Annotated in this window: 101 protein-coding genes, 2 pseudogenes, 3 riboswitches and 1 other annotated feature (2 of these 107 cut by a window edge); of the genes and pseudogenes, 66 read left to right on the top strand and 37 right to left on the bottom strand. The window is 46.8% G+C overall.

Features of this window, described 5'->3' with window-relative positions:
* The 9 genes from AC58QD_RS23080 to AC58QD_RS23040 form a co-directional block, all read right to left on the bottom strand.
* On the bottom strand, nt 1–826 hold the 5' portion of the coding sequence (locus AC58QD_RS23080; RefSeq protein WP_497337351.1) for a stalk domain-containing protein. The gene continues 347 nt to the left of window position 1, outside the view; only the first 826 of its 1173 coding nucleotides appear in the window; it begins with the start codon at nt 824–826; the stop codon falls past the left edge of the window.
* A 68-nt stretch (nt 827–894) separates the two neighbouring features.
* The gene (locus tag AC58QD_RS23075; RefSeq protein ID WP_497337366.1) at nt 895–2139 is read right to left on the bottom strand and encodes a S41 family peptidase; all 1245 of its coding nucleotides are present in this window, start codon (nt 2137–2139) and stop codon (nt 895–897) included.
* A gap of 269 nt (nt 2140–2408) precedes the next feature.
* Nucleotides 2409–3779, bottom strand: coding sequence for a beta-barrel domain-containing protein (locus tag AC58QD_RS23070; protein ID WP_497337350.1), 1371 nt, complete (start codon nt 3777–3779; stop codon nt 2409–2411).
* A 27-nt stretch (nt 3780–3806) separates the two neighbouring features.
* Nucleotides 3807–6014 carry a peptidase domain-containing ABC transporter gene (locus tag AC58QD_RS23065; protein ID WP_497337349.1) on the bottom strand — a complete coding sequence of 736 codons (2208 nt, stop codon included), beginning with the start codon at nt 6012–6014 and terminating at the stop codon, nt 3807–3809.
* 748 nt (nt 6015–6762) lie between these two features.
* On the bottom strand, nt 6763–7008 hold the full coding sequence (locus tag AC58QD_RS23060; RefSeq protein ID WP_497337348.1) for a hypothetical protein: 246 nt from the start codon (nt 7006–7008) through the stop codon (nt 6763–6765).
* Complete coding sequence (locus AC58QD_RS23055) at nt 7005–7271, bottom strand: hypothetical protein (RefSeq protein ID WP_497337347.1); 267 nt, start codon at nt 7269–7271, stop codon at nt 7005–7007. The genes AC58QD_RS23060 and AC58QD_RS23055 overlap by 4 nt, the downstream gene beginning before the upstream one ends.
* Nucleotides 7271–7510, bottom strand: coding sequence for a hypothetical protein (locus AC58QD_RS23050; protein ID WP_497337346.1), 240 nt, complete (start codon nt 7508–7510; stop codon nt 7271–7273). Before AC58QD_RS23050 ends, AC58QD_RS23055 begins: the two co-directional genes overlap by 1 nt.
* Before the next feature lie 163 nt (nt 7511–7673).
* Nucleotides 7674–8498 carry a helix-turn-helix transcriptional regulator gene (locus AC58QD_RS23045; RefSeq protein ID WP_497337345.1) on the bottom strand — a complete coding sequence of 275 codons (825 nt, stop codon included), beginning with the start codon at nt 8496–8498 and terminating at the stop codon, nt 7674–7676.
* 23 nt (nt 8499–8521) lie between these two features.
* The gene (locus AC58QD_RS23040) at nt 8522–9322 is read right to left on the bottom strand and encodes an HAD family hydrolase (RefSeq protein ID WP_497337344.1); all 801 of its coding nucleotides are present in this window, start codon (nt 9320–9322) and stop codon (nt 8522–8524) included.
* Nucleotides 9323–9630: 308 nt separating this feature from the next.
* Here AC58QD_RS23040 and AC58QD_RS23035 point away from each other — a divergent pair, with 308 nt between their 5' ends.
* The 6 genes from AC58QD_RS23035 to AC58QD_RS23010 all read left to right on the top strand — a co-directional run bounded on the left by AC58QD_RS23035 (nt 9631) and on the right by AC58QD_RS23010 (nt 14229).
* A complete protein-coding gene (locus AC58QD_RS23035; RefSeq protein ID WP_497337343.1) occupies nt 9631–10707 on the top strand; it encodes a sulfate ABC transporter substrate-binding protein in 1077 nt (358 codons plus the stop codon).
* A 75-nt stretch (nt 10708–10782) separates the two neighbouring features.
* Nucleotides 10783–11619, top strand: a complete 837-nt coding sequence (cysT, locus tag AC58QD_RS23030) for a sulfate ABC transporter permease subunit CysT (RefSeq protein ID WP_497337342.1) — start codon at nt 10783–10785, stop codon at nt 11617–11619.
* Between the two features lie 21 nt (nt 11620–11640).
* On the top strand, nt 11641–12528 hold the full coding sequence (cysW, locus tag AC58QD_RS23025) for a sulfate ABC transporter permease subunit CysW (RefSeq protein ID WP_497337341.1): 888 nt from the start codon (nt 11641–11643) through the stop codon (nt 12526–12528).
* 5 nt (nt 12529–12533) lie between these two features.
* A complete protein-coding gene (locus AC58QD_RS23020; RefSeq protein WP_497337340.1) occupies nt 12534–13595 on the top strand; it encodes a sulfate/molybdate ABC transporter ATP-binding protein in 1062 nt (353 codons plus the stop codon).
* 24 nt (nt 13596–13619) lie between these two features.
* Complete coding sequence (locus AC58QD_RS23015) at nt 13620–13826, top strand: YezD family protein (protein WP_497337365.1); 207 nt, start codon at nt 13620–13622, stop codon at nt 13824–13826.
* A gap of 109 nt (nt 13827–13935) precedes the next feature.
* Nucleotides 13936–14229 carry a hypothetical protein gene (locus AC58QD_RS23010; protein WP_497337339.1) on the top strand — a complete coding sequence of 98 codons (294 nt, stop codon included), beginning with the start codon at nt 13936–13938 and terminating at the stop codon, nt 14227–14229.
* Nucleotides 14230–14277: 48 nt separating this feature from the next.
* On the opposite strand, the gene AC58QD_RS23005 is transcribed toward AC58QD_RS23010, so the two are convergent.
* From AC58QD_RS23005 to AC58QD_RS22995, 3 genes are all read right to left on the bottom strand, one after another.
* Complete coding sequence (locus AC58QD_RS23005) at nt 14278–14565, bottom strand: hypothetical protein (protein WP_497337338.1); 288 nt, start codon at nt 14563–14565, stop codon at nt 14278–14280.
* An 82-nt stretch (nt 14566–14647) separates the two neighbouring features.
* Nucleotides 14648–14947 carry a DUF3055 domain-containing protein gene (locus AC58QD_RS23000; RefSeq protein WP_497337337.1) on the bottom strand — a complete coding sequence of 100 codons (300 nt, stop codon included), beginning with the start codon at nt 14945–14947 and terminating at the stop codon, nt 14648–14650.
* A 110-nt stretch (nt 14948–15057) separates the two neighbouring features.
* The gene (locus tag AC58QD_RS22995; protein WP_497337336.1) at nt 15058–15948 is read right to left on the bottom strand and encodes a cation diffusion facilitator family transporter; all 891 of its coding nucleotides are present in this window, start codon (nt 15946–15948) and stop codon (nt 15058–15060) included.
* A 353-nt stretch (nt 15949–16301) separates the two neighbouring features.
* Between AC58QD_RS22995 and AC58QD_RS22990 the strand changes: the two genes are divergently transcribed.
* On the top strand, nt 16302–17324 hold the full coding sequence (locus tag AC58QD_RS22990) for an HRDC domain-containing protein (protein WP_497337335.1): 1023 nt from the start codon (nt 16302–16304) through the stop codon (nt 17322–17324).
* A gap of 112 nt (nt 17325–17436) precedes the next feature.
* Here AC58QD_RS22990 and corA read toward each other — a convergent pair whose 3' ends face one another.
* Both corA and AC58QD_RS22980 read right to left on the bottom strand, forming a co-directional pair.
* Complete coding sequence (corA, locus tag AC58QD_RS22985; RefSeq protein WP_497337334.1) at nt 17437–18372, bottom strand: magnesium/cobalt transporter CorA; 936 nt, start codon at nt 18370–18372, stop codon at nt 17437–17439.
* Nucleotides 18373–18790: 418 nt separating this feature from the next.
* Nucleotides 18791–19696 (bottom strand): helix-turn-helix domain-containing protein, encoded by a 906-nt coding sequence (locus AC58QD_RS22980; protein WP_497337333.1) that lies wholly within the window; start codon nt 19694–19696, stop codon nt 18791–18793.
* Between the two features lie 148 nt (nt 19697–19844).
* On the opposite strand from AC58QD_RS22980, the gene AC58QD_RS22975 reads away from it, so the two are divergent.
* The 4 genes from AC58QD_RS22975 to AC58QD_RS22960 all read left to right on the top strand — a co-directional run bounded on the left by AC58QD_RS22975 (nt 19845) and on the right by AC58QD_RS22960 (nt 24227).
* Nucleotides 19845–20918 carry a Gfo/Idh/MocA family protein gene (locus AC58QD_RS22975; protein ID WP_497337332.1) on the top strand — a complete coding sequence of 358 codons (1074 nt, stop codon included), beginning with the start codon at nt 19845–19847 and terminating at the stop codon, nt 20916–20918.
* A 33-nt stretch (nt 20919–20951) separates the two neighbouring features.
* Nucleotides 20952–21794, top strand: a complete 843-nt coding sequence (locus tag AC58QD_RS22970) for a sugar phosphate isomerase/epimerase family protein (RefSeq protein ID WP_497337331.1) — start codon at nt 20952–20954, stop codon at nt 21792–21794.
* 66 nt (nt 21795–21860) lie between these two features.
* A riboswitch (SAM riboswitch) is annotated at nt 21861–21991 on the top strand.
* Nucleotides 21992–22080: 89 nt separating this feature from the next.
* Nucleotides 22081–23010 (top strand): homoserine O-acetyltransferase MetA, encoded by a 930-nt coding sequence (metA, locus tag AC58QD_RS22965; protein WP_497337330.1) that lies wholly within the window; start codon nt 22081–22083, stop codon nt 23008–23010.
* 56 nt (nt 23011–23066) lie between these two features.
* Nucleotides 23067–24227, top strand: a complete 1161-nt coding sequence (locus tag AC58QD_RS22960) for an aminotransferase class I/II-fold pyridoxal phosphate-dependent enzyme (RefSeq protein WP_497337329.1) — start codon at nt 23067–23069, stop codon at nt 24225–24227.
* An 83-nt stretch (nt 24228–24310) separates the two neighbouring features.
* Here AC58QD_RS22960 and metG read toward each other — a convergent pair.
* Nucleotides 24311–25929, bottom strand: a pseudogene (gene metG / locus AC58QD_RS22955) (methionine--tRNA ligase).
* A 53-nt stretch (nt 25930–25982) separates the two neighbouring features.
* Nucleotides 25983–26288, bottom strand: a binding site (T-box leader).
* A 181-nt stretch (nt 26289–26469) separates the two neighbouring features.
* Here metG and mqnC point away from each other — a divergent pair.
* Complete coding sequence (mqnC, locus tag AC58QD_RS22950; RefSeq protein WP_497337328.1) at nt 26470–27606, top strand: cyclic dehypoxanthinyl futalosine synthase; 1137 nt, start codon at nt 26470–26472, stop codon at nt 27604–27606.
* A gap of 58 nt (nt 27607–27664) precedes the next feature.
* On the opposite strand, the gene AC58QD_RS22945 is transcribed toward mqnC, so the two are convergent.
* Nucleotides 27665–28087 carry a hypothetical protein gene (locus AC58QD_RS22945; RefSeq protein ID WP_497337327.1) on the bottom strand — a complete coding sequence of 141 codons (423 nt, stop codon included), beginning with the start codon at nt 28085–28087 and terminating at the stop codon, nt 27665–27667.
* 157 nt (nt 28088–28244) lie between these two features.
* Nucleotides 28245–28988 carry a delta-lactam-biosynthetic de-N-acetylase gene (pdaA, locus tag AC58QD_RS22940; protein WP_497337364.1) on the bottom strand — a complete coding sequence of 248 codons (744 nt, stop codon included), beginning with the start codon at nt 28986–28988 and terminating at the stop codon, nt 28245–28247.
* Nucleotides 28989–29258: 270 nt separating this feature from the next.
* Here pdaA and AC58QD_RS22935 point away from each other — a divergent pair, with 270 nt between their 5' ends.
* The 26 genes and pseudogenes from AC58QD_RS22935 to AC58QD_RS22810 all read left to right on the top strand — a co-directional run bounded on the left by AC58QD_RS22935 (nt 29259) and on the right by AC58QD_RS22810 (nt 58938).
* The gene (locus AC58QD_RS22935) at nt 29259–30701 is read left to right on the top strand and encodes a sigma-54 interaction domain-containing protein (protein ID WP_497337326.1); all 1443 of its coding nucleotides are present in this window, start codon (nt 29259–29261) and stop codon (nt 30699–30701) included.
* Nucleotides 30702–31008: 307 nt separating this feature from the next.
* Nucleotides 31009–31686: pseudogene (locus AC58QD_RS22930) on the top strand (CoA transferase subunit A); the annotation flags it as partial.
* 21 nt (nt 31687–31707) lie between these two features.
* Nucleotides 31708–32382: a 3-oxoacid CoA-transferase subunit B gene (locus AC58QD_RS22925; protein WP_497337363.1), complete on the top strand. Its 675-nt coding sequence runs from the start codon at nt 31708–31710 to the stop codon at nt 32380–32382.
* Between the two features lie 5 nt (nt 32383–32387).
* The gene (locus tag AC58QD_RS22920; protein ID WP_497337362.1) at nt 32388–33167 is read left to right on the top strand and encodes a 3-hydroxybutyrate dehydrogenase; all 780 of its coding nucleotides are present in this window, start codon (nt 32388–32390) and stop codon (nt 33165–33167) included.
* 68 nt (nt 33168–33235) lie between these two features.
* Nucleotides 33236–34210: a 3-hydroxyacyl-CoA dehydrogenase family protein gene (locus AC58QD_RS22915; RefSeq protein WP_497337325.1), complete on the top strand. Its 975-nt coding sequence runs from the start codon at nt 33236–33238 to the stop codon at nt 34208–34210.
* A complete protein-coding gene (locus AC58QD_RS22910; protein WP_497337324.1) occupies nt 34207–35379 on the top strand; it encodes an acetyl-CoA C-acetyltransferase in 1173 nt (390 codons plus the stop codon). The genes AC58QD_RS22915 and AC58QD_RS22910 overlap by 4 nt, the downstream gene beginning before the upstream one ends.
* Before the next feature lie 244 nt (nt 35380–35623).
* Nucleotides 35624–36544 (top strand): sporulation protein YtxC, encoded by a 921-nt coding sequence (gene ytxC, locus AC58QD_RS22905; RefSeq protein WP_497337323.1) that lies wholly within the window; start codon nt 35624–35626, stop codon nt 36542–36544.
* 366 nt (nt 36545–36910) lie between these two features.
* Nucleotides 36911–38851, top strand: coding sequence for a threonine--tRNA ligase (gene thrS / locus AC58QD_RS22900; protein ID WP_497337322.1), 1941 nt, complete (start codon nt 36911–36913; stop codon nt 38849–38851).
* Between the two features lie 222 nt (nt 38852–39073).
* Nucleotides 39074–39787: a 3D domain-containing protein gene (locus tag AC58QD_RS22895; protein ID WP_497337321.1), complete on the top strand. Its 714-nt coding sequence runs from the start codon at nt 39074–39076 to the stop codon at nt 39785–39787.
* A gap of 148 nt (nt 39788–39935) precedes the next feature.
* Nucleotides 39936–40478 (top strand): RNA polymerase sigma factor, encoded by a 543-nt coding sequence (locus tag AC58QD_RS22890; RefSeq protein ID WP_497337320.1) that lies wholly within the window; start codon nt 39936–39938, stop codon nt 40476–40478.
* Between the two features lie 60 nt (nt 40479–40538).
* The gene (locus AC58QD_RS22885; RefSeq protein ID WP_497337319.1) at nt 40539–40742 is read left to right on the top strand and encodes a hypothetical protein; all 204 of its coding nucleotides are present in this window, start codon (nt 40539–40541) and stop codon (nt 40740–40742) included.
* Nucleotides 40743–41161: 419 nt separating this feature from the next.
* Nucleotides 41162–42259, top strand: coding sequence for a cell wall-active antibiotics response protein LiaF (gene liaF / locus AC58QD_RS22880; protein WP_497337318.1), 1098 nt, complete (start codon nt 41162–41164; stop codon nt 42257–42259).
* Nucleotides 42260–42270: 11 nt separating this feature from the next.
* The gene (locus tag AC58QD_RS22875) at nt 42271–43296 is read left to right on the top strand and encodes a sensor histidine kinase (protein ID WP_497337317.1); all 1026 of its coding nucleotides are present in this window, start codon (nt 42271–42273) and stop codon (nt 43294–43296) included.
* Nucleotide 43297: 1 nt separating this feature from the next.
* A complete protein-coding gene (locus tag AC58QD_RS22870) occupies nt 43298–43978 on the top strand; it encodes a response regulator (RefSeq protein WP_497337316.1) in 681 nt (226 codons plus the stop codon).
* A 61-nt stretch (nt 43979–44039) separates the two neighbouring features.
* The gene (locus AC58QD_RS22865; RefSeq protein WP_497337315.1) at nt 44040–44456 is read left to right on the top strand and encodes a YugN family protein; all 417 of its coding nucleotides are present in this window, start codon (nt 44040–44042) and stop codon (nt 44454–44456) included.
* Nucleotides 44457–44611: 155 nt separating this feature from the next.
* Nucleotides 44612–46228: a S1C family serine protease gene (locus AC58QD_RS22860; protein WP_497337314.1), complete on the top strand. Its 1617-nt coding sequence runs from the start codon at nt 44612–44614 to the stop codon at nt 46226–46228.
* 124 nt (nt 46229–46352) lie between these two features.
* Nucleotides 46353–47039 (top strand): response regulator transcription factor, encoded by a 687-nt coding sequence (locus AC58QD_RS22855; RefSeq protein ID WP_497337313.1) that lies wholly within the window; start codon nt 46353–46355, stop codon nt 47037–47039.
* A 4-nt stretch (nt 47040–47043) separates the two neighbouring features.
* The gene (locus tag AC58QD_RS22850) at nt 47044–48513 is read left to right on the top strand and encodes a sensor histidine kinase (protein ID WP_497337312.1); all 1470 of its coding nucleotides are present in this window, start codon (nt 47044–47046) and stop codon (nt 48511–48513) included.
* A gap of 44 nt (nt 48514–48557) precedes the next feature.
* A complete protein-coding gene (locus tag AC58QD_RS22845; RefSeq protein ID WP_497337311.1) occupies nt 48558–49514 on the top strand; it encodes a 4-hydroxy-3-methylbut-2-enyl diphosphate reductase in 957 nt (318 codons plus the stop codon).
* Between the two features lie 141 nt (nt 49515–49655).
* Nucleotides 49656–50912, top strand: a complete 1257-nt coding sequence (locus AC58QD_RS22840; RefSeq protein WP_497337310.1) for a mannosyltransferase family protein — start codon at nt 49656–49658, stop codon at nt 50910–50912.
* A gap of 110 nt (nt 50913–51022) precedes the next feature.
* Nucleotides 51023–51577, top strand: coding sequence for a DUF2062 domain-containing protein (locus tag AC58QD_RS22835; protein ID WP_497337309.1), 555 nt, complete (start codon nt 51023–51025; stop codon nt 51575–51577).
* Nucleotides 51578–51744: 167 nt separating this feature from the next.
* Nucleotides 51745–52788, top strand: coding sequence for a 3-deoxy-7-phosphoheptulonate synthase (gene aroF, locus AC58QD_RS22830; RefSeq protein ID WP_497337308.1), 1044 nt, complete (start codon nt 51745–51747; stop codon nt 52786–52788).
* A 251-nt stretch (nt 52789–53039) separates the two neighbouring features.
* The gene (gene glnA, locus AC58QD_RS22825; RefSeq protein WP_497337307.1) at nt 53040–54464 is read left to right on the top strand and encodes a type I glutamate--ammonia ligase; all 1425 of its coding nucleotides are present in this window, start codon (nt 53040–53042) and stop codon (nt 54462–54464) included.
* Between the two features lie 464 nt (nt 54465–54928).
* On the top strand, nt 54929–56734 hold the full coding sequence (locus tag AC58QD_RS22820; protein WP_497337306.1) for a polysaccharide deacetylase family protein: 1806 nt from the start codon (nt 54929–54931) through the stop codon (nt 56732–56734).
* Between the two features lie 174 nt (nt 56735–56908).
* The gene (locus AC58QD_RS22815; RefSeq protein WP_497337305.1) at nt 56909–57877 is read left to right on the top strand and encodes a GNAT family N-acetyltransferase; all 969 of its coding nucleotides are present in this window, start codon (nt 56909–56911) and stop codon (nt 57875–57877) included.
* Nucleotides 57878–57930: 53 nt separating this feature from the next.
* The gene (locus tag AC58QD_RS22810) at nt 57931–58938 is read left to right on the top strand and encodes a phosphotransferase (RefSeq protein WP_497337304.1); all 1008 of its coding nucleotides are present in this window, start codon (nt 57931–57933) and stop codon (nt 58936–58938) included.
* A gap of 134 nt (nt 58939–59072) precedes the next feature.
* Here the strand turns inward: AC58QD_RS22810 and AC58QD_RS22805 are convergent, their stop codons facing one another.
* The 4 genes from AC58QD_RS22805 to AC58QD_RS22790 all read right to left on the bottom strand — a co-directional run bounded on the left by AC58QD_RS22805 (nt 59073) and on the right by AC58QD_RS22790 (nt 62934).
* Entirely contained in the window at nt 59073–59387 is a 315-nt protein-coding gene (locus tag AC58QD_RS22805) for a hypothetical protein (RefSeq protein WP_497337303.1), read from the bottom strand.
* A 243-nt stretch (nt 59388–59630) separates the two neighbouring features.
* Nucleotides 59631–60308 carry a hypothetical protein gene (locus tag AC58QD_RS22800; RefSeq protein WP_497337302.1) on the bottom strand — a complete coding sequence of 226 codons (678 nt, stop codon included), beginning with the start codon at nt 60306–60308 and terminating at the stop codon, nt 59631–59633.
* A gap of 133 nt (nt 60309–60441) precedes the next feature.
* A complete protein-coding gene (locus AC58QD_RS22795) occupies nt 60442–61866 on the bottom strand; it encodes an MBOAT family O-acyltransferase (protein ID WP_497337301.1) in 1425 nt (474 codons plus the stop codon).
* Nucleotides 61867–61878: 12 nt separating this feature from the next.
* Nucleotides 61879–62934, bottom strand: a complete 1056-nt coding sequence (locus tag AC58QD_RS22790; RefSeq protein WP_497337300.1) for an SGNH/GDSL hydrolase family protein — start codon at nt 62932–62934, stop codon at nt 61879–61881.
* A 226-nt stretch (nt 62935–63160) separates the two neighbouring features.
* Between AC58QD_RS22790 and AC58QD_RS22785 the strand changes: the two genes are divergently transcribed.
* From AC58QD_RS22785 to AC58QD_RS22775, 3 genes are read left to right on the top strand one after another with little or no spacing between them, the layout of a single operon-like run.
* The gene (locus AC58QD_RS22785; RefSeq protein WP_497337299.1) at nt 63161–64456 is read left to right on the top strand and encodes a hypothetical protein; all 1296 of its coding nucleotides are present in this window, start codon (nt 63161–63163) and stop codon (nt 64454–64456) included.
* Nucleotides 64453–65190 (top strand): response regulator transcription factor, encoded by a 738-nt coding sequence (locus AC58QD_RS22780; RefSeq protein WP_497337298.1) that lies wholly within the window; start codon nt 64453–64455, stop codon nt 65188–65190. Before AC58QD_RS22785 ends, AC58QD_RS22780 begins: the two co-directional genes overlap by 4 nt.
* Nucleotides 65187–66611 carry a sensor histidine kinase gene (locus AC58QD_RS22775; protein WP_497337297.1) on the top strand — a complete coding sequence of 475 codons (1425 nt, stop codon included), beginning with the start codon at nt 65187–65189 and terminating at the stop codon, nt 66609–66611. The genes AC58QD_RS22780 and AC58QD_RS22775 overlap by 4 nt, the downstream gene beginning before the upstream one ends.
* On the opposite strand, the gene thpR is transcribed toward AC58QD_RS22775, so the two are convergent.
* The gene (gene thpR, locus AC58QD_RS22770; protein ID WP_497337296.1) at nt 66596–67210 is read right to left on the bottom strand and encodes an RNA 2',3'-cyclic phosphodiesterase; all 615 of its coding nucleotides are present in this window, start codon (nt 67208–67210) and stop codon (nt 66596–66598) included. The genes AC58QD_RS22775 and thpR overlap by 16 nt on opposite strands.
* Nucleotides 67211–67376: 166 nt before the next feature.
* Between thpR and serC the strand changes: the two genes are divergently transcribed.
* Nucleotides 67377–68471 (top strand): 3-phosphoserine/phosphohydroxythreonine transaminase, encoded by a 1095-nt coding sequence (gene serC / locus AC58QD_RS22765; RefSeq protein WP_497337295.1) that lies wholly within the window; start codon nt 67377–67379, stop codon nt 68469–68471.
* Between the two features lie 285 nt (nt 68472–68756).
* Here serC and AC58QD_RS22760 read toward each other — a convergent pair whose 3' ends face one another.
* Nucleotides 68757–69884 carry an SGNH/GDSL hydrolase family protein gene (locus AC58QD_RS22760; protein WP_497337361.1) on the bottom strand — a complete coding sequence of 376 codons (1128 nt, stop codon included), beginning with the start codon at nt 69882–69884 and terminating at the stop codon, nt 68757–68759.
* A gap of 145 nt (nt 69885–70029) precedes the next feature.
* Between AC58QD_RS22760 and AC58QD_RS22755 the strand changes: the two genes are divergently transcribed.
* Both AC58QD_RS22755 and AC58QD_RS22750 read left to right on the top strand, forming a co-directional pair.
* A complete protein-coding gene (locus tag AC58QD_RS22755) occupies nt 70030–70869 on the top strand; it encodes an alpha/beta hydrolase fold domain-containing protein (protein WP_497337294.1) in 840 nt (279 codons plus the stop codon).
* A 282-nt stretch (nt 70870–71151) separates the two neighbouring features.
* Nucleotides 71152–72165, top strand: coding sequence for a polysaccharide deacetylase family protein (locus tag AC58QD_RS22750; protein ID WP_497337293.1), 1014 nt, complete (start codon nt 71152–71154; stop codon nt 72163–72165).
* A gap of 10 nt (nt 72166–72175) precedes the next feature.
* Here the strand turns inward: AC58QD_RS22750 and AC58QD_RS22745 are convergent, their stop codons facing one another.
* On the bottom strand, nt 72176–72982 hold the full coding sequence (locus AC58QD_RS22745; protein WP_497337292.1) for a 3D domain-containing protein: 807 nt from the start codon (nt 72980–72982) through the stop codon (nt 72176–72178).
* 7 nt (nt 72983–72989) lie between these two features.
* Nucleotides 72990–73170, bottom strand: a riboswitch (cyclic di-AMP (ydaO/yuaA leader).
* Nucleotides 73171–73238: 68 nt separating this feature from the next.
* Nucleotides 73239–73955: a response regulator gene (locus tag AC58QD_RS22740; RefSeq protein WP_497337360.1), complete on the bottom strand. Its 717-nt coding sequence runs from the start codon at nt 73953–73955 to the stop codon at nt 73239–73241.
* Between the two features lie 120 nt (nt 73956–74075).
* Between AC58QD_RS22740 and trmL the strand changes: the two genes are divergently transcribed.
* The 4 genes from trmL to AC58QD_RS22720 all read left to right on the top strand — a co-directional run bounded on the left by trmL (nt 74076) and on the right by AC58QD_RS22720 (nt 77238).
* Nucleotides 74076–74540, top strand: a complete 465-nt coding sequence (trmL, locus tag AC58QD_RS22735; protein ID WP_497337359.1) for a tRNA (uridine(34)/cytosine(34)/5-carboxymethylaminomethyluridine(34)-2'-O)-methyltransferase TrmL — start codon at nt 74076–74078, stop codon at nt 74538–74540.
* Between the two features lie 130 nt (nt 74541–74670).
* The gene (locus tag AC58QD_RS22730) at nt 74671–74919 is read left to right on the top strand and encodes an AbrB/MazE/SpoVT family DNA-binding domain-containing protein (RefSeq protein ID WP_497337291.1); all 249 of its coding nucleotides are present in this window, start codon (nt 74671–74673) and stop codon (nt 74917–74919) included.
* Nucleotides 74920–75071: 152 nt separating this feature from the next.
* A complete protein-coding gene (locus tag AC58QD_RS22725) occupies nt 75072–76409 on the top strand; it encodes a neutral/alkaline non-lysosomal ceramidase N-terminal domain-containing protein (RefSeq protein WP_497337290.1) in 1338 nt (445 codons plus the stop codon).
* Between the two features lie 148 nt (nt 76410–76557).
* On the top strand, nt 76558–77238 hold the full coding sequence (locus tag AC58QD_RS22720; protein ID WP_497337289.1) for a putative endonuclease domain-containing protein: 681 nt from the start codon (nt 76558–76560) through the stop codon (nt 77236–77238).
* 680 nt (nt 77239–77918) lie between these two features.
* Here AC58QD_RS22720 and AC58QD_RS22715 read toward each other — a convergent pair.
* Genes AC58QD_RS22715 through AC58QD_RS22700 form a run of 4 tightly spaced genes read right to left on the bottom strand, consistent with a single transcriptional unit; the run spans nt 77919 to nt 82888 of the window.
* On the bottom strand, nt 77919–78989 hold the full coding sequence (locus AC58QD_RS22715; RefSeq protein ID WP_497337288.1) for a phosphodiester glycosidase family protein: 1071 nt from the start codon (nt 78987–78989) through the stop codon (nt 77919–77921).
* Nucleotides 78986–79423 carry a hypothetical protein gene (locus AC58QD_RS22710; protein WP_497337287.1) on the bottom strand — a complete coding sequence of 146 codons (438 nt, stop codon included), beginning with the start codon at nt 79421–79423 and terminating at the stop codon, nt 78986–78988. The genes AC58QD_RS22715 and AC58QD_RS22710 overlap by 4 nt, the downstream gene beginning before the upstream one ends.
* Before the next feature lie 49 nt (nt 79424–79472).
* On the bottom strand, nt 79473–81095 hold the full coding sequence (locus tag AC58QD_RS22705) for a response regulator (RefSeq protein WP_497337286.1): 1623 nt from the start codon (nt 81093–81095) through the stop codon (nt 79473–79475).
* Entirely contained in the window at nt 81092–82888 is a 1797-nt protein-coding gene (locus AC58QD_RS22700; RefSeq protein WP_497337285.1) for a cache domain-containing sensor histidine kinase, read from the bottom strand. Before AC58QD_RS22700 ends, AC58QD_RS22705 begins: the two co-directional genes overlap by 4 nt.
* Nucleotides 82889–83051: 163 nt before the next feature.
* Between AC58QD_RS22700 and AC58QD_RS22695 the strand changes: the two genes are divergently transcribed.
* The 5 genes from AC58QD_RS22695 (at nt 83052) to AC58QD_RS22675 (ending at nt 88292) form a co-directional block, all read left to right on the top strand.
* The gene (locus AC58QD_RS22695) at nt 83052–83936 is read left to right on the top strand and encodes a carbohydrate ABC transporter permease (RefSeq protein ID WP_497337284.1); all 885 of its coding nucleotides are present in this window, start codon (nt 83052–83054) and stop codon (nt 83934–83936) included.
* The gene (locus AC58QD_RS22690) at nt 83933–84772 is read left to right on the top strand and encodes a carbohydrate ABC transporter permease (RefSeq protein ID WP_497337283.1); all 840 of its coding nucleotides are present in this window, start codon (nt 83933–83935) and stop codon (nt 84770–84772) included. Before AC58QD_RS22695 ends, AC58QD_RS22690 begins: the two co-directional genes overlap by 4 nt.
* Nucleotides 84773–84877: 105 nt before the next feature.
* Nucleotides 84878–86167 (top strand): ABC transporter substrate-binding protein, encoded by a 1290-nt coding sequence (locus AC58QD_RS22685; protein WP_497337282.1) that lies wholly within the window; start codon nt 84878–84880, stop codon nt 86165–86167.
* Between the two features lie 159 nt (nt 86168–86326).
* Nucleotides 86327–87208, top strand: coding sequence for a dihydrodipicolinate synthase family protein (locus AC58QD_RS22680; protein ID WP_497337281.1), 882 nt, complete (start codon nt 86327–86329; stop codon nt 87206–87208).
* Between the two features lie 154 nt (nt 87209–87362).
* Nucleotides 87363–88292, top strand: a complete 930-nt coding sequence (locus AC58QD_RS22675; RefSeq protein ID WP_497337358.1) for an NAD(P)/FAD-dependent oxidoreductase — start codon at nt 87363–87365, stop codon at nt 88290–88292.
* A gap of 14 nt (nt 88293–88306) precedes the next feature.
* Here the strand turns inward: AC58QD_RS22675 and AC58QD_RS22670 are convergent, their stop codons facing one another.
* A complete protein-coding gene (locus AC58QD_RS22670; RefSeq protein WP_497337280.1) occupies nt 88307–89311 on the bottom strand; it encodes a polysaccharide deacetylase family protein in 1005 nt (334 codons plus the stop codon).
* Between the two features lie 91 nt (nt 89312–89402).
* Nucleotides 89403–90206: a DUF2161 domain-containing phosphodiesterase gene (locus AC58QD_RS22665; protein WP_497337279.1), complete on the bottom strand. Its 804-nt coding sequence runs from the start codon at nt 90204–90206 to the stop codon at nt 89403–89405.
* A gap of 206 nt (nt 90207–90412) precedes the next feature.
* On the opposite strand from AC58QD_RS22665, the gene AC58QD_RS22660 reads away from it, so the two are divergent.
* Nucleotides 90413–92308 carry a PrkA family serine protein kinase gene (locus AC58QD_RS22660; protein WP_497337278.1) on the top strand — a complete coding sequence of 632 codons (1896 nt, stop codon included), beginning with the start codon at nt 90413–90415 and terminating at the stop codon, nt 92306–92308.
* Nucleotides 92309–92925: 617 nt separating this feature from the next.
* Here AC58QD_RS22660 and AC58QD_RS22655 read toward each other — a convergent pair.
* Nucleotides 92926–93636, bottom strand: coding sequence for a PIG-L deacetylase family protein (locus AC58QD_RS22655; RefSeq protein ID WP_497337277.1), 711 nt, complete (start codon nt 93634–93636; stop codon nt 92926–92928).
* Nucleotides 93637–93788: 152 nt separating this feature from the next.
* Here AC58QD_RS22655 and AC58QD_RS22650 point away from each other — a divergent pair, with 152 nt between their 5' ends.
* From AC58QD_RS22650 to AC58QD_RS22625, 6 genes are all read left to right on the top strand, one after another.
* Entirely contained in the window at nt 93789–94574 is a 786-nt protein-coding gene (locus AC58QD_RS22650) for a class I SAM-dependent methyltransferase (RefSeq protein ID WP_497337276.1), read from the top strand.
* An 89-nt stretch (nt 94575–94663) separates the two neighbouring features.
* Nucleotides 94664–94747, top strand: a riboswitch (cyclic di-GMP riboswitch).
* Between the two features lie 69 nt (nt 94748–94816).
* Nucleotides 94817–95026: a hypothetical protein gene (locus tag AC58QD_RS22645; protein ID WP_497337275.1), complete on the top strand. Its 210-nt coding sequence runs from the start codon at nt 94817–94819 to the stop codon at nt 95024–95026.
* 342 nt (nt 95027–95368) lie between these two features.
* Nucleotides 95369–96127 (top strand): IclR family transcriptional regulator, encoded by a 759-nt coding sequence (locus AC58QD_RS22640; RefSeq protein WP_497337274.1) that lies wholly within the window; start codon nt 95369–95371, stop codon nt 96125–96127.
* 103 nt (nt 96128–96230) lie between these two features.
* A complete protein-coding gene (locus AC58QD_RS22635; protein WP_497337273.1) occupies nt 96231–97118 on the top strand; it encodes a fumarylacetoacetate hydrolase family protein in 888 nt (295 codons plus the stop codon).
* 22 nt (nt 97119–97140) lie between these two features.
* Nucleotides 97141–98607 carry an alpha-ketoglutaric semialdehyde dehydrogenase GucD gene (gene gucD / locus AC58QD_RS22630; protein ID WP_497337272.1) on the top strand — a complete coding sequence of 489 codons (1467 nt, stop codon included), beginning with the start codon at nt 97141–97143 and terminating at the stop codon, nt 98605–98607.
* An 18-nt stretch (nt 98608–98625) separates the two neighbouring features.
* Nucleotides 98626–100602, top strand: a complete 1977-nt coding sequence (locus AC58QD_RS22625; protein ID WP_497337271.1) for a YjhG/YagF family D-xylonate dehydratase — start codon at nt 98626–98628, stop codon at nt 100600–100602.
* A 24-nt stretch (nt 100603–100626) separates the two neighbouring features.
* On the opposite strand, the gene AC58QD_RS22620 is transcribed toward AC58QD_RS22625, so the two are convergent.
* On the bottom strand, nt 100627–101538 hold the full coding sequence (locus AC58QD_RS22620) for a helix-turn-helix domain-containing protein (protein ID WP_497337270.1): 912 nt from the start codon (nt 101536–101538) through the stop codon (nt 100627–100629).
* 212 nt (nt 101539–101750) lie between these two features.
* On the opposite strand from AC58QD_RS22620, the gene AC58QD_RS22615 reads away from it, so the two are divergent.
* The 4 genes from AC58QD_RS22615 (at nt 101751) to AC58QD_RS22600 (ending at nt 107214) form a co-directional block, all read left to right on the top strand.
* Nucleotides 101751–102740: a Gfo/Idh/MocA family protein gene (locus tag AC58QD_RS22615; RefSeq protein WP_497337269.1), complete on the top strand. Its 990-nt coding sequence runs from the start codon at nt 101751–101753 to the stop codon at nt 102738–102740.
* A gap of 27 nt (nt 102741–102767) precedes the next feature.
* On the top strand, nt 102768–103802 hold the full coding sequence (locus AC58QD_RS22610; protein ID WP_497337268.1) for a Gfo/Idh/MocA family protein: 1035 nt from the start codon (nt 102768–102770) through the stop codon (nt 103800–103802).
* Nucleotides 103799–104647, top strand: a complete 849-nt coding sequence (locus AC58QD_RS22605; protein ID WP_497337267.1) for a sugar phosphate isomerase/epimerase family protein — start codon at nt 103799–103801, stop codon at nt 104645–104647. The genes AC58QD_RS22610 and AC58QD_RS22605 overlap by 4 nt, the downstream gene beginning before the upstream one ends.
* A gap of 293 nt (nt 104648–104940) precedes the next feature.
* Nucleotides 104941–107214 carry a helix-turn-helix domain-containing protein gene (locus AC58QD_RS22600; RefSeq protein WP_497337266.1) on the top strand — a complete coding sequence of 758 codons (2274 nt, stop codon included), beginning with the start codon at nt 104941–104943 and terminating at the stop codon, nt 107212–107214.
* Between the two features lie 22 nt (nt 107215–107236).
* On the opposite strand, the gene AC58QD_RS22595 is transcribed toward AC58QD_RS22600, so the two are convergent.
* From AC58QD_RS22595 to AC58QD_RS22580, 4 genes are all read right to left on the bottom strand, one after another.
* A complete protein-coding gene (locus AC58QD_RS22595) occupies nt 107237–108838 on the bottom strand; it encodes an extracellular solute-binding protein (protein WP_497337265.1) in 1602 nt (533 codons plus the stop codon).
* Nucleotides 108839–108907: 69 nt separating this feature from the next.
* The gene (locus AC58QD_RS22590) at nt 108908–110227 is read right to left on the bottom strand and encodes an ABC transporter substrate-binding protein (RefSeq protein ID WP_497337264.1); all 1320 of its coding nucleotides are present in this window, start codon (nt 110225–110227) and stop codon (nt 108908–108910) included.
* A gap of 42 nt (nt 110228–110269) precedes the next feature.
* Complete coding sequence (locus tag AC58QD_RS22585) at nt 110270–111580, bottom strand: ABC transporter substrate-binding protein (protein ID WP_497337263.1); 1311 nt, start codon at nt 111578–111580, stop codon at nt 110270–110272.
* Nucleotides 111581–111612: 32 nt separating this feature from the next.
* The gene (locus AC58QD_RS22580) at nt 111613–113625 is read right to left on the bottom strand and encodes a glycosyl hydrolase family 28-related protein (protein ID WP_497337262.1); all 2013 of its coding nucleotides are present in this window, start codon (nt 113623–113625) and stop codon (nt 111613–111615) included.
* Between the two features lie 736 nt (nt 113626–114361).
* On the opposite strand from AC58QD_RS22580, the gene AC58QD_RS22575 reads away from it, so the two are divergent.
* Nucleotides 114362–115159, top strand: coding sequence for an IclR family transcriptional regulator (locus AC58QD_RS22575; RefSeq protein ID WP_497337261.1), 798 nt, complete (start codon nt 114362–114364; stop codon nt 115157–115159).
* A gap of 56 nt (nt 115160–115215) precedes the next feature.
* Nucleotides 115216–115343, top strand: partial view of a helix-turn-helix domain-containing protein gene (locus tag AC58QD_RS22570; RefSeq protein WP_497337260.1) — the 5' end (the start) only. Its footprint extends 2134 nt past the window's final position; only the first 128 of its 2262 coding nucleotides appear in the window; its start codon is at nt 115216–115218; its stop codon lies off the right edge, out of view.

Raw genomic sequence — 115343 nt, 5'->3', positions numbered from 1 at the left:
TCCGGTCTGATTCTGAAATAGCGGGCTTCTCATCCTTATACTTGTCTTCATTCAGAAAATTTGTTTTGTTGATTGAAGAACCTGAGATTTTCCACGAACCGTTTATTTTATGTAACTGATAGTGGGTAATGGACCGATTATTCTTAAATTCTGGGCCGTCAATTTTGTTTACGGTCAAATCTACGACTGCTGTTGCTGAATCATCTTTAACATCTTGAACACTTACACTATTCAATTCGTAGTCCAATTTAAAGAGAGTGAATATTTGTTTCATCATAGCCGCGCTTGCTTCCAGGTTTTGAGCGGTTTCATCAATGGCGGACATCGCACCTAATAAATCCTCGGATTCTGTATACATAACGTTATCAGCGACAAAGGTTTTAATATTTGCCTCAGCACTAGCAATTCGAATGGTTTTTGTATATCCGTCCCAGTTTACATCCTTTCCGGATGCTTCTCCAACGAATCGTAATGGAACAACGGTTGAATCATTGACGATGCTAGGAGCTTGTGCAAGCTTGAACGATTGACCATTGATGGTCGCTTGGTCGTTACCAATTTGCAGTTCTACCTTAAGGTCGGATTTGCTCCCGGTTACTGTGCGTGTCTCCTCGTTCCAGCCAATGGTTAAACCTAATTTTTCGAATATCGGTCGGAACTGTACCAATGTTGTACCATCCTGAATGGTTGGAGGTACCTCGAATGATAACTGCGTACCATCTACAAGCACTTTTACTTCCGCATTCGTCTCTGCTGCAAGTGCTGGTGAGGCCGATACTGTAATTAATCCTACCGCCAATACTGCCGTTAGCCACTTCTTCTTCATCTCATTTGCTCCTACTCGCCATTCAGCGTTTAATATTTATAGGCACCCCGCACGTTCATAGTCACGTGTTAAGGGTTTGCTATCAGTGTCAGACCGTTGCTGTGTTCTTCTATTAGAAGGGATGGAAAGTGTTGACGGAATTCCTCTATGTTAAGGTAAGCCTTTCCTTCTCTTAGGAACATTCGAGTATTGTCGGGTGAGAAGGAGATGGACACGCCTTTTCGCACGATTAATACACTGCGTGTGGATTCCTGCCAAGTTACACTTGCATCGATTAGCCCTGACAACAACCTGGCTGGCGCGTAGAGACTGCCGTTCATATGGATGATTTGTGTTTGACGAGGCCATTCTGCTCCATTCAAAGACTCTGCCAACTTGCTAACGAAGAATGTCATGACGTTTGATCCAGCCAGCTTCACAGCGCGAAGCAGCGTTTCTATCCCTCCATCTGCTTGTATATCTGGAATAATTCCACGATTATTGACGGGTGATCCGTTTGGTGTTACATACTCCTTAGTCGTTATCTTCAAGAAGCCTTTGCCGCTTAAGAGTGGGAACATTTCCTGCACGACTCCTTTGCCGTAAGTTGTCTGTCCGAGTATAGTAGCGGCTTTGCGGTCTTGAAGGGCTCCAGCCAACACTTCCGACGCACTGGCAGTCCGTTCATTTACCAATACGTATAAAGGGTAAGGTGCTTTCCTTCCGCCCTGAATAGTGGTTTCCCAGTCGCCGGATCTGGTTCTGGTTTTCATTAAAATTCCGCCTTCAAGAAAATTAGAGGCAATTCGTCGAGCTGTTTCCAGGTAACCGCCTCCGTTGTCCCTGAGATCCAATATCAGCGACTTTATTCCTTGGGATTCTAGCAGCTTCAAAGCTTCTTCGAATGGTTTGTCTGCATCGGCAGTGAAACCTAATAGACGAACATATCCAATACCATCTGTTAACAACGAAGACCGAACAGGAGAGAAGTGAACATTCTCGTATGCAAGAGGTGTTAATATCTCTTCGTTTCCACGAATGATTGAAAGAGTAACAGGATCTCCGGATTGTTTGTCCCGGCCGTCAAGACGCTTTAGTAATTGATCGGAAGATCCGATTTCCTCGTTGACAGCTACGATTCTATCTCCTGATACAATCCCGTTTCGATCGGCAGGTGATCCTGGCTCCACTCGTGTAATATACAAATTTCCTTCTTCATCCTTACGAAACTCAATTCCTAGCGCATTCCCATCACCATTCACAGCGTTCAGAAATTTCTGGCTCTCCGCATTAGTGAAATATTGTGTATAAGGATCTCCGATGGATTCAATCATGTGGTCCACATTTATCTCTTTACTATCAAATTCAGGGGAACTAATGTGTAGCGTTTGTAATAGGTTACGGACTTCTGTTGTCCATTCGAACGATGGAGTTTCTTCACCAGAAGTTGATGTGGGGAGTGCGCATAGTAACTGAGCGCAGAGTAGTGTGACAAGTATCCTTCTCACTTTAGTAGTAATCCATTTCGTAGTCTGAATTTTATTAATCATCCAGCTTTCAATTCCTCCATGTCAATCATTTTTATGTATTTCTCATTTCCCGCCTATTCTTTTAAATCGATTTTTCGAAGGAGGTAGAACAGAATTTTCTCGCTTTTGGTAATTACATAGGCCTCGCTGGCCATACCTACCTTGACTTCACCTGGTTCGCCTTTTTTATTGTACAAAGGGCGATTCTCAATGTCGGCTTCAACCGTATAGTAGCTTTCCCCACTTTGACGGTCAATGGTCGCATCTGCACCGATCTTACGAATGTAACCGAATAATTCGCCATAGTCTTTATAAGGCAGGGCAGAGAAGTGATATTTGATTCGATCTCCTACTCTAATGTCGGCGATGTCTTTATTCTGGAGCATCAAGTTGACGGAGTAGACACCATTGTGTTCTGGTACTATGGTCATCACATCTGCTCCAGCTTGTAGCAAGTCGCCTTTATTGATGTCAGTAATTACATTGATGATTCCAGATATTGGCGCCGTTATTATGCGATCTTGCATGCTAATATCGAGTTTCAATAACTGATTATTAAGCTTCCGTATCTGATCTTGACCGGTCTGAATCGCTTCGTTAAGCTCTACATAGGATTTGGCGAGTGAGAGTCTCAGCTCTTCTAATTGACGTCGATTAGAAGATATTCCAGTACGCAGCTTTAATATAGAATCGTTCAGATAGCTTTCAAGATTGGTCGTGATTTCTTCAAGAGGTTTTTTTAGAACCGGAGTTTCACCTTGAGTGGCAACAGCTTGACGAAACTCTTCTGCTGCTTTCTGCTTCTGAAACATCAGCTTGGTGACATTTAACTCATATTCTCTGTACTTGTTGAAATACTCCGACCCTGTTTCCGCAAATAGATTGCGACCCAGAACAATGGAATCTGCCAAGCGTTCATCCTGGTTTATCTCGTTCTCTAATATTGATATTTTTTGCAAAGCTGATTTAAGTTGATAATGGAGGCGCTGACGGACAGAGTTGTCCTGGAGGTAATCCAGATCGTTCGTGCCTTCAATAAATGAATTTCCATCCTGAATAAGTTGCTCCTTAAAATGGACAATAGATGCAAGCTCTGAATCCAAACGCTTCGTTTCAGCAGTTAATGTTTCTTTTTCCAATGCTAGATCTTCACTTGCGATAGTAAAAAGAACCTGTCCTTCTAGTACCCGTTGTCCAGCTTTGAATTGTACAGAATCTACTTTACCGATCACTTTGTTTTTGACCGTACTTAACTTTTCATTAGGACGTACTATACCGTGAGCTTTTACGGTAATATCCAGTTCTCCGTAGTAGGTCCAGAATAATGCGACCACAATGATGATACCTAGTAGTGCCAGAAATATTGTAATGAAAGGGCGTGTTCTGCTCTCTAGTAACTCACGACTATCTGACATTTCATTTATGTTTCTTACTATAGCTCTCATACTCGTATCTCCGTATTCAAAGTGCAATTATAAAGCAGGTACGAATTCTACAGATTGTTGCAGGGCTGCTAAACCAGGTAATTGATCTTTCCATAATTCGAAATATTTCCCTCTTTGTTGCATCAGTTCATCATGCGAACCAGCTTCAATAATTGCTCCATCGGCCATTACGAATATTCGATCACAGCGCATTATGGTGCTCAGTCGATGAGCGATAATAATGGCGGTAACATCTCCGTAGCTATCAATTGTTTCTGAAATGGCCTTCTCCGTAGTGGAATCCAGGTTGCTAGTTGCCTCATCCATAATCAGGATGTCCGGTTTTCTTATTATTGCTCGTGCAATGGCTAAGCGTTGTTTCTGACCGCCAGACAAGTTCGATCCATTTTCTTCAAGCATTGTGTTGTAGCGTAGTGGAAGCTCATTGATGAAGTCATGTACTTTAGCCATCTTACAAGCTTCTACCATGACTTCCATATCCACAGTCTCATTAGCGCCTAATGAAAGATTATCGCGAATTGTCCCGCTGAAAAAGAATGTATCCTGGGGGATGTAAGCAATTCTGGACCTCAATGTATCCATATTAATATCTTGAATGTTATTGCCGTTAAACAAGATTTGGCCTTTCTCTGCTTGGTAGAAGTTCATAAGCAACTTGATAAGGGTGGTTTTACCTGAACCACTTTCCCCGACAAAGGCGATTTTCTCACCATAACCAACCGAGAATTGAATGTTCTTCAACACCAGATGCCTTGTGCCATAGCGAAAATCAAGGTTATATACATCGATCTGTCCTTTGATGGAGGAGGGATTCATCTTTCGGTCTTCATCGTCAGCTTTTTCTGTGTCTAAATCGAGAATTTCTCCAAGTCGATCAGCAGCAACAACAGCTGTCTGAATGGTGGACTGCAAGTTAATCAGATTCTGAATGGGATCGAGAAAATAAGCGAGGAGAGCGTTGAAGGTGATAAGCTGACCGATTGTCATTTCTCCTTGCAGCACCTGATACGCGCCGACCCATAAGATAACAACTCCACCGGCCGCTTGAACAAATCCTTTGATCGACCCTTGAATGTTATTCATTAAACCGAAACGAAACACTGTACGAAGAAGCGTGACAAACTTCTTCTCTGTCTCATAACCAGCCTGTGACTCTGCATTGTAGGCTTTGACTGTTTCTATTCCATTAATGGACTCCACAACGTAGGAAGTTAATGCTGCGTTCTGTTCCATCTGTTTGCGATTCATTTGTTCGAATGGTTTGCGGAAAGCCCATACAAGCACCAGATAGATAGGTACTAGAATGATGGTGACACCGAACAGAACGGCGCTTTGCGCGTATAGAATGATCCCGCCTATTACAGCCATAAGCACATCAATCATAATCGTCAAGGTTGCGTTGGATATGGCATCTCGGACTTTGGAAGCATCTAGCAAACGCGATATGATTTCTCCCGTCTTGCGGGTACCGAAGAAATTCATCGGCAACTGGAGCACATGGTGGTAGTAACCCAGTATAAGCGAAATGTCCAGCTTCTGGCTGAGATAGAGAAGCATATGGCTGCGAAAGGCATTCAAGATCGTCTTGAAGGCATAAAGTGCAATAATTCCGATGGATAGAATGTGAAGTGTTTTTTGCATTCCATAAGGCAGGATTTCGTCGAGTAGAAACTTGAAATAGAATGCTCCAAGAATGCCTAGTAACGTATATAGGATGGAGGCGAAAAAGATACCTCCTAACAATCGCTTTTGGGGAATCAATAAATGAAAGAAACGTGCAAACAAACCTTTAGTCTGATCTCCTTTTTGAAAAGTGGGAGAGGGGACCATAAGGATTAATATTCCGGTCCATATTTTGAAGAAGTCTTCAGGTGTGTACTTGACTATGCCTTTTGCTGGATCGGATATGATTACTTGTTTCTTCGTGATCCGATGGATGACAACATAGTGGAGCAGAGATTGATCTATGATGACATGGGCGATAGCCGGGAGCGGGAATTCGCTGAAAAATGCTTCCTGATCGCCTTTGACACCTTTGGTGGTAAAGCCAAGTTTTTCGGCAGCTTTGACAAGTCCGTAAGCATTGGTACCTTGTTTGTCAGTGCCGGCAATTTCACGAATATGAGATATGGGAGTCTTGAGTCCATGGTGTTTGGAGATCGTGGCAAGACAAGCTGCTCCGCAATCTTTCATGTCGTGTTGTTTGACCGTAATATATTTCCTAATAAATATCACATTACACGTCCTGATTCTTATCATTTTCAACGTTCTTTTTTGTAAAGTAAACAATCCCAACTGCTACAATTATGCCAATAATTATCATTGCGAAATTCACTAAATCAGAAGAAAAGAAAGATGGAGATAAGTAACTTATTGCTAGAGAAGAAAAAACAAATAGTTCGAAGTAAAAAAAAGCCACATATATAATTCTCTTTTTTTGAAAATACAAATATACGAGTAAAAGGAACACTAAATAATTGTACAATGAGAGGGTATCTGTGTTATAACGCTGGAGTAATACTATAAAACCTATTATGAAATTAACAATTATCAGAGAAATAACATAGTGCATCTTACTAAACAAATTCATCAATCTCTCCTTAAAACTGGATATTATGACAATAAGTAACGCCATATTGATTGATGCTACTTTATTTGTTCGATTCATCTTAATAAGAGGTTCCTACAGTATACCCACCCCAAACTGCGCCTGAAACCCCTGCGGCAAGAACAACTAATGCAGGTACTTGCAACTGCTAGCAATGTCCCTGCAAATATTGCAGCGCCTTCAAATAGCTGTTCCCAATTAACACCACCGTCAATACTCATCAATTCATTAAGAGATAATTCATTCAGATTTACCGTAGATATCGTTTTTTCACTCCCTTCATTCTAAATGTTAATGTTATATATTTCATAATATTTCATCATTAAATAGGACTGGCTAATGTACACCAGCCCTATTTAATTGCTATCCAAACCTTTAAGGTGTTGGTGCAAACGTTCCAAGTGTCATTCCTATTCCAGCACTTGCCATCATCGAATCTCTCATAACACTATCAAAATCATTAGTAGACGCTGTTCCAGTAAATCTTCCTACTACATAGGCGGTCATACCTACTGGTATTCCAACCATTAACCCAATAACCCCCCCGGCCAATGCTCCTAGTAAACCGTCACCCTCAACTTCAATTAAATCTTTATCATTTAACTCAACGAATTTAGTCATGATTTATCTCCTTTCCTAGGTAAGAAATATATTATAAAACCTATCTTTGCATATTTGTATAATTCATTATTATCAAGTTCTGGCCAATAATTTACCAAAATGAAATCTATAAGTATTACCACCAGAATTGTTAAAATAATTGTTACTATTACACCAATTTTTTTTACTATTCGTTTTCTTATATGAAATTTGCTTTCAACAAAGAAATCCAAAAACAATAAAATCACAGTAACAATCACAAGATTGATTAATGTAGAAATCATTAGTGCGTAGCATCCCAAATTTGATCTCCAGCCCAAGCCCCTGCCATTCCGCCAACTACAAATCCGACACGAGCACCAACAGCCCCACCAATAGGGCCTCCGATTGCTGTTCCTACTGCTCCTCCAAGTGCACCCATTCCACCAGCAAAGGCGTAATAAGCTACTTCTGACCAGAATCCTCCACCATCAATCGCCAATAATTCTTCTTGAGAAATTTTATTAAAACCTACTGTATTCATGATTCTTTCCTCCCGAAAAATTTATTTATTTTATATAATCTTAAACAGATATAAAAGAAAACCCTGGGTAAATGTACATATTCTTTTATAAACTTTTTAAGTTATATACTCATACTAAACTACTATTTATCAATAAATGTGTATATATCCCAAATAGGACATATCATACAAAAAATTTCCTGATGAATTGCCCCTTGTCATAGATGCCTGTTTTTGCATACACTCTCTTAAGCATATTCCTCACTGTTCCTTCTGTTATTCCCATCGATGTTGCTATCTGTAAGGTACTCTGATTTTGCAGCCACCTGTAGCCAACTTCTTTCTCCCGAACGGATAGACTGTACGCATCGAATAATTCTAATATCTTTTTTTGTTTGATTTTAGGATTGAGATTTTGCAACTTTTTCTCGATTACACGGATTGCCCTTTCAAGAAGCGGGACAGCGAAAGTAACGTCAATATCACTTTTGAATGAGAGATCTAAATAACCGACTATGCTGTCGCCATTCTTAATCGGAAAACAGATGCAGGTCCAGTCTTTAAAAAGATCCAATGTATGTTCTGTTCCCTTTAAAACAACAGTCGAATGTAACAACATAGCCATTGAGATTGCATTGATCCCTCCGCAATCTAAAGCAAATAGTGTCCCCAAGCCAATGTTGATGTTCTCAAGTAATTGTAAAGAAGGGTTGAAACCAACTGCGTCCAACATCATTCCGTCTGCATCTGTCAAAATGAAGAAATGTGGTGTACAAAGTTGTTCATGAAGTGATCGAATCTCTTCATTCGTTTGTGAAATAAACGTGGAATAATCCGTTACTTTCTGTTTCGCTATTTCCAAAGGAACTCGTACGATGAGTCGGTGAGTATCGGGACTAATACCAGAAGCGGCAAATGAATCATTCCATTGTTGAATTTGTTCTCTACTGATGTCTGAGAGGTCGGTCCAAGAGCGTTTAATATTTGATATATTGGTAAAGAAACTCATACTTTATCCTCCCGTCAATTAATTTATTCCTCGAAATTTCCGCAAAGGCAATTTATAACTATTGCACACCCATAAAAAGTTAGTATCATTAGTTGCATGTATTTAGGGAGCAGCATTGATGTCGGAGATATACGGATATAAGATTGTCCAATCTTGCCCATCCAAGCTCGCCGTTTCTCGGACACTATCATCGGATATTTCACATAACTCAGCACGGGAAGATCATGCTTGGAATCAGCGATAGCAATTGTTGTATCGGCCGCATATTGGCTAACCTTGTTTAGTTTGAAATCGGTTAGCTCACTTAAATCTACCTGCGAACCGTAACGGCTCTTAACAACTTTCAAACAATAGTAGGGAACACCGAAGTGTTGAGCGACTTGACGAACGACGGGTTCGAAATTAGTAGACAACAATACAATGTCAATCCCCAGGTGTTTAAATTGATTAACAATATTAGAGGTGGGGGAGATTAGCTTCGGTTTCAGCACTTCTTCGAAAAAGGCAACCGCGTGACGCTCCAACTCATCAGGTGTAAAACCTGAATACCTGCGATAAAAGGCTTGCTGGAATCGATCTCTGTTGAAGTAATACAGTATCAAGTAAAAAGGAGCCCAGAACAGAGCAAATCGAGCTATTAATAAGTAATATTGTAAGCTATGCCTCAATCGAACCCCTTTTCGTTTCATTAAATAAAAATAAAATTCCGTAATATTCGTGCGGACTAACGTATTATCAACATCAATTACAGCTGTTCTCGGACCTTCTAGTAACCATTTTCTTAAAAGTGCAGACCCGAACCGTTCCTCAGTCTCATCAGACATGCTCTCACCTTCTAATCTAGGCCTATCGACATTGGGCTTTTATCCTACCATTTACAGAAGTTACCATAACATGTTTGTCGAAGTCTCGGGAAAAATGTCGAATCGTAATGTAAATTTTTAGGGATATACTTCAAAAAATCATATTGACACATATTGTGAGCGGTGCTAATATACTCAATATCAGAGTAAGTTTATCGGAATAATTGAGTTTGTCTACCGGACAGCCGGAGCCCGCTTAAAGTAGCATGATAAACGATGAACTGACAGTGATTTATAACAATTACTTATGAAAAGGGAGAGTTATTATTATGAAACAAACAAATGTGCTCCGGTATCTAAGCAAGACGTCCTTACTTAGTTTAATCGTACTTACGATGGTTACTCTTACAGCATGCGGAGGAGGAGCTACAGAAAAGACAACCGCTAATGCTAGTGGCGGAGCTAAACTCCCGAATGTAGAACTGCTCAATGTATCCTACGATCCTACACGTGAACTATATCAGGAATTTAATAAAGCTTTCTCGAAATTCTGGTTAGAGAAGAAGAATCAGACCGTTACCTTCAAGCAATCACACGGGGGCTCGGGTAAGCAAGGAAGATCTGTGATAGATGGATTAGAAGCAGATGTGGTCACATTAGCTCTTGCCTATGACATTGATGCTATTCAAGAGAAGGATCTGATCCAGAAGGACTGGCAAAGTAAGCTGAAGAACAACAGCTCACCCTATACCTCAACGATCGTATTTCTTGTGAAGAAAGGGAACCCGAAAGGCATTAAGGACTGGGACGATCTGATCAAACCAGGCGTTCAAGTCATTACACCGAATCCAAAGACATCGGGTGGCGCTCGTTGGAACTACTTAGCAGCTTATGGATACGCGTATAACAAGAATGGTAAAGACGATGCGAAGGCAAAGGATTTCCTGCAAAAGCTGTTCAAGAACGTGCCAGTGCTTGACTCCGGTGCACGCGACTCGACAACTACATTCGTACAACGCGGCATTGGCGACGTATTGCTAGCATGGGAGAATGAAGCATTCCTATCGATCAATGAATTCGGCAAAGACAAATTCGAAATTATAAATCCATCCGTTAGTATTCTGGCTGAACCCCCAGTAGCAGTTGTCGATAAGGTAGTCGACAAGAAAGGCACTCGTGAAGTGGCAACAGCATACCTGGAGTATCTGTACACCGAAGAAGGGCAGAACATAGCGGCCAAGAACTACTACCGTCCACGTCTGGAAGCAGTAGCTAAGAAATATGAATCCCAATTTGCCAAGATCAATATGTTCACCATTGACGATCCAATCTTCGGCGGCTGGCAAAAAGCGCAAAAAACACACTTTGCTGACGGCGGCGTATTCGATCAAATTTACAAACCATAAATGATGGAATGGAATTCCGTCGAACGTTCTCAATAGGGCGTTCGGCGTAAATCCTATAGCGGGGAGACAGGTTAGATGGCGAAGGGTTGGAAAAAGCGCAGTATTATACCCGGATTCGGACTTTCGATGGGTTTTACTGTTATGTATTTAAGTTTGATCGTCCTTTTCCCATTGTCAGCTATTTTTATCAAAACTTCGGGTATGGGTTGGGAGAAGTTTTGGCAAACAGTGACGGATCCAAGAGTCGTAGCTTCCTATAAGATTAGCTTTGGAACTGCAATTGGAGCGGGAGTAATCAATACGATATTTGGGTTTATTGTAGCTTGGGTGCTCGTGAGATACACCTTTCCTGGCAAAAAATTAATTGATGCCTTGGTTGACTTGCCTTTTGCATTGCCAACAGCAGTGGCTGGTATCGCTTTAACGACAATCTATTCGCAGAATGGCTGGGTCGGTCGCTTGTTGGAACCGCTTGGCATCAAGATTGCATTTACACCGCTCGGTATCATGTTGGCTCTGACGTTTATAGGAATTCCATTCGTAGTAAGGACGTTGCAGCCGGTTATTGAGGAGCTGGAGAAAGAAGTAGAGGAAGCGGCGGTCAGTCTTGGTGCGAGGAGATGGAGAACGTTCTGGAAAGTAATCTTTCCTGAATTGCTTCCTGCTATCATTACAGGGTTCACTCTTGCTTTTGCCCGGGCAGTTGGCGAATATGGTTCCGTTGTATTTATATCTGGAAATATGCCCATGAAGACGGAAATTGCTCCGTTGCTCATTATGACGAAGCTGGAGCAATACGATTACGCTGGAGCGACTGCAATTGCGATGGTCATGCTTATTATTTCCTTCCTCTTGTTGTTTGTTATTAATTTCCTGCAATGGCGGTCGAATCGACATGCCACATCGTTGTAGCAGAGGAGGGGGAATAATTACATGGCTGGATACGTGACGACAGCACCAACGAAAGGCCCTGGTACAGGTTCAAGACCTCAACACATTAACGAATCTCGCTTTGTCCGAATTGTGTTAATCACAATTGCTCTTTTGTTTCTTGGCTTTTTATTAATCCTTCCTCTAGTCAGTATATTCGCGGAAGCGTTCCGCAAAGGTGCGGAAGTGTATTTCGCCGCATTGGTAGAAGAGGACGCAGCTTCCTCCATTCGGCTGACCTTAACCGTTGCAGCTATAACGGTTCCTGCCAATCTGATCTTTGGGATAGCGGCAGCTTGGGTCATTACGAAGTTCAGTTTCAAAGGCAAGAACTTACTATTAACGCTTATTGACTTGCCATTTGCCGTATCTCCCGTCATTGCTGGTCTGATCTATGTGCTATTATTCGGTGCTCAAGGGTGGTTCGGTCCTTGGCTGCAGGATAATGATATCAAGATTATTTTTGCCTTGCCTGGTATCGTCTTAGCCACGATCTTCGTGACCTTTCCATTCGTAGCGAGAGAGCTGATTCCGCTCATGCAAGCCCAAGGCGCACAGGAAGAGGAAGCGGCCGTAACGCTTGGTGCCAAAGGATGGAGAATATTCTGGAAAGTGACCATGCCCAATATCAAATGGGGGTTGCTGTACGGGATTATCTTGTGTAATGCAAGAGCGATGGGTGAGTTCGGAGCAGTCTCCGTCGTTTCCGGCCACATACGCGGATCAACGAATACGATGCCGCTGCACATTCAGATTGTGTATAACGAGTATAATTTCGCAGGGGCGTTCGCTATCGCTTCGCTCTTGGTATTACTAGCTGTCGTGACATTAGTCGTAAAAAGTATTATCGAATGGAAATTTCAGACGCATCGCAGTCAGGAAGGGGAATAAGCCGCATGCATATCGTAGCCGAACACTTGACCAAAAGCTTTGGCAGCTTCCAAGCGACAAAGGACGTTAGCTTCGAGATCGAAAAAGGGAAGTTAATCGGGCTTCTAGGCCCGAGTGGAGGAGGTAAAACAACTATTCTCCGGATGCTTGCGGGACTCGAACAGCCTGATTCAGGAAATATCCTTTTTCATGGAAAAAAAGTGAACGACCTGCCTCCGCAAGAAAGGGGAATCGGGTTCGTGTTCCAGAACTATGCCCTGTTCCGACATATGAATGTGTTTGATAACATAGCTTTCGGACTTACGGTGCAGAAGAGAACGAAAGCACGGATCCAAGAGCGTGTATCCGAATTGATTGAGCTGACTGGACTGAAGGGATTGGAGAAACGTCTTCCTTCTCAGCTTTCGGGAGGTCAGCGTCAGCGAGTAGCTTTTGCCAGAGCCATCGCGCCTGAGCCTCAGCTTTTGCTATTGGATGAACCCTTCGCAGCCATAGATGCCAAGGTTCGTAAAGAGCTTCGCACCTGGTTGAAGGAAATGATTGATCGGGTTGGAATTACTACGATCTTCGTTACCCATGATCAGGAGGAAGCAGTAGAGGTTGCGGACCAATTAATGATCATCAATAACGGCCGATTGGAGCAGCAAGGATCGCCCATTCATATTTATAAACAGCCCCAGACCCCTTTTGTAGCAGGGTTCATAGGGGAGTCTAATCAGGTGTCTGATCCATCCAAGTTGAAAGGCTTCGAGCTGCTCGAAATAGCGAATGCGAAAGCAATGGTCAGACCTGAGTTTCTGGAAATTGGATATCAAGCAGAAATTTCTTTACTGTCCGCAGCAGAAGATGGAATCGTTCGAAACATCTTCTTCCGCGGCACTAGCTGGCAAGTAGAAGTTCAGGTGGGAGGAAGCCGTCTGTTCGGCTATCGATCATTGGAATTGCCGACTCTAGACCCGGGAGACGCAGTCAAAGTACTTATTCATCGCATTTATTTATTCAATGATACCGAGAATGCGACTCAGGAGAATAGATTGAAATTCGACCCCATGCCGGTCCACATATAAATGTGAAAATAGGAGGGAACGATGATGGCAAAGCCGCTCGAAATTGATGAGTATTGGACAGAACGCATTATTCAAAGTGTCAATGGTCTGGAATATGGTACTGTACAAATTGTTGTGCATGATGGAAGAATCGTACAAATTGAGCGAACGGAGCGTAAACGATTCGAAGCGGAAGCCTCTTCTGCGAGAAAATCCAAAGGCTCACAAGAAACTTTGAATAATAAAGGATAGCAGCGTCAACCGGATCGCCGGAGACTTTCTGCAGCCTGATCTGCTCAACGGAGCAGCAGGAGGCAGGAAGTTTTTTTATACAGAAAATGCACTGGAGGAGGACATAACTATGCTGGAAGTTGACGTGGCTGAGGTACCGGATTACAAGTTTGTAACTTATTGTTTTGAGCAATATGGGCTGAACAAGGGCATCTACAATACGATTGATGACTGGCTGTATGAATATGGGTTCATGCATATAGTGGAGCGGAGGAGAATGATTATCGCTTTTCTGGAGTCGGTACAAGAGGGACATAAACGCAAACCTTTTCTGAAATTCGGAAAAGGCGGCCTGACGAAACAATTATTTGATTTCATTTGCAAATTCAAGCTCGATTCTAATAAAAATCCGCTTCCGATCTAATCAGGTCGGCAGCGGATTTTAGTTCGTTATGTGAGCAGCTGGAGCTGATTACTCGTCATTCGTATCGTGCTCGCCTGGGTAACCCCCGCGATCCAGCCCCTCATGGAGTGCGCGGTTCTCATAGGTGAATTGGTTAGGCGGCCGTTGATCCTTGCGCCACGGAGTGCTCTTCCCTAAAGACTCGGAAGGGATACTCATTCCATAGGCGCCCTCTGGGAATTCTTCCGCTATCAGATCATTGCGCTGAGATTCTACTGTGGCCAGATCGGTATACCGATCTCTGTCTTCCTCAAGAAAACCTTCCGTATCGTGCTTGGGATTGTGTGATTTGGGCATTATTGATTATTCACCTCATTGCTGCGGGAGTTTATATTCTTTCCCATTGTCCCACAGCAGCAGAAGGAATATGTATGGACTTCTAAATGTCCGTAAAATGCACCATCCCTACAACCTCTATCAGAAACGTTCTCAACTCTTCCGCTTGCTCCTCGTCGAGCTTATAAATATGCTCCAGATAACCTGTATCCTCCAGATCATCGGGTCCAATTATCGCCGTTCGCCCGGATTGAATATCGATGACAAGCTTCTTCCCGAAGAAACGGTTCGTTGATGTGATGGCCAGATCGAAGCGCTGCAAGGACTGACCGACAAAACAGACAAAGCGGGTAATCGTATCTTCAGAATGATCGTATAAAAAGTCAAATTCAGTAGCTGACATGGAAATCCTCCTAAAAAACATACATGATGGCATTATGATAAGCATCTCTGATTATACAGGAAGCGGCTCAGATCGGCAAAAGCAAGATTGTACCGCAAGTCTGTTGTTCTTTACTCCTTATACCATGGATTGATATGAATGAGTACTTCATCTACTTGGGAGTCGGCATCTATAACGGCCTTCTTGATTTTACGGCTAATATCATGACCTTCCTGAATGGTAAGCTGACCGGAAATGCCGACCCTTGCATCAACCAGAATGTAATGGCCGTGTTCGCGTGCGCGTAGGCGGTCGATTCGTTTCACTTCGGGGATCGCGAGAATTACATCAGCATATTTATCTATTTGCTCTTGTTTGACCGCTTTTTCCATAAGTACATCAATGGACTCTACTCCCATCTGATAGGCAAGCTTGAGCACTAATAAAGCAACGATAATCCCTGAAGCAGGGTCGCCATAGGCGAGGTATGTGTAGTCGTACTTTTCACCGATGAGCGCAAGACCTATACCAATGACTGCTGCGAGCGATGCGTAAACGTCTGCCAGGTGATCATAAGCGGTAGCCAACAAGCTTTTACTATTCACGTTCTTGCCTACCCTTAGTGTATACACATAAAGCACTTGCTTCCACACTAATGAGATAAAAGCTGCAATCAAGGCGATGAAGTGAGCTTCAGGAGCGGGTCCGAATAAGGCTACAACGGAATGGTACCCAATCCAGACTGCTGCCAAGGCCAAAATAATGGCTACGATACTTGCACTAACTACCTCGGCTTTTCCATGCCCGTACGGATGATCATCATCAGCAGGCTGACTGGATATTCGCATCGCTCCAAAAGCTGCAACCGAAGCGATAACATCTCCGGCATTATGAATGCCGTCAGCAATTAATACTTGACTTCGAAAGACGATACCTACAATAATTTTGATACACGTAAGAAGGATGTTACTTATGAGACTGATCCATATCGCGATCCATGATTGCTTGTTACCTGCTTGCACAAATTGTTCCCCCCGCCAGTTTTATTTCCCTAAGGAAACAAAAATCCCTCAACCTTCCCGGTTGAGGGATCTCACTAATTCACAACTATTACATTTATTTGGAAGTTTGTATGTACTCATCTAGTATTCCGCCAATCTTTATTCACAGTGATCATTTCAAACTGTAACACAGCCAAATATATAATGCAATAAAAGGAGATCTCAACAGATTCATCTACTTGTAAGAGTTGGGGAATTGTGGTATATTCGTAGTAATCATTTTACAGGGGAAGCACCTCTTTCTACGTGACGTAGGAGGGGTGCTTTTTGCTGTCCAGTGACAAAAATATTAGCCTATGGGAGGCAGATGCTTAGTGAATTTGGTGTTTTTGAACAGCTTTGAGAAACGACTGGAGGAGGATCGGATTGCGACGGCTCAAGTATCAATTTCGGAACAAGGGGGAGAATGGTCGGTTGAGTGGATGGAGATGGGATCAGATGGAATTGCGGTAAGGGACACCTGGTTCAGCGGCATGAGCTGGAAGGAGATGATACAGAGCTTTCGGAACCGGATTCAAAACAAGCGAAGCGAGGGGTACATCGCTCTGGTCGAGATGTGCAATGAGAGCTCCATCCTGCCTGGAGGTAAGGCCAGAACGCTGCAAATGATGCACTACTACAGTGAATTGAACAGTAGAGACGAATTGTTCCAGGAGCTTCGCGTCTGGAGGAATGAGCAAGCGAGCAAAGAGAGCAAATCTCCGTTTATTCTGGCATCCAACCGTATGCTGCGAATGATCAGTGCTTTTTTACCTCAGACCATTGAAGAACTAAGGCAAATACCTGGTTTTGGTGAATACAAGACCGGTTTATACGGCGAACCGCTGCTGCGTATGACGGCTTCCTATACAAGGAACACTGCTTTCCCCTTGAGCTGGGTTGCAGAACATATTGATGCTTCCGGGTTCGAGGATTGGGCTAGACAGCAATGGGATCTACGAGCGAAGAATGAAGCAGAACGCAGAGAAACGAAGCTTAAGCTGCTGGAAGGGATAGCGGAAGGGTTCGACCTGGAAGGGCTGCAGCAGCGGCTGAATCTCCCTTCTCGCGAGCTGATGACTAGGATCGAGGAGCTGGACAAGGAGGGGTACGACATGGAGCCGCTAATTGAGCCAGCGCTAAGAGACTTGCCGCAGCAGAAAAAAGACGATGCCTGGTTAGCCTTCTCCGAAGCAGGAGACCGTTTCCTCAAACCAATTGTGAAGCGGCTTTACGGTGAAGATCAAGAACTGGCGGGTGCTCAATTGGAGAAGACCTATGAATGGCTGCGGCTGCTCCGCTTACGTTTCCGGCGTCAGGGTGCTGAGGCAACGAAGCTTACGGCATTGACAATCTGATTTCCTCTTCCTGCAAGAGCATCAAGCGAATCGAACCCCTTTCCTGTCCTCCGAAATACCATTCGTACACACGCAAACTGCCTGCAACCAAGGTTGCAGGCAGTCCCCCTTATTAGAACCAGTCCTTTTTCTTGAAGAAATAGAACATGGATGATCCCGTCAATAACATAAATCCCAGTACAGAGAAATATCCGTATTTGGATTCCAGCTCCGGCATGAAATCGAAGTTCATCCCGTAAATACCTGTAATAATCGTGAGCGGCATGAAGATAGTCGTTAGCGCCGTGAAGATTCTCATAATCTCATTCGCCCGGTTAGCTACACTGGCCTGATAAGCTTCTCGCAAGTTGCCAACGAGATCGCGGAACGTTTCGAATGTTTCCGTTATCTTTACCGCATTTTCATATATATCGCTGAAGTATTTTTGAAGCTGGTCATCAATTAAGCGAAGCTCTTTCTTATTCAATGTCCAGATTACATCTTTTTGCGGGACGAGCATTTTTTTCAACCAGAGTATTTCACTTCGGAGTCCAATGATTTCATTCAAGTGTGTTTTCTTAGTATGGACCAGGATGTCCTCTTCGAGCTTCTCAATCTTCACTTCGATCCGATCGCCTACACTGAAGTATTTATCGACTACAATATCGACTAGATGATATAAGAAACGGTCGGGGGAATTCACTTCTTCTTCCCACAGAATAGGTTTTATGGCGCGGATTTCGTTAATTTTTTGCTGGGTCACCGTGATGATGGCATGTTTGAACAGGAATATGTTAAGAGCTCGCAAAAATATTTCTTCATCATCGTAACGAATACTATTGATCACTATAAAGTAGTGGGAGTCATATATTTCTATCTTTGGACGCTGCTCTTCCTCTGATAAAGTATCCTCTACGGCTAATTCGTGAAGCTGGAATAGCGGCTGGAGCATCTCCAGATCCTCTACATCGGCATCGATCCAATAAAAGCCGTTATCAGGCGGTATTAACATTTGCAGCGTATCTTCAATTGTAGTGAACATTCCATTCTGTACCAATCTTACTTTCATGTGCGCTTCACCCCTTAGCAGTTTCCCCAAATTGTTAACTTTCAGCAGTAAACCTGAAATAAGCATCATGCAGCTGCGGCAGGAAGTTCTCCTCCGGCTTGCATCATGCTCCAGCCTTGTGAATTTGTGCATACGCACAAAACTGCTATAGGGGACGGCTTCGAACGGGCGGATGATAAGCGTGCTGCTGCTTAGTAAGAAAATATTAAGAAGCAACGCGTTCCGGATTCCGGCGATCGTCCTGGACTATGCAGTTTATTCATAGGCTTGGGTCGGTCACCTTCCATTTAGCGTTCCCTCCTAAATCCCAATTGTGAATTGGATTACCGAATAAATTCTTGTTTAGTATACTCCTAACTTCTCGAGCGCACAAGACGAGCATTCATGAGACAATTGTAAAGATTATAGGAACAAATTATTATATGAAAGCGTTTTGGATTTGGTGCGATTTGCGATAATCACTAGCTGTAACGCTTTTTTGTTGCTTAAAAATACGTGAGAACGTCTTGTATGATCCATAACCTACTTCGAGCGAAATATGCTCCATACTCATATCGGTTGAAGCCAGCAAGCCGCAGGCATGTCGAATGCGCACTTCATGCAGAATCTGAAGAAAGGTCTGACCGGAGTGGCGCTTGAATAAATCACTTAGATGGGAGACGCTTAGATGAAAGTGAGTGCAGAGGCTCGCCAAAGTAAGCTCTTCTTGATAGTGCATGTGTATATACTGAATGATGCCCCATATTGCTTTCTCCCATTGACCCGGTTTATTCGTATTACTCCCGGCAGCATAGGGATGTCCGGTACTGGAAACCGAAGCTCGACGCAATCGGTCAAAGCAGACCAGCACCTCTGTGAGCTTCGCTTTTACTAGTGGTATACGCCACAAATCGTTACTGTGAAACTCTTTGAACAGATCATCAAGCAGTTGTCGAATATGTGTGTCCGATTCTCCGTTTAATTGAACATGTGAAGCCAGAGGTGGATCCTCACCAATCAGCAAACCTCGCATCCCTGCATTGTGATCGGAGTCGAACAATAAATTCATGGAGAACTCGGCATTATACAGCTTAAGACAAGAGCCGGGGTCGGTATGAATCTCATGCACCTGATACGGAAGGACGAAGGTAAAGCTGCCTGGTTGCTTCCGATACCGGATGCCGTTAATCGTCTCCCAACCGGTCCCCTCCAGAACGTAAGAAAACTCCAGGAAATCATGTCGATGTGCAACGAATCCATTGGGCAGGGAGTGTTTGCTGAATTTCAGGGGCAGCAATGTACTGTCCTTGGGATGTTGTATATAGTGGAGCGGATAAAGGGTCAAGAAAGGGATACCTCCCAAATGTTTGGAATATGAAGAAGAATAGGGATCTTTTCCGTAAAAATTGACATGCAGGCTGTCCCATTTCATTCTATCATAACGATAGAGTCCGAAGAAGTCGGACTAACCCATTAATGGAGGTTTTACTTTCATGAATCCTACAAGAATTCGCCTTGGTATGATCGGGGCAGGCAATATCGGAAATGTGCATATTCAAGAGTTCAGCAAGTATCCGGAGCTATGCGAGATTACAGCCGTTACGGATGCATACTTACCGTTAGCAGAGAGCCGTGCGAAGCAATATAACATACCTAAAGTTTCCGCCACACCGGAAGAATTAATTGCAAGTCCTGACGTTGACGCAGTCATCATCGGTGTTCCGAATAAGTATCATGCTCCATTAGCTGTGCTGGCTATGGAAGCAGGCAAGCATGTGCTGCTTGAGAAGCCAATGGGACTAGACGCAGAAAGCGCACGTAATATCGTTCGTACGCAAGAGAAGACAGGCATGACGCTGATGGTCGCTCACCAAATGCGGTGGGAATGGCTCCCTATGCAGGTTAAGCAGGAGGTCGAGAATGGCGCATTAGGCCGTATTTATACGGCCAAGGCAGGTTGGTTCCGCCGCAAAGGCATTCCAGGTTGGGGGACATGGTTTACCCGTATGGAAGAATCAGGCGGAGGGCCGCTTATTGATATCGGTGTGCATATGCTTGATTTGTCTTTACATCTGATGGGCAACCCGAAGCCAATATCCGTAACCGGAGCCACTTATGCTGAATTCGGCCCAGTAAAGCGCGGAATCGGCACTTGGGGTAAGCCGGATTGGAACGGCTACTATGACGTTGAAGATTTGGCTTCTGCATTTATCCGTATGGAGGATGGAAGCTCTTTAACGCTTGAGGTAAGCTGGGCTGTTCACATGGATACAGACAATTCGCCGTTCATCCATCTTATGGGCACTGAAGGTGGAGCAGCTGTCAGGGGCAGCAAGGGCAAATTCCTCACAGAGAGATTCAACTCTCCTATGGAAACGGAACTGGTTACTCCGGCCAATGACGCGGGTGCTCGCAGCCGTCTTAGCGTGCACTTCCTAGAGTGTATTACGGAAGGAAAAACGCCACTGACCTCGGTAATGACAGGATTTACGAATAATCTGATTCTGGATGCCATATACGAATCATCCCGCACAGGTAATGAAGTGAAACTCGACTGGAGTTATTAATCATGTTGTTCGCGAAGGGAGAGAGAGTCGGCTATGATAAAAGGCTTAACCCGTGCAGGTCTTGGAACTAATGTAGGCAATGATGAGCAGTTCGTCCGTTTGGCGAAGCAATACGGGTTCGGAGCAGTTGATCTGGAAGTTCGCGATTGGATCAAGAACGACGGTAAGGATGCGGTATTGGCGACATTAGAGGAAACTGGGATCGTAGTGGGGTCCATTAGACTTCCGGTCGAATGGCGGGCATCCGACGCCGTTTTTCAGGCCGGGTTATCCGACCTCGTTGCCAATGCAGCAGCTGCTGCAGAGGTGGGCTGCACCCGTTGCTGCACATATATACTGCCGTCGACAGATATGAACGCGGCACATTTCATGGCGCTTGCAACCAAGCGTTTGCGCACATGTGCAGACATACTTGGCGCATACGGTATTCGACTTGGTCTTGAATATGTGGGGCCGCATCATTTGCGCACGAGGTGGAAGAACCCGTTCATATGGACGTTAGAAGAAACGCTGGACTGGATTGATGCGATTGGTGAGCCGAATGTCGGCCTGTTGCTCGATTCCTTCCACTGGTACACGACGAATCCATCTGCAGAAGACCTGCTTGGACTTCGTCCTGATCAGATCGTACACGTTCACATTAATGATGCGCCTGATGTCCCGGTTGATCAAGTGATAGACAATGAACGATTGCATACGGGTGAAGGAGTTATTGACCTTGGACTTTTTGTAAGCTCATTGCATAAAGCCGGCTACACGGGTCCTATCTCTCAAGAGGTTTTAACACCGACGCCTCCGTCTGAATCTATTGAAGCATTGTTACAACGATCCAAAGAGGGATTTGATAAAGTTTTTACCGCTGCTGGATTGCAATGATCAGTAACAAATGGTCTTGACATTTCTACAAAAATCAGTATCATATAGTGTAACTTAATAAAACTTTTCTTATCAAGAGTAGGTGGAGGGACTAGCCCTATGATACCCGGCAACCGACAATCCCGTTTCATTATGAGACTGGGGCGCACGGTGCTAATTCTTGCGGAGACAGATCGTATGTTTCTGGGAGATGAGAGAGGACATTAGAACGTACGGTTAAATGGCCTTTCTTCAACTCTGAGGAAAGGCTGTTTTGTTGTTTAATTTGTGAAAGGAGTGAGTGTATATGCCGATCAAAATCCCTGATCATTTACCGGCCAAAGGAATACTTAACGAGGAGAACATTTTCGTGATGGACGAATCCGAAGCGCTGTACCAGGATATTCGCCCACTCAAAATTGCCATTCTCAATCTAATGCCGACTAAGGAAACGACCGAAACGCAAATATTGCGATTAATAGGAAATACTCCGCTTCAAGTTGAGTTTGTGTTGCTTCACCCTAAAACCCATACGTCAAAAAATACATCTGCTGAGCACCTCGAGCAGTTTTATAAAACCTTTGAAGATGTGAAAGATGAGTACTTCGACGGAATGATCATTACGGGAGCACCTGTCGAGCAGATGGAATTCGAGGAAGTCACTTATTGGCAGGAACTAAAACAAATTATGGACTGGTGCAATACGAACGTGACATCCACCCTCTATATATGTTGGGCTTCACAAGCAGGCTTGTACCACCATTTCGGAGTGCGCAAATATGCATTGGACAACAAGATTTTTGGTGTATTCCCACACACAACGGCAACGAGGCATGTGAAGCTCCTGCGGGGGTTTGATGAAATGTTCTTTGTCCCGCAATCCAGACATACGGAAGTGCGCAAAGAGGATATTGCTCCGATTGATAAGCTTGAGATTTTGTCTGAATCCGAAGAAGCCGGAGTCTACATTGCGGCTACCAAGGATGGCAAGCATATATTTGTGACCGGTCATTCAGAGTATGATCCGTTCACATTGAAGTGGGAATATGACCGGGATGTAGCAAAGGGCTTGCCGATTGCGGTGCCGAAGAACTATTTTCCGCAAGATGATCCGACGCGGACGCCAATGTGTACATGGCGTGCACATGCTAATCTTTTATTTTCTAACTGGCTGAATTACTACGTCTATCAAGAAACCCCGTATGATTTGAATGCCCATATGGCTTCTTATATTTAATCTGCTTCGCAACCTATTATGATAACAAGTCACTTATCCAGGAGGAACTATCATTTATGAAAATTGAAAGCCTTTTGGCCCAAATCGGTTCGATCTCGGAGCCGGTTACAGGTGCCGTCAGTTATCCGATCTACCAAGCTACTGCCTTCCGCCATCCCAAGCTTGGGCAGAGCACAGGGTTCGATTACTCCCGCACGAAGAATCCGACTCGAACCATCTTGGAGCAGGCTATTGCCCAATTGGAATCGGGAGACGCCGGGTTTGCTTGCAGTTCAGGTATGGCGGCGTTGCAGACGGTATTTGCTTTATTCAGCCAAGGCGATCACATGCTCGTATCCCTGGATTTGTACGGCGGAACGTATCGCTTAATCGAGAAAATCATGACACGCTTTGGTGTAACGGCCACGTATGTGGATACCAATGACCTGGACGCACTGGAAGCGAACTGGACACCTGCAACCAAGGCTGTATTGATCGAGACCCCTACAAACCCGTTAATGATGATAACAGACCTCGAAAAAGTGTGCAGCTGGGCCAAGAAGAAAGGAATCCTCAGTATTGTCGATAATACTTTGCTGACACCCTTCCTTCAAAGACCGATTGAGCTTGGTGCCGATATTGTCGTCCACAGTGCGACCAAGTATCTTGGCGGTCACAATGATGTGTTGGCAGGACTAATTGTAACAAAGGGCAAGGAGCTTTCCGAACAAATGGCCATTTTGCATAATTCGATTGGGGCTGTATTAGGTCCTCAGGATGCTTGGTTGCTTATGCGCGGGATGAAGACTCTGGCTATCCGAATGGAGCGCCATGAATCGAATGCTACACAAATTGCGAACTTTTTGCTCGAACATCCACTGATTGCTGAAGTTTTTTACCCAGCATTACCAAGCCATCCTGGCTATGAGGTACAAAATCGGCAATCGTCAGGGAACACAGGTATATTCTCCTTCAAGGTGAAGGATGCCAGATTAGTGGAGCCCATTCTTCGTCATATTAAGCTCATTGCATTCGCGGAGAGCTTGGGCGGTGTTGAGTCCCTAATGACCTATCCGGCTGTACAGACTCATGCCGATATTCCGGAAGAAATTCGTAAGCAGGTTGGCGTGGATGATCGTTTACTGCGTTTCTCTGTCGGAATTGAACACGTCGATGATCTGATCTCCGATCTTGCATCTGCACTCGAAGCGGCCAAGAACGAGTTGAAAGCTGACTAGAAGCGGAATAGATAAAGTGGCCGTCGATCCTGGGATCGACGGTTTTTTGTATTTTGGAAATGTACCCATTAAATCCAGCAGCCTCACCCCAAACGGTCGATCTCCTCCTGAATCCGGCTGCGGTCAATACGTTGGAACAATATCTCCGGTGCTGGTAACGGCTTGCCGGGAAGGACCTGAGTGTATTCCCACCCCGGCTCGCCTAGCCCAAGATAGCTGCGGATTCTCTCTGAGGAGAAGGGTAGGAAGGGATCGAGCAGATTGGAAAAGTTAGCAATAATCTGGATACATGTATAGAGTGTTGTGCTGCAGTTGTACGGATCACTCTTCAGCTCTGCCCATGGCTTGCGTTCATCGAAGTATTTGTTGGAGCTGCGTACATACGCGAATACGACCTCCAGCGCTTCCTTGAACTTACCCTCTTCAACAAGTCTTCCCACCTGTTCATACAGACGACTCAACTGTGATCGAATACCCTCATCTACATTAGCCTCAGGAACTCTTCCCCCATAAGACTTCTGGATAAACAACAAATTACGGTTCACGAAGTTTCCGAATGCGCCTAACAATTCACTGTTATGGCTGTAAATGAACTCCCTCCAAGAGAAGTCGGAATCTCTTTTCTCAGGCCCGTTAATGACTAAGAAATATCGAATAGTGTCCGGATCGTATCGCTCTAGCAGGTCAGGCAGCCATACCGCCCAATTGCGGCTTGTCGAGAACTTTTTCCCTTCCAGGTCAAATATTCACTGGAGATGATGCGGTCGGGCAAATGAAGATTGCCAACACCTAACAGAATAGCGGGCCATATCAATGTGTGAAAAGGAATATTATCTTTCCCATGCACGTAATAAGCGAGAGTATTCTCCTCGGACCAGAAGCGCTTCCAATCCTTTCCGTTTTCCTGTGCCCACTTCATACTGGCAGTCAAATAGCCGCATACCGCTTCCAGCCATACATATATTTTTTTCCCTTCGAAGCCAGCTGCAGGCACGTCAATCCCCCAAGGCAAATCTCGTGTTACGGCTCGGTCATGAAGTCCTTCATTCAAATACCTGCCAGTCAGATGAACCGCATTCTCTCTCCATCCGGTTGATTCCGCCAGATAGTGCTCCAGCCTCTCCTGAAGCAGAGATAACGCAAGATAAAGATGCTCGGTCTGTCTCACGGCAGGTGTGCACCCGCACAATTTGCATGTCTGGTTAATGAGGTCGATTGGATCCAGCAGAGAGGAGCAAGCGTCACATTGATCACCTCTGGCTATCTGACCGCAATGAGTACATTGACCCTCAACAAAACGATCTGGTAGAAATTGGTCACATGCGGTACAAAAGGTTTGTTCCACTGATTTACGCACTAAATGGCCGTTGTCCAATAACTGTAGGAACAGCTTCTGAACGGCCTGATGGTGAAACGGGTCGTCCGTCCTCGTGTAAATGTCATACGAGAAGCCAAGCTGGCGGAAGCACTCGGAGAATTCCTTATGGTAGCGATCCGCAATGACTTCTGGAGAGACGCCCTCCTGTCTAGCTTGAACACTAATCGGTGTACCATGACAATCACTCCCGGATACGTACAGCACCTCTTCGCCTTTCAAGCGATAATAACGTGCAAGAATATCACCCGGCAACAAACTCGCCACACGTCCCAAATGCAGGGAACCGTTCGCATAGGGCCATGCGCCTCCAATAAAAATATTCATCCATGATCATCCTCTCCGACTAAAGTCTGAAAATACAAAAAGCTCCCGTCCTAAGAAAGGACGAGAGCTGTGCTCACGTGTTACCACCTAAATTCATCAACCCCTCACGGGATTGACCTCTTCAAGTACGCCGTATGCTGATCAGAATGGGGTGATAGACACGCAGCCGGTTATACTCTAGCACGATAACGGGTGCACCCGTTGCAGCCTACTTCCTGATCTGCCTCTGAAGGGAGATCAAGGTTCGATGCACAGCTTGGAGACCATGTTCGTCAGACGTTTCTTTACCCCTTTTCACCGACTGGGGCTCTCTGTTCAAAAGAAAAGGTCCAACTACTCTTTCTCTTCGACGCTTTGTGTTATATTAATATCCCATTATAGTCAGAGGCATACGGAAACGCAACACTGGAAATGAAATTGTCCCAAACCTGTCAAACGATTACGTTCCACAGTAATGACGCGACAAGGCGATTGTGTTACCATTAGGGAATAAGCATGTTTAATCACTGATTGCAGTTGCGATAAGGAGTGTGCCGATAAATGAGTGTTTTGGATCGCATTTTGGATAGAGTAGTAGCAGGAGAGCGATTGGGCATGGAAGACGGACTGGAGCTTTATGCCTCTAATGAGATTGAGAAGATCGGCGCAGCGGCCAACCAAATTATGCTGAAGTGGCATCCTGAACCGATTACGACGTTTGTGATTGGACGGAATGTGAACTATACGAATATTTGTGACGTGTATTGCCGGTTTTGCGCGTTCTACAGAGCCCCAGGCTCGAAGGAAGGTTATGTGCTGCCGGATGAAGTTATTTTTCAGAAAATCCAGGAAACGATCGATGTAGGCGGGACTGAAATTTTGATGCAGGGCGGAACGAATCCTGACTTGCCGTTCAGTTATTATACGAATTTATTGCGAGAAATCAAGAAGCGCTTCGACATCACTATGCATTCGTTCTCACCTGCGGAAATATGGAAAATGAAAGATGTTTCGGACGGGTTGTCGCTGGAAGAAGTGATTCGCCAGCTGCATGAAGCTGGACTTGATTCGCTACCTGGCGGGGGCGCAGAAATTCTTGACGACCGAACTCGTCGGAAGATCAGCCGCCAGAAAGGCTCTTGGACAGATTGGATCGAAGCGATGTCTACCGCTCACAGGATCGGGATGAACACAACAGCGACGATGGTGATCGGCTTTGGCGAATTAATGGAGGAGCGGGTGCTGCATTTGCTGCGTATTCGCGACGCTCAGGATGAGTGCATTCGCAACGGTTACTCGTCAAAGGGCTTCCTAGCCTTTATCCCTTGGACATTCCAACCGGATAATACGAATCTGAAGGGTGAGAAGCTCGGCCCGGATGAATACCTCAAGACCTTGGCGATTAGCCGATTGATGTTGGATAACATTCCGAACTTCCAGTCGTCTTGGGTAACAATGGGACCTGAAGTTGGCAAGAAATCGCTGAGCTTCGGCTGCAACGATTTCGGCAGCACGATGATTGAAGAGAATGTCGTATCTGCGGCGGGTACAACACACAAGGTAACGATTAATTCAACCTTGCAGTTAATCCGCGAAGCGGGTAAGATTCCAGCTCAACGCAACACCCGCTACGAAACCTTGAGGGTATTCGATGATGAGAACGCAACAGTTGACAAAGATTTTGTGATGCAGAATTGAATCATTCCTGATAATATAGAGAGCCGAAGGCGAGAACGTATGCCTTCGGCTTTTATTATTACTCGACCTTCAATACAAAAGCGTACATTCCGCTGCCTTTGCTCCAATTGGCGTGTACAGAGTAAATATAAGTGCCTTTATCTGAAGGGAGCTTGTATTTGCCCGACTTTAGTTCTACAGTAGAAAGCTCCTGGTTGCCCTCCCAGGTCGAGAGCACCATCGTTTTCGGTTTACTGCTGAAGGTAATGCTTAACTCGGAGCCGGGGGCAACTGTGATTGCATCATGTTCTGGATCGACTATATCAGACGGACCTGGAGAGTCGGCAATGACATGTTTAGCCAGGAAGCGCCAGCTATATGTGCCTTGTTCAACAAGAACTTTCTGATCACCCACTTTAATTTTGGGGAATGGCGGTTTATCTCCACAAGCGACTAGCAACAAAGCCATTATCATTACGGTCATGAACAATTTGATTCGCACAATAGAACGCCCCTTACTGGAATGTTTCTATACCTACTAACGTTTTCGCATTCCAATATGTTACAGGTGATTTTCTTGCTATCTACTATACGCCTCCATCAAAAAAACCGCCAGATCTATCTCGGAACGAGCAGGACCTGACGATTTATTGGATTACTTACTGAACACCCAGAATTCGGCTATCTGGGTTCTGACTGTTTAATTGCTCCAAGCTGTAGAATTCGTAGCCTTGCTTACGGGCTCCGTCAATAATTCGCCCCAGAGCTTCCGCGTTATCCTTTGAGACAGAGTGCAGCAGCATAACGGCACCCGGGTGTAATTGTTTCATCACACTATCATAGGCGTACTGGGCGCCTTTTTGGGCATGGACATCCCAATCCTTGTAAGCGATGGACCAGAATACGTTCGTGTAACCCAATTGCCTGGTGACGGCAAGCGTACGTTCGCTGAATATTCCTCGAGGCGGGCGCAGGAACAGCATGTCAGACTGCCCGGTAACCTGCATGGCCTGTGATTTCACTTTATCCAGCTCTTCCTTGATTTGGCCATCGGATATGGTCGTCATATCCGGGTGACTCCACGAATGGTTGCCGATAATATGGCCCTCCGCCTGCATTCGTTTCAACAGCTCTGGTTCTTCTTTGATGTAATGGCCGGTTACGAAAAAAACAGCAGGCACCTTCTTCTCCTTCAGCGTATCCAGGATACGCGGGGTAAACCCGTTCTCATAACCATTATCAAAGGTTAGATAGATCGCTTTACGGCTCGTATCACCGAGAAAGATTGCTCCATGCTTATCGATAATGTCTTTGAAGCCTTCTTCATTTATGGAGGGAAGCTGACCGTTCTTGCTCATTTTGAAGCCAAAATGAAAAGGCCTTCCACTATCTTGTCCAGCCATTACAGGAGTCGTGAGCGTGAAGAGAAGCAGCAACGCAACCGACCCTGCCAGCCATGTCCAGTATCGTTTCAAACGTGGATTCACTCCTTGTCGGATTTTATAATTCGGTTGTTGAACATTCCGCGCACAACCTTGCTGTATTTTTCCACGTTGGAGCAGAAATTATGTAATCGGGTGATTCCTTACAGATGATCAGGTTGAAGAACCTATGGTAATATATATTTACAGGAACTAGACACGGCATTTGCGGGAAGGGCAGGATCTATACGAGTGAACATTCATAAAGATGGTTGGGTGCATCAGCTGCTGCAGCAAATGTCTCATGCTTTGACCAAGTCAAAAGAAGAGCAGAAGCTCTATCGCACCGCACTGGAGAGCGCCTATGAAGGCATAGTGGTGGCGGATCGTGACGGTTACGTGCTCGAAGTAAATGAAACCTATGCTTCATTTATTGAACGGGATCGTTCAGAATTGATTGGAAAGCATGTTACGGAGGTCATTGAGAACACCAGATTGCATGTAGTAGCCAAGACGGGTAAGGCCGAATTCGCGGAGCTGCAGAAAATACGCGGCCATTGGATGATTGCGAATCGGATCCCTGTATTTAGCGGAGGAGAGCTCATTGCTGTCGTGGGTAAAATTATGTTCCAGGATATCGACAAGCTGTTCGAGATGAATGCCAAATATAAAGAGATTAAAGCGTATTTGAATGCTTCTGACCTGAAGGGCCGATCAGCTTTTGCTGCAAAATATCGAATAGAGCAAATATCAGGCACAAGCGAAGCGATAGAAAAAGTGAAGACCATAGCGGCAAGAGCTGCTAACTCCAATAGCACAGTGCTGCTAGTCGGGGAGAGCGGTACAGGCAAAGAATTATTCGCTCATGCGATTCATCAGTTGAGTAAGCGATTCTATGGCCCGTTCGTTACCGTGAACTGTGCGGCTATTCCTGAGTCTCTGTTCGAGTCGGAGTTGTTCGGCTATAAAGAAGGGTCTTTTACAGGGGCCAAGAAAACAGGCAAACCGGGAAAATTCACTCTGGCCGATAAAGGTACTATCTTTCTGGACGAAATTGGGGAATTATCGCTTAGCATGCAAGCCAAGCTGCTGAGAGTGCTGCAAGAGAAAGAAATCGAACCGGTCGGGGGTAAACCAGAAGCTGTTGATATTAGGGTTATCGCTGCGACGAATCGAGACCTTGAGCAGATGTTGGAGGATGGTACTTTTCGGCGGGACCTGTACTATAGATTGCATGTTGTCGAGCTTCGAATTCCCTCGTTACGAGAGCGTAAGGAGGATATCCCTCTACTGTGTGAGGGGTTGCTATATGACTTGCAAAGTCAAGAAACCGATGCGGATTCGATTGGAATTGAGCCTGAAGCAATGAACCTGCTGCAAGCCTATAATTGGCCTGGCAATGTGCGCGAGCTGAGCAATGTACTGGAACGCACACTCTTTATGATGGAAGGCCGTACGATTAAAGCTGATGATCTTCCTGAATATTTGAAGCAGCAAGCAGCTGTTGGAACGACAATAGGGCCTGTTGGTGATGGTCATGGTTCTTTAAAAGAAGCGTTAGAGAAAATGGAGCAGCAATGGATCCAGAGTGCCCTCATTGAAGCTAATGGAGACAAGCGTCTGGCTGCACGAAGGCTAGGGCTGAGTAAATCAGCTTTGTACGCCAAACTGGATAAAACGAAGTTGGATTCCTAATGACAGGATTGATTTTCCTGTTATCAGGAATTTTTTGCGTTATGGGGATAATTCACCGATCGATATGCTACTTCCTAACCATCGTTTGCTAGTAAACGCAATAATTTTTTGCAGTCCATTTATATGTGAAGCTGCTCCCTGCCATCAATCCACGCCCCACTTCCAACCTCTTCGTCTATCAATAGACCTACTCCTAACAACGGAGAAAACCTATTCTGATCCACCTTTCTCGAAAAGTTGGCACGATTTTTGCTTTAGTATTATAGTGAACTGTTCCAAACTTATATTCAGGAGGTCAGATAAGCCGATGAAACCGATTGTAACATCATTTCAAGAGGCAATAAGCGGGATAAAAGACGGTATGACTATTATGGTGGGCGGCTTTGGGCTTTCCGGAATTCCGGAAAATTTGATTGTAGCACTTGCGAATTCGGGAGTAAAAGATTTGACTGTGATCTCTAACAATTGCGGTGTAGATGACTGGGGTCTGGGTCTTCTGCTGCGCAACAGGCAAATCCGCAAAATGATCGGTTCTTATGTGGGAGAAAACAAAGAGTTCGAGCGCCAGGTTCTCGCCAATGAAATTGAGATTGAGATCGTCCCGCAGGGCACATTGGCGGAGCGTATTCGTGCTGGCGGAGCGGGTATTCCGGCCTTTTATACACCGGCGGGCGTGGGGACGCCTGTTGCTGAAGGTCGAGAAGTGCGAGAATTTGGCGGTAAAAAGTATTTGCTAGAGCATGCCCTGAAAGCCGATTACAGCTTGGTGCGAGCTATAAAAGGCGATCGTATGGGCAATCTGGTATACAACTTTACGGCGAGAAACTTTAACTCCATGATTGCGGCTGCAGGAGCCATTACCATTGCAGAGATCGAAGAGCTTGTTGAGGCAGGAGAATTGCAGCCTGATCACATCCACACGGCAGGCATCTATGTCCAGAATCTGATCGTCGGGCAGCAAGTGAAACGAATTGAACGTCTTACAACCTCATCAGGAGACGAACCGATCAAGGCGCTTGATGATAAAGCAGCCGTTCGTGAGAAGATCGCCAGACGAGCGGCGGCCGAAATTCGCGAAGGCTCCTATGTGAATTTGGGGATTGGCATGCCTACCCTTATCGCGAATTACATTCCAAAGGGTCGGAATATCGTGCTCCAGTCCGAGAATGGGCTGCTCGGTATTGGACCTTATCCTTTGCCTGATCAAGCGAATGCAGATCTAATCAACGCAGGGAAAGAAACGATCACCCTGATCCCTGGAGCTGTGTTATTCGACAGCGCGGAATCCTTCGCGATGATTCGCGGCGGGCATATCGACATTGCGATCCTGGGCGGTATGGAAGTGTCGGAGAGCGGGGATTTGGCCAACTGGATGATTCCCGGGCAAATGATCAAAGGAATGGGCGGTGCGATGGATCTCGTGCACGGGGCTAAGCACATTCTGGTTATTATGGAACACACAGCAAAGAACGGGCAGCCCAAAATTCTCCATAGCTGCAAGCTTCCTCTAACCGGTCAAGGTGTAGTTCACCGAATTATTACAGAGCGCGCCGTAATGGATGTGACAGCTGATGGGCTAGTGCTGATAGAGACGGCTCAGGGCTTTACGCCAGAGCAAATCCAGGCTTCTATTGAGCCTAAGCTGACTTTAAGCCCTGCGTTCAGGGCTGAGGCGTACTGAAGATGATGCATAGAGATCGAGTTGTTGTAATTACCGGTGCAGCGGGAGGGATTGGGTTCGCGTTGGCAGAAGCTTTTGCGGCTGAAGAAGCAATAGTGGTTCTATGTGATCGCGGCGAGGAACGTGTAACAGAAGCAGTGAGCAGGCTGCAGAAGCGAGGAAACGTTACATGTATAGGGCTTTCTTTTGACGTTACCTCGGAAGAGGAGCTTGAAGGAGCCGTTACTCAACTAACACAGCAATTCGGGAGAATCGATGTGTGGGTCAATAATGCAGGTATGCAGCACATCGCGCCAATAGAGGATTTTCCCACTGATAAGTTTGAACGTTTGATAAGTCTGATGCTTGTCGCCCCATTTACGGCTATCAAACATGTTTTTCCGATTATGAAAAAACAGCAGTTCGGGCGCATTCTCAATATGGCATCTATTAACGGGCTGGTCGGATTCGCTGGCAAAGCAGCATATAATAGCGCCAAGCATGGGTTGATCGGTTTGACGAAGGTCGCCGCTTTGGAAGGGGCGGAGTATGGAATCACTGTGAACGCACTATGTCCGGGATATGTGGATACACCGCTTGTCCGGAACCAGCTTGCAGATCTTGCATGGAATCGAGGAATAGCGCTGGAGCAAGTGTTAGAGGATGTCATTTACCCGCTCGTCCCGCAGAAAAGATTGCTGCAGCCTCGTGAAATTGCGGATTATGCTGTGTTCCTGACTAGTGAAAAGGCTGGAGGTGTGACTGGTCAGGCGGTTGTAATAGACGGAGGGTATACGGCACAGTAAGCAAGCCTTTTATGGTAGGCACAGAATGAACTCAGGAGCAGTAGCTGCACGATGAAGGGATGATGAGATTGATTGCAAAAGTAGCGGTATTAGGTGCTGGAACGATGGGGCATGGGATTGCTCAATTGTTCGCGCAATTTGGTTTGCAAGTGAGCCTATACGATATCAATGATTCAGTATTGCAAACGGCTGCCACACATATTAGACGAAATTTGGAGTTGGTAGCAAGCGAGCAAAGCGCACAATCTATATCAACAACCACGCTGGATGTGCAATCCGCAGAGAATCTAATAGAGTATACAACAAACTTAGAGGTCGCTGTTCAAGATGCGGATCTGGTAGTGGAAGCTGCTCCAGAACGACTGGAAGTTAAACGGACGCTTTACCGACAAATGGAATCCCTGATAAAAAGTTCAGCACTTGTAGCTTCCAATACGTCCTCTTATCCGTTGGCACAACTATCAGAAGGCATTGCGTTCGCGGAGCGGATGATTATTCTGCATTTCTTCAATCCGGCTATACTTGTGCCTCTTGTAGAGATTGTGAAGCATCCCCAGGCTTCCGAAGAGTCACTAACAGAAATTATGGACCTGCTTCGCGGTTGCGGGAAAGTTTCGGTTGTACTGAAGCGGGACTGTCCGGGTTTCATTGCCAACCGACTGCAGTCCGCCTTGCTCCGAGAAGCGGTATTTTTACTGGAGAGCGGGATCGCAGAGGCGCATGATATCGATGCCGCTGTGAAGCATGGGCCTGGCTTGCGTTGGGCACTGCAAGGACCTTTTGAGACAGCCGACCTGGGCGGCTTGGATGTATGGAGCAAGGTTAGCGCCCAGTTATTCCCGCTATTAGATACCAGTCCGTCAGCTCCGGACCTCATCATGCGCAATGTACAGCAAGGAAATCTAGGTACGAAGACAGGTAGAGGAATCTATGATTATGAAGATAAAGGTGCATTGAATCAAGTTCTTGAAGAGCGTGACCGCAAGCTGATTAGACTTGTGCAAGCTAGACAAAGTGTAGGCCAGGGAGGGAACGGCAAATGAAGGAAGTATATATATTAGACGGAGCACGCACCCCGTTCGGCGCCTTCGGGCAGTCTTTCAAGCAATTATCGGCAACCGAGTTAGGCGTGGTAAGTGCCAAAGAAGCTTTGCGTCGTGCTCAGGTTGAACCGGGACAAATTGATCAAGTTATATATGGAAACGTAATCCATTCCTCGATTACTGGACCCTATGTGGCACGGCACATTGCCCTTAAGTCGGGTGTACCAGTGGAAGTACCGGCTCTACTGGTTAACCGTGTATGCGGTTCTGGCTTGCAATCGGTGATCTCTGCGGCTCAAGGCATCCGGTTAGGTGAATCTGCCTATGCGCTAGCTGGAGGAGCGGAGAATATGTCGCAATCGCCTCATGCTGATTTTGTAAGCCGCTTCGGCGGAGCTAAGCTTGGCCCTATTCAGCTGGAGGATATGCTGATGCACACGCTGACGGATCATTATGCTGGCTGCGGTATGGGCGTTACAGCAGAGAATCTTGTAGAACGTTACTCTATCACGCGAGAAGAGCAGGACGAGTTCGCCGTTCTCAGCCATCAGCGGGCAACTGCTGCAAGGGATCGGCTGGCAAAAGAGATTGCGCCTGTTGAATTGGTTGGTCGCGCGGGAGCCATTGTCGTTAGCGCGGACGAACAGGTGAAGGCTGATACTTCAACTGCGATCTTGTCTAAGCTGAAGCCGGCATTCAAGCGGGATGGCGGCTCCGTCACCGCAGGCAATTCCAGCGGGATTAATGACGGTGCCGTATCGCTGGTATTAGCTTCAGAGAGCTCGATTGGCTCGCGCCAACCGCTTGCCCGGATCGTTTCGTGGGGGATTGCAGGCGTAGAGCCTGATGTGATGGGCATCGGACCTGTCCCTGCATCGCTCCAAGCGCTGCAGCGGGCGGGTCTCTCCCTGGCCGACATCGACCTGTTCGAGATGAACGAAGCGTTCGCAGCGCAGTACTTGGCCGTAGAGAAGCTGCTTGAGCTAGACCGCGGCCGTACCAATGTGAACGGTGGCGCCATCGCGCTTGGACATCCTGTAGGCGCGAGCGGTTCGCGCATTCTTCTTTCCCTTGCCTATGAGTTGCGGCGCAGAGGTAAGAGGTATGGTCTAGCCGCCCTATGCATCGGCGGCGGTCAAGGCATCGCGATGGTGATCGAGAGCGTGTAAGTTCGAATGGAACAGTGTTATCTGGAAAAGCCTCCAATCCCACTTATGAGAGTGGTTTTGGAGGCTTTTTGCATGCCGCTTTTGCCCGTGTCAATAAAGCGGTCGGTTTATTCCGGGGAAAAAGTGGTAATAAGGACTACCACAACCAGATGCCAAATTGTTGTTTGTATATCCGTGAGCGAGGGGCCATATACTTTATGTAAGAGTTTGATGCCTCATTGGCGGATGGAAAGGAGTGATTCACATGGAACTGTTCAACGTTATTGTACCTAAATCGTTATCCGAAGAGAAGGAACTGCTTCGGGAGCGTCTAATCGAGGGCTTCCAGCACATACATATACCCCAAGGGTCGATTCAATTGCATTGCCAAAACTTTCGTTCTTACTTCACGTTAAAGTGCTCGGGAGTGCTGCCTGATTTCCAAGTGTCGGAATGGGGGAAGCCGATCCTGCAGGAAGCTGCGAATATATTGTCGGCCTTTATCATGGACCAAGTGGAGATGAAGCTGCTTCGGGAAGTGATCAGCGGACCTTATCGGTATGAAGAGCCGCATGATGTGCAGGCAATCGAGAAATATTGTACGCACCTGTTGAACCAGCCTGAAGAAACCGAAGGGATGCCGAAGCCGAGAGTACGCAGACAAGAGAAGGTTGCCGCTGAAATTCGTAAGTACTTCGAAGAGCAGACCGAGCTGAATCTTCAAGGATTAATCCGTTTCCGCTTAGCAGATTATCGGGATGAACTGAAGGAAGTTGTGGAATATGCGATTGACGAATATATTATGGATCAGCAATATCAGGAGTTTATTTCGCTTTTGAAATATTTTGTATATATTCAGGAGGCCAAAATACCTGTGGCCCATCTGATGCATCACGGAGGACATGATTTCACCCTGTTGAATGACAAAATGGCACCCATCGAAACCAAGGAGTTTGATTCCTTTACTGTAGAGCTGTTGGACCGTGAGATCAACTTTGAGGATATGATTGTAAGCACCTTGATCTCTGTCTCTCCGCAAAATATTGTTATTCATACGAGAGATCCAGAAGAGCAGGTTGTGAAGACGATCATGCAAATATTCGAGGACCGCGCACAAATATGTGTGAACTGCAAGGGATGCCATCCTGTGCTGGGTGTTCATAACAAAGACCAGTTATCTCCTTGACAACTCGTTAGTTGACGCTATAATAAGGGATAACAAATGTGATCTGCTTTGACCAAAGACAACAATCCCGATGTTAATCGGCCCAGAGAGAGGAGACTCGCGCTGAAATCTCCTTCCGCATTATACGGTGATTTACCCCTTTGCAGCAGTGTTTCCGAACGTCATCTTCTTCTGAAGACTATTAAGAAACCCCGGATGATTCCCGTTACAGAATTCTTATGAGTTTTCGTTATCCCTCGTCTGATCTTAGTTAGAGTGTTGGGAGCGGAATGAATTAGGGTGGAACCACGAGACCGCACGCTCGTCCCTTCTGGGATGAGGGTGCTTTTTTTATTTCAAAAAATCAGTTAAGGGAGTAGATTAGCAATGGCAGTGGTACAGGTTACTTTACCAGATGGCGCAATAAGGGAATACGAGCAAGGAGCATCGATTGAGGATGTAGCAAGCTCCATCAGCTCAGGTCTGAAGAAAAACGCAGTAGGGGGCAAGGTGAACGGAAAAGTCGTGGACCTGAGCTTTCCTTTGGAACAAAATGCAGCAGTTGAAATTGTCACTCTTGACGGACAAGACGGATTGGAAATGTATCGTCACAGCACAGCGCACTTAATGGCTCAGGCGATCAAACGCCTTTATGGGAATGAAGCAGTGAAACTCGGGATCGGTCCGGTTATTGAAGACGGCTTCTATTATGATATTGACATGGAGCAGCCTTTATCGTCTGAAGACCTCGTTAAGATTGAGAAAGAAATGGAGCGCATCTCCCAGGAGAACTTACCGATCACCCGCCGGGAGGTAAGCCGTGAAGAAGCTCTGCGTATCTTCGGTGAGCTGGAGGATCCTTATAAACTGGAGTTAATCCGTGATTTGCCGGAGGATGTAGTTCTTACTATTTATGATCAAGGTGAATTCTTCGACTTGTGCAGAGGGCCTCACTTGCCGTCAACAGGTCGGATCAAGGCATTCAAGCTGCTCAGCGTAGCAGGTGCCTACTGGCGCGGTAATTCCAAGAACAAGATGCTTCAACGTATTTATGGAACTGCATTCCCCAAGAAAGCGCAGCTGGATGAGCATCTGGAGCTATTGGAAGAAGCCAAGAAAAGGGACCACCGCAAGATCGGTAAAGATCTCAAGATGTTCACTTTTGCCAAAGAAGTAGGTCAAGGGCTGCCTATCTGGTTGCCTAAGGGCGCTAAGCTTCGCCAATTGATGGAACGTTACATTGTAGATGTAGAGGAATCGTTAGGGTATCAGCATGTATATACGCCTGTAATGGGGAGTGTCGAGTTATACAAAATCTCCGGTCACTGGGATCACTATCAAGAGGATATGTTTCCTAAGATGGAGATGGACAATGAAGAGCTTGTCCTTCGTCCGATGAACTGCCCGCATCATATGATGGTCTATAAGAGTGAGATGCACAGCTATCGGGATCTGCCGATCCGAATTGCAGAGCTTGCCAATCAGTTCCGCTATGAAATGTCGGGGGCATTGACTGGTCTGCACCGTGTTCGCGCGATGACCTTGAACGATGCTCATATTTTCTGTCGTCCCGACCAGATCAAAGAAGAATTTTCTCGCGTGGTTCGTCTGATTCAACGTGTATATGAAGATTTCGGAATCAAGGATTACCGTTTCCGGCTCTCATACCGTGATCCTAAGGACACAGAGAAATATTACCAGAATGATGAAATGTGGGAAATGTCGCAACGGATGCTTCGGGAAGTTGTAGAAGAGATGGGCTTACCATTCTTCGAGGCTGAGGGTGAAGCAGCGTTCTACGGACCGAAGCTTGACGTACAGATCCGCACAGCGCTTAAGAAGGAAGAGACTTTGTCCACCGCACAGTTGGACTTCTTATTGCCAGAGCGTTTCGGCTTAGAGTATGTAGGAGATGACGGCAACAAACACAGACCTGTCGTTATCCATCGCGGCATCATCAGCACAATGGAGCGTATGACTGCGTTCCTGCTTGAGAACTTTACCGGCAATTTCCCAACTTGGTTATCCCCAGTACAAGCGATCGTCATACCAGTCAGCAATGCCTTTGATGACTATGTAGTCCAAGTGACAGAGCAACTGAAAGCGGCTGGAATTCGGGTAGACGCGGATTACCGGAATGAGAAGTTGGGTTACAAAATCCGTGAGGCTCAACTCGAGAAAATTCCTTATATGTTAGTCGTGGGTGAGAATGAGAAAAACTCAGGAACCTTATCTGTACGTAAACGCGGTGAAGGCGATCTAGGCGCACAAAGCACTGAATCCGTCATTGCCAAGATTCAAGAGGAAATCCGCACCAAAAAAGTGTAATAAGCTCCAGAGGCTCCCTTCACTTTGTGGGGTAAAGTCCGGGGCCACCGCAAAGTAATAGGAATAACCTCCAGAGGCTCCCTTCACTTTGTGGGGTGAAATCCGGGGTCCCCGCAAAGTAATAGGAATAAGCTCCAGAGGCTTCCTTCACTTTGTGGGGTGAAAATTAGAATAATATTAATTCTTTTTGGACACCCTCCTAGTAAGGGGAGGAATCCACTCATGTTTTTTTCAACGATGAGCCGAACTAAATGGTTCAGTGTCATCATGTTGGCAGTCCTGATAGCAGCAGTGTTTGGCCCGATGCGAAAATATAGCGCAGCCGAGTCAGCATTGCACACCTCGCAGCTTCTGCAGCTGCAGAGGGTAAGTCAACCAGAAAGTCGTCAAGAAACTTGGAAGCCGGCAACTTCGACTCAAAGCTCAGCCCAGCAGGTTGTGCGTGAACGGCTATCCAAGATAAAGTCCCCGCAGGAGTTAATGGAACAAAATAAATTACTTCCTGTCCTGCACCATGACGTTAGCCAGTTCGATAGTGTTGAGGTAATCGCGACTGGTTATTATGCTGGTGTGGAATCAACTGGGAAGAAACCAGGGCATCCCGAATACGGGATTACCTACTCTGGGGTGAAGGTTAAGAAAGGTATTCTTTCTACCATCGCAGCTGATCCTAAGGTGTTCCCGCTTGGAACCATCCTGTATATTCCTGGATATGGGTATGGGATTGTAGCCGATACAGGCTCAGCGATCAAAGGAAAGAAGATCGATCTGTATTATGAAAGCAAAGCACAGATTTACAAAGAATGGGGTAAGAGAAAAGTTCAAGTTCTCGTCGTCCAAATCGGGAATGGCAAAGTTTCGGAGCAAACACTCTTGCAATGGAATGATATTATGTCCGCGGTCTCGATGGAAAAGGAGCTCCCATACCCTTTATAATTCGAATATTGTATATCCTCAAAAATCGTCTCGGTTTCTCTTTTTGAACCAGACGATTTCTTTTTTTTGCATCATTTGTGTGATAGAATGAGGTGAAAGCGCCTACAGCGAATTCAATACTTTCTTCATTTGCAGGAGATGAGATCCATTGTGGACTCGAACAGTTAATTTGGATGAAGTCGGTCAAGAAGAGCAGGAATTATTGCTGCAGGAATTATATAAGCATATGTTTATTGTAGCCTATTCCATTATGCGTAATCGCTCAGAAGCGATGGATGTTGTTCAAGAATCCTGGCTCAAAATATTAATGAAGCTGGATACATTGCGGGATCAGGATAAGATTATTCAGTGGGCCAAGGTCATTGCCTCCAACACAGCCTATAATATGATCAAACGCAGTTCCAAATACATAGAGCGGATCAAAGAAGAGTGCATGATGTACGAGACCGCAGCGGCCACCTCAGAAGTGGAAGAATTTATCGATCAGAAGATAGTATGGGAATCCGTAATGTCCTTAGATAACACGACCAGACAAATATTTATATACAAATATTATCAGGATTTGAAGGATCAGGATATCGCTGAGAAGATGGGGATGCCGGTGGGCACCATCAAAGCCAGACTTCATCGAGGTAAAGAACAGTTGCGTAATATGCTTAAGGAACCGACGGTGAAAACGGACCATTTTTAATGTTTGGATCACATAGTTTTTTTGCCCACGGCCATACTAATGTTCGTGGAGGTGATACCAATGGCTAGGAATAACAAACAAGACAGTACTACACAAAACTTGGCTCAAAATGCTAAAAATCGTGCAAAGAACCAACAGCAAAACAACACAGAATTCGCACAAGAACTGAATGCGACTTCTGGCGTGCAAGCAGCTCGACAAGCTAACCAACAGAGTCAAAACAAAATGATGCAAAACGAAATGAACCAAAACCAAAGCAACTAATTAACTTCAAGAAGAGGGGTCACAGCCTGGTGCGCTGTGGCCTCTTTTTTAACATACCAGAAAGTATTTAATTCGAGGGAGTTGCCCTTTTTAATCGTGATAGAGTTAGATAAATGTTAGAATTGCTTTAGCGGATTAAAGTAGATGAATACCCTACATTAATCTGATCCAAGAGGCTCGTCATCCACAGTCGAACAGCGATTGGAGCCCGCCTTTCTGTCCTTCCACGAACCCAACTGATAGCCTACACCAAGGACCTGGCTATCGGCCAAGTTTTTTTTCTTATATTTATAATGAAACAACTCAGTCTCCAGACGGAGGACAAATCCATCCCACGGCTCTTTGTTTATTCCCGCAAATCCTCTACAATAAGATTAATAAAAGAGCACAACATTGATTGAAATTCGGAGGAAACGCATATGCGAAACGATATTTGGGGGAAAGTGTTCGGCGGCTTGGTGTTGATCGGGATAGGTGTCTTGTTCTTACTGAATCAGTTAGACATTGTGGTCGTGGATTTAGGTTATATCTTTTCCAATTATTGGCCGGTCATCTTGATCTTCTTCGGTCTGAAGGGGATCCTCATCCAAAAGAAGCTGGATTACGGTTGGGGCGGCTCCTACCTGTGGAACTTAATAGTGGTTTTGATCGGCCTCGTTTTTCTGAACAATAACCTGGGATGGTTTAACTCAATCGGATTCGATGATATATTCAAATTCCTGGTTCCGGTTATTCTAATAGGCTTAGGACTGAATATGCTGCTTAGACCGAGAAGACAGAAGCCTGAGAAGAAACAGGAGCCTGACTGGACCAATCCAACCGAGTCTCCATTCACGCCTTACTCAGCTCAGACGCCAACAAATCCAATTGATGCAGCCATTCCCGTTGACCTTCCTAAATCGAATCCATCGTCGACACCTTGGGGGCCAGCTGGAACGAACGGTCCACAAGGACCGCAAGCACCGCAAGGGACACACGACCCTGCTGAGGATTGGAAAAAGGATCTTCCAGAGAAGCCTGCTATACTAAAAGAATGGATCGTCAAGAAGGAAGAATGGAAGCAGCACTGGAAGGAAACGCATAAAGGGCAGCATAACCACCATCATCACGACTGGAATCACCACGGTAATCACGGGAATGTCCAGCACAAACATAATTTTATCGGCGATCTCCATGTGGGCCAAGATTATTGGGAGCTTACGCCAATGAACATCTCTCACTTCATCGGGGATACCGAATTGGACTTGACGCGAGCGGTCATCCCGTATGGGGAGACTAAAATTAATATATCTGCCTTTATTGGCGATGTGAAAGTATTTATTCCGAACGATGTTCACCTTGAGGTTAGTGTAACGGCTTCGTCATTCCTGGGGGACATCAACGTATTCGAACGCCGAGAGGGAGGAATGTTCCGTAGTATGCAATCGGCTGCTCCGAGTTATAAGGATGCTGAGAAGCGGGTGCGTATTGTAGTGAGCATGTTCATCGGAGATGTGAGGGTGAAGCGAGTCGGATGAGGATCTTATTATTGAATTCCAAAAGTGTGAAGTGGCAGTTGCTCGGATATTTCGGGCTTCTGCTGCTTCTGCTTGCAGGGGCAGTCGGTACAGCGCAATTGTTCTGGTTCCATCCTTTAACTGAAGTAGGACATTGGGTAAACTTCAGCCTCGTGATAGCAGCAGTCAGCTTATTCGGGGCTTATTTCATTGCTAGTCAGTTTCAACGAAAAATTGATACTCTTCACTTGGCAATTCTGCAGCTGAAAAGAGGGAATTTGTCCGAGCGGATCCCGCCGCTTGGATTCGATCCTTTTGATCGAATTTATAAAGATTTTAATGAAATGGCTACTTCGCTAGAGAAAAGAGTTATGTTAACGCAAAAAGTAGGCGAGGAGAACGTGATGCTGCTTGCTGAGTCTAATGAGGTAGCGGTGACGGAAGAGCGCAAGAGGCTTGCGAGGGACTTGCATGATACCGTAAGCCAGCAACTGTTCGCCATTCATATGTCAGCGTCTTCTTCGGCGAAATTGGTGGAGCGTGGCGATTCCCAGAAAGCACAGCCGATTCTGAATCAGCTAGTTGAGCTTTCTTCTCTTACTCAAAAGCAGCTCAGGGGCCTCCTAGCACAGCTGCGTCCGATTGAATTAGAGGACAAACGGTTGTCTGAAGCGTTGGATAAATGGTTTCCGGATTATTGCCGCCACAATGGATTGCAGGGCAAAATGGACATTCGGCTAACCGATTCGATGTCTGAGGCGATGGAGCATCAATTATTCCTGATCATCCAGGAAGGCATGGCTAATGTTGTGAAGCATGCTTCCGCACGTCATGTAGATTTGTTGATTCAAGATAATGGAAAACAATATGTGTTGCAGATTAATGATGACGGAATAGGCTTTCAGGACGAAGGGGAGCGTATGCATTCCTATGGATTGTCTACAATGCGCGAACGAGCGCTTAAGCTCGGCGGGGAGTTAGAGATAACTAGCAAGACCGGGGCCGGCACCCGTGTGAAGGTGTTCATGCCGAAATTTTCACAAGGGGAGTCGGAGTAAAATGAGTGGAAGCGGAACGAGAATACTAATTGTAGATGATCATGATATGGTTCGGCTTGGACTTCGTACATATTTGACTATGGAAGATGATTTTCACGTAATTGGGGAAGCTTCGAATGGTAAGGAAGCGATAGAAAGGCTGAAACATTTGCAAGAAACAGGTGAAGAGCTGCCGGACATTATTCTAATGGATCTGATGATGCCGCAGATGGATGGAGTCGAAGCAACACGGGAAGTATGCAGGCAATATACATCGGTGAAAGTGGTGCTGCTGACCAGTTTTCTGGAAGATGAGAAAGTGGTTCAAGCCATTGAAGCAGGAGCGGTTACTTATGTAATGAAAACAGTCGCTGCCGATGAGCTTGCCCATGTGATACGCAGCGCTGCCCGCGGCTTCCAAATGATGAATTCTGATGTGTCGCAAGCTCTTACTCGGGGTCTTAGGCAAAGGACGGCACACGGTCAGGAAGATTCATCGGAAGGGCTTACTGTACGGGAGAAGGAAGTGTTACTGTTAATCGCGGATGGGAAGACGAATAAGGATATTTCAGAGGAGTTACATATAAGCATTAAGACCGTCAAGACACATGTAAGCAATCTATTGATGAAGTGCGAGGCACAGGATCGTACCCAGTTAGCTATTTATGCGCATCGGAAAGGCTGGGCAGTGAACAACGGCTAACCACATAAAAAAGGTGTTCTTGGTCCATCCTAGGGAAAAAAGTAAATCCAAGGAGTGTCCCATGAGAACCTTAGCGTCTGCATTAGAAAATCATGTTGATGGGTTTGATCGAATGAAAGATGTGCTGCAGCAGCATCAATTCACGCTAGGAGGCAATTGGGATTACGATCACGGCAGCTTTGATCGCAATCTGGACGAGGCAAACCAAGTATGGCTGCGTATCCCGTTTCAAGTTAAAGCAGGCAGTATTGATAGTGAGGATAGCTCCAATCCGGATACAACTGTACAAATCGGTACGCCATTTGTGCTGAAGCATGTATATAACGAGGGGTTGGATTCAGGTGCTGAACCGCGGATCTATACAGCATTGTTCGACCAGTTCCAAGAACCGGTTGATAAGGACGCTTCCGTAGAATCTCATTGGGTGGAGCAGGCGAAGCAAATCCTGAGCCAGGTTGAGAGCAGTTTGGTTGTGTAAAAAAACACATTTTGTATCTACTTCAAAACATTTAACTCCAGTTTAGCTATTTTTAAGGTTCGTTTAAGGTTTAGCGTGTTAAATAAGGATAAGAATAAATATTACAAACACATACTCGCTAAACCTTATAATGAATACCAGGGAGGAGATTCAAAATGGATAACAATAAACGCGACTACAATGAATTTTTTGATGGAGGCCGGGATGATTCCAAGGAGTCGAATAATCGCCGCGACAGCCAACAAGATCAACAATACGGTAGTGATTCATCTTCAGAGAGCCACGGTCCTACAGGAGATAATCAGGGGAAATCGTCTTACTACTACTCCTATGGTCCTTACAAATCTTCGATAAACGACGAACAATCTTCTATGACGACATCAAATACGGATGGTGAGACTGCACCAGTTGAGATTACATCTCCGCGCGCAGTTCGCCCGATCTACGGGTATGGAGATCAATCCCAGCAAGCACGTGGGCAGGCTCCCTATGTAACCTCTTCATCCACTCAGTGGGATTATAATCAATCGGCCCCCAAAAGATTCCCTTTGAGAAGCTACTTCGCTACTTTCTTGGCGGGTGCAGTAGTAGTGGCAAGCTTAATGTTCGCCTCTGACAAAATGGATTTGTTCAGCGGGGATGTGCCAACCGTTGCTTCTAACAGCAGTTCAGCAGTTAAGAATACAGTTAACTCCAATGGGGGGAACGGCGGAGCTTCAACAGCCGCATTGAACGAAATCGTACGTCCAGGTAACATTGCAGAGATTGTGGACAAATCGAGCGGCGCAGTTGTAAAGATCAATACGTTTGTAACAGGGAACAACAAATCACAGCGTAACGGGTCTAGCGGGAGCGATCTTTTCGATTATTTCTTCGGAAATGGCGGCAACTCGCAAAAAACACCAACCGACACGCAGCAACGTCAATCGGCAGGATTAGGTTCCGGCTTCATCTTTGATAAGTCTGGCTATATATTAACGAATCAGCATGTCATCGAAGGTGCTACTGAGATTGAAGTAGAGGTGCAAGGGTACAGCAAGCCGTTGAAAGCAAAGCTGATGGGCGCAGAAGCCAGCCTGGATCTCGCCGTACTTAAGATTGAAGACAGTAAGGAATTTCCGTTCCTTCCATTGGGGAACTCGGATGATATCCGTGTAGGCGATTGGGTTGTGGCAATCGGGAATCCATACGGCTTCGATCATACCGTAACCGTAGGTGTATTCAGTGCTAGAGAACGTGAGATTCAAATTCCTGATCAAAGCGGGACTCGCAGTTATGAGCATCTGATCCAAACCGATGCTTCCATTAACCCTGGGAACTCAGGCGGGCCGTTATTGAACCTGAATGGTGAAGTCATCGGGATCAACACCGCTGTCAGTGCGCAAGCACAAGGAATCGGGTTCGCCATCCCTACAAGTACAGTAAACACCGTTCTTGAGAACATGAAGAACGGAGTCAAAATACCTCAACCTTTCATCGGCGTCGGGTTACAAGATATCCAGGAAGAATGGGTGTCCCAATTGAAGCTTGAGAACAATAAGGGCTCGGTTATTACTCAGGTGAATTCCGGAAGCCCTGCCCAGAAAGCGGGTCTTGCTCCTGGTGATGTAATTGTTGAAGTGAATGGTGCGGCTGTTGCTAACAGCTCAGAAGTTACCGCTAAGATCAAAGCCCTTAAGGCGGATGACAAGGTAACATTAAAGATCATGCGGGACGGCAAGAAGATTGATACATTCGTCATTGTCGGGGATCGTAACAAGACTGCACAGTAATGAAAGCTGAGCGCATTGCCAGGCAGGAAAGCGTAACGGAAGCGAATGCTCCGCTTCGCTTTCCTGCTTTTGTATTGTGATGGTACAATAGCGAAAGAGATGTCAACATAAGGAAGTGAATGGGTTGCGCGATAAAATAATGGTGATTGACGATGATGCAAAAATTACTTCTATGCTGAAGAGATCCCTTGCATTCGAAGGGTATGCTGTGACAACCGCGGCCAATGGGCAGGAGGGGCTGAAGCTGCTCTTGCAGGAAGAGCCGAATGTGATCATACTCGATGTGATGATGCCGCAGTTGGACGGATGGGAAGTGTGCCGTCGGATACGTGAGAGCGGCAGCGCTGTCCCGATTCTCATGCTGACAGCCAAGGATGAAGTATCGGACCGGGTGAAGGGGTTAGACTTAGGAGCAGACGATTATCTGGTTAAGCCGTTCGCTCTAGAAGAGCTGTTAGCCCGTGTTCGCTCCTTGTTAAGGCGCCGAGCGGATAAGGCGGAGCAGCAAACCCGGCGGGTTCAAGTGGAGGATGTGCTGCTTGATCTGGATACACGGGAGGTTGTACGTGAAGGGCAGACGATCGAGCTCACGACCAAAGAGTTTGATCTGCTGCACTTGTTCATGCTCAATCCGCGGCGGGTGTTATCGCGCGATTTGATCATGGAGAAGGTGTGGGGCTATGACTATAGCGGAGAGTCTAATGTACTAGAGGTATATATAGCTTTGCTTAGGCAGAAGCTTGAGGAATATGGGAGCAAGCGCATCATACAGACGGTACGGGGAGCGGGTTACGTACTGAGAGGGGACTAACATCATGTCGATCCGTTTGCGGCTTACTTTGTGGTACACGGGCATATTGGCCGTAACTTTGCTGACTTTGGGGTTTGCTATTTATTTCACGTTGTCTGCGAGCTTGTATGGAGATTTAAAGGGTAAGATGGAAACAGAGGGTCGGAAGGTATTGGCGCAGGTTAAACCTGTACTGGTACAAACCCGAACAGGACTGCAATGGCAGTTGTCGCTTCCGCAACTGGATTATTTTCGTACGGGAATGGTAATGCAGATTTTGCGGCCGAATGGTGATTTCGTCGATCAATCGCTTAACTTATCTGTACCGCTTCCTCATACGACGAATACGTTAGAAAAAAGCACAAAAATTAATCCTTTTTACGAAACCATTAGTGCAGAGAATACATCTGTGCTGGTATACAATTACCCGATTCCAGTCAATAATGAATTGCAGCTTATTTTGCGTGTAGCCAGTAACAAAGAAACCATCGACAATTCCCTTCGTTCATTGAAGTACACCTTCATCCTCGTCGGCTTCTTCATCGTGTTCCTGGCCGCCTCCATCGGCTGGTTCCTGGCGCGCAAGGCGCTGCGCCCAATTGAGGGTGTCATCGATGCGGCGAATCGTATCGAGAAGAGCGCCGATCTCGACCGGCGCATCGATTATGAAGGGCCGTCCGACGAGATCGGCAGGCTGACGGACACTATCAACGGGATGCTTTCCCGCATCCAGACCATGTATTCGGAGCTCGACGACGCCTACAGCGCCCAACGCCGCTTCGTGTCAGACGCATCTCATGAGCTCCGCACCCCGCTCACCACGATCCGGGGGAATGTGGAGCTGCTGGAGAAGGTGTGGAGATCCGCCGCTACCAAAGGCGAAATGAATAGTGTGGACGGCGAGAACGTAGAGATGTCGCTTGAAGCGATGCGAGACATTTCTGATGAAGCTGAGCGGATGAGCCGCATGGTTAACGACCTGCTGTCGCTCGCTCGCGCGGATGCGGGTCAAGTGATGCAGAAGGGGCCAGTAGAGCTGAAACCACTAGTGGATGAGGTAGTACGTAAGGCGCAGTTCCTTCCGAGAACGGTGGAATGGAATGTTGGAGATACAAGTTTGCTAATAGGGCTCAGCGTGAACGGCAGTAAAGATCATTTACAGCAATTATTGTTTATCTTTATTGAGAATGGCTTCAAATATACCGACGATGGTTCGGTTACGCTGGATTTCATACGCCGAGAACGCCAAGTAGGATTCAGGATTAGCGATACTGGAATTGGAATGGAGAAGGATGAGATTCCACACATCTTTGAACGGTTTTATAGGGCTGATCCTTCTCGCGGAACGAAGTCCGGCACAGGTCTTGGATTATCGATCGCCAAGTGGATTATTGATGAGCATGAAGGTTCCGTTGAAGTAATGACGCAGAAGGATCATGGTACGACCTTTGTTGTTTGGCTGCCTATTATGCTGTCACTTCCTTCCCAGTCTTGATTAAGCTATAATAATAAGCAAACAGACGGGAGGAAGAGACCGGTATGGACGTATTGAAAATTTCCCCACGCGGGTATTGCTACGGTGTTGTAGACGCCATGGTGTTAGCTAGGCAGACGGCGCGTAATTTGGACCTTCCAAGGCCCATCTATATATTAGGTATGATCGTACACAATAGCCATGTGACAGAAGCCTTCGAGGAAGACGGTATCATTACGCTGGATGGGAATGACCGACTGGAGATTCTCGAGCAGGTGGAGAAAGGAACCGTAATCTTCACCGCCCACGGGGTGTCGCCAGAGGTGCGGCGCAGAGCTCGTGACAAAGGCTTGACTGTGGTGGACGCCACATGCCCGGATGTAACGAAGACACATGACCTGATCCGGGAGAAAGTTGCGGAAGGCTATGAGATTATATATATCGGCAAGAAGGGTCATCCAGAGCCTGAAGGCGCGATTGGTATAGCCCCTGAGCATGTGCATCTGATAGAGAAGGAAGCGGAGATCGACGCTCTGCAGTTGAATGCAGAGAAGATCACAATTACGAATCAGACCACAATGAGCCAGTGGGATATTCGGCACATTATGAATAAGCTGATCGCCAAGTTTCCTTCGGCTGAGATTCACAACGAGATCTGTCTGGCGACACAAGTACGGCAAGAAGCGGTTGCCGAGCAGGCGAAGGAATGCGATCTCGTCATCGTCGTAGGTGATCCGAAGAGCAATAACTCCAATCGCTTGGCGCAAGTTTCGGAGGAAATTGCAGGGACTCGCGCATTCCGGATTTCTGACGTCTCTGAGCTGCAGATGGAGTGGCTTGAAGGCGTAAGCAAAGTTGGAGTCACTTCAGGTGCATCCACGCCAACTCCGATCACGAAGGAAGTCATCTCGTATTTGGAGCAATACGATCCTGCACAACCCGCTACTTGGCCTATTGAGCGTACGATTAACAAGAGCAAGCTGCTCCCGCAGGTCAGGGAGAAGGCTGGCAAGGGCGTCTGATCTAACATACATGCAGAAGATCGTTCGGGAACATCCGGACGGTCTTTATTGTTAGTCAGGGAGCATGCAAGCTGTCTAGATAGACTTCCTCTTTTCGATTATAATGAAAGCTTAGACGATGTTATATAAAGGAGATCGTGCATGTATTTCGCTAAAGTCAGATCCATTATTCAAGACAGCCCGATTCGCTTCCTGGTCGGATTATTCGTTATTACGCGTGTTGTCGTACTTGTTGCCGCTTATTTCGGTATGAACATATTCTCAGACTATACGAGCCCTTCAGAATACAAACCAATGGCGTGGCCAGGCTCCGAAACAATGCAGATGCAATTGGAAACCGACCTGTGGAAGACCAAAGTTCCGATTCTCGAACAATTTCTCACAGCAGATACATATGCCTACCAAGTTATTGCAGATCAAGGCTACGATGACTATAGAATCGACGAGCCGCATCCGCCGGCCAACTGGGTGTTTTTTCCGCTATTCCCGCTAATTTTGCGTCTAGTGTCGGGAATAACGAGCAGTGATTATATGACAACTGGCTTAGGAATATCGAATCTGTTCCTTTTGGTCGCTATGATCTATTTATACTTTATTGGAGTACAACGGGGATTAAAGGATACAGAAGCGAAGCTTGTAGTGGGGATGCTGCTTGTTGCGCCTGCAGCAATATTCTTATCCATTCCATATACCGAAAGCCTATTCCTGATGTTGTCCATGGGGGCTGTCTATTATTCGCTCCGAGGGAAGTGGTTGCCAGCCTTTGTGTTGGCAGGCCTTTGTACCGTAACACGCAATGTTGGGGTTGTTATATTGTTGTACACCGCATGCTCTATGCTGCTGGAGAGAGGATTCCGGAAGCCGGAACCGCGCGACGGATTACGGTTCCTATACCTGATAATCGGTGGAATCCCGCTCGCAACCTACTTGGGTTATATGAAATGGTTGACAGGTGACTTCCTGGCACCGATACATGAACAGCTGAATTGGGGCAGACACACCTCCATCCCTTTTAGCAGCTATATTCATTATTTAACCAAACCGTATTTCCAGACATCGTCGGGTTGGGAGAATGGACTGATCTCCTTCCTCATCGCAACGTTCGTAATTATCATTATGTTGATTTATCCTATCTTAAGGTGGAAAAGCTTCAAAACTGACGGCCGCCAGCTATTGTTATACGGAGCCACAATACTTCTTATAGCGATCCCATTCAGCAGTGGTGAACATTTGGCTAGCATTCCGAGGTATATGCTTGTGTGTTTTCCCATTTATCTATACGTTATGGAGTTGTTCCGCAAGCATGTGCTTGTACTGATTAGCTGTTTCATGCTTTCCTTCTTTTTTCACATTTTGTTCACGATTGGGTATTTTAACAACTATTTCTTCGTTTTCTGACGAGCCGATCATTGGTGGTTTTGAGCTCATTCAGGTATAATAAGGGGTACGATAAACTTAGAAAACTTGGATACTGAAAAGGTCCGATTAAGAGGATAGGATGAGGTACTGTGGGCATACAGACGAATCGAGCATCAAGCGGCTCTAACAGCAAGCAGAAGCGTCTGACTTTGTCTGGCATACGCCGTTGGATCAAATTCAAATATTTGTTGTTGTTCCGTGCACAGGGTGGGGCTGCCAAAGTATCGATCGGATTTTCCATTGGCCTGGCGATAGAGATGTTTACATTGCCCACTTTCGGGTTCGCTTTTTTTCTCGTTTTTCCTCTCGTTTACTTGTTCCGCGCTAGTCTGGCTGGTGCACTTATCGGCTTCGTATTCGGGAAGATCATTTACATTCCGCTCGCTTTCTTCAATAACAAAGTGGGAGCTTGGGTTGTACCGGATCATTTTCATGAATGGATCTCATTCTTACCGAATTGGCTTGAAAAAATGCTTTATATGAACATCAAACTTATTGTTGGCGGGATGATCGACGGTATCTTGCTAGGGTTCCTTTTCTATCTGCCAGTTAAATGGTTGCTCGAATTCTACACAGCTAAACGAACAGAGAAGCGTAAGCTTCGCAGAGCGCAATTGTTATTAATCTCACCAGACAAAAGCTGAATGGACTACCCTTATGAAGGAGATTTCGAAAAGTGATAATTAATGCTTGACGAAATCTTCTTTTTCATTGTATTATTGCTTTAGCGATTAAAAGCATAAAAGCTTAAAAGCATACAAGCGTTGAAGCGTTTGAGTGTGTTAGAATAAAAGGGGAGCGTGGATTAACCATGATAGCAGTAACTAACAATCAAGTATCCGACGAGCGTATCGCAGAAATTGTTCATCATATCGAGAAACAAGGCGTTCAGGCGCATGTATCCAAAGGTGTGGATCGTACCGTGATCGGAATTATCGGTCAAGCAGATCCTAAGCTTGCAGAGCAGCTTCGCCAAATGTCCGGCATTGAGAACGTAATTAAGATCTCCAAGTCCTACAAGCTGGCAAGCAGAGATTTCCATCCGGATAACACGGTCATTAAGATAAAGGACGTTTCTATTGGCGGCGATGAGCTGGTCATTATGGGCGGTCCTTGCGCGGTTGAGACACCTGAACAGATCGATGAGATTGCCCGATTGGTTAAGGCTTCCGGCGGTCAAGTGCTGCGAGGCGGAGCATTCAAGCCAAGAACGGGTCCTTACAGCTTCCAAGGTGTCGGTGTTGAAGGCTTGGAGATGATGGCTGAAGCAGGACGCAAGCATGGCTTGCTCACGATTACTGAAGTTATGACCCCTGAGTATGTCGATGTATGCGCTGAGCACGCTGACATCCTGCAAGTCGGTACTCGTAATATGCAGAACTTCGATTTGCTGCGCAAGCTTGGTCAGGTGCAAACACCGGTATTATTGAAGCGTGGTTTCAGCTCAACCTATGATGAGTTCCTGAACGCCGCTGAATATATTCTTGCTGGAGGCAATCCGAATGTAATGCTCTGCGAACGCGGAATCCGTACATTCGAAACCTATACACGTAATACGTTAGACCTTACAGCCATTCCTGTTCTGCAGCAGTTAAGCCATCTGCCAGTCATCTCCGATCCTAGCCACGGCACAGGCCGTCGCGAGCTCGTTGAGACGATGTGTAAGGCCTCCGTTGCAGCTGGTGCTAACGGCTTGATCGTCGAGATGCATACGGATCCCGACAATTCCATGACCGGAGACGGCGTTCAGTCGCTATTCCCGGATCAATTCGCCAAGCTGATGCTCGATCTTGAGAAGCTTGCGCCGCTTTGCGGCAAATCCTTTAACACTGCTAAATCCTTCATATTCGCATAAGGTTTGCTTGAACCCCAAACCTAATGACTTGTCCCGCTCCTCAGAAGAGCGGGAATTTTTTTCGTCTAATTTTGACGATATTGTGAAAAAAGCGCTTACATGTCAGCTTACCTAACATATCAACAAAAAATACCTTACATAAGTATTGACGGGTCAAAACAGGCCGTTTTATAATAAGGCCATAATCATTGAAAACTTGAACAATGATGATCAATTTACCCGAGAATGTTCGGAAATAGGAGGATATAAACATGTCAGTCCAAAACGTAATGTCCCTAATCAAGGAGAAAAATATCGAGTGGGTTGATTTCCGGTTTATCGGTTTGTCCGGTAAAGCCAATCATATCAGCTTGCCTGCAACCGAGGTAGACGAAGAGACATTCGAGAACGGCGTAGCATTTGACGGTTCCTCTATTCCAGGATTCCGTGGTATCGAAGAATCCGATATGGTTATGATGCCTGACACCGAAACGGCATATGTAGATCCTTTTACGGCTCACCCGACTTTGGTCATTATGTGTAACATTCATACTCCTGACGGTGCGCGCTATGATCGTGATCCTCGCTCCATCGCTCAGAAGGCAGAAGAGTATCTTCAAACTACGGGCATCGGAACTACAGCATTCTTCGCACCTGAATCCGAATTCTTCATCTTCGATGACGTTCGTTTCGAATCAGGCATGAACAAGTCCTACTTTGAAGTCGATTCCAATGAAGCAGCTTGGAACTCCGGTCGCAAGGAAGATGGCGGCAATCTGGGCTTCAAAGTACCAGTCAAAGGTGGATATGTTCCTGTAGCCCCAATGGACAGCCAACAAGACATCCGCAGTGAAATGTGCCGTCTGCTTGCTGAGACAGGACTTCGCATTGAGCGCCATCACCATGAAGTAGCAACAGCAGGTCAAGCCGAGATCAACTTCCGTTTCGACACGCTGACTAAGACTGCAGACAACCTGATGAAATATAAATATATCGTTCACAACACAGCTCACCAATACGGAAAAGTAGCCACATTCATGCCAAAACCATTGTTCGGCGATAACGGTTCCGGTATGCACGTTCACTCATCGATTTTCAACGGCGATTCCCCGCTGTTCTATGAGAAAGGTGCATATGCTAACCTGAGCGACATGGCTCTTCACTACATCGGCGGTATCTTGTACCATGCTCCAGCGTTGATTGCCTTGACTAACCCAAGTACGAACTCATTCAAACGTCTGGTTCCAGGTTACGAAGCACCGGTTAACCTAGTATTCTCCAAAGGAAACCGTTCCGCAGCAGTGCGTATTCCGATTGCAGCTGTTACACCTAAAGGCTGTCGTATCGAGTTCCGTACACCGGACTCCACCGCTAACCCATACCTTGCTTTTGCAGCTATGCTGCTTGCAGGTCTTGACGGAATTCAGAAGAAAATGGATCCTCGTGCACTGGGCTATGGTCCTTTCGATAAGAACATCTATGAACTGTCTGATGCTGAGAAGAACGAAATCCGCAGTGTTCCTGGAACATTGGAAGAAGCGCTTGATGCTTTGGAAGTGGATAGCGAGTTCCTTACTCAAGGTGGAGTATTCTCCGCAGACTTCATTGCTAACTACATCGAACTCAAACGCAGCGAAGCGAAATCCGTTGCGATCCGCATTCACCCGCATGAATACGGTTTGTACTTTGATTGCTAATTAGTCCTTATCCTTACATGTATTTGTATTATTCAATACCCTATACCCTACAAATTTCTGACCTCCGGCGTGCCGGGGGTCTTTTTTTGTTTTTGGGGGAACTAGAGGTTCAACTAATGGCCCCCGTTCTGCGTGTTTCCCGACTAGATGTACGCTATAAGTAGAACAAAAAAGGGCAGGAAGGTGGAGCGGAGAAGCGATAGCGTCCGCCTTTGTACTTGAATGCTCACCATAAAAATATAATCAATGAATTCAAGTACAACAGCGGTTGTAGCCCGCTTTTCTGCCCTTCCACGCACCCAACTGATATCCAACGCCAAGGACCGTCCAGTGATCCAGACGGTTTATTTCATCTAAGAATAAAAACAGGTATGTAACAGGAAGAGAAAAAGAGGTAGAATAAACTTAACTTTTATTATCATCATTACTACTTTCTCAAGGTAGAAGAAGGAGTTCAGCCAATAATGATTCATATCGTGTGGAATGAAGAAGAGTGCAGGACTATTCGTTCGGAAGGACGAGCTTGTTATACCGAGAATGTTTTCGAGCTTCTCACTTATCTGGGATTATCCTATGAGAAATGGTCGCCTGCGAGCTGGATGAAACAGCCGCCTGAAGGGGTGACCGTAATTGTGGGCGAAGGCCCAAGTCCTGAGTGGGAGATGGCTTGTGAAGCTTATTGCAGAAAAGGCAACACCCTGCTGACAATTGGTGGCCTTCACGGCTTGGACTCCCTCTTCCAAGTATCACCGATTCATAATGATGCCAATATTACGGAAGGTTTTGTGGAATGGGGGGATGCTCCCCTAGCAGAGGATCTGCTTAGTTCCTTCCATTTCTTCGGCTCCGTCTGTGTGAAGGATGTGTCCTCTGCAGATTCAACTGCTCCTTTGCAGCAACGAGGCAAGCTTATCCGGCGGAATGGCACCGTCCGGGATGTGCATCCTGCAATTGCAACTAGACCGGTAGGAAATGGTAAGGCTGTCCTGTTTGCCGTGAATGTGATGCAGACATTCTCGATGATCCAGCAAGGCCTAAGTGTAGTCAAAGATGGAGCTCCCGCTCCTGACGGGACGGGTGCCATTGACGATAATATTCTGAAGACGGATGACTCATGCGTCCTCGACTGGAACCGCGATCGCGCTACTGTAGGGCCAGATGGAGCACCGTTCTTTCTTCACCCGATTGTGGATGAGTGGCGAATTCTGTTTATGCGGCTTATCCATGAGCTGTACACGGAGACAGGGCGCTCCTTTGGACAGGTTTGGTTCTGGCCGGAAGGATTATCGGCGATTGGGCACATCTCGCATGACACGGATCGCAACATTAAAGCAGAAGCTCTTAATACATTGGATCGGCTGGCGGAAGCAGGAGTGAATTCTACCTGGTGTATCATAATGCCAGGCTACGATGATGAAGTGAATCAACGGATTGTGGCAGAGGGACATGAGGTTGCTCTCCATTATAACGCTCTGGGAACGGAAATTCTGGAGAGCCAGTGGAAGGAGTCACATTTCCGTTATCAATTCAATATGTTGCAACAGCAGTTCCCGGATCAACGGATTGTCTCCAATAAGAATCACTACTTGCGTTGGGAAGGGGATTTTCAGCTTTTAGAATGGTGTGAGCGTCAGGGAATACTGATGGAGCAGACAAAAGGCGGTACGAAGCAGGGGAATAAAGGCTTTCTCGCTGGTACAAGTCACCCCTTCCTGTCTTTCAATCCAGCGACGGGGAGGTATGCCACACAGGTAGTTAGCCTTCCTACATTGTCTTGGGATCCTCCATTTCCAATGCGGTGCACAGCGGAAGAGGCGTTTGCCTTAACGGATCGAGCACGAGATGTATACGGAGTGGCACATTTCTTGTTCCATCCTTATATGGTTGCTCATGAGAACGGTGTCGTGGGAGATATAATGGTTAAGCTGGTCGAGTATGGACGCAGTCTCGGCATGCAATGGTGGACGGGGGAGCAAATCCTTAATTGGTTCCATGCCAAACGTCAGGTGAAAGTGGAGTGGACAGCAGGCGATGCAGCGGGTTCTGCACAAGGACGTATTCTATCAGAGGGTGACATTGACGGCGTAACGATACTGCTGGCTTACAATGAGGATACCTTTGGAACCGCTGATCATCCATGGGGGATAGCGGTTGACAATGGAGCGGAGCTTAGCCGCGTGGCTAACGTCTATCGTTTCGGCTGCAAGTATAAGGAGATCCAGTTGGATCATCTGCATAAAGGGATAACGAATATTTGGTTGACTCAGTAATGGACTACAATGTATACGCCTTCCTTAAGAATAAAAGGAGGTTGTAGTATCGAAAATGCATAGGACGTGTTTTCAAAAAGATGAATATAAGCACATAAGTGATAAATCCTACTCTTTTCCTCGCTGCTGTCATGGTATACAGTAAGAAGAAACTTATGTTTCAGGAGGGTTACTATGAGAGAAATGCAGCTTGATGAGAAACGGATCGCCGACATGGCGGTTCTATGGAATAAAGAGTGGGGCAGCTCATTGCCGATCAGGGAACAACTGCTGCGTCAAAATATGTTTATGGATCCAAACGTATTGCGCGAGGGATCCTGGATGGTCCTCGAGGAGGGGAGCGATCGTCTGCTAGGGTTCGTTGTAACGAAGGTGTGGCAGGATCAGGAGTCAGGTATGCAATTCGGTAAGGAGACAGGTTGGATCCATGCTCTGGTAGTCGATCCTGAGTGGCGGGGGCGTGGAATTGGAAGTTTGTTGCTTGAAAAGGCAGAAAAAGCGTTGCATCGTGCAGGTGTAACCCGGATTGTGCTGGGCAGCGACTTTCATTGGCGGATGTTCCCGGGTATACCGGAAGATCGTCCAGCGTCCCGAAGCTGGTTCGAAAACCGGGGCTATGAATGCTTGAATGTGACTCACGACCTTATCAACGAATATGGATTACAGGATGGCTTGGAGCAGCCGCAGGCGGATGGCGTGACGTTCCGACTGGCCCATACGACAGATAAGGCGGCGCTGATTGCCTTCATGGAACGGTGCTTTCCAGGCCGGTGGGAATACCAGACGAAGCAATACTGGGAACGGGGAGGGACGGGCAGAGAATTTGTCTTGCTAGAGAAAGACGGGGGAGAGTTGATCGGCTTTTGCCGGATTAACGATTCGCATTCACCGCTGCTTGCCCAGAACATCTATTGGGCTCCCTTGTTCGAGGAGGAATTAGGGGGCATTGGTCCCCTTGGCATCGATGAACAGTATCGGGGGAACCGGTATGGCCTTTCTATTGTACAAGCTGGCGTTGCTTTCCTGAGGCAGAGGGGGATTGAGCGAATAGTGATCGATACGACGCCTTATGTCGACTTTTATGCGAAATTGGGCTATCGCACTTGGAAAACGTATTGGTGTCTCCATAAGAAGTTGAATTAGAATGGATGGATCAGAAAGCTAGACAGATACCCACTTTTGAGGAGTGTCGCCAGTTGAACTCACCTCTCACCAGAGAAACCAATCTGCTTGAGCAAATCTCACAGTCGCTTCATGCTCAGTTCGGTATGCGAATCCATGCAGCCACACCGATTCCGCGCGGTCATTTGAATGAAAAGTGGAAGCTGGAGACGAGTAAAGGCACTTGGTTCGTCAAGAGCTATAATACAGAGCGATACCGGAAGCACGAGCCGTTCATCTGGGATGAGATCAGCCGCGCTTTACAGCTGCACGGACTTCTTCATGAGCATGGCGGCACATGCCCTGCTCTAATAGCCCATGAAGGCCGGTATATGCACACGACGTCAGCAGGCCAAAGATTCGTCATAATGCGTTACCTCGAAGGTGAAGTGCTGGGAGCCGGAACAATGAACGCCGAGCAAATGTATAGTCTTGGAGCTGCGGCGGCTCGTATGCATAAGGTATGGAATGACATGGATCAAACACAACATAACCTGCAGCCTCTTTGGAGGATCTCCCGTGAAGAAATGGAGTCCACTTGGGAGAAAAGATGGCATAATGCAACAACACAGCAAGGAACCGACCGCCTTCGTTATGCCCTGCAGCTGCAGCGAGCAATTATAGAATCGATCGATTATTCGATGTTCTCGGCGGCAACTCCAGGTTGGACCCACTTGGATCTTTGGTCGGATAATCTGCTATTTGATGACAAAGCTCTAACAGCTATCTTAGATTTTGATCGTGTTCGGTATGCATTTCCTCTGATGGATCTGGGAAGAGCGATCTTATCATGCGCATTGCACGAGGGCAAGCTTCGTGAAGAAGCAATCCACGCACTAGCCGAAGGGTACCGCAGCGGGCGAGACCTTGTGCAAGGCTCCTTGCTGCAAGCCGTCAAGCATATCTGGTGTGTGGAAGCATTCTGGTGGTTGAATGCCGCTATGATGAATACGAATGAAGCAGCACCTAGGCGATTCGTTCAAGAGATGATATGGACCGCCGAGCTGTGGGATACTCTAGAATATAAACTGGGATCGATTTAGGATTTTTTTGAATGACCAATTCCTTCCAACTATCCAACTATCCAACTATCCAATTATCCAACATCCGAAACTCAAAACGACCTCCCATCGAAGGGAGGCCGTTCTTTGTTCAATAAGTGTAACCGGTCCATGCACTATTGCCAGCTTTCGAACGCTTCTTCCACGTGATCCGGTTTGACCAAAGCTTTTCGTAAATGTATGTTAGGGACATTCTCGTTATAAACAGCAATTTTCTCATTAATTACATTGATTTCCGATTCAGTCAACACGAGACTTGCGGAATCCAGTCCAGCCATAAGACGATTCAAATGCTCGCGAATCTGTTGCTGCAATTGGAGCCAATGCGGCAGACTGTCCGTCATTCTAAAGTTGCTATAGAAAGGGTCGAAGGCATCCGGTATTGGTACATTCTCCACAGAATGATCTTCTGGAATGATTACTTGTTCCATTTCGTATTCCTCCATTTCACATATTGATCGAGATGTCAGCAGACGAGATCTACATCCTTAGTATAACTCGTTATAGTGCTGATTCCCGGAATAAATATGTCCAAACTTGAACGGAATGTTGACTGAACATTGAACATTGCTGCTGAAAGATGACTGATTCTTAACACTTCCTAGCATATGTCTATACTCGATCAAACATACCATTTGGTGTGAAGGAGGGCTTTTTTCTAATATTTCACTTTTTTACTCCGCTTTAGCCAGCCTGTCTGACAGCAATGTATTCGCTTTTTGAATGGCTTCCAGTTGTTTGGTAAGAGCAGCACGAATGGTCTCGGTATCGCCTGATTGGAGGGCTACAGCCAGATCTTTGTTACCAGCGAAGCCAGGATGCTTGGAAGCTTTCTTCATTGCCTCCATCTTCTTCTTAGCTTTCACCCGATCAGCAGCCATTTTGTTCTCATCTAACTGAACCTTCTTGCTTTGTACCCGCTCTTCGATATGTTTCTTCACTTGCTCCTTGGTCACTTCTCCGCTTTCAAGCTTACTTTTTAGTTGACCATTTCTCCTATCACTTGCTTTCTCCTTGATCTTCTTATCGACCTTATCCTTAACACTATCCTTGACCTTCTGATTAACTTTTGCCTTCGCTTCTGCAAGCAATCGTTCTCTTTCGGCAACAGCAAGCTTCCAATCATTCAATTGGTTAGGCGCATATTTCTCAAGCAGGAGCTGCATGTATTGTTGTTGATGGATGTTAGCGGTATCGACTTTCTTAATCTGCTCCTGTTGTGTTGGCGCTGCAGAAGGGTCAGGAGATGGATTAGAATCATCTGCCGCATAGGCAGCTAGCGGAATGGCCAGTGCGACGGCCAGTACTGCAGGAATAATCGTTTTTTTCCAGGCTTTCAACTTGATTTTCATAGGTATCCCTCCAAAGAGTCAGAGTCATAATGAGCCACTTTACCCATAGTGTACAGCATGTTTATGAAGAAAGTGTGAAGAAAAGTTAGCAAAATGTGAAAAAACCTGAGCTCATCAAGTGAGCCCAGGCATTCTAGAATTGAAAATAGATGAATGTATTCTGATCACCCTTCAGATAGATGATGAGGAAAGCAGCAATCGCAGTGTACAAAGCCGCGCGCACCGGAGCAGGGAATCGTTGATCCCATACTCTCGCTAATCTGGAAGCATGCTTGAACAAGTAATATTCCCCGATGTGAAGGGCGAACAAGCCAATCACGATGTATACGTAGGGGAACAGCAGCCCGTTAAACTGGAACACTTCGGGTGAGAACATTTTGCGGATCATTGCCATCGCGTTCTTCAAGCCATCCACCCGGAACAAAATCCAGCCCACACAAGTCAAATGGAAGAAGATAATAATGGTGATAACGTGATATATTTTGCTGTTATCGATCCAGCTCAAGCCAAGCTTGTCCTTCAGCATAGTATAGAGCTTATGAACGATCAGCAGTAAACCATGATACATCCCCCATAACACATACGTCCATGCAGCACCGTGCCAAATCCCTGAGATCGCCATTGCGAGGAATAGATTCGTGTATTGACGAACCGGACCTTTGCGCGAGCCTCCAAGAGGAATGTAAATGTAATGACGGATCCATGTAGACAAAGTAATATGCCAGCGACGCCAAAATTCAGTGGCGCTTGTGCTTAAGTAGGGGGTCTTGAAGTTAATGGCCAACTCCATACCGAACAAATATCCGATCCCCACCGCCATTTCGCTATAGGCAGCGAAGTCGAAGAAGATCTGGAAGGCGAACATATAGGAGGCCATCCAAGCTTCGGCACCGGTAATGTTACTGCCGAGCGCGAAGTAATCATTGACATACGGGGCCAAATAATCCGCGAGCCATATTTTCTTGATAAGTCCGACAGTGAGCCAGGCGATACCCAGCTTAAATGTCCTTATATTAAACCGGATCGCTTGAATCTTCTCGATTTGCGGCATGAATTCATGGGATCTCATAATCGGTCCAGCCACAAGGTGGGCGAAGAAGGAGATGAACACCCAGAAGTTCAAGAGCGTCTTGGACGGTTCTGCTTTGCGCTGATACACGTCAACCAGGTAGGCAATGACTTGGAACGTATAGAACGAAATCCCGATCGGCAGGATTATAGACACCCAGAAGGAATCCTCGGCAACCAATACGATATTCAGAAGGTCGCCTACACTGCGCATCAGGAAAACAATGTACTTGAAGAAGATCAGGTTGGCGACGGTAACCCCTATCCCAATCCATAAGGCAACCTTGCTGTAGCGGCCCCGCATGAATTTGGAACACACGTAACTAATGACGGTAATGGCAAGGAAAATAAACAAATTCCCTATTCCTGCAACACCATAGAAGAGCATATTGGCTATGGTAAGCATGTAAATACGTGTCTTCGGCATCAAATAGTAGAGCAGAAGAGATACAATTAACAGTCCAGCGAATTCTGGCGTATGAAACAGCATGGATCAAATCTCCTATTCCAGTTCATCCCATATTATGTCAGCTAGCTTCTCATAACCTTCAGGAGTGAGATGAGTATGATCGGTAAACAAAGCGTTTGGAATGCGTCCTTCTAAATTAGCATATTTGACGGGCAGCTGTGCCATATATCGATCAAGAGTCGTCATATTTGCGACATATTGCGGTTTATGCACATAATCCTTCATCATTTCATGATTCGTACCCGTGAGGACAACGATAGTCTGCTTACCTTTTTGTTCGGCAATAATCTTATTGAGGAAATAAATATCCGGATTGTTAGCCGTCAAGTCAAAAGGTTTGTCCGAGAAGCTTCTTATCAGCTCCGGATCATTCATGAAATCGGTGAAATCCTTCTCATACCAAGGTCGAGGATCACCTAATGCATCGCTTGGAATCGGTTCATCATTCAGCGCAAGCCATTTGTGCCGGAATTTCATCTTGATCGCATCCTGATAACGGAACAGAGACACTTTAGGGATCACAATTTCATGTAAGAAATAACGATATCGCTCATAAAAGCCGTCGGGCGGATTATATCCCGTTAACTTCAGATGATCCAATCTCTCGGCATAAGTGACCGGGTCGAGTCGATGCAGCTCTTCCTTCAGCCAGAATACAGCTGCAGGATAAGGATCGCGTTCGATGAAGGATGCATAGCGAATATTGAATAATAGCCTGTCTGTAGAAATGCCGAATTCTTTAAGCTTCAGCAGCATGACATAATAATCCCCTAGCTGCATGGCGGGCATGGACAAATTGAAGATCACAGGAGCATCAGGTTCGTTTTGCAGGAAGGCATTGAACACTTGATTCGAGTCTCCAGGGCTTCCATACAGCACAGAATCGCCTAACACAACAACATAGTCCTTCAATTTTTTTTGTTTGATTTCTTTACGCATCTGCTCGAGTATGGCATCTATGTCGTGAAGATTGCTTTTGACAAGTTCATAATCCATTCGATTGTGGTATACGTCCGCCATGGAAAGGGTTGAAGGCAGGAATAGTTGTATGGCTAACATAAACAAGATAATGTATTTGACAGCTTTCATCAGGAAAAGTTTCACCCATTCTAAGTAGAGTCTCTAGTCATTATAATAGATTCTCGTATTAAACGACACATTCTTCCAAAATGTTTCTGGATTCCCATACGTTTATAGCTTCATTTCGACTGTTTGTTACTGGATTGTTACTTTTTGATTACGAAAACCAGTTATTATGTATATAATTATGGCACGGAAACCGGGTTAAACGGAGTAGAAGTCGGAGGGGCTCATTATGGCATTGAAGCGGAAAGCATTTTTAATAGGGCTTGTCTGTATGTTGATCGGTACGGGCTGCAGTCTGACTCAGCCCCCGCAAACTTATATGCGGTTACCAAAGCTCATGGCTGAAGAGGAGAAGTTAATGGAGCAGTTACAGGTTTCCTTGCCTCCAGGCGCCGCGATTATTAAACCGCGCAAGTTGAATCAGAGGAATACGGTGCCTATTCTAGACCTTAACGGTGACGGGATGGATGAAGCGGTTATTTTTTATAAGGATAAAGGCGATAAAGATCAGATTATTGGACAATTATGGTCGAGAAAGCAGGAGGGCTGGAAGCTGCTGCAGACCATCCAGGGAGAAGGCAATGAACTCGACACCCTTACATTCATCGACCTTATGCATAATGGAAGCCCAGTAATTATAGTCGGCTATTCATCCGTAAGCAATAGAGATCAGAAAGGACTTACCTTATATTCCTTGAGCAGGGAGGGACAATTGCAGAAGCAATTCGAGTCTCCTTACCAAGAGCTCATTATAGACGATATGAACGAAGACAGCAAGGTGGATATGACTGTGATTAATCGAGTGCGGGGTAAAGATAAAGATACTGCGTCCGCAACCTTGTATCAATATGAGGGCTCATTCTTGGAAAAAGGGAAGACCCCGCTCGACCCTTACGTGAATGGATATTACAATGTAATGTCAGGACAAGTCTCGGCAAATAAGCGCGGTGTCATTCTTGACGCCGGTGTGGGTGCTCACTCTTCACTGAGCCAGATCCTCATATGGGACAACGGTCAACTAAGAGCAGTCTTCTCGGATAAAGATAATCCTACCTTTCGTGCTTATTCGGCTTTAAGTACAGATGTGAACCGGGACCAAATTATCGAGATTCCTCTCATGATCACGCCTCCAGGCTGGGAAAAAGCAGCGATGGTGGAAATTCCATGGATATTCCAATATTACAATTGGGATGGCGAAGCTGGTCTCTCCTATGTCCTGGAACGGTATTTGGATAACACTCGCGGTTTCTATATCGACATCCCGAAGGGTTGGTCAGGAAAGTATACGCTCGAGAAGACGGATACATCGGTGCGCTTTGTGACCACAGCTGAGAAAGCGCTCTTGGCTGAGATTCGATTTGTCCCAGTTGCGCAGTGGAAGGGAGATCAGGTTGACACGTGGGTGGAGCTGACGAGAACAGCAACGACGGTGTTCATGATTAACAAGGGCGCTGTGGATTCTGATAAATCCTTTTTTCATTTAGTTACGGAAACGATTAATCAGGGGGAGGACAATCCGTCATGAATGACTCTAAACCAGTCCTGACCCAAGATAGTCATGGGAAAGTATTGATCCTGGAGGATGAAGATTCGATTCGCAGCTTTGTGGTTGTGAATCTGAAACGGAACGGCTATCAAGTCATTGAAGCCGATAATGGGGATGAGGCACTCCGTCTCTTGAAGACGGATCTAACGATAGATATTGCTCTATTAGACGTCATGGTCCCAGGGATTAACGGGTTCGAGGTGTGTCGTCTAGTACGAGAGTTCAATGAGAAAATCGGTATTATTTTCTTAACCGCCCGAGTTCAGGAGCAGGATAAAGTAATGGGACTTTCTCTAGGCGCTGACGATCATATGGGCAAACCCTTCAGCCCTGTTGAGCTAATGGCGAGGGTGCAGTCGTTAATGAGGCGTGTCCGGCTTGTAAAAGGTGAATCACAGCAGGGTGATTCCATTGTGTCTTGCGTGTTCGAGCTGCATCCCAAAACAAATCAACTGCTGAAGCGTGACCAGCGCATTGAGCTAACGCCTACCGAATTTTCATTGATTCGTCTTCTGATGGAGAGGCGCAATGTGCCCGTGAGCAGGGACCAGCTCCTGGATGAAATCTGGGGTGTGAATTACGTAGGTGATCCGAAGATTGTGGATGTAAATATAAGGCGGGTGCGTCAAAAAATTGAGGATGATCCTTCTCAGCCACAGTACGTGGAAGCAATATGGGGGTACGGGTATATGTGGAAGGAGCAGAGGGTATGAGAAGCGGCGGTCTGAAGCGCCAAGTGGTAGCCCGATTCATTCTCGTTGTGCTGCTGACTTTGCTTCTTGTAGAAACGGTGCTAGCGCTAGCCGTGCGTCAGTATTATTACAAAAGTATCGAGACGGTATTGGCCAATCATGCGTCTGTGTCGCTCTCATTCAACAGCAAGTACTCGAATAATTTGTACTTTACCACCTTCAAGCAAAATTTGAATGAGTTGGTGCACAATCTGGCCTATGAGTCAGCCGAGCTGGAGATCATTGATCTGGATGGAAGTATATTGATCACATCCAGCGGATTCGCTTCGGAGAATAAGCGACATACCGAAGATGTGAGAAAAGCCGTAAAAGGACAAGTCGGCGTGTGGACGGGAAGATCTGCGGTAACCGATGAGAAAGTAATGGCCGTCTCTACACCGATCCTGTACAATGGCCAGACTCTGGCTGTTCTACGCTACATTACTTCATTAGATGAAGTGGACCGTATTCTGTTGCGCCTTTTACTCTTATCCATTGCAATAGGTCTCGGTGTTTTACTGGTTGTTCTACTTGTTAGTATGACTTTAGCTAATTCTATAGTGAAGCCGATTAAGAGAATAACGGCAGCATCTGCAGAAATGGCCCAAGGACGGTTCGAGGTTAGGGTGCACGAGTCTGATCGCAATGAGATTGGGGAATTGGCCAAAACCTTGAATTTCATGGCATCCGAAATTGTGCGAAGCGAGGGACTGAAGAATGATTTCATATCCTCGATCTCCCACGAGATTCGAACACCGCTCAGCAGTATAAAGGGCTGGAGCGAGACCCTTCAAACCGGCGATATGCAAGATGAGAAGGAGACGCGTCAAGGGCTGCAAATCATATCCAAGGAAACAGATCGCTTAATCGGGCTTGTAGAGGAGCTGCTTGATTTCTCCCATCTGGATCAGAAGCGAATTAATCTGGATATAAGGAAAGTTCCGATTGCAAGCTTGCTTGAGGATGTTATCCTGCAATTACGATCCAAGGCAAAAAAGAAGCAGATCTTCATTCTGCTCCGTATGAACGATGAAGCGCTTGATCGGCATGTTGCTGTATCCGGCGATTCGAATCGGCTGAGACAAGTGTTCCTTAATCTATTGGAGAATGCAATCAAGTTCTCACATATGGTCAGTACCATCGAGATCAGGTTAGAAAAACAAGGCCATGAAGCGGTAATTCACATCATGGATTGGGGAATAGGCATCGAAGCGGAGCATTTATCCCGTATTGAAACGAAGTTCTTCCAGGTGAATCCTCAGGCTGAGGGAACGGGCCTCGGCCTGTCGATCTGTCGCGAGATCTTGAGTTTGCATGGCGGTACATTACAATTCTCGAGTGTTCTAAATGAAGGCACGACCGTTACGGTTACACTTCCGCTCTTTGATCAACCCCCAGCGTAAAAAAAGTAGTCACCAAGCGTTTCATACATCGGTGATTGCCCTAGGTGGGTCCTATACAATGTCACTCTGTCTACGACCCATTCGGCGGCGATACCGGCTGGCATTATCGTTTGTGAAGCTGTCTGCAGCAGCTGAGCGCTTTTATCTTTGCTGTTGCCTGCGAAGCGGCGAGCCAGTGTCACATGCGGAGCGTAGGCGCGCGCTTCTGGAGCGTAACCAAGCTCAGCCGCTTGCTGCTCCACATCAGACTGCAACTGCTGCAGCACCTGCATGTTGCCGCTGATCCCTGCCCACAGCACGCTTGGAGTTTGCGGTGAGCCGAATGTGCCAATGCCCTTGAGGCTAATTCCAAAGGGCATTGAACGGGCAGCTATTTGGCCAAGCTTCGTCTCCAGGCCACTAACCGAGGAAGTGGAGACGTCACCAATGAATTTCAGCGTGAGGTGATAGTCTTCTGGATGAACCCATTTCTGGAACGGCCAATCCTGCTTTAATTGCTCCATTGCGACTTTCAGTGCGGTCTTGACTTCACTTGGGAGCGGTATGGCGATAAAAAGGCGCAGCGTATTCGAGCTCGACATCGTTTGATTCTGCTTCATCGGGGTCACCACCTCTTAAGGAATACCAACTGGATTGACTTCTCCAGTAGCATACCCTGATTTTTAGACATTTTTCAGACAAAGCTTGCTATTCGTATTGAACATACCAGGGAATACTGCTATTATTAGCGATATTACCAAACAGGGAAAGAAGGGGACAATCGAAATGTCGCAGCAAACACGTGCTTTTAACTTTAACCCAGGCCCGGCTGCATTGCCTCTTGAGGTGCTTCAGCAGGCGCAGGAGCAGTTCGTAGATTTCCAGGGAATCGGCATGTCGATTATGGAGATCTCACACCGCAGTAAGCAATACGAGCAAGTAAACGACGAGGCACAGGCACTGATGAAGGAGCTTCTTGGAATTCCATCCGGCTATGAAGTCCTATTCCTTCAAGGCGGGGCAAGCACGCAATTCGCCATGATCCCTATGAATTTATTGCAAGCAGGTAATAGTGCCGGTTACGTCTTGACGGGAACCTGGTCGGATAAAGCCTATAAAGAAGCTAAGCTGATCGGGACAGCCTATGCGGCAGCGAGCGGGCAAGAGAACGGCTTCACCCGTATACCGGGCCAAGAGGAATTGACTATTCAGGCTGATACAGCCTATGTGCACATCACCTCGAACGAGACGGTCGCTGGCTCGCAATTCATGCAGTACCCGGACACGGGTTCCGTCCCGCTGATCGGCGACTTGTCGAGCGACATCATGTGCCGACCGGTAGACGTATCGCAGTTCGGTCTGATCTATGCAGGAGCACAGAAGAATCTTGGACCGTCAGGCGTAACGATCGTCATCATTCGTGAGGATTTACTGCAGAATACTCCCAAGCACTTGCCTACGATGCTGCGTTATGATACCCATGTGAAGGGAAAATCACTGTACAACACTCCGCCTGTATATTCCGTATATATGGTTAACCTTGTGCTCCAATGGATTAAACAGATCGGCGGCCTGGCGAAGATGGAACAGCTGAATCAGGTCAAAACGAAGCTGATCTATGACGCAATAGATCAGAGCGGAGGGTTCTACAGAGGGTTGGTCGATCCATCCAGCCGGTCCTTGATGAACATCACGTTCGCGCTGCAAAACGAGGAGTTAGAAGCCCGATTCTTCAAGGAATCAGAGAATAACGGCTTCGTGGGCCTTAAAGGCCACCGCGATGTAGGCCACATGCGTGCTTCTACTTACAATGCGGTACCCTACGAGAGCTGCAAGGCGCTTGCGGAGTTCATGAAAGATTTTCAACAGAAGAATGGCTGATGATAGGGATAGAAAAAAACCGTACACTTCTTAGGAAGTGTGCGGTTTTTTTTGATTTAAAGCGGAAAATCCGCTCTAGACCTCGGGGAACGCTGCTTGGCGTTGCTCTAAAGCGGAAAAACCGCTTTAGAGCTCGGGAAACACTGCTTGGTATGGCTCTAAAGCGGAAAATCCGCTCTAGAGCTCGGGAAACGCTGCTTGACATGGCTCTAAAGCGGAAAAACCGCTCTAGAGCTCTGGAAACACTGCTTGGCATAGCTCTAAAGGCGCCATGAAACTTACATACTAATCGAGAATAAAGCCCTTAAAATCTACATTCGTCGACTCCCCGGTGAAAGCTTCCAGCTTATAAAGTCCTAATTCGAGCTGGTCAACTAAGGTCTCGGCTCCGGTTAGAGCCACAGGAACTCCATTCACTTTGATGTAAGTGTCTGGTGAATTTCCTTTGTATGCTTTTAGAGTGAGCTTCTTCTTGGAGGTAACAAACACCCAGACCGACATTATTCTCATGTCCGCGCTGTCCGTCTTTGTATAGTCAACGTAAACCTTGAAGCTGTCCGTAAGAGCAGCAGGCATTGTCAGCCAATCTTCAGGGATACTAGCCGCGAGCTTTTGACTGGAAAAATCAATCTTCGTGTAGCTATCCGCAACGATTGTGAGAGGCGAGATATGCGAAAAAATAACTTCAGCCTCATATTGATGGCCGACATCTCCAAAGTGCAGCCTGTCCGAAATAATTCTGTTTGCGCTAAACGAAGAATAAAGCAAGAACATCTCTGTAAACTTGTTGAGGTCGATCAGCTGCAAGTCATATTCAATGGCAAGCTCACGCTTCACTTCATTCGCTACTGAGTTAATGGTTCCACTAGTACGCAGAGGATACGTTTCAGCATAAGTCGTATGTACGCCAGGCTCTACAGTAGCTTGTGTCGTAATCAAGAACGGTTGAATGCTCTTAGAGTAACACCAAGTAATAATCTGCTTGATATTGGCCTTGAAGCCTTCTCTATAAGCTTTTGCGTTCGGATAAACAAGACGGTCGTTAATTCCGAACCCGATGCCAATCATTCTTACATCCTTATAAGCGGATGATTCACCGAATTCCTGCTCCAAGACGGTTACCGCCCAGCTTGCGATTTGCCCGCTGAAACCAGCGTTGTAAATACGCAGAGTCTGGTTGTTCGAAGCATCCCGAAGCAAACCCTCTAATTTCTTAGAAAATGCGTTCGGTGAGCAATTATCACTGCCCAAAGTATTGCGTTCCCAATCCGAAGTATTGGAACCGTCTACCGTACTGTCTCCGAAAAACGCAAGGGGGAACTTACTTCCACTCAGCCACTCTAACCACGCATCCGCAAACGTATATATTTTGTTCGGTATTGCTGAGTTATCCAATTTGTGATCCCATTTCATGTCCAATACAACCACCTCCAAAATAAACTATTCGTCAAGCCGGGCGGAATTCCTCTACTGAATATCCTGCCATTTCGAACGCGAAGTTGTGCTATAATTATCGCTGATATTATGCAATCTGATAATGAAAGGTGGTAAACATTGGATGCGAATAAAAGAATATAAGGATGTCGCTTACGGCCCGCACGATAGAAATGTTCTAGACGCCTATATCGTTCAGCGAGACGGGGAGCGTACGCCCGTGCTTGTCTATTTCCATGGAGGAGGATATGTGGGGGGCGATAAGACGGAAAATCTTCATAGGCAGCTTATGCAGGAATGTCTGGAAGCGGGAATATCCGTAGTATCTTGCAATTATCGTTTTATTACGAATAACCCATACCCTGCTCCGATGCAGGACGGGACCAGAGCACTCCAATTTGTTAGAAGCATGTCGGATGAATGGGGGATCGATCCTCGGCGAGTAGCCTCATCAGGTTCATCAGCAGGCGGTCATATCGCCCTATGGAATGCATTGAAGGGTAACTCGGCTAAGCCGGACAGTCCAGATCCAATAGAACGGATAACAACTGAAGTCTCAGCTTTCATCGGCTTTGGCACTCAAGTGTCCAAGGATCAAAGATTCTACGAAGGGATTTATGAAGGGCCGCATATCCAACCGAATCTGCCTTTGTTCTATGGGATCCCGTCGATTGACGATTTGTACAAGCCGTCCGTATTGAAGCTTATGGAGGAAGCGTCTGCGATCACCTATATGTCTCCTCAAGCTCCCCCCGCCTTCATGCAGTACGGCTTTGTTCTGGACTTACCGCGTATCCCTCAAGAAGCACCCGTCGGCGAGGTTATCCATCATCCCATGCATGGTTATATGCTGAAGCTTAAGTACGAGGAGTTGGGTATTCCATTCATTCTTAGGCATAGCGGAGACCCGGAACAGCCCGGTGAAATGGCTCAGTTCCTGTTGGATAGCTTTGACCGCAAGTAGAGTCCAGCTCACGAAGAGCGAACACAATTTCCTCTGAACGTAACACCATCCTTTATTGCCCGGCCTATACATATGCAGTAAGGCAACAGTCTTTGTAATGTATAGGCGGGCCCTTCTTCATGCTGAATCCTTTTATTTCTCGACAAACGTTATTAAGACTCCCTCCAATCTGTAACCTTACTCGATTCCACTTTTTGAAGGTTATTCTTTTTGTTGGTCCTTTACTCGTATGCGGGTGTTTTTTGTATTCTGGAGCATACTAGAGGAAACGGGGGGCTCACGATGAAAAAACATATCGATTATGTATCGAAACCAATTTCTATTGCCATATTCGTAATTGCGATAGCAATTGGGTTAGCAGGCTGCGGAGCGAAATCCGCTTCAGAGCAGAAGGATCACGAAGCCATTCATCGCGATGTCAATATTTCTAGTGGAGAACAATCAACCGCGAATTTATCATCCATGGATTCCAACATGCAGCGAACTCCTCTGCCTAGTGTTGTTATGCCTCAGCCATCTGTTCCGCTTGCTATTCCTTCGCCAGCCCCAGCACCAGTGCCGACCCCTGCTTCGCCTGCATCTGTGAAGAAGAAACCTTCAATTCCCGTCCAACGGCAGCAGGAGATGTCACAGAAAAAACTGACCCTTGCTGAATTAAGAAGTAAATATTCCGACATTTTCAAATTCCAGGGGCAATCGCAAGGACGTAAAATCGCGCTAACTTTTGATGATGGTCCTGATGATCTATATACGCCTCAAGTCCTGAATGTATTGAAAGCCGCAAATGTGAAAGCAACCTTCTTCCTAGTTGGTAAACGAGCGGAGGCACATCCGGCAATTGTGGGCCGTATTGCTAAGGAAGGACATGTCATTGGAAATCACTCTTATAATCATCCGCTCTTTACCAAGTTGTCCTTATTGGCTTTTCAGCAACAGATTAATCAAACGACCCGGATTCTGAGCGGGCAAATTGGATACAGCCCTAAGCTGATTCGACCGCCATATGGAGCAATATCAGAGGAACAGCTGAAATGGACCGGCGACCATCGATATATGATCGTGAACTGGAATGTAGATTCCTTAGACTGGAAAGGGTTATCCGCGGAGCAAGTTTCTCATAATATATTAAGCACGGTCAAATCCGGGGCAATTGTTCTGCAGCATTCAGCAGGCGGAGACAATCAGGATTTATCTGGAACGGTAGGAGCGTTATCAACGATTATCCAGAAATTAAAAGCAGACGGCTACGAATTCGTAACCGTCCCTCAATTATTGAATATACCTAAGCAGTTATAAAGAACAAGGGTCAGTTCAAAACGTAGATCTCTACATTTTGAATGCCAAAACCTTTGACATAATCTCTAGACCCAGGAATGAAGATATCAATTCGATTACCCTTAATGGCTCCACCAATATCTGTCGCTTTTGCCATAAGTGTCTGCGGTAGACCGTCAAAACTATGTCCTCTGACCAGAACCGTTGTGCCAAGCGGGATGACGGATGGGTCAACTGCTATCGTACCAAGCTTAAGCGCATTGCCAAAATAATCTACTGCGCCATAATTGCCGTTCTCTTCCGTTGCGCTGGAATAGGCGGATGCCTTGGCTTGAATAACCTTTTTATAGGAAACGGGTTTCCCGTTGCTATCCTGAACGGTCTTGTTTTGCGTATCCGCTGTAGGTGCTGATTGAGGCGCTGCCGCCTGTTTCGAGGCTGTAGCAGGCTTAGTTACAGCTTTGGCTTTGTTCACAATTGCAGCTTTTGGAGTGGCTGCGGGAGCAGGTGTAGGCTGAGGCGCTGGGACTGCAGCGGGTTCTGCTGATTGTGCTGGCGGAACATCAGCGGTTACGAATAGTGCTTGCTCCAAAAGCTCTAATCTCAGATTAGGACGCTGCAAATCCCAACCTGCTTGAGAATCGAACGTGATCGGTACAGCAGGGGCAATTGGCTCCCAATTGTTAATCTGTTCCGTTTCTTTAACGGTTGGAGCAATAGAGATGAGTTCTTCCGGAAGCAGCTTGATTACATTTTCCGCAAAGACGGTTGTCCCGCCAATACAGAAGGCTCCTAACGCTACAGTAGCTAACGTTCGGGTGACAAATTTGGATTTCAAGGTACATCGCTCCTTTTGTAAATAGGCCTACGAGGTTAGTTGTCGGGTTTGGGCTGAGGATACAACCCTTCGTTGCTTGAAGTAACGATTCACCCCATCGGACTTGATGAACAGAAGTCCGCAATAAATCATCCCCCGCACTGTCGCAATCAAGCTGATTGGATGGACAGTTTCGGCCGTGCATAAACAAAAGAGTAACATACCTATCCGATCGGATAAATGCCCAAAATATGGGTACCTCTATTGAAAACGTTTCCTACCTACTAATAATTTCCTTCGCAGAAGGCTCCGTAAGCTTATATCCAACGTTGCGAACAGTCATGATATATTCAGGATTTCGAGCATTTTTTTCCATTTTATCGCGCAAATGACTAATGTGAACATCTACGATTCGGGTGTCCCCGAGAAAGTGATAATCCCATACCCCGTGCAACAATTGCTGACGACTGAGCACTTTTCCTCGATGTTTGCAGAGAAAGACGAGCAGCTCGAATTCCTTTGGCGTTAACTCGACAGGATTACCGTGCATATTCACTTCACGTTGATCAGGAACAATTTCGATTGGACCGATTTGCAGTTTATCTTCCGTAAGAGAAGGCAAGGTACTCAATCTGCGAAGAATGGCTTGAATGCGGGAAATAAGCTCCTGCGGGCTGAATGGTTTGGTCATATAGTCGTCTGCGCCATTATCCAAGCCTTGTATTTTGTCAGACAAATCCTGCATAGCGGTTAACATAATGATCGGTACCCGGTTATCCTGGCTGCGCAGCTTACGGCATACTTGAATACCATCCAGCTTGGGGAGCATCAGATCCAATACGATCAGGTCCGGACGGAATTTAGAAAGCACTTCAAAGACGGCCTCACCATCATACACACATTGCACATCATAGCCAACAAGCTTCAAATTGTATTCTATCAAAGTGGAGATTGAGGGTTCATCATCAACAACTAGTATCCGTTTTTTTGTCATCATCTAGGTCTCCTTTTCGATCATAGTCGGTTAACAATACATTCATTATGGCGCAAGTATATAAGGAGAATTTGCATCCTTTGTAAAGTGGATGTTAAAATGTTCGATGAGGTGAAGGATTTGGCTTTTCATATTGTGCTTGTGGAGCCGGAAATTCCGGCGAATACCGGGAACATCGCTAGAACTTGCGCGGCGACTGGGACTCATCTGCATTTGGTGAGACCGTTAGGATTTGATACCGATGACCGGACTTTAAAACGTGCAGGGCTAGATTACTGGCATGCTGTAAACGTAGCTTATTACGATTCATTCCAGGAACTGCAGGCGCAGTACAGCACTAGCAGATATTTCTATGCCACTACTAAGGCAGCTCGACTGTATACACAATTTGAATACAAAGACGGAGATATGTTTGTGTTTGGCAAGGAAACGAAGGGCCTTCCTCCCGAGTTGGTGCAAGCCAATCGAGATACGTGTATTCGGATGCCTATGACGGATGCCGTGCGCTCTCTGAATCTATCCAATTCGGCGGCCATTGTGTTATTCGAAGGTTTAAGGCAAAATCAATTCCTTGGACTAAGCTAAAAGGCATCGAACTTGCAAATATTGCGACCCCATGGCATGAAATAAGCAGGATTTTCCGAACAAATAGCGAATATAGTAGGACGAACATGATCTGCGTTTTTTCGTTACATTTGTCGGAGGGGGAACTTTGATGAGGCCAGCTGGCGTCGTCCGTAAGGTTGATCAACTGGGCAGAATTGTATTGCCTAAGTCGCTCAGAAAGCGTTACAGAATGAATGAAGGAGATCCTGTAGAAATTTTGGTAGCCGGTGATCAAATATTGCTTGAGCGTTTTCGGCCAAAATGTGTTTTTTGCGGGGAAATGAATGAAGTAACGGAATATAAAGAAAAGCATATCTGCCAAGGATGCTTAGGGGAAATGACGCAAATACGGGCATAATCTCCAAGGATTTCCCGGTGGCGTGCATCGTTAGCATCCAGAGCAGTCTTAATACAGAAATGATTGTGCGCAAGAGACGTCTAGTCAGTCATACATGACTGTAGGGATAGTCTCTTTTTTCCTACTATAAGAGACTGAGGAGATGAATCATCATGTTATTCTGCACAGCTCAAGAAATCATTACACCCGATCATCCTGTATTCATGCACGGTTACGGGGCGCGGACCCATAAGTCTGAGGGTGTCCACGATCCCATTATGATGAAGGCTGTGCTCTTACAGGCGGACAAATCCTTGCTGATGATCACGATTGACATGTTAGGCTCAGACCGCAGCTTCATCGTGGGGATCAAGAATGCGTTGAAGGATGCATTCGGTCTAGAGCATGCGGATGTGATGATTAACTTCTCGCACACCCATCATTCCGTCTTTCTCACGGGTCGTGATGTTTCGTTGCGACGAGGCGGCTACAGTATGGGACAAGAAAAGTGGCCATTATCCGAGGAAGAACTCGTTTATACAGAGGATGAACTATACTACGATTACATAGAAGAAACGTTGCTGCGGATGGTCCGGCATTGTTATGCTAACCTGACTAAAGGGGAGCTGCTGATAGGCCGGGCAGATTCTGATTTTGGGATTAGCCGAAGATTGCCTGATGGACAAGGCGGTGTACAGTGGAAGCCTTACTACGGAGGCAAGATCGATAAGGATTTATTCGTGCTGAAGCTGGTGGATGCCGATCAGATCGTAAAAGGAATTTTATATAATTACGGGTGTCATACAACGGCGATGGGCTCTGCCAACTACTTGTTCTCAGGAGACTTTGCTGGGAAGACGTCTAACTGGTTAGAGGAAGCTTATCCCGGCGCAACAGCTATCTTCTTGCAAGGCTGCGCCGGCGAGATCAAGCCCATGAAAAGTGCGGACGGAGACAAGTTCAAGTCCTGTACTTACGAAGAGATGGAAGAAGCGGGAGTTGATCTGGCCAAGGAAGTCGCACAATTGATGGAGAGCGGATCATTCACTCCTGTGCGAAGCAGCGGCTTCCGATCTGTGTTGTTAGATCCGTATATTTATACGGAGCAAACTCCGGTTGAGTTTTATGAGAAGATTATGAACGATCCGACGGCGGGAGAATTTTATCAAAATTCAGCTCGGAGGACCATTCAAGCCATACAAGACGGAACGATTCAGGATCGGATGCCTATCTTCATCTCAATCTGGCAATTAGATGAAGAGACACGGATTGTGTCCATTGAAGGTGAAGTGTCCACGCAATATGCTTTAATGATCAAGAAGATGTTCGGTACAGGTAAGACGCTGGTATTAGGCTATACGAACGGCGTATTCTGTTACATTCCAACGGCGCAAATGATTCATGAAGGCGGCTATGAAGCTACTTGTAATTACTTCTTCGGCCTGAGGGGACCGTTCGTGCCTGAGATTGAAGATATCATCATTGGGCAGATTGCTAAGGCGGTTTTGTGAAGTTGGGAATGAAAGCAATGGATTTGTGTTAAAATGTAACATGTAACAACCAAATTACGGACGCGAAGCACGCGCTGTTCTGAATGTACCGGTCGATGATCGGGGATTCGGAATGGCGCTTTTTTTCGTGAGCATAATGGAGGGGATGATGAAATTGTCGTTGTTTGAAACCAGTTATTCGGCTTGGCTGTTGAGACATTTGTCGTTGCGTGAGGGGGAACGTCTGAGGAGATTAGAGGCAGGTCATGAACATGCGGAGAAGCTGTTTGCCCAGTATATATGGTGGCCGGCTGTGGGGAATTTCGATTATTTGCATCCCGAATATGAGGTGTATGATTTCAAGGACGGTAGACGATTCCTGGATTTTGCTTGGATATATGGAACCCTCTATTTGGTGATCGAAATAGACGAATTCACAACCCATGTCAAGTTGGACAGGAGCAAGTTCTCCGATCATTTGAAGAGACAGAATGATCTCATTAATGACGGATGGAAGATCCTGCGCTTCTCTTATGACGACATTTTGGAACGCCCGCGCAGCTGTCAGCAGCAATTACAGCAATTCATGGGTCGTTGGGCGGGTGTAGACAGAGGGAATGGTGGTATTCAACTACTGAATGTCTGTGAGAGGGAGGTCGTAAGAATGGCTTCCAGGCGCGGGCAACCGTTCGGGGTCCAAGAGGTGATTCTCTGGTTAGACGTACATAGACATACTGCGGGCAAGTTGTTAGTTGGGCTACAGCAGAAAGATTGGATCGTTGGGGGAGGATTTGGCAGTAAAGGCTTACACCTCTTTACATTGAACCGCGCGAAGGAAATTAACTTTTAAAGTGACATGGGGATGGTTGGGGAAAGGGTGGTGGCGGCCGGATGGACTGGGAGGATGTAATGCTTTATTCCGCTAAAGTAGATGTCGAAGAATTGTACATAGACAGGCAAAATCAACCTGTTTTCCGTGTTAGATGTATAAGATTTCGACATCTAAAGCTGAAAAAAGCAAAAATTGGTACGAAATGAGGCCTATTCCGGGCCAAATGAGTGTTAGATGTACATTTCTTCGACATCTAGAGGTGAATTGGGGTCGTTTTCAGCTGTCTGTGTCGAAATTTTATACATCTAACCTCGTGAGTAGCTAAATTAACCAAGCCAACCAACCAAGCCATTAACTATCACTCAGCCGCCCCGACTCACAAAATTATATATAATCGCTCAGAAAAAAGCCCCTGCACCAGGCGTTCACCTAATGCAGAGGCTTTCAGTTGATGTTGCTTACAGGCCTTTGGTTTTATCTTCGTTGTAAGAAGATGTCATTATGGCCACAATGAACATAACGAACGTGACCATCACGAGCCAGAACGTTGTAGATGTGAAAATTCCCATGCGTATGCACCTCTTTTATCGTGGCTTTCTTGACTACCCCTATTATACCCAACTGTCCCGCAAAAGAAAATGTTCAATTGTGAACATTTCGTGTTGTGAACATCCGCCGCAGCCACCGCTTCATTCCGATCATTTGAAGAATAAGAAGTTCGTAGGCAGCGGCCGCAAGCGTCCATCGGACGGGTTGTTAATCACTTTGCCCTCTACAACGAGGGAGGAGGAGCCTCCTCCATCCAGATTGTACGCATCACGGATGCGAAGCGCAGCCAAGCGGTCTTGCAGCTCAGCGAGCGTCGCGCCGGAGCCCCCTCGTTCATCGTAGCCATCTGCGACGAGGATCAGCAGCTGATCGTTGCCAAAGCTGCCGATTACAGTGCGCGGTGCCCGCTTTGGCGAGTTCTGCCATTGCGCAGGAATAGGCTGCTTCACTCCGTTCTTCAGCAATACAGGAACGAATGTGGCGCCGAAGGACGGCTTCAGCTTGTCCAATTCATCCTGACGGGAGAACAATCCGCCGATCAGCTTCCGCTCCGTGCTTAGTCCAACGAAGCTTAAATTCTCGAATGTCGGTTCGAAGCCGTACACGAACTTGCCGTTCAGCATCGTGTTGCTGAGCGGATATCGCTTGCCGCTGCTGTCATCCGCGAACCCGCCTGCGTTCACAGCGGCAATAGCGCCCAATCGATTGGCAGCTTCAAGTGTTGTTTCGCTGCCTCCGAGCCTGTCTTTGCCGAGTGCCATTTTCATCGCACTGTCCGTTTTCAAATTCGTTTTCAATCCGTAGCCTTTATAGTTGGCGGTGGAGAATTGGTACAGCTTAAGATCGATATTACCCGAAGTGATGGTCCGAATCGGATTCCCCATTAGCGCAGTTATGCGATTATCGAAGATTTGCTCTGGTCTGCCTGTTTGACTAGCAGCTATGGTAAGCAAGGCGGACATTTCCCTGTTGCTCTGGTCGTATAACTTGTAGAATTGTTCTATATTCCCTCCTATGGCTACCGCATCCGTCTTGGCCTTATCAAGCCTGCTATCGATGGAAGCTGCTTCTCCTTCAATTGAAAAAAATTGCAAAGGAGATGGTTGCGGAGCTGTAGTCGTTATCGACCAATCGGAAAGAAGTATGTAGAACATAATGCCTAGGAAAGGTGCGCAGACTAACATGAAAAATCGATTGATTTCTCTAACACTTATACTCATTGAAGCACGTCCAGGTTTTTCTTCAAATCGTCAAGCTTCTTCTTCACTTCTTGCAATTGAGTGTAAAGCTGATTGCTGTTATCGGTCTTACTGTTCGCGCTGTCTCTGGAGAAAGCAAGCAGTTCATTGAAGGAATCTACCTTCGCCTGAAGCTTGGACATTTCAGAAGTCATGCTTGCTTTCAACGTATCCACTTGCTGCTGATATTCTGATTGCAAGGTCTGCAGCTGCTGGTTGGTCTGGCTGTACAAATCGGAAGTAATTTGCTGCTTAATGTGTTCCGTATACCAAACCGCACCGAGAATTCCTGTAGCGATGAGCAGGAGCCAGCTGGTAAAAAATAAAAGGTATGATTTCTTGCGGGTTTTGACTGATTTGCCCGCGCGCGCAGAGGCAAGCGAAGTCGTTGCTATCGTATCCAATTGTGTACTCAAGTAGGTTCACCTCTTCATCTTACTATCCATTTAGCTCTTTAAATTCTAGTTACTTCAAGGTCTTTCTGTATTCATTCGGGGAAACTCCTTCCAGTTTTTTGAACACTTTGCTGAAATATTTCTCGTCCTGGTAGCCCACTGCTTGTGCGACATCAGCAATTTTAAGCAAAGGATTCAGTAATAACAGCTTGGACTTATCAACGCGAATCCTGCTAATATAATCGACGACATTTTCCCCGAATTGTTGCTTGAATTTGCGACTAATATATTCCCGGCTCAAAAAGAACTGGTCGGACAAATCTTTAAGCGTCAAATCACTCGCATAGTGATTGTCCAAATAACGAGCGATGTCATACATCACCTCGCCCCCATGAATACGCCGATTCTGAAGGATATTCGTCAGCTTGCCCATGCTTTCCATAAGCTCTGAGTGCCACATCGCTATTGATAGCTTACCTTGGCTGTCCATAGGGACAATATAGCGAGCGTTCTCAGAAGGCAGCCGCAGATCGGGTTTCATTTCTTCCTCCCTGAACAGATCCTGCATCCATCTCGTTTTCAACACACTGTACTCATGACCCCACAATTCAAGCTGATCGACTGTAATTTCGTCCAACTGCTTCACCGCATCGATCAACTCATCCACAGCTGTTGCAATCTGCTCATCCTTTCCGCTGCGAATGGCCATTCGGACACGTTCCTCATAATCCGTCAGATGAAGCGTACTGGTTCTAGATGCTGAGGTATCTTCACGGTATACGGTTATTCGGCTGCCCGGCTGCAGCAAGTTGCGTTTGCGCAGAGCGGTGTGAGCTTCTTTGAATGATTCCTTAAGTCCGTTCGGGAAAGGCTTAGTGAGCCCGATGCCGAAGTCGAACTGGGTTTTGATAGCACGAGCAATGCCTCGGCTTATTTGGGTTATTGTCGATTCTACATTTTGAAGATCGCTCCAGATTAACAGGATGATCTCCGTATGACTGTTCCAATAGCGGAAGGCTACTCCTTGCTTCTTCCCAATCAGAAACTCGTTGCAAATATTGATCAGCGTAAAGAATAACAAATCCATCCGATTGACAAATTTCTCAGCAATCAGCTTTTCCATCGTGTCCAGACTCAATACACTGACTCTGCATTCGCTTGCCTCGCACATGCCCGGAAGTATAGGAGCCAGCTGGGCCTTAAGTCTTCCGTAGTCACCTGTATCGTTCAGCAAAGTAGACAGCAGGTTGTCCAAATAAACAGGTTTGATCTGATTCATTTCCATATTGCGCTGCTGCTCTTGTGATCTCGATTTCTCTTCGCTTCTCCAGCTATCCACTGCCTTGCGAAGCGCTTGTTGGAGCTGCTCCGGATCAAGCGGCTTTAATAAGTAATCGGTGCCTCCATATTTCACGGTGTGCCGGACAAAATCGAAATCATTATGACCGCTAATTACAATGGTTTTGCATGGCAGAGCCTGCATCTGAATCCATTCCAACAGGTCAAGTCCGCTGCTAAGCGGCATCATTATGTCGGTAATAATAATCTCTGGCCGTTCTTCTTGAATGAAATGCTTGGCCAAGCTCCCATTCTCAGCCTCGAGAATCGTATCGATCCCCAAAGCATCCCAGTCCGCTAACATACGGACAGCTTCTCTTACATGCTGCTCGTCATCCACAAGTAATACCTTCATACGGGATCCCCCTCTTGCACAGATGGAATCGTAAGAACAACAGATAAGCCACTTGGGTTCACGTGCAGTAACTGAATAGAGGCTTCAGTCCCATAATATAGCCTTAATCGGTCCATCACATTCGCAAGGCCGATATGGTTTTGCCGGTTCTCAATTTCCGGTCCATCCAACTCCATCTGAAGCTTATGAAGTCGTTCTGTCGACATTCCCGCACCGTTATCGCTAATTTGGATAAAGAGTCGATTGTTCATTAACTTCGTTGTCACTGTTAGAATTCCACCTTTGGTCTGAGATGTTTGTCCGTGTTTGAAGTAGTTTTCTGCAATGGGTTGAATGATCATTTTGGGAACCATTACGGCCTCAGTCCCCTCACCAATCGTACAGCTAAACACCAGCTTATCTCTAAATCGCTGCTTCTGCAGGTCCATATAATGCTTCAGGTACGTAAGTTCAGCGGATAAAGGAACTAGCGGTTCATTGGTCTGCATGGAATAATGCATCATTTTGGCCAAAGAAGCAAGCAGGGCGTAAACGTTCGGAGCCTGATGCTGCAAGGCTAATGTGCCTATGGATTGCAAGGCATTGTTAAGGAAGTGAGGGTTAATTTGCGCCTGCAGGGCCTTGAGCTGATTCGTCTTGTTAGCCAGAGCGAGCTTATATTCACGCATAATCAATTCGTTAATCGTATCCATCATCGTCTGAAATCTTCTGGATAGCTGACCAATCTCATCCTCCCTGTTCATCTCAATTCTGGTGTCCAATCGACCGGTTTGGATTGCATTCATTTGACGGATCAGATGTTTGATCGGTGAGGTGAGACGAATGGACACCGCAACAGTTGCTGCAATAGCGATCAACAGGCATAGTAAAGCAACGAGCATGTTAATGAACGTTAGGGTCCGGGCATTCTCATATAAGTGATCGTATGGAATTCTTTTGACAAGAGACCAATTCATATAAGGTGTGATCATTTTGTCATAGACCACAATGCCTTTGAATGTATCCGTATTCCACTCAAAGCTACCCTGCACCGTTGATTGCTTCAGTAAATGCTGGACCCAGGGCTCATCTGAAGAAGGGCGCTGATTATCCGTCATACGACCGGCAGCCAAGATCTGTTGACCATCCGAATCAATAATATATAGCTGTTCCTTCTCTTCGTCCATTAATTGCTCGGCAATGCGGCGAATTGTATCCAATCTTACGTCTATAGAAAGAAACCCGATTAATCGTGTGCTTGGAACACTATGAATAGGACGATGCAACGTTATCACGGACTCAGGCGAATAATAAGGAAGCTGCTGTATGCCATAATCATGACTTGGATGTGCTGGTTCCATATAGGCCGCATAAGGGACAGTGATTTCTCTCCCAGACTTTCCTGCTGTCGGACCGCTTCGTTTGAAATTATCTTGGATGAATAGATAGGATCTGCCGCTAATAATGGCGTCCAGATAAATTTGATACGTGTCCTTCACATTTCTCGCCATATTTTGTAATCCATTATAAATTCTAGATTCGCTTTCATAATCAGTCAACCCTTGGTCCAACAATTGATGGAGTGAACGGTCGCTGTATAACGAAAGTGAAGCTGCGCTTAGGGTGTCGGTGAAATTAAGCAGGTTCGTTCGGCCTTGATAGATGAGCTGAGTATTCACTGCAACGGCACGGTCCTTCAAGCTTTCCTTTGTATAGATGTACGTAATGTACATAGACAATCCAATGGGCACAATAGTTGCAACTAGCAAAAAGACAATTAATTGATTCCGAATGCTGTGTCGCAGAAACTGCATGTTAGCCCTCATCTCGGTTATTCGATATGGTCATTGTGAGCAAATAGAGATCAATATATTCCACCAACTGGTTTAACTGTATCGGTGTGTTTGAATTGTTCATTTCTCTATAATGAATACACACATACTCCAAATAATAAACAAATTGAAAGGACGGTTGTCCATGCGCAGCGCAAAATTAGACTCTACATGGCTTCAACAGCTTATCTTTCTTGGCCCTGCCATTGCAGTGTTTGCTGTAATTATCGTGATTCCCTTCTCGCTAGGGATTTATTACTCCCTGACTGACTGGAACGGTGTATCCGGTGCAGTTCAATGGATCGGACTGGACAACTTTGTCGCGATTCTGACCAATGATAAAGATTTTGCGAGGTCATTCTGGTTTACAGCGAGGTTCACTGTTGCAGATGTTCTCCTTACTAACCTGCTCGGATTTGCGCTAGCCTATTTATTAGCACAGCCGCTCAAGTCACGCAACTTGTTAAGAACGGTTTTCTTTCTTCCGAATGTGATAGGCGGACTGCTGCTCGGATTCATTTGGCAGTTCATCTTCGTGAAAGGCTTCTCCACCATTGGAAATGCTACGGGAATTAGTTTCTTTCAGCTCCCTTGGTTAGGTGATTCGACTACATCGTTTTGGGCACTGATTATCGTTAGCGTCTGGCAAGGCGCGGGTTATTTGATGGTTATCTATATCGCAGCGCTTACCAATGTGCCTAAGGAAGTATTGGAAGCAGCTCATATTGATGGAGCTAACCGTTGGCAGGTTCTTTGGAACATTACAATACCGCTCATCATGCCAGCAATTACGATCTGTTTGTTTCTAACGATATCTTGGGCATTCAAGATGTTCGATCTGAACTTCTCTCTTACCAAAGGGGGACCTTTCCGATCAACGGAATCCGTAGCTATGAACATATATCTGGAAGCTTATCAGAATAACAAGTTAGGTCTAGGGACTGCTAAGGCTCTCATATTTTTTGCGGTAGTTGCCCTGATCACGACCATACAGGTGACATTAACGAAGCGGCGGGAGGTGGAGGTGTGAAAAGCAATAGCAGTCCATATTCAGCCAAATTATTCGGTGTAGAACTTCTCGTTATCTTGATCGGGTTATTGTTTCTCGTTCCCTTTTACTTCGTCTTGGCGAATTCGTTCAAGTCTTTCAGTGAGCTTCTGTTGAATGCAGCCAGCTTGCCGAAGGCTATCCATTGGGAGAACTACTCACGGGCTTGGACCATTATGAAATTTCCTTCCGCTCTGAAAAATTCACTGATCATTACGATTATCAGCAATATTGGACTTGTTCTGATCGCGGCATCAGCAGCCTATCGACTTGTGCGGCATCATACTCGCTTCAATAAAGTATTGTTTACCTTATTCGTTGCATCTATGGTCATCCCTTTTCAAGCTATCATGATTCCGCTTGTCAAAGTGGCCAAATGGTTTGGGCTGCTCAGCAGCTTGCCGGGGCTTATGATTTGTTACTTCGGCTTCGGAGTGTCGATGTCTATCTTCCTATATCACGGGTTCATCAAATCGATTCCAAAAGAAATCGAAGAATCCGCTGTTGTAGACGGTTGTACACCATACAGTGTTTTCTGGAGAATCGTATTTCCACTGCTTAAGCCAATTACAGTCACCATTATTTTGCTCAACAGCTTATGGATCTGGAATGACTTTCTGTTGCCGCTGCTCATTCTTCAAAAGCCTGAGCTCCGTACCATTCCGCTTGCGACCAATTCCTTTTTCGGGCAATATACGAAACAATGGGACTTGGCTTTGGCCGCGCTTGTTATGGGCATCAGTCCAATTGTCTTGTTCTTTCTGGCCATGCAGCGCCACATTATAGAAGGGATTACTGCCGGCTCGGTCAAAGGCTAAATTATTGCACCTATGTAGACAATATCCTCAGTGTGAGGCGCATTCTTGAATCAATACAATAAGAGTTGTAATGCAGCATATTAACTTTTAGGGGGCTCGGCAATAATGAAAAAATTAGGGCTATTAGCTTTAACAACGATTATGCTTGCTACGGCGGCTGTGGGATGCGGGGATAAACCGGAGTCTGGAACCGATCAAGGTACAGGTGGAACGAATGGTACAAAAACCGTAAAAATCTTTCAGTTCAAAGTTGAAATATCCGAGCAATTAGCGAAAATGAAGGAAGAATATGAGAAAACGCATCCAGGCGTGAAGCTGCAGATCGAAACGGTCGGTGGTGGAGCGGATTATGGAGCCGCCCTGAAATCCAAGTTCGCATCAGGAGAAACACCGGATATATTCAATAACGGAGGCTTTGCAGAAGCAGACACATGGATGGAGCATCTTGAGGATTTGTCCGACCAGCCATGGGTCAAGGATACGATAGAGATTGCCAAGGCGCCGATGACTAAGAATGGCAAGCTATATGGTCAGCCGATGAACATCGAAGGTTATGGCTTCGTGTATAATAAAGAACTGTTCGAGAAAGCAGGGATCAAGGAGCTGCCCAAAACCTTGAGTCAACTGACCGAATTGGCGGAGAAGCTGAAGGCTGCAGGGATAACAGCTTTCGCAAATGGCTATCAGGAATGGTGGATTCTAGGCATTCATAACATGAACAATGCGGTGGCCAAACAGCCTAATCCGGATCAATTCATCAAAGGACTATCAGACGGGACGGCCAAATTCACCGGCAATAAACTGTTCGAAGACTGGACGAATCTACTAGACCTTACAGTCAAATACGGGAACAAGAATCCGCTGACAACTGATTATAATACCCAGGTATCCCTGTTTGCTTCCGGTCAGACCGCGATTATTCAACAAGGGAACTGGACACAAGTGCAAATTAACAAAATCAATCCTAACATGAAGCTTGGTCTTATGCCGATGCCGATTAATGAGGATGCTAAGCTGAATGACAATATATTCGTGGGTGTTCCTAACAACTGGGTCGTCAATAAAAATTCTAAAGTCAAACCAGAAGCGAAGGAATTCCTGAATTGGATGGTTAGCTCGGACACAGGTAAACGGTATATGACGAAGGAATTCAAATTTATTCCAGCCTTCGCCAATATTGAAGCTAACCCTGCTGATTTGGGCGATATTGCAACTGAAGTGCTGCGATATAGCAAGGAAGGCAAGGCTCTCGGCTGGCATTGGCCGAAATATCCGGAAGGAGCTACACAGGAATTCGGTGGAAGCATGCAGAAATACGTGGCAGGGAAAGCCACACGGGATCAGATGTTAACGGAGTTCCAATCAACATGGGAAAAGCTCAAAGTGAAAAAATAAAAATGCAACAAGCTCCGGAGATGCAGAAGCACTATGCTGTATCTTTCGGAGCTTTCTTTTTTGTTGACGATGAACATAACGAATGATATATTGAATTTAGTTCGATATATTGAATATATTTTTGGTATATCAAAAATAATGCCATAGGATGGTGTCCTCATGAAGATGCAAGGCAATATTCCAGTCATCCCTACTCCCTTCTTAAATGGAAAAGTGGATCTTGCGGGATTCGATAAACTTCTGGAGCATACTTTGGCTGATGTAGACGGGTATGTAGTATGCGGCAGCACTGGAGAAGCACCTGCGATGGCCCGTGCAGAGCGAGAGCAAGTGATTCGTTATGTCGCTTCTATTACCCCTGCCGATAAACATCTGGTTGTTGGATTAGGCCATACTTGTCTGGACGAAGCCGTCGAGATTGGTCTTACAGCAGTCGAATCAGGTGTTAAGGCAGCTCTCGTGCCAAGCCCTTACTATTTTCCCAACTCCTTAGGAATGGTAATCGATTACGTTGGTCAGTTAGCGGAACGAACCGGCCTGGACATTGTGTTCTATGATAATCCTGTCACCACGGCCACTCGATTCACTACCCATGATCTGATTCAACTTGCTGAAGCGGTTCCGCGAATCACCGCGATTAAGATGACCGATCACAGTTTCGAGAAAATTCGCAAGCTCAAGCAATTGACGAAGCTGACTGTATTCGGAGGAGACGACATCATTTGCTTCCGAGCTTTCGTAGCAGGAGTTGACGGCAGCATGATCATTGCTCCGATCATCTACCCAGAAGCATTCCGACGCTGCTGGGAGCTGTTCCGAAGCGGCCAAGTCGAGGACAGCTTCCGACTCTACAGCGAGAAACTGCTGCCCTTTATCAGCATGTTCGGACCTGGGGATGAGATACCCACTACAAAAGCGTTGTTCCAACATCTAGGTATTTTCTCGAGCAGCGAAGTGCGCAGTCCTCTGCTTGCTTCCGATTCTTCGCGAATCAGAGAAGTACTTCTCGGGTATAATCAAGGACTTCGCTCAGAACAATAAGAGAAGTAAACAAGAAGAGCCTCCAACGAATCAGGTTGAGGCTTTTACTTGTTCATCGCACTCTTGTACATACTAAATAGGCAATCCCAATCTTCACGGACGATTACCGAACAAGAATGAATATGGAGGTAGAATCGAATTGAATAAGCTTGATATGGACTTTGATGCTGACGGAATTATTGTAGGCGGAGGAATTGCTGGCCTTCAAGCAGCATTGCAACTAGGTCGATACGGTTACCGTGTACTCGTTATCGATGCAGGTCGAGGACGATCGACGTTATGCCGAAGCTATCATAACATTCTAGGATGGCCAGACGGGATATCCGGAGCAGAGCTTCGCAGACTCGGCAAGCAACAAGCTCAAGCTGTCGGAGTTAAGTTCGTAACGGACGAGATTACCCATGCTTCTCCTATCGATGCTGATGGCAACGGATTCTCGTTGAGGGGTAAAGCAAGTGAAATATACAAGGCTCGTACCCTTTTACTGGCTACAGGTATACTTGATCGGTTTCCTCCATTGCAAGGTCTGGAAGTGTGTCTAGGGAAGTCGGTATATGTATGCCCCGATTGCGATGGATATGAGATTAAAGGGAAACATACAATTGTTCTCGGTTCGGGTGACGTTGGAGCTAATATGGCAATCGTGCTTAAGCACTGGACTGACAAGCTGGTGTATGTGAATCATGAGCAAACGGAAATCTCTCCAAAAGTGCTTCAAGATTTAAATCAGCATGCAATTGAGCTTATAGCCGAGCCCATAGAGTGTGTATTGGAAAAGGACGACGGTTGCTTTCAAGGAGTACGCTTAAGAGACTCAGGTAGAATGATCACGGGTGAACGAGGGTTTATCGCTTTCGGCGGTAACCAGGTCCATTCGCAATTAGCCGAGCAACTCCGAATCGAGCGTCTGGAGAATCGGCATATCGTTACTAATCCTAGAACAAAGATGACGAATATCAGCAATGTATGGGCAGCAGGAGATGTAGCCGTACATGCAGAACAAGTGACAATCGCCATGGGTGAAGGCAGTCAAGCCGCCATCTGGATGAACAAAGCGTTGCAGCAAATGCAGCAGCAAGGCTGAAGCAGTTCAATATGTCAGCTTTTCGTTAATTTAGTGATAAAGGTATCAAGCGAGTCTTTGCCGCCAATGAACAATCTCTTAAGAGTAAGTGGATTCTGACTAGTCTCGGCATATCCCTGATCAATCGTAAATGCTAATTTATAGTGATTATCAGTTAATATCTTCAATGTATCTTTATTGTAGACACCATAAGGGTAACAGAACACTTCTGCCTTGATCCCCAGCTTTTCTTCAATAAGCCTTGCTGATTCTTCGATTTCAGTTCTTTGATTATCCAACGTGAGTTTGTTCAGATAAGGATGAGTCATGCCGTGAGGCTGTATATCCCAGCCTGATTCATGCAGCTCCTTGGCTTGCTCCCAATCAATATACCACCCATCCCCCACTGACCCTGGCGACATGAACAATGTTGCTTTGAAATTGTATTTCTTCAAGATGGGCATTGCTTCGTGGTAATTATCCGCGTATCCGTCGTCGAATGTAAGTAAAACCGATTTTGAAGGCGCTTCTATTTTACCTTGCCATATATCAATAAATTGTCGGAGTGTTAGTGTTGTATACCCTTCTTTGGACAAGTAATCCATTTGCGCGTCCAAATTTTTGGGGCTGAGGACCGCATTATTATTAGGTTGATTGCCAATGCTGTGATAGTTTAAAACAGGAATTCGGATGACACGGGCTGTTGATTTTGGCTTAGGTGTTGGTGTAGGAGTTGGTGTGACAGGAATAATTGCTGCTGCCGGTTTGTCAGTTGGAGCAGGCGTCTTGCTTAAATCTACGATTGTCTCCGATTTGGAATCGGGTGAATGGTTGCTTGCGGTCCCTACCTCTTTGTTCTCTATAGGTCGTGGCGGTGATGCAATGAAATGCGGACTTGCTGTTGGAGCTTCCATAACGCTTTGAACAGAAGGTGATGGAACGGCTGTGTCCGAGGCACTTTTCTTACTGCTACATGCTGAAAGGCCAGAAGCGGCCGTGATCCCTATTATCAAGCAGCCAACAAGCAACCTATTTTTCATACGCCGCACCCGCCATGTCGGAATTTGTCATCTGAAGTTATATATTTGTTCTACTACTATATTTATACGCGATAGACTAGGATCATTCCTCCTATTTTTTAATATAATTTGAAAGTTTCGAGTTTTCATCATTTGTTGCTATCTCAGCTTCTACAATTACAATGTCTGACTCCGCATGAATCGAGCGGCCGCGACTGACTAGCACATCCGCTAGTATGTCCTTATATAGCTCCAAAGCTTGCTCCCCGACTCCCGTCAACTGATAGACGCCCCGCTCAATACGCATAAACCACCCGTAGTGATTGTCACGCAGCAGGAATTGGACCTTGCTATTCTCTGTCCATTCGCGCAGCTGGCGAGGACTAGACGGACCGCTTTGTTGGAGCCAATAGGCACAATGCAGAGCCTTCTCGCGATAAGCCGTAAACAGCTTGCGTTTCGAGCTGCCCCCCACATTATAATCCCCTGTGCGTTCCTTGAATTCATAGACTAGCTTGGCAGCCTTGATCTTGCTTCGTCGCGGCTTGTATGGCTCAGGATGGCAGAGAACCTCGACCTTTGGCTTCCGTCTTGAAAAGAAGCGCACCGTCATTAAGCCCAAACCAAGCATACGGCATAAGCGGGTAAGATCGGACCATCTAAGCTGATGGGGAGCCCGTCCTGTAGCAGGGAGCTCAACAGCTAGATACACAGTATCCGATTGCTGCAGTCGATCGATCCCTTGGATCAGGAGCGGCAGGTTTAGCGTTTTCTTCAACTCCACGATGATAGGGGGCTCATCCCCTCGGATAGCGACTAGATCGCAATGTTTGACTTCACCCTTCACCTCGTAGCCTAGCGTTTCCAAGTAGTTTTTGATAGGAGGATATAGTTCCGTTTCGCTCTGTATGGCCATCTATGTCTCTCCTTCTCCAGTTTTCAACTGTTTATGTCATGTTTCCTGACAATATAGTCATATACTATATCATAATAATAAAGTTGAACGGATTTCAAGCAAATTAATGGGCAACTTCAACGGGTTCTGTGCATATGGATGTAATACACTGCAAATCTAACTTTATGGAAGCGTGTCAAGCCGTGTACAGACGAGAGGAGGGCACCATGGACATTTTTAAACGAATTTCGGAGCACCGTCGGGAGCAGGAGCAAGCAGCATGGACCGGAACGTTTGCTGAGTACATTGAAATTGTCAGAGCCAATCCCGGTGTAGCCAAAACTGCGCATTCACGCGTGTACGATATGATTGCTTGGCATGGGATTACTGAAGAGAATGGAAAGAAAAGATACAAATTTTTCGAGGATGAAATATTCGGACTCGACCGAACCGTGGAGAAGCTGGTTGAAGAATATTTCCACTCCGCTGCCAGGCGCCTCGATGTGAAGAAACGGATTCTTCTGCTAATGGGTCCTGTCAGCGGCGGAAAATCAACACTTGTTACTATGCTTAAGCGGGGGATGGAACGATATTCACGTACTCCGGAAGGAGCCTTGTACGCAATTAAAGGGTGTCCGATGCATGAGGAGCCGCTGCATCTCGTACCCAATCAGCTCCGTGCGGTTATCGAGCAGGAGTTGAATGTTAAGATTGAGGGCAGCCTGTGTCCCTCCTGTCAAATGCGGGTGAAGACGGAGTATGGCGGCCGGATCGAGGAAATGATGATCGAACGAATCTTTCTCTCCGAGGAGGAGCGTGTCGGGATTGGTACGTTCAGTCCATCTGATCCGAAGTCACAGGATATCGCTGATTTGACAGGGAGTATTGATTTCTCGACCATTACTGAATTCGGTACAGAGTCAGATCCTCGAGCATATCGATTCGACGGGGAATTGAACAAAGCGAATCGAGGACTGATGGAATTCCAGGAAATGCTCAAATGTGATGAGAAATTTCTCTGGAATTTGTTATCCCTTACGCAGGAAGGCAACTTCAAAGCAGGTCGCTTCGCGTTGATCTCGGCTGATGAGCTCATAGTGGCGCACACGAATGAATCGGAGTATAGATCATTTATCGCCAACAAGAAGAATGAAGCTCTTCAATCCCGTATGATCGTAATGCCCGTCCCCTATAATCTGAAGGTATCAGAGGAGGAGAAAATATATCGCAAGCTGATCCAGCAAAGTGACATGAAGCATATACATATCGCGCCACATTCTCTTCGAGCGGCTGCGATCTTCTCCGTAATGACACGTCTTAAGGAGTCCAAGAAACAAGGGATGGACTTGACCAAAAAGATGCGGTTATATGATGGAGAAACAGTGGAAGGCTACAAAGACGCTGATCTCAAGGAGATGCAGAACGAATATATCGAAGAAGGTATGACCGGGATTGATCCGCGTTATGTCATCAACCGTATATCCAGCGCCCTGATTCGTCAAAACCTGGAATTCATCAATGCCCTTGATGTGCTCCGCGCTCTGAAGGACGGGTTGGATCAGCATCCGTCTATCAACAAGGAGGAAAGGGAGCGATATCTGAATTTCATATCTGTAGCTCGTAAAGAGTATGATGAGCTGGCGAAGAAGGAAGTTCAGAAAGCATTCGTCTATTCCTATGAGGAGTCTGCCAAGACTTTGTTCAACAACTATCTGGATAATATAGAAGCTTACTGCAATTGGCAAAAAATCAAAGATGCTCTGACCGGTGAAGAGATGGATCCGGATGAGCGGCTCATGCGGTCCATTGAGGAACAGATCGGGGTATCGGAGAATGCGAAGAAGGCATTCCGTGAAGAGATACTGATTCGGATGTCCACATATTCCCGCAAAGGGAAGCGATTCGAGCATGGCAGCCATGAGCGTCTGCGCGAAGCGATCGAGAAGAAGCTGTTCACCGATTTGAAGGATATCGTGAAGATTACAACCTCGACCAAAACACCGGATGAGAACCAGTTGAAGAAAATCAACGAAGTGATCAAGCGGCTTGTTGATGAACATGGGTATACGACAGGATCGGCGAACGAATTGCTGCGGTATGTAGGCAGCTTGTTGAATCGGTGATGGATCAGGCTCGGAGCTGCTATGTAATAGCGGTTTCGGGCCTTCTTCACGTACAGGTAGTATTAGGGGTGGAACTGAAGGTTCCACTCTTTTAATTTTTAGTAGAGCGGAAAATCCGCTTTAGGGGTGAATTAGAGGGTTGAGTGATTGCTGTAGAGCGGAAAATCCGCTTTAGGAGTGAATTAGAGAGTTGAGCGATTGCTGTAGAGCGGAAAATCCGCTTTAGGGGTGAATTAAAGGGTTGAACGATTGCTGTAGAGCGGAAAATCCGCTTTAGGGGTGAATTAGAGGGTTGAGCGATTGCTGTAGAGCGGAAAATCCGCTTTAGGGGTGTATGAAATCGCAACTCCCTAAAGAAAAGTCGACCAGAAAAGGGCGGGGAGGTGGAGCGGAAAAGCGAAAGCGTCCGCCTTTGTACTTGAATTCTCACCATAAAAATATAATCAAAGAATTCAAGTACAACAGCGGTTGTAGCCCACCTTCCTGCACTTCCGCGCGCCAACTGGACTTAATCGCCAAGACTTTGCTGTATGCCCGGCTTTCTTCTTTGTACGCTGGTAGATCATTTGCGAATGTAACTTCTCGATTGACATAGAGAATGTAGCTTTACGAATCATCTATTCTGTAAGACTGGACTCGTTTTTGACCGGAAATGGCACGCCATTCTCCCAAGCCAGAATAAACTTCTCCTCGCGTTTACCCTCATGAATGGTGCTCTCGTCCCCCATGGAACCGAAGACACGCTCTATAGATAAGATCTGTGATTCGTGTGCAAGCAGGGCTTGTTTCTTGACCGTCCAATAAGGCATTACATTATAGCTGATGGAAGGGAGATATCCCGCAGCGAGCAGCACAGGACTTGCTGCGTAGTACAGCTTGCGTACACTTGGACACTCTCGTGCTGTCACAACTTCGCGGACGGCATGATGAATGGCCGTGTGATCCTTATGGCCACTGATTCCATCCTCGGGAAATGTGATGATGATATCGGCTGAAGTATCGCGAATGAATTGGGCAACCTGATCACGTAATAAATTCCGGTCAACAGAGGCTAGTCGTCCGTCCGGATAACCCAGATATCGAACTTCGGCAAGTCCTAGCACGGATGCGGCCTTGGTCATTTCCTCCCGGCGTTTAATGGATAGCTCATCCTTGGTCATGGGCTTCAACCGGCCGCTCTTGCCGGCTTCACCATTCGTAGCTAGAAGACACACAACCCGATGTCCTTGTTGCACAACTTGGTGGATCGTTACTGCGCTAGTGAATGTTTCATCGTCTGGATGTGCCATAATGATGGCAATCGTTTGCTGATGAGGTGTAGCGTTCATCAAGCTATTACCTCCATTTCTTCTATAGGAAATACCTATTATATCTAAAGGTTCTATATATTAGACTTATAACAGAGTAAGGCTCAAAATACAAGTTAGAGGGCATACAGGAGCACTTCTTTAACCACAAATGATTATAGGAGGACAATGAAATGAGGCAATCTGAAAACGAAAAGCACACCAATATGTGGAACCCGCAGCTGTACGATGGCAGCCTTGGCTTTGTATCGGAATATGGCAGGAGTGTGATCGATTGGCTGAATCCCCTTCAAGGCGAACGGATTCTGGATCTGGGTTGTGGAACGGGAGATTTGAGCGCACAAATTGCTGAGAGCGGTGTAGATGTGACAGGGATAGATTCTTCAAGTGAGATGATCTTAAAGGCGAGAAGTAAGTATCCTCATCTCTCCTTTCATGTAGCAGACGCAGAAAATTTACATGTTGAGGGTACTTACAGTGCTGTATTCTCTAATGCGGCCTTGCATTGGATGAGACAACCTGCAAATGTGATTCGCGGGGTATGGGGGGCCTTAGAATCAGGAGGCCGATTCGTGGGAGAATTCGGCTCGCAAGGCAACGTAAGGCACATCGTTGATGCTTTGTCGCAAGTGCTTAGGAGCCATGGCGTGGATGCTGCAGCCCGCAATCCATGGTTCTTCCCTTCAGCCGGACAATATGCTACAATCTTGGAAGCCCAAGGCTTCATCGTGCGTAATCTCGTAACCTTTGATCGGCCAACTGTATTGACCGATGGTGAGAACGGTTTAAGACATTGGCTGGACATGTTTTGCGGAGTGTTTACCACAGGGTTGAATCCAGAGCAGATTGAGCTAGTATACAAGGAAACGACTGATCTAGTTCGAGCTAAGCTATGGAGTGACGGATCTTGGAAAATGGATTATGTAAGGCTACGATTTGTAGCTCAGAAGCTTTATTGAGCTCGAATTTTATTTTATAGGTCCTAGTACCTATTAATCGGATTTTTAATGTATGTTACTATAGTCACGGATTTATAATTTGTTCTTCGGAAGGAATTAGGCAAACCTGCTCGAAAGACAGGGTCGCAAAGCCACGGGTCTACTGCGAAAGCTATGACAGCCGGGTTGCCCAAGCGTACTCTCAAGGACGCTGTCTATGGGCAGTGTCTTTTCTATAGGATATATAGATGGAGGGTGTTATTGTGGATGAAGTAAGACAGCTAAAAGTAGATTTGCATCGGTTAACTATCGAATTAATAGGGAACTGTGCATATTGTTTAATGATCTCTCCGAACGTGGAATACAAAACACCCATCTACTGTACCAAGTTCACAGGGACGATGAACCCGACATGTGTGGATGTGTCAACATGCTTGGCATGCCAGGAGTACAAAACTGTAGCGATCGGATAAAACTGGATTCAGGATAAAGCAGCCATCAGGCTGCTTTATTTAGTATGGTGGAGTTCTGCTGCAAAAGTTTGAAGCGTGCTGGGTAGATTTAGTTGCATTAAAGCAATTAATTAGAGCATACGGGGTGGTTGGGGCCAATTTAGTTGCAGAAAAGCAATTATAGTTGAGATAGAAGCCAAAAAGTGGACTCGTGAGGGAATTAGTTGCTGTATTGCAATTAAAGTAAAGCTGATCAGTAATTAAGAGAATTGGTATTGTAATTTATTGGAGACTCCAGTAAAATTATTATGAGAACTGAGTTTTATAATATAGAACACATTTACAAGAAAGGCGCATAACATTATGCCTATTATTCAAGCTCTGGATCGGGCGTTTAAGATCGTAGATTTGTTTACGGAAGCGACCCCACTGCTGAAAATCACGGAAATTAGCGATCGAATGGGACTACATAAGAGTACGGTTCACTCGCTGCTCAAGACGCTGCAGATGCACGGTTACATCGATCAAGATGCAGATAGCGGCAAATACCGTTTGGGCCTGACCTATTTGGTGAAGAGCGGTCTGCTGCTAGGCTCTATGGATATAAGAACCGCTTCGCTGCCTTATTTGAAGAAGGTGTCCGCGCAAACAGGTCAGACCGTGCATCTGGTCATTCTTGACGGACAAGAGGGTGTTTATATTGAAAAGGTGGAAGGAGAGCTCGCGGCCATCCGATATTCCAGAATCGGTCGAAGAGTTCCTCTGCACAGCAGTGCGGTTGGCAAGGTGTTGACCGCGTTTCGTGAGCAGGAAGTTCTGGCGAAAATGTTGAAGGGATATCCATTCACCCCGCAGACGCCGTACACAATTACAGATCAAGCCGCATTTCTTAAAGAATTGTCGACTGTGAGGAGTAAAGGTTACGCAGTAGACGATCAAGAGAATGAATTAGGCGTGCGTTGCGCGGCGGTTCCTGTTCGTGGTTATGGGGGCGGAGTAACAGCAGCCATTAGCATCTCCACCATGGTAGTGAGTGTGAGTCAGGAGGAGCTGGAAAGCTATGTGAGAATGATTCAGAGGGCAGCAGACGATATTTCCTCTGATCTGGGCTTTCGGGCATAAGTCGATTTAGGTTTGGAATAACCGAAATACGGGCTCTAAACCTTTTTCTATAACTATAATATAGAACATAGTTCTATATTATAGAACAAATGGAGGCGCTATTATGAATATTGAAAGGTATCGGAACGAGATTGGAGCCATTCAACTGGCAGCACATCTGGATAACGGAGAAAGGTATGCTTTGCCGTTCGAGGATCTCTTCGATTTACTGCGGACTGCTCGAACAGCAGGACAATCGGCGATGATGTGGGTGGAGCAATACTTGCAGCAAGGGTTGGGGGTTAATTTGACGGGAATACCGATCCACCTTGTTACACCTGTCGAGGCGCCGGAGGTATGGGCAGCAGGCGTCACCTACCAGAGAAGCCGTGAAGCCCGCAACTACGAAGCAACGGGAGGCCGTCTGGATGCTGCTACGTTCTATGACAAGGTGTACGACGCGGTAAGGCCGGAGCTGTTCATGAAATCAACGGCGGCACGGACTGTAGGTCCGAACGAATACGTTCGATTGCGAAGCGACTCCGTGTGGCAGGTGCCGGAGCCGGAGCTCGGACTTGTGCTAGACAGCGAAGGAATTATTGTCGGGTATACAATCGGCAACGATATGAGCTGCCGCGATATCGAAGGAGAGAATCCGCTCTACTTGCCGCAAGCCAAGGTTTGGAGCCGTTCCTGTTCAATCGGCCCTGCAGTAAGATTGGTCGAAGCTGTTGCGGACCCTTATGACCTGCAAATCATTTGCCGTATCTTCCGGGGCGGATCGCTACTTTTTGAAGGAAGCGCTAACACAGGTCAGTTGAAGCGCAAGCTGGAGGAGCTGGTGGGTTTTCTCAAACGCGATAATGATTTATTCGAAGGGACTGTGCTGCTTACGGGAACTTGCATCGTCCCGCCGAACGATTTCACGCTGGAGGAAGGCGACCGTATAGAGATTTCGATTACCGGACTTGGAACGCTTGTCAATGAAGTAGAAGTAAGGAATCATAATTGAACCTGATCAGGAGGATCTGAGCATGAGTAGAAATAATGAAGCAAACCTTTATTTCAATTACGTGGCAGGGGAATGGACCGCTTCAGTAAGCGGGAATACAGCCCCAAGTCTGAATCCGGCGGATAAACATCAGGTTGTCGGGTACGTGCAGCTGTCTGTAAGCGCGGATGTGGATCAAGCGGTCGCTGCTGCGAAGGGAGCGAAGGAGGACTGGAAGCGGCTGTCGGGGGCAGCAAGAGGTGAATATTTGTTTAAAGCCGCTAACGTGATGGAGCGCCGGCTGGAGGAGATCGCCGAGACAATGACCCGTGAAATGGGCAAAACGTTCCCGGAAGCGAAGGGAGAAACAGCCCGCGGTATCGCCATCCTGCGTTATTATGCGGGAGAAGGCATGCGTAAGGTTGGCGATGTCATCCCTTCAACCGACAGCGAAGCGCTCATGTTTACGACTCGAGCTCCATTAGGTGTCGTAGCGGTTATTGCTCCGTGGAATTTTCCAGTGGCCATTCCAATCTGGAAAATGGCGCCTGCGCTCGTATACGGCAACAGCGTGGTGCTTAAGCCAGCACTAGAAACGTCGGTGACGTCGGTCAAAGTAGTGGAGTGCTTCGCTGAGGCGGGCTTCCCGGCCGGTGTTCTGAATCTGGTAACCGGGAGCGGGTCTGTTATCGGGCAAGCGCTTGCTGAGCATCCGGATGTCAAGGGAATTACGTTCACCGGTTCGAATGAAGTTGGGAAGCGTGTGGGACAAACGGCTCTTGCCCGCGGAATCAAATATCAGCTTGAGATGGGCGGAAAAAATCCGATCCTGATCGCTGATGATGCAGATCTCGACCTGGCCGTCGAAGCTACAGTGAGTGGAGGAATCCGCTCGACAGGGCAGAAATGTACCGCTACCAGCAGAGTGATCGTCATGCGGCAGGTATATGAGCCGTTTAAGGAGAAGTTGTTGGCCAAGGTAAGGCAGCTGACTGTCGGAAACGGCATGGAATCAGGGGCATGGCTCGGTCCGTGTGCAAGCGAGAAACAAATGAATACGGTACTGGAGTATGTTCGTCTGGGTATCGAAGAGGGTGCTCACTTACTGTGCGGCGGTACGAGGCTTGAAGAGGGTCCATTAGCAAACGGTTATTTCGTTGCTCCAGCCGTCTTCGAGGGGGTTTCATCGCGGATGAGAATCGCGCAGGAGGAAATCTTCGGACCTGTTCTTACGCTCATTCCTGCTGATAGTCTGGAAGAAGCCGTGCAGCTTGCTAATGATGTAGACTATGGGCTCAGTGCTTCTATTTATACGACCAATATCGGCCGGGTGTTATCCTTTATCCGGGATATGGATGCAGGTCTGATCAGAATTAATGCGGAAACAGCCGGTGTGGAGCTGCAAGCTCCGTTCGGTGGCGTGAAGCAGTCCAGTTCCCATTCGAGGGAGCAGGGACAGGCAGCCATTGAATTTTTCACTGATGTAAAGACTGTATTCGTGAAGGCTTAACGATAAGGAGGGTTGGCGATGAGTGCTTTTCCGCTTGATACGATAATAGGGGAAGACGACGACAGCTGGTATGATATTCGAACAAAAGCCCCCGGCCCGCAAGGAAAGCTGCCGCTGACGCCTGAGATGTTAGCTGAGAATCCAAGCGGTGATTTGTTCGGGATGTCCCAGAATGTAGGCATGGGCTGGAAACCATCGCGCCTGATGGGGAAGCAAATACTCATCTTGAGTACACAAGGTGGAATACGCAGCGATACAGGCGAACCCATTGCGCTCGGCTACCATACCGGACATTGGGAGATCGGACTGCTTGCCAAAGCGGCAGCAGAGGAAATTACTTCCCAGGGAGGAATTCCCTTTGCTGCAGCCGTAAGTGATCCTTGTGACGGACGGACTCAAGGTACGAGCGGTATGTTCGACTCGTTGCCCTATCGCAATGATGCAGCGATCGTTCTTCGTCGTCTCATTCGTTCTCTGCCTACTCGCAAGGGTGTGATCGGAGTCGCCACTTGTGACAAAGGACTGCCCGCGATGATGCTCGCACTGTCCTCCATGCATGATTTGCCAGCTGTCCTTGTCCCGGGCGGAGTGACACTTCCCCCAGAATCCGGAGAGGATGCCGGTAAGGTTCAGACAATCGGAGCTAGATATGCCGCAGGGGAGCTCAGCCTGGAAGAAGCTGCCGATCTCGGCTGCCGGGCTTGCGCTTCACCGGGAGGAGGCTGCCAATTCCTTGGCACCGCTGCGACTTCCCAAGTGGTAGCCGAGGCGCTTGGCCTTACAGTGCCTCATGCCGCTCTGGCGCCGTCGGGACAGCACGTATGGCTGGATATGGCCCGGCAGTCTGCGCGAGCGGTGATCGCCATGGAGGAGCGTGGGCTTAAGATTCGTGATATCGTGACGGAAGGAGCCATCGCGAACGCCATGGCAGTACATGCCGCATTCGGAGGCTCGACGAATCTCCTGCTGCATATTCCGGCGATCGCACACGCAGCAGGGCTGCCTATTCCGACCGTGGAAGACTGGAACCAAGTGAACCGTAAAGTGCCGCGGTTAGTAAGTGTCCTGCCGAACGGGCCTGTCCATCATCCTACGGTTAGAGTGTTTCTCGCAGGAGGTGTTCCAGAGGTTATGCTTCACTTGCGAAAGCTAGGCGTCATCCATGAAGAGGCTATGACGGTAAGCGGGCAATCGTGGGGAGACGTGTTAGATTGGTGGGAGCAGTCCCCTAGACGCCAACGGATGAGAGAACGTCTTCTTGCAGTTGACGGAATCGACCCGGATACAGTCATTATGAGTCCTGAGCTTGCAGCGATACGCGGCCTGACTTCTACTGTTACATTCCCAACCGGGAACATTGCCCCTGAAGGTTCGGTGATCAAATCAACTTCAATCGATCCTTCCGTCGTTAACGAGGAAGGCGTCTATCGTCACACCGGTCCGGTAAAGGTATTTACAACGGAGAGATCAGCTATTGCGGCTATTAAAGCCGGTGCGATTCAATCCGGCGACATAATGGCTCTTATCGGCCGCGGACCATCCGGCACCGGGATGGAGGAGACGTACCAGTTGACATCCGCTTTGAAGCATCTGTCTTATGGTAAGTATGTGTCCTTGATTACGGATGCCCGTTTCTCCGGCGTCTCCACAGGCGCTTGCATCGGACACATAGGTCCCGAAGCTCTTGCTGGGGGACCGATCGGCAAGTTGAGAGACGGTGATCTGGTAAGCATTGAGATTGATTGCAGGCAGCTTAACGGCACGGTCCATTTTGTCGGTTATGCAGACCGACAGCTGTCCCCCGAAGAAGGGGCTGCTGTCCTGGCTGAACGGCCTCCTCATCCAGGACTCGCTCCCGATTCCGATTTGCCGGATGATACTCGCTTATGGGCGGCGCTTCAATCGGTCAGCGGCGGAACATGGCGCGGCAGCATCTACGATGTGGACCGAATAATGAAGGTGCTTGAAGCAGGGAAGCAAGCATTGAACATGTAACCGACCCTGCACGCGACTTTATATTTACAAAATAGCTTTCAAGCGGCGCAAATAAGCGGTGGGAGATATACCGGTAATATTCTTGAACTGTCGGGAGAAATAGTGCACACTGGCGTAACCGAGCCGTTCGGATATTTCGGTTACGTTGCACGTTTCCTCGCGAATTAGCAGCTTGGCCCTTTCGATCCGGAGGCGCGTCCAATACTCCATTATTCCGCAACCGTTATATTTCTTGAATACGGAAGTAATGTGGGTTTTACTAAGTGAGAAATCGTTACCGATTTGCTTCAACGTCAGCGATTCCGTCAAATGCTCTTGGATATAACTCTCCAATCGGGCAGCGAGCCCTTTCTCTTCCGTTTCCTTTGTAATGGTTAGCCGCTTGGGTACGGGCAGATTATCCACACCATTGCGATAGAAGCGGATGAGTAGGGCTTCCAAATTAACTTTCAGCAATTGCTCCGACCCAAATGGGGGATTCGCCACTTTATCGATGGATCGCAGCGGTTGGTTCTTTCTGTGCCGCTTGCGAGGCGGTGTGAAAAACACGCGTAATCCCTCTTCAATAATAATCGATAGAAGCTGACACTCCTCGTTGCTTAACCTCAGCGATTTGTGCGCAAAATATTGCATGGCCTCCGATTTACAATCAAAGGATACTATAAATAAATTCGGCGGAGTCCGATGATTGCACTTCAAGCTGTGAAACGCGTTAGGCGCATAAAACACCATCTCTCCTTGTGTAAAGGTACGGGAATGGCCGTCAATCACAATCTCGACCTCTCCTTTATCCACATAGACCAGCTCCCAGAAATCATGCTTCTCCCCTCTGTATACATAATCCTTAGTCAATTCAATGTAATGAAAGGAATAGATTTTGTTTATGGCGATTTCTTCCTTGAGCTTGTAAGGTTTATAGCGTCTTTGTCTTTCCATGGTTCACACATCCCTAGGTTATCATTACTTTACATTTACTTCTAATCCGGCAGCTTGTCAACGAAAATAGCGAATTTTATGATGCAGATAAGGAGTAGTTAAGATACTGTTCGATTGTACAAAAATCATGTCGCATAATCCAAATATTTTTGTAAAAACAAGGACTATGATATAGGCGAAAACATGATTTGTATTCCAAGGAGGCAAGGAATGTGAGCAAGATTAGAACAGCGGTTGTAGGGTTAAATATGGGCCTTGCCCATGCGCATGCGTATAAATTGGCTGAGCGCGCGGAACTGACGTATGTCGTCGACCTGGATGAGGCCAAGGCAGCCAAGCTTGCTGAAGAGCTAGGGTGCAAATATGCGACGGACTGGACTACGATTCTGGACGAAATTGATGCTGTCAGTTTGTGTACGCCTCATCATCTGCATGCACCGCAAGCGCTTCAAGCGATTGCAGCCGGCAAGCATGTGCTGATTGAGAAGCCGCTCGCCAACAGCGAGGAAGAATGCCTGGAGCTGATCAAAGCTGCAGAGGCGAACAACGTTAAGCTGATGCTGGCCTTTGTGGTTCGTTACTTGCCGGCTGTGCGCAAGTTGAAGGAGGTTATCGACAGCGGACGATACGGTACACCGATTCATGCTCAGTGTTGGGTGCTTGGCTTCCTGCCTCCGATGCCGCCAACCTCGTGGTTCTCACGTAAAGAGACGCTCGGCGGAGGCGTCCTGTTCAGCCACGGCTGCCACTATATAGATATCCTGCTCTGGTTGTTCGGTGAGCCGAATCGGGTTCAATCCATGGGAACTCGCGTAGGAACCGAATGGTTGGAAGGGGAAGGAACGGCACACAGCACGATTGAGTTCAAAAGCGGGATGTTAGGACATCTCGTATGCAGCTGGGGAACCAAGGTAGCTGAGCCTCCTGCCAGGTATCATATCCATACAACAGACGCGCTGATTATATTGAGCAATGATATGTGGAAGGTGGAGGTCGTGACCAAGGAAGGACGTGAAACATTATACGAGCGTCCAGCATATGTCAAACCGGTTCCAGGAGGCAACGTGCTGTATGAGGTCAATCATTTTCTGGATTCCATCGCGAATGATACCACACCGGAAACGAACGGCAATGATGCAATGAACTCTCACCGCACAATATGGGCTATGTATGAGAGTGAAGGTGTAACTGTTAAATTATAAGACCAACTTGGGAGAGGAGTAACACACATGATAAAAGTAGGACTAATCGGATGCGGCCTGATGGGAGCACTGCACGCTCGTACACTGCATGGTATGCCTGGTGTTAGCGTAGTAGCTGTACAGAATCGTTCTCGCGAGAAAGCCCAGCATCTGGCAAAAGAGGTTGGGGCAACTGTATATGACACCTATGCAGAGCTGTTGGCGCAGGATCTGGATGCCGTCTACGTGGCAACACCGGATCATCTGCATGTAGAAGCGGCAACCGCGGTTCTAGCTGCAGGCAAACATCTGTTTCTGGAGAAAGCACTGGCTACCTCTGTTGAGGATGGCGCAAAAATAGTTGCAGCTGGAGCCAGGAGACCCGACCTGGTGGCATTCGTCGGTTATCCGTTGCGCTTTGCCCCGGCCTATCGGGCTATGCAGGAAGCAGTTTCCAGGGAAGGAGCAGGCAAACCCATTCAAGCCTGGTCCATGCGCACGCACTTCCTGGATCCGAATCATAAGGTATACGATAAATACCGTGACCATTATTACGATACGCCGAGCTGGTACTTCGACGATGAGACCGCCAAAGGGCCGATCTTCTCTCACGGCTCTCACGATTATGACTTGCTGCGCTGGATGTGCGGCGAAGTCGAGTCGGTGTTTGCGTACGGGGGTACTTATCTGCTTCCTCCAGGCAGTGTGGCCGATGCTTTCACCGTCGCTCTCAAATTCACGAATGGCGGAATTGCCCATGTAAGCACACCTTGGGTAACCCGAGTCGAGTATGACATAACGGGAGTAGCTACAGAGAATCTGACAGTGGTTAACAACAACGGCGAAGTCAGATTGAAGGATGACAACGGACCTGAGCAGCGGACAACCTTCGCCGACAACGACATGTGGACCCGATTGAACGGTCATTTTATCGATTGCATTCGCTACAATAAGAAGCCTCTGATTACGCTGGAGGAGGGCTTGAGAACAATTGCTGTCTCCGAGGCCGCTTATCGTTCGTTGAAGGAAGGTCGCGAAGTAAAGGTAGACTATACCTCTATACCTGGAGGAATCGAGGTATGATCAAGCTTGCTGTTATGACGTGGGTGTACAATAAAGTGTCCTTTGAGCGGGCGCTTGAAGGGATTGCTAACGCTGGATACAAATATGTTTCCTTCGGTCTGCCTCATGAAGGCAAACCAACCTTCGACGATAGCCAGCCCGGCGAAGCCGCACGTGTACTGGAGCTGCTCGAGCGGTATGGCTTGAAGCCTGTCACCCTTGTTAGCACGGATGCATTAGGCCCCAAGCAACCGATCGAACATACTGTACAACGATTGGATTTTGCGAAGGAGCTAGGCGTGGAGGAAGTATTGTCGCTTGGAACGACAAGTTATACCAAGTTTCCCAGCGAACCCCGCAGCGACGAGGAAATGAAGGTGCTGAATGATGCATTCGCCGCCAAATTCCGGCTTGTGGCTGAAGAAGCAGAGAAGCGAAACCTGATTATTTCGATCAAACCGCACACAGGCAACACCGCTGCTGCCGAACAGTTGGCTGAAACTATAGCTAGTATCGGTTCTGCCTCCGTCAAAGTTAGCTACGATCCCGGCAATGTTCGATTCTATGAAGGGATTGATCCCGCTGCTGACATGCCGGCAATTGCTGAACAGGTCGTTTCCTTGATTGCCAAAGATCACCGTGGAGAGCGAGCCGAGATTGACTTTCCGATTCCCGGTACAGGAGATGTGGATTTCTCGGCCCTGTTTGCTGCTTTGAAGGATGTTCATTTTGAAGGTCCGATTATTCTCGAGCGTCTGGATGATCGCGGCGAAAGCTTCACCGCAGATGAACTTGATGAGCGAATTACATTGGCGCGCCAGAATTTGGTTAAACAGTTGACTGCCGTTGGCTTGGAAAGTGAGTAAGAAGATATTGAATAAAATAATCGAACAGGGCTTGAGGGTGCAGTTAATGCCTTCAAGCCTTTTTTGACATATTACAAACGGTTGAAAGGCGGGCATATTCTGAACGCTAAGATTAAGAAAAAGTAAAAGTGATATTTGACGGTTCTCCATCTCCCGATTTTCCTGTACAATAAGAGCAACTGAATCGAGGCCTTTACTGTGCAGCAAATTTGTGTTTAGAGGTTGCTTTTCTTCGTACAGAAAATCGCAGTTCAATTTATGGATCATATATCGCTTTAAAGGGGTCCGGCAGCTTGTTCAAGATACACATCAACGTCAATTCCTTATTTATTAAAAGCATGATCAGCTTTATGGCGATCATCGTGCTGCTGGCTTCTTTCAACTTTTTGTCGTTCACTTTTTTCAAAACGAATATTCAGCGGGAAATTATCCAACATAACCGGATCGATTTGGAAAACACGGCAGACCGGTACGAGAAGCATCTGTCGATCATCAAAAACTCGCTATTCAAGCTGTATCAGGACGAGAATGTCAACGCGTTCGGCAGACAGCTTGCCGCGAAGGAAACGGCCCAGGTCAACTACTTGAAGCCGGCCGACATCATGGAGCAAATCCGACATGACGTCAATAATCCGTTCCTGTATTTGGACAACATCATCGTGTTCTACAATTCGGCTTCATTCACTGTGGACAAAAATGGTACCGGCGACGCCGACCGATTGTTCTCCCGATTCTATGCCAGCGAGACGTATGGAATCGACTTCTGGCAGCAGCAATTTAAGCTGCCATATACGTCGGAGCTGCATCCGAGCCGGTTTTTTTCCGTCGTGTCTTCGGATAAACAGAGCAAGCAGCTATTTCCGATGACCGTCAAGCTGCCCGGCTACAATCATCTCATCATCGGTCTGCTCGATGCGCAGCAGCTCTTCGAATCGTTCTACAGCAACAATAGTCCGGCCTTTACGATTCTCCATCAGGACGGAACCGTTCTGTTCGATTCCTCGGGTCCCGTGGGGTCGGACAAGCGGCTTATTCCCGCGGTGGACAAGGACTACGTAGAGAGCGACGATACTTATTACTTTTACAAGAAGAGCGGGGAATCGAACTTGACGTACATGACGTCGGTCCCTTACTCGACAATTGCAGCGCAAATCGACAAGCTGAAATGGACGCTCCTTGTCCTGTTCGTCCTGTCCGTTATGATTGCGGCAACGGCATCCGTTGTGTTCAGCCGGAAAATCAATGCCCCGGTCAAGCAGATTATCGCCTCCCTGAGACACCGCAGTCCCGAAGTCGTGCAGAGCAGCATATACGAGTTTACGCTGATCAACGAAATATCGAGAGAGCTCATTCAGGAGCGGAACGACATTCACGACGACCTACAGAACAAAACGTCGCTGCTCACCGATTTCGGATATATAAGCAATCTGAAAATGATCGCAACTGGAGCAGACTCTAGCGAGTGGAAAGAGGCGATTGCGAACACTCCTCCATTCCGGATCGTTCTGTTTCAATTGAGCTTCCGCCATACGCTGCTCCATGCCATGCATTTAAAGGCGGAACGGTTGACTTATGCCGCACGCGAATGCGTAGATTTGATGATGACGAACCGGTTCGAACACTCACGGACTTTACAAACCGAGAGTAATCAACTCGTATCTGTCGTTTATGGGGAAGAGCCGCATCAGAAGCTTGAGGAGACGCTGGCCGTACTGAAACCGATTTTCGACTGGGATAAAGACCATTATCTTGTTACGGTGGCGGTGAGCTCGGTTTTTAGCGCCGGATCGGATTTTAACCGCGCTTACTTGCAGGCTTCGGACCGCGTGAAGCGGGCCGGGCTTCGGGATGAGATGCAGGTTGTATGGGAGGATGCTCTGGGCGCGAATCATTTCGTGTTTACGGCAGAGCAGGAGCAGGAGTTCTATGTCAATATGCAGGAGGGCAATGGGGCAGCATGCGGTCAACTGATTCACCGGATGCTGGAGCATATGCACAGAAAAGAAGCGTTCCGCATCCAGTTCCGCGACTTTGCCAATAGCACAACCTCCAAAATGCTTAAGACTACAGAAAAGGCAAATGTAGATCTGGATAGCTCGGAGCAATTGAACGGGATGCTGACAGAGCTGGAGGAATGTTTCACACTCGACGACTACAAACAGTTTTTCGACCGCTTCGTCTCGGTAGCGGCCGACTCCATCAAAAAAAAACGCGACGAGAAGGATCCCGTCGTCGAGTTTTTGGCCGATTATTTGGAGACGCATTATGCCGAGGACTTGTCGCTCGATTCGGTAGCCGATCGCATGAACATGTCCAGCAACTACTTGTCCGCCTATATCAAAGAAAAAACGGGAACGAACTTCAGCGATCATCTGAACAACGTGCGCATTCGCCGAGCGAAAGAGATGCTGCATACAACGAGCCTCAGCATTCAGGATATTGGCGAAAGAATCGGCTACCGCAACGTCACGTCATTCATTCGGATGTTCAAAAAAATAACGGGCCTTACTCCTGGAGATTACCGCAAGAGGTCGGCGCTCGAAAGCAAGGCCGGACTGCAGATGTAGTCCGGCTATTCCATTTCGATTTTTACTTGCTCTTCAAATAGGCCTGAAAAGCGTCATTGTACATTTCCATATATTTGTCGAGTCCGATCATCTTCAGGCCGCCAACGTACTTGTCCCAGTCTGAGAAAGGTACCTCTCCGGTAATGAACTTGGCCTGCATATCCTGGATATACGAGAAAATTTCCGTTCCGAGGCTCCCTGGAGTGAAGTTAAACGGAGGCCATATTTCCTTGACTGCGTAGGGCTTCACTTTATTGGCGGCCTCGAGCGATTGGGGCAAGCTTTCCGAGCCTTTGAACAGCGGCAGCCGCACATAGCCCGGATAGCTTCCGCCGAGCCAAGTCACATATGGCGTCAGCGCCTGCTCCATCGTCAGACCCTCAGGATTGTTGGTAATCTTCTCCACATAACGGAGTTCCCCGTCCTCCGTCTCTTCGTAGCTTACGGGCGGAACTCCCATAAAGAACAGCTTGCTGCCTTCCTCGCTGAAGAAATAATCGATCCATCTGAGCGTCGCTTCGGGATGCTTGTTTTTGCTCGTAATCGCGAAGGCGCCTACGTGGACAAGCGGGGCTTTCACGTGGGAATACAGTCTGTCGCCGTGAGGTCCTTGCAGGGCGGGCGTTCCGACGTAACCGGTCTGCTTCATCAACGTAACCGGATTCGGTATGACCATGGAACCGTACAAGCCCTGTGCCCCTCTAGCATAAAACTCGCTGCTTCCGATCGTAAAGATGTCTTTCTCGATCAGCTCTTCGGCATAAAGCTTATGTATGTACTCCAGAACCTCTTTGTATGCGGGATCGGTGGGAATGAACCGGAGACGCCCCGTCGATTCGTCCCAATCCACAAACGTATTGGCCAGCCCACGGTTGCCAAGCCCCCAAGCCCCCTTCAACTGATGGATCAGCACGTTGATTCCGATGCTCCCAAAAGGAACTTCGTCCGCGGTGCCGTTGCCGTTCGGGTCGCCGTTCTTCACAGCCTTCAAGTAAGCATACCATTCGTCGGTTGTTTGCGGCTCGGACAAATGCAGCGCATCAAGCCAGTCCTTATGGATCCACAGCGGCGTTCCGATTAGCATGGACAAAAATTCCGGGTCGTAAAACGAAGGGATCGAGTATATATTGCCATCCGGCATCGTCAAGGCGTTCCGCAAGTCCGGATAATGGTCCAACAAACGCTTGATATTCGGGGCGTACTTATCGATCATGTCGTTCAGCTCGATCAGTATTCCGTCTTTTCCGTATTTCATCAGCTCGGAAACGGTCAAACGGGCTGCATAGAAAGCATCCGGGTAATTTCCGGTCGCCAGCGCCATCCTTCTTGCCTTTCCCAAATTTTCGAAGGGAACAAGCTGAAACTGTATGTTTATGTTGGTCATCTCGGCGTAGCGCTTCCAGAGCAGTACTTCGTTCCAATTGGAGGCACTGGTAGCCGATTTGCCAGTCAGAAACGTCAGCTCCACCGGCTTGTTCATAATCGGCATGCCTTGCGGAAGCAGAAGGGGCGGCCCTTCTGCCGTGTCCGCCCTATTCGTGTGTTTGCTGCCGGTCCACACGAGCGAGCAAGCAACAATTAGCAATGCCGCTGTCGCCAAGATCCACTTTTTGGCCTGACCCATGATTCTCCCCCCGCTTCCGTTCGACAATTTCCGCTCTCTACGTTAGCATTATACCAGAATTGTGTGAACTCATTTGCCTTGACCCGCAATATATTTATCCATCAGCTCGTCGTAACTGCGTATAGCGGTATTCACATCGACTTTGTTTTTGACAACCTGGGTCATGACCTTCGTAATCTCGTTAAATGCTTTATTCGCATGGATCGTGGATGGGAACGGCTTGGTCGGCGCGGATTTGAATATCGCCTGGACGTTTTTCCCTTTCAGGAAATCGAGGTTTTTGCCGAACTCGTCCTGATACTTCTTATCCTTCAACACGGAAACCCTTCCGTTGCGGGCCATGTCAAGCTGAACTTCCTCGGATACGACCGTGTTGATGACCTGAACAGCCGCTTCCTTATGCTTGCTGCTACTCGGTACGACCATGACGTGAAGGTCGATCTGGGTGCCGACGCCTGGCTTATCCTGCCATGTCGGGTAGGAGGCCAGATCCCAGTTCGGGAACAGGTCCTTCACTTCGGCGAGGTTCGGAAGCCAGTTCAAGCCAGCGAGCATGGCGAGCTTGCGGTCCTTGACGAAAGCGTTGACGCCCGAGCTGAACGTTTGAATGGTCGAGTTGCCGGGAATTTCATATACGTCCTTGGCCATTTGCACGACTTTCTTCCATTCGTCGGTGTTGCCGAGCGATTTGAACGTCTTCGGGTCTACGAGCGGCAGCCCGAGCTGCGAGCCTGCCCGGTATATAGAATCGGGTTCGAATCCCCTGTACTGTACACCGTCTTCCATCCTCGTTACTTTTTTGGCGAGCTCGGTCACTTCTTGCCAGGTCATGCCGTCTTTCGGGTAGGGCGCGCCGAACTTGTCGAAAATATCCTTGTTGTAATACAGCGCATTAAAATGCATCGTATACGGAACGCCGATCAAATAGCTGTTCTCGCTCGTAATTTTGACCGCTTCGAGCGCCGTCGGATTGAATTGGTTCAGATCAATTTTCGCCGCTTTGATCGATTCGGTCAAATCCTGTTCGGCATTGAGCCTTTTTAGATCCGGAAGCAGCAGCGAAGTATGGAAAATGATATCCGGTAGCGAACCTGAGGCCACCAAATTTTCGAACGAATTGGTTTTATCGTCCAACACGACCCGGCTGATCGTAATGTGCGGATATTTCTTGCCTACCGGCTGCACGATGTAGCGCTGAATTTCATCTTCGGTCAAATAGCCCGTCGCTCTGATCCCGATCGTAACCGTTACCGGATCCGGGTTTTTCACTTCCTTGTTCGATGGCTGACTTTGGCCCCCTGAAGCGGCCTTGTCGCCTGCTCCGCCGCACCCTGCCAGTATCGTCGTTGTCAATAAGCTTGCTGCCAGCAAAGAAATCCACTTTTTCATCTCTATTAATCCTCCCGATAGCTTTAGTAAAATAGTCGTAGGTTATTTCGGTTTATTTGTCTCGATATATTTATCCATCAATTCATCATAATTGCGGAGCGCGGTATTGATATCCACCTTGTTTTTGACGACCGTGGTCATCACTTTGGTTATCTCGTTAAAAGACTTGCTTCCGTGTATCGTTGGCGGAAACGGCTTCGCTGGAGTCGTTTTGAAGATCGCCTGCACATTTTTCCCCTGCACGTGATCCATTTTCTTACCGAATTCATCCTGGAATTTCTTGTCTTTCAGCACGGAAAGCTTGCCATTGTGAGCCATATCCAGCTGTACTTCGTCCGATACGACAACACTCGCCACTTGAAGCGCCGCATCTTTATGCAAGCTCACGGACGGAATAATCATCAAATGAAGATCGAACTGCGTTCCGACTCCGGGCAATTCCGGCCAAGTGGGATAAGAAACGAGATCCCAATTGGTAAATTCGTTCTTCACCTGCGCAAAGTCGGCCAGCGGGTTCACGCTCGCAAGCATGGCCAGCTTTCGATCCCTGGTAAAAGCTTTCATACCGCTGGTGAACGTTTGAATGTTGCCGTTGCCGGGAATTTCATATATTCCCTTTACCATCTCGACAACTTTTTTCCAGTTATCCGTATTGCCGATCGATTTGAACGTCTTCGGATCAATCAAAGGAAGTCCGAGCTGCGAGCCTGCCCGAAAGACGGAATCGGGCTCCAGCCCCCTGTACTGCTCGCCGTCTTCAAATCGCGTCAATTTTTTGGCGAGCTCCGTTACCTCCGGCCAGGTCATGCCGTCCTTCGGATAAGCAACGCCGAATTTATCGAAAATATCTTTGTTGTAGTACAAAGAGTTATACAGGTAGGTGTACGGGATCGCGATCAGAGCATCCTTCTCGCTGGCCAGCTTGACTGCCTCAAGCGTTGCGGGATTGAACCGACCGGTATCCAATTTGCTCTTTTGGATCGATTCGCTCAAATCTTGTTCCAGTCCTAATCGTTTCATATCCCCGAGGAGTAAGGACGTATGTACGATAATATCCGGCACCTCGCTCCGCACAACCAAATTGTCGAACGAGTTCGCTTTATCGTCGAGAACGATTTTATTAATTGTAATATGGGGGTACTTTTTCTTCGTAGGCTCCACGAAATACCGCTCAATCTCTTCATCCGACAAATACCCGGGCCGTACGCCGAGCGTGACGGTAACCGGTTCCTGACTTACAACTTGATTGCTTGCCCCCGCAGGATCCGCTTGCTCCTTTTTACCGGAGCATCCTGCTAATACGGCGCACGCTGCAGCCACGATAACAAGGCTTCTGAACTGTTTTCCGATCATTCTTATTCCCCCTTCATATCCGTCACATAACTTCATTGGATCTTTCTTGTCGTTAGCGAACCGGCATCATCCACCGACACCTTAAAGCAGGAGCCGTTCGGAGAGTACAGGCAATACGAGTCGGAAGATGTTGTTGAACTATTGCGATAATTGCCTGAGACGCCTTCAACTATATTGTTGAACGTATCTATATTTTTGCAGCTGACCGTAATTTGGATCCCATAACGGTTCGGGTTACCGTTAACCGCCTTTCTTACGGTGTTGTTGTGAATGGATCCGTTCTCTACTTTGCTGCTCAGCATAATGCCGTCATAACGGTTGGTTTCGCCGGCGCTGACGGAATCCATGACATTGTGATGGATGGTGATACCGGTGATTTCGTTCAATAGAATCCCGTACGAACCGCAATTTTTAATATCGTTGCCATGAACGGACATATTGGATCCTTTGGCCAGCCAAATGCCATCCGTACTCGCGACTTCGATCCGGTTGCCCGCTACTTGGCAATCCAGTGTATTCTCGGTATAAATACCGCGTCTTACATTGTTTATTATGTTCCCTTGTAGTTGAACATTTTTACACCATGACGTTGTAATTGCCGTTTTATCAGTGAATACATCGCGTACGATATTATTGGTAATTGCAATATCTTGCGCGAACACCTGTGCTGCACCATAACAACTTATTGCGGCGAACTGCGTCGTCCCTGCAATCAAATTATCGGAAATCATGATCCGACTCCCTGCTTGCGATGTTACGCGCTGAATCCCGTCCTTGTCCTTGGTTGATTCGCTGTTCGGACTTGGCGTGCTTACTGTAATCCCTCCGCCGCAGCGCAGCATCGTATTGCCTTGGACAATACAGTCGTTCCACTTGAATAACCGGATCGCCCAATACGTCAGCCCGTCGAATGTATTGTTAACGATCTTAATGTTATGCGCCCATACGTCGTGAATCGCGCCATGCGTCCCTACTCCCGCAGGCCAGGCGGCCGTTCCCTCCGTTCCGCTTGGACCAAAGTAGCAGTCTCGTACGGTAATGTTTCGGCTTGGAGTGCCGTCATATTTGCCGAAAGCAGTGAAACCGAGCTTAGTCATCGCGTCGATTTGAATGGCTTCCGAGTAGTAACGCGAGCCGTCGGCGGCATTTTTGTACCCGAGAAACTTGCAGTTGTGCACCAGCACATTGCTGCTTGCATTGATATCGAGAGCGTGTGCCCAAGAAATGTCCTTGATCGTGATATCGCGGATCGTCACATTGTTCGCATGGGCTATATTGATCCCATTAAACGCGTCGGGATACTGAATGATATTCCCATCGAGCATACCGCCTTCGATGATAATATTGCCTTGGCCTTCGTAACGATCATACTGGGCTCCATAGTCCCCATTGAGGAAGAAGCTGTCATTGTGAAATCGTTTCATAACCGCATTGTGATTCAGCGACAATCGGGTGTTGCCGTAAATCAGCAGTATCTTGGTCACTTTGTATATGCCTTTCGGAACAACAACGGTGATTCCGCTATTCGTTTTACTCAGATTCAGCACCTGTTGAAACGCGATCGTGTCGTCTGCCACCCCGTCGCCTTTGGCTCCCCACCACTGTGGATAAAGGTCGCGGGCGCCAAAAGTTCCGCCAATGTCTCCATTGCCTGTGAAAATTTGTGACAACGCGGCCTCAATAGGCCCATTCAGCATCAAGGCTACCCCTGATCCCGGAGCCAGCATCGCCCCTTGATCGAACAGTAACCGAACGGAGGGAGGGAACGTCAAGTTCGAACCGATTAGATAAGTCCCTTTTGGAAAATAAAGCGTCGCACCTTCAACCGAATCGAGCTGCCGAATGATTGTATCCATTGAAGTGTAATCGTCTTTGACGCCATCACCTTTTGCCCCGTAATCTTTTACGTTAATCCAATCGATATGTACAGATGGTTTTGCTTTAATCTCTTTCTCCTTATTGTCGCCGTATACATTTTCGGACACGGATGTTTGAGCCTTCGCCGAACCATACAGACCGCCGACCAATAAGCTTTGCGATGCCAAAACGACCCCGGCTGCACCTAACCCGGCAAGGAGCTTTCTTCGAGTGAGCTTTTCCTGATTTTGACTAATGTTCTATCCCTCCATGATCTGGTTATAGGGAGACCCCATCATATTGGCCTGTCTCCTGTACCGATACTTCCCCCACAGTATAAGCTGCCAAACGGAACTCCCCTATACACACCTTCCACGATACCTTGCAAATGTCGGGCCGATCGTAACGGTTGAACACATTCGTAACAAATGGCAACTCTCGCCGCACGAAATAACGCCACATTCAGCTTGTTAACGGCACCGATTCACCTCGGATTGCTGGCTGGAAAACCTGTTGGATAGAAAAGGTGCTGTTAATTCCGACGAATCCGGCCCTTTTCCAAATAGCGTTTCGAGGCATGATCGGGCAGAGACTGGCTTCCCCCAAAGAACTGTACAGAATGCGGAAAAGTGTCAAGGGCAGGAAGGTGGAGCGGAGAAACGAAGTGGTTGCCTTTGTGTCTGGGTTCCAACCTCTAAAAGTTTAATCCAGGGAACCCAGGCACAACAGCAATCGTAGCCCGCTTTCCTGCCCTCCCCCCGCCTAACTGAACACTACCGTCAGAGGACCGTCCGCAAGGACGGTTATTCTTAATATACAAACCAATTGCACGCCCACCGTGTCACGTTATACGTTACAGAGTATTGCGATGTGTTATAATATGTTTAAAAGCGGGAAGTTTAGATGAAAAGGAGTAGGTACAACATGATAAGTGAACAGGAAGAAACGAATAAAGAGGCTCCCTATTACAGAATTCAATCCGTTGATCGGACGTTGAACCTATTGAAATGTTTTATTACGGAGAAGCGCGCCTTAGGGGTAAGCGAATTAGCTCGAATGCTGAACCTGAACAAGAGCGCTGTTCACCGTTTTCTGCTGACGTTGAAGGATCATGGGTTTGTGCAACAGTTAAAAGATTCCGATCGATACATAATTGGTCCTACGGCTTTCGAGCTTGGCTCCGTCTACACCAACTCCACAGACTTGACGGTTGAAGGCAAGAAGGTGCTTGTAGAACTTGTGCAGCAGACCGGATATATGGCTCATCTGGCTATTCTGGACCATAACAGTGTTCTGTACCTGGTAAATGTAGAACCGGATCATCAGCAATATTTATTCGGTGCGGTGGGTCAACGGAGAGTGGTCTACAATACAGCTTTGGGAAAAAGCTTGACGGCTTGGCTTCCTGAAACTCGAGTAAGGGAAATATTGAAATCTTGTACATTTCAAAAAATGACAATCCATACGATCGGCTCCATTGAACAATATCTGGAAGAGCTTGAAACCGTTCGGCAGGTCGGATTTGCGGTAGATCGAGAGGAGTCTTCGATAGGCGTACATTGTATATCTGCACCAGTCCGAAGTAAGCGGGGGGAAGTGATTGCAGCGATAAGTGTAAGCGGTTTCGGTATGGACCAACAAAAAATCAATGAAATTGGTCTCTCCGTAAAGAGCTATGCTGCTCAATTATCTCGAAGAATGGGTAGTGTGGAGGATTTGTAACGTCAAACCGCCTGTTCCAAAAGATGTGAAATTGATTACGGGGGGAGTTGTCAACAATGAATACGATCATTCGCCAGTTTAACGACTTGAAGCTGGTGAAGAAACTTTGGTTGTCGTTCGCCTTCGTATCGCTGGTTACGCTTGTCACGTTCGCGCTCCTGTCATCCACTTTTATCCGCAATAT

The sequence above is a fragment of the Paenibacillus sp. J2R1T-4 genome (genome assembly GCF_059692235.1).
Note: the sequence above shows the minus strand (reverse complement) of the source record. Positions and strands in the feature narration are given on the sequence as shown.

What these genes read in the sequence shown, in the direction of transcription:
- AC58QD_RS23055 (WP_497337347.1), bottom strand. Translation starts at nt 7,271, where the DNA reads ATGATTTCTACATTAATCAATCTTGTGATTGTTACTGTGATTTTATTG.
- AC58QD_RS23000 (WP_497337337.1), bottom strand. Translation starts at nt 14,947, where the DNA reads ATGTCAGCTACTGAATTTGACTTTTTATACGATCATTCTGAAGATACG.
- AC58QD_RS22865 (WP_497337315.1), top strand. Translation starts at nt 44,040, where the DNA reads ATGAGAACCTTAGCGTCTGCATTAGAAAATCATGTTGATGGGTTTGAT.
- corA (WP_497337334.1), bottom strand. Translation starts at nt 18,372, where the DNA reads ATGAAAGTAAGATTGGTACAGAATGGAATGTTCACTACAATTGAAGAT.
- AC58QD_RS22595 (WP_497337265.1), bottom strand. Translation starts at nt 108,838, where the DNA reads ATGGGTCAGGCCAAAAAGTGGATCTTGGCGACAGCGGCATTGCTAATT.
- ytxC (WP_497337323.1), top strand. Translation starts at nt 35,624, where the DNA reads ATGGAACTGTTCAACGTTATTGTACCTAAATCGTTATCCGAAGAGAAG.
- AC58QD_RS22730 (WP_497337291.1), top strand. Translation starts at nt 74,671, where the DNA reads ATGAGGCCAGCTGGCGTCGTCCGTAAGGTTGATCAACTGGGCAGAATT.
- AC58QD_RS22685 (WP_497337282.1), top strand. Translation starts at nt 84,878, where the DNA reads ATGAAAAAATTAGGGCTATTAGCTTTAACAACGATTATGCTTGCTACG.
- AC58QD_RS23020 (WP_497337340.1), top strand. Translation starts at nt 12,534, where the DNA reads ATGCATATCGTAGCCGAACACTTGACCAAAAGCTTTGGCAGCTTCCAA.
- AC58QD_RS22680 (WP_497337281.1), top strand. Translation starts at nt 86,327, where the DNA reads ATGAAGATGCAAGGCAATATTCCAGTCATCCCTACTCCCTTCTTAAAT.
- serC (WP_497337295.1), top strand. Translation starts at nt 67,377, where the DNA reads ATGTCGCAGCAAACACGTGCTTTTAACTTTAACCCAGGCCCGGCTGCA.
- AC58QD_RS23075 (WP_497337366.1), bottom strand. Translation starts at nt 2,139, where the DNA reads ATGATTGAATCCATCGGAGATCCTTATACACAATATTTCACTAATGCG.
- AC58QD_RS22575 (WP_497337261.1), top strand. Translation starts at nt 114,362, where the DNA reads ATGATAAGTGAACAGGAAGAAACGAATAAAGAGGCTCCCTATTACAGA.
- AC58QD_RS23060 (WP_497337348.1), bottom strand. Translation starts at nt 7,008, where the DNA reads ATGACTAAATTCGTTGAGTTAAATGATAAAGATTTAATTGAAGTTGAG.
- AC58QD_RS22585 (WP_497337263.1), bottom strand. Translation starts at nt 111,580, where the DNA reads ATGATCGGAAAACAGTTCAGAAGCCTTGTTATCGTGGCTGCAGCGTGC.
- AC58QD_RS22655 (WP_497337277.1), bottom strand. Translation starts at nt 93,636, where the DNA reads ATGAACGCTACACCTCATCAGCAAACGATTGCCATCATTATGGCACAT.
- mqnC (WP_497337328.1), top strand. Translation starts at nt 26,470, where the DNA reads ATGAGTGTTTTGGATCGCATTTTGGATAGAGTAGTAGCAGGAGAGCGA.
- AC58QD_RS22755 (WP_497337294.1), top strand. Translation starts at nt 70,030, where the DNA reads ATGCGAATAAAAGAATATAAGGATGTCGCTTACGGCCCGCACGATAGA.
- AC58QD_RS22590 (WP_497337264.1), bottom strand. Translation starts at nt 110,227, where the DNA reads ATGAAAAAGTGGATTTCTTTGCTGGCAGCAAGCTTATTGACAACGACG.
- AC58QD_RS22800 (WP_497337302.1), bottom strand. Translation starts at nt 60,308, where the DNA reads ATGAAAATCAAGTTGAAAGCCTGGAAAAAAACGATTATTCCTGCAGTA.
- gucD (WP_497337272.1), top strand. Translation starts at nt 97,141, where the DNA reads ATGAGTAGAAATAATGAAGCAAACCTTTATTTCAATTACGTGGCAGGG.
- AC58QD_RS22720 (WP_497337289.1), top strand. Translation starts at nt 76,558, where the DNA reads ATGAAATTGTCGTTGTTTGAAACCAGTTATTCGGCTTGGCTGTTGAGA.
- AC58QD_RS22620 (WP_497337270.1), bottom strand. Translation starts at nt 101,538, where the DNA reads ATGGAAAGACAAAGACGCTATAAACCTTACAAGCTCAAGGAAGAAATC.
- AC58QD_RS22845 (WP_497337311.1), top strand. Translation starts at nt 48,558, where the DNA reads ATGGACGTATTGAAAATTTCCCCACGCGGGTATTGCTACGGTGTTGTA.
- AC58QD_RS22695 (WP_497337284.1), top strand. Translation starts at nt 83,052, where the DNA reads ATGCGCAGCGCAAAATTAGACTCTACATGGCTTCAACAGCTTATCTTT.
- AC58QD_RS22760 (WP_497337361.1), bottom strand. Translation starts at nt 69,884, where the DNA reads ATGAAATGGGATCACAAATTGGATAACTCAGCAATACCGAACAAAATA.
- AC58QD_RS23010 (WP_497337339.1), top strand. Translation starts at nt 13,936, where the DNA reads ATGCTGGAAGTTGACGTGGCTGAGGTACCGGATTACAAGTTTGTAACT.
- AC58QD_RS22970 (WP_497337331.1), top strand. Translation starts at nt 20,952, where the DNA reads ATGATAAAAGGCTTAACCCGTGCAGGTCTTGGAACTAATGTAGGCAAT.
- AC58QD_RS22635 (WP_497337273.1), top strand. Translation starts at nt 96,231, where the DNA reads ATGAATATTGAAAGGTATCGGAACGAGATTGGAGCCATTCAACTGGCA.
- AC58QD_RS22815 (WP_497337305.1), top strand. Translation starts at nt 56,909, where the DNA reads ATGAGAGAAATGCAGCTTGATGAGAAACGGATCGCCGACATGGCGGTT.
- AC58QD_RS22785 (WP_497337299.1), top strand. Translation starts at nt 63,161, where the DNA reads ATGGCATTGAAGCGGAAAGCATTTTTAATAGGGCTTGTCTGTATGTTG.
- AC58QD_RS22870 (WP_497337316.1), top strand. Translation starts at nt 43,298, where the DNA reads ATGAGTGGAAGCGGAACGAGAATACTAATTGTAGATGATCATGATATG.
- AC58QD_RS22715 (WP_497337288.1), bottom strand. Translation starts at nt 78,989, where the DNA reads ATGAGTATAAGTGTTAGAGAAATCAATCGATTTTTCATGTTAGTCTGC.
- AC58QD_RS22725 (WP_497337290.1), top strand. Translation starts at nt 75,072, where the DNA reads ATGTTATTCTGCACAGCTCAAGAAATCATTACACCCGATCATCCTGTA.
- AC58QD_RS22605 (WP_497337267.1), top strand. Translation starts at nt 103,799, where the DNA reads ATGATCAAGCTTGCTGTTATGACGTGGGTGTACAATAAAGTGTCCTTT.
- pdaA (WP_497337364.1), bottom strand. Translation starts at nt 28,988, where the DNA reads ATGGCTGGACAAGATAGTGGAAGGCCTTTTCATTTTGGCTTCAAAATG.
- AC58QD_RS22780 (WP_497337298.1), top strand. Translation starts at nt 64,453, where the DNA reads ATGAATGACTCTAAACCAGTCCTGACCCAAGATAGTCATGGGAAAGTA.
- AC58QD_RS23015 (WP_497337365.1), top strand. Translation starts at nt 13,620, where the DNA reads ATGGCAAAGCCGCTCGAAATTGATGAGTATTGGACAGAACGCATTATT.
- AC58QD_RS22675 (WP_497337358.1), top strand. Translation starts at nt 87,363, where the DNA reads ATGGACTTTGATGCTGACGGAATTATTGTAGGCGGAGGAATTGCTGGC.
- AC58QD_RS22775 (WP_497337297.1), top strand. Translation starts at nt 65,187, where the DNA reads ATGAGAAGCGGCGGTCTGAAGCGCCAAGTGGTAGCCCGATTCATTCTC.
- AC58QD_RS23045 (WP_497337345.1), bottom strand. Translation starts at nt 8,498, where the DNA reads ATGAGTTTCTTTACCAATATATCAAATATTAAACGCTCTTGGACCGAC.
- AC58QD_RS22660 (WP_497337278.1), top strand. Translation starts at nt 90,413, where the DNA reads ATGGACATTTTTAAACGAATTTCGGAGCACCGTCGGGAGCAGGAGCAA.
- AC58QD_RS22640 (WP_497337274.1), top strand. Translation starts at nt 95,369, where the DNA reads ATGCCTATTATTCAAGCTCTGGATCGGGCGTTTAAGATCGTAGATTTG.
- AC58QD_RS22665 (WP_497337279.1), bottom strand. Translation starts at nt 90,206, where the DNA reads ATGGCCATACAGAGCGAAACGGAACTATATCCTCCTATCAAAAACTAC.
- AC58QD_RS22670 (WP_497337280.1), bottom strand. Translation starts at nt 89,311, where the DNA reads ATGAAAAATAGGTTGCTTGTTGGCTGCTTGATAATAGGGATCACGGCC.
- AC58QD_RS22860 (WP_497337314.1), top strand. Translation starts at nt 44,612, where the DNA reads ATGGATAACAATAAACGCGACTACAATGAATTTTTTGATGGAGGCCGG.
- AC58QD_RS22850 (WP_497337312.1), top strand. Translation starts at nt 47,044, where the DNA reads ATGTCGATCCGTTTGCGGCTTACTTTGTGGTACACGGGCATATTGGCC.
- AC58QD_RS22700 (WP_497337285.1), bottom strand. Translation starts at nt 82,888, where the DNA reads ATGCAGTTTCTGCGACACAGCATTCGGAATCAATTAATTGTCTTTTTG.
- AC58QD_RS23070 (WP_497337350.1), bottom strand. Translation starts at nt 3,779, where the DNA reads ATGAGAGCTATAGTAAGAAACATAAATGAAATGTCAGATAGTCGTGAG.
- AC58QD_RS22820 (WP_497337306.1), top strand. Translation starts at nt 54,929, where the DNA reads ATGATTCATATCGTGTGGAATGAAGAAGAGTGCAGGACTATTCGTTCG.
- aroF (WP_497337308.1), top strand. Translation starts at nt 51,745, where the DNA reads ATGATAGCAGTAACTAACAATCAAGTATCCGACGAGCGTATCGCAGAA.
- AC58QD_RS22705 (WP_497337286.1), bottom strand. Translation starts at nt 81,095, where the DNA reads ATGAAGGTATTACTTGTGGATGACGAGCAGCATGTAAGAGAAGCTGTC.
- glnA (WP_497337307.1), top strand. Translation starts at nt 53,040, where the DNA reads ATGTCAGTCCAAAACGTAATGTCCCTAATCAAGGAGAAAAATATCGAG.
- AC58QD_RS22910 (WP_497337324.1), top strand. Translation starts at nt 34,207, where the DNA reads ATGAAGGAAGTATATATATTAGACGGAGCACGCACCCCGTTCGGCGCC.
- cysT (WP_497337342.1), top strand. Translation starts at nt 10,783, where the DNA reads ATGGCGAAGGGTTGGAAAAAGCGCAGTATTATACCCGGATTCGGACTT.
- cysW (WP_497337341.1), top strand. Translation starts at nt 11,641, where the DNA reads ATGGCTGGATACGTGACGACAGCACCAACGAAAGGCCCTGGTACAGGT.
- thpR (WP_497337296.1), bottom strand. Translation starts at nt 67,210, where the DNA reads ATGAAGCAGAATCAAACGATGTCGAGCTCGAATACGCTGCGCCTTTTT.
- AC58QD_RS22960 (WP_497337329.1), top strand. Translation starts at nt 23,067, where the DNA reads ATGAAAATTGAAAGCCTTTTGGCCCAAATCGGTTCGATCTCGGAGCCG.
- AC58QD_RS23040 (WP_497337344.1), bottom strand. Translation starts at nt 9,322, where the DNA reads ATGTCTGATGAGACTGAGGAACGGTTCGGGTCTGCACTTTTAAGAAAA.
- metA (WP_497337330.1), top strand. Translation starts at nt 22,081, where the DNA reads ATGCCGATCAAAATCCCTGATCATTTACCGGCCAAAGGAATACTTAAC.
- AC58QD_RS22795 (WP_497337301.1), bottom strand. Translation starts at nt 61,866, where the DNA reads ATGCTGTTTCATACGCCAGAATTCGCTGGACTGTTAATTGTATCTCTT.
- AC58QD_RS23050 (WP_497337346.1), bottom strand. Translation starts at nt 7,510, where the DNA reads ATGAATACAGTAGGTTTTAATAAAATTTCTCAAGAAGAATTATTGGCG.
- thrS (WP_497337322.1), top strand. Translation starts at nt 36,911, where the DNA reads ATGGCAGTGGTACAGGTTACTTTACCAGATGGCGCAATAAGGGAATAC.
- AC58QD_RS22625 (WP_497337271.1), top strand. Translation starts at nt 98,626, where the DNA reads ATGAGTGCTTTTCCGCTTGATACGATAATAGGGGAAGACGACGACAGC.
- AC58QD_RS23005 (WP_497337338.1), bottom strand. Translation starts at nt 14,565, where the DNA reads ATGCCCAAATCACACAATCCCAAGCACGATACGGAAGGTTTTCTTGAG.
- AC58QD_RS22805 (WP_497337303.1), bottom strand. Translation starts at nt 59,387, where the DNA reads ATGGAACAAGTAATCATTCCAGAAGATCATTCTGTGGAGAATGTACCA.
- AC58QD_RS22740 (WP_497337360.1), bottom strand. Translation starts at nt 73,955, where the DNA reads ATGACAAAAAAACGGATACTAGTTGTTGATGATGAACCCTCAATCTCC.
- AC58QD_RS22975 (WP_497337332.1), top strand. Translation starts at nt 19,845, where the DNA reads ATGAATCCTACAAGAATTCGCCTTGGTATGATCGGGGCAGGCAATATC.
- AC58QD_RS22790 (WP_497337300.1), bottom strand. Translation starts at nt 62,934, where the DNA reads ATGAAAGCTGTCAAATACATTATCTTGTTTATGTTAGCCATACAACTA.
- liaF (WP_497337318.1), top strand. Translation starts at nt 41,162, where the DNA reads ATGCGAAACGATATTTGGGGGAAAGTGTTCGGCGGCTTGGTGTTGATC.
- AC58QD_RS22650 (WP_497337276.1), top strand. Translation starts at nt 93,789, where the DNA reads ATGAGGCAATCTGAAAACGAAAAGCACACCAATATGTGGAACCCGCAG.
- AC58QD_RS23035 (WP_497337343.1), top strand. Translation starts at nt 9,631, where the DNA reads ATGAAACAAACAAATGTGCTCCGGTATCTAAGCAAGACGTCCTTACTT.
- AC58QD_RS22750 (WP_497337293.1), top strand. Translation starts at nt 71,152, where the DNA reads ATGAAAAAACATATCGATTATGTATCGAAACCAATTTCTATTGCCATA.
- AC58QD_RS22610 (WP_497337268.1), top strand. Translation starts at nt 102,768, where the DNA reads ATGATAAAAGTAGGACTAATCGGATGCGGCCTGATGGGAGCACTGCAC.
- AC58QD_RS22885 (WP_497337319.1), top strand. Translation starts at nt 40,539, where the DNA reads ATGGCTAGGAATAACAAACAAGACAGTACTACACAAAACTTGGCTCAA.
- AC58QD_RS22840 (WP_497337310.1), top strand. Translation starts at nt 49,656, where the DNA reads ATGTATTTCGCTAAAGTCAGATCCATTATTCAAGACAGCCCGATTCGC.
- AC58QD_RS22895 (WP_497337321.1), top strand. Translation starts at nt 39,074, where the DNA reads ATGTTTTTTTCAACGATGAGCCGAACTAAATGGTTCAGTGTCATCATG.
- AC58QD_RS22920 (WP_497337362.1), top strand. Translation starts at nt 32,388, where the DNA reads ATGCATAGAGATCGAGTTGTTGTAATTACCGGTGCAGCGGGAGGGATT.